Annotated in this window: 104 protein-coding genes and 1 pseudogene (2 of these 105 cut by a window edge); 55 read left to right on the plus strand and 50 right to left on the minus strand. The window is 71.6% G+C overall.

Annotation, left to right across the window (positions count from 1 at the left end):
- Positions 1-230 carry the 3' portion of an ArsR/SmtB family transcription factor gene (locus ABD987_RS01015; protein WP_378213975.1) on the plus strand. Its footprint begins 79 nt before the window's first position, so 230 of the gene's 309 nt are visible here — the last part of the coding sequence; the start codon falls outside the window, past its left edge; the stop codon is at positions 228-230.
- A 39-nt stretch (positions 231-269) separates the two neighbouring features.
- On the opposite strand, the gene eccB is transcribed toward ABD987_RS01015, so the two are convergent.
- Both eccB and eccD read right to left on the minus strand, forming a co-directional pair.
- Positions 270-1,703 carry a type VII secretion protein EccB gene (eccB, locus tag ABD987_RS01020; protein ID WP_345385784.1) on the minus strand — a complete coding sequence of 478 codons (1,434 nt, stop codon included), beginning with the start codon at positions 1,701-1,703 and terminating at the stop codon, positions 270-272.
- 3 nt (positions 1,704-1,706) lie between these two features.
- Positions 1,707-3,089, minus strand: coding sequence for a type VII secretion integral membrane protein EccD (eccD, locus tag ABD987_RS01025; RefSeq protein ID WP_345385786.1), 1,383 nt, complete (start codon positions 3,087-3,089; stop codon positions 1,707-1,709).
- Between the two features lie 182 nt (positions 3,090-3,271).
- Here eccD and ABD987_RS01030 point away from each other — a divergent pair, with 182 nt between their 5' ends.
- Positions 3,272-4,789 (plus strand): serine/threonine protein kinase, encoded by a 1,518-nt coding sequence (locus tag ABD987_RS01030; protein WP_345385788.1) that lies wholly within the window; start codon positions 3,272-3,274, stop codon positions 4,787-4,789.
- Positions 4,790-4,989: 200 nt separating this feature from the next.
- Here ABD987_RS01030 and ABD987_RS01035 read toward each other — a convergent pair whose 3' ends face one another.
- From ABD987_RS01035 to ABD987_RS01050, 4 genes are all read right to left on the minus strand, one after another.
- Positions 4,990-7,179 carry a transglutaminase TgpA family protein gene (locus ABD987_RS01035; RefSeq protein ID WP_345385790.1) on the minus strand — a complete coding sequence of 730 codons (2,190 nt, stop codon included), beginning with the start codon at positions 7,177-7,179 and terminating at the stop codon, positions 4,990-4,992.
- Between the two features lie 181 nt (positions 7,180-7,360).
- Complete coding sequence (locus tag ABD987_RS01040) at positions 7,361-8,494, minus strand: DUF58 domain-containing protein (RefSeq protein WP_345385792.1); 1,134 nt, start codon at positions 8,492-8,494, stop codon at positions 7,361-7,363.
- A 2-nt stretch (positions 8,495-8,496) separates the two neighbouring features.
- On the minus strand, positions 8,497-9,450 hold the full coding sequence (locus ABD987_RS01045) for an AAA family ATPase (RefSeq protein ID WP_345385794.1): 954 nt from the start codon (positions 9,448-9,450) through the stop codon (positions 8,497-8,499).
- Positions 9,447-11,594 carry a fibronectin type III domain-containing protein gene (locus ABD987_RS01050; RefSeq protein WP_345385796.1) on the minus strand — a complete coding sequence of 716 codons (2,148 nt, stop codon included), beginning with the start codon at positions 11,592-11,594 and terminating at the stop codon, positions 9,447-9,449. The genes ABD987_RS01045 and ABD987_RS01050 overlap by 4 nt, the downstream gene beginning before the upstream one ends.
- A gap of 226 nt (positions 11,595-11,820) precedes the next feature.
- Here ABD987_RS01050 and ABD987_RS01055 point away from each other — a divergent pair, with 226 nt between their 5' ends.
- The 4 genes from ABD987_RS01055 to ABD987_RS01070 all read left to right on the plus strand — a co-directional run bounded on the left by ABD987_RS01055 (position 11,821) and on the right by ABD987_RS01070 (position 15,083).
- Entirely contained in the window at positions 11,821-13,149 is a 1,329-nt protein-coding gene (locus ABD987_RS01055) for a type VII secretion protein EccE (RefSeq protein ID WP_345385798.1), read from the plus strand.
- Positions 13,150-13,189: 40 nt separating this feature from the next.
- Positions 13,190-13,759 carry a P-loop nucleotide/nucleoside kinase family protein gene (locus ABD987_RS01060; protein WP_345385800.1) on the plus strand — a complete coding sequence of 190 codons (570 nt, stop codon included), beginning with the start codon at positions 13,190-13,192 and terminating at the stop codon, positions 13,757-13,759.
- A gap of 90 nt (positions 13,760-13,849) precedes the next feature.
- A complete protein-coding gene (locus tag ABD987_RS01065) occupies positions 13,850-14,188 on the plus strand; it encodes a hypothetical protein (RefSeq protein ID WP_345385803.1) in 339 nt (112 codons plus the stop codon).
- A 139-nt stretch (positions 14,189-14,327) separates the two neighbouring features.
- Positions 14,328-15,083 carry a hypothetical protein gene (locus tag ABD987_RS01070; RefSeq protein ID WP_345385805.1) on the plus strand — a complete coding sequence of 252 codons (756 nt, stop codon included), beginning with the start codon at positions 14,328-14,330 and terminating at the stop codon, positions 15,081-15,083.
- 36 nt (positions 15,084-15,119) lie between these two features.
- Here ABD987_RS01070 and ABD987_RS01075 read toward each other — a convergent pair whose 3' ends face one another.
- Positions 15,120-15,644, minus strand: a complete 525-nt coding sequence (locus ABD987_RS01075; RefSeq protein WP_345385807.1) for a nitroreductase family protein — start codon at positions 15,642-15,644, stop codon at positions 15,120-15,122.
- Between the two features lie 23 nt (positions 15,645-15,667).
- Complete coding sequence (locus ABD987_RS01080; RefSeq protein WP_345385809.1) at positions 15,668-16,030, minus strand: hypothetical protein; 363 nt, start codon at positions 16,028-16,030, stop codon at positions 15,668-15,670.
- A 127-nt stretch (positions 16,031-16,157) separates the two neighbouring features.
- On the opposite strand from ABD987_RS01080, the gene ABD987_RS01085 reads away from it, so the two are divergent.
- On the plus strand, positions 16,158-17,225 hold the full coding sequence (locus tag ABD987_RS01085; RefSeq protein ID WP_345385811.1) for a class I SAM-dependent methyltransferase: 1,068 nt from the start codon (positions 16,158-16,160) through the stop codon (positions 17,223-17,225).
- A 69-nt stretch (positions 17,226-17,294) separates the two neighbouring features.
- Positions 17,295-17,891, plus strand: a complete 597-nt coding sequence (locus ABD987_RS01090; RefSeq protein ID WP_345385813.1) for a TetR/AcrR family transcriptional regulator — start codon at positions 17,295-17,297, stop codon at positions 17,889-17,891.
- On the opposite strand, the gene ABD987_RS01095 is transcribed toward ABD987_RS01090, so the two are convergent.
- The 7 genes from ABD987_RS01095 to ABD987_RS01125 all read right to left on the minus strand — a co-directional run bounded on the left by ABD987_RS01095 (position 17,869) and on the right by ABD987_RS01125 (position 23,999).
- On the minus strand, positions 17,869-18,546 hold the full coding sequence (locus tag ABD987_RS01095; protein ID WP_345385815.1) for an alpha/beta hydrolase: 678 nt from the start codon (positions 18,544-18,546) through the stop codon (positions 17,869-17,871). The two genes, ABD987_RS01090 and ABD987_RS01095, sit on opposite strands and share 23 nt — an antisense overlap.
- Positions 18,547-18,683: 137 nt before the next feature.
- On the minus strand, positions 18,684-19,658 hold the full coding sequence (locus ABD987_RS01100; RefSeq protein WP_345385817.1) for an Lrp/AsnC family transcriptional regulator: 975 nt from the start codon (positions 19,656-19,658) through the stop codon (positions 18,684-18,686).
- A 22-nt stretch (positions 19,659-19,680) separates the two neighbouring features.
- Positions 19,681-20,481, minus strand: a complete 801-nt coding sequence (locus ABD987_RS01105; protein WP_345385819.1) for a hypothetical protein — start codon at positions 20,479-20,481, stop codon at positions 19,681-19,683.
- Between the two features lie 4 nt (positions 20,482-20,485).
- Positions 20,486-21,208: a 2OG-Fe(II) oxygenase gene (locus tag ABD987_RS01110; RefSeq protein ID WP_345385821.1), complete on the minus strand. Its 723-nt coding sequence runs from the start codon at positions 21,206-21,208 to the stop codon at positions 20,486-20,488.
- An 18-nt stretch (positions 21,209-21,226) separates the two neighbouring features.
- Complete coding sequence (locus ABD987_RS01115) at positions 21,227-21,733, minus strand: methylated-DNA--[protein]-cysteine S-methyltransferase (protein ID WP_345385823.1); 507 nt, start codon at positions 21,731-21,733, stop codon at positions 21,227-21,229.
- A 188-nt stretch (positions 21,734-21,921) separates the two neighbouring features.
- Positions 21,922-23,109 (minus strand): family 2 encapsulin nanocompartment cargo protein terpene cyclase, encoded by a 1,188-nt coding sequence (locus ABD987_RS01120; protein WP_345385825.1) that lies wholly within the window; start codon positions 23,107-23,109, stop codon positions 21,922-21,924.
- Positions 23,110-23,147: 38 nt separating this feature from the next.
- Positions 23,148-23,999 (minus strand): geranyl diphosphate 2-C-methyltransferase, encoded by an 852-nt coding sequence (locus ABD987_RS01125; protein WP_345385827.1) that lies wholly within the window; start codon positions 23,997-23,999, stop codon positions 23,148-23,150.
- Between the two features lie 461 nt (positions 24,000-24,460).
- Between ABD987_RS01125 and ABD987_RS01130 the strand changes: the two genes are divergently transcribed.
- Entirely contained in the window at positions 24,461-24,988 is a 528-nt protein-coding gene (locus ABD987_RS01130; protein WP_345385829.1) for an AAA family ATPase, read from the plus strand.
- A gap of 32 nt (positions 24,989-25,020) precedes the next feature.
- Here the strand turns inward: ABD987_RS01130 and ABD987_RS01135 are convergent, their stop codons facing one another.
- On the minus strand, positions 25,021-25,446 hold the full coding sequence (locus ABD987_RS01135; protein ID WP_345385831.1) for an SgcJ/EcaC family oxidoreductase: 426 nt from the start codon (positions 25,444-25,446) through the stop codon (positions 25,021-25,023).
- A gap of 61 nt (positions 25,447-25,507) precedes the next feature.
- Here ABD987_RS01135 and ABD987_RS01140 point away from each other — a divergent pair, with 61 nt between their 5' ends.
- The 3 genes from ABD987_RS01140 to ABD987_RS01150 all read left to right on the plus strand — a co-directional run bounded on the left by ABD987_RS01140 (position 25,508) and on the right by ABD987_RS01150 (position 29,000).
- Positions 25,508-26,113, plus strand: a complete 606-nt coding sequence (locus ABD987_RS01140; RefSeq protein ID WP_345385833.1) for a TetR/AcrR family transcriptional regulator — start codon at positions 25,508-25,510, stop codon at positions 26,111-26,113.
- 368 nt (positions 26,114-26,481) lie between these two features.
- Positions 26,482-27,615, plus strand: a complete 1,134-nt coding sequence (locus ABD987_RS01145) for a PrpF domain-containing protein (RefSeq protein ID WP_345385835.1) — start codon at positions 26,482-26,484, stop codon at positions 27,613-27,615.
- Positions 27,612-29,000, plus strand: a complete 1,389-nt coding sequence (locus tag ABD987_RS01150; protein WP_345385837.1) for an MFS transporter — start codon at positions 27,612-27,614, stop codon at positions 28,998-29,000. Before ABD987_RS01145 ends, ABD987_RS01150 begins: the two co-directional genes overlap by 4 nt.
- Before the next feature lie 73 nt (positions 29,001-29,073).
- Here ABD987_RS01150 and ABD987_RS01155 read toward each other — a convergent pair whose 3' ends face one another.
- Positions 29,074-29,970: a LysR family transcriptional regulator gene (locus ABD987_RS01155; RefSeq protein ID WP_345385839.1), complete on the minus strand. Its 897-nt coding sequence runs from the start codon at positions 29,968-29,970 to the stop codon at positions 29,074-29,076.
- 74 nt (positions 29,971-30,044) lie between these two features.
- Here ABD987_RS01155 and ABD987_RS01160 point away from each other — a divergent pair, with 74 nt between their 5' ends.
- From ABD987_RS01160 to ABD987_RS01200, 9 genes and pseudogenes are all read left to right on the plus strand, one after another.
- A complete protein-coding gene (locus tag ABD987_RS01160; protein ID WP_345385841.1) occupies positions 30,045-30,995 on the plus strand; it encodes a DMT family transporter in 951 nt (316 codons plus the stop codon).
- 316 nt (positions 30,996-31,311) lie between these two features.
- A pseudogene (locus ABD987_RS01165) lies at positions 31,312-32,291 on the plus strand (AraC-like ligand-binding domain-containing protein).
- A gap of 40 nt (positions 32,292-32,331) precedes the next feature.
- Positions 32,332-33,099 (plus strand): MoaF C-terminal domain-containing protein, encoded by a 768-nt coding sequence (locus ABD987_RS01170; RefSeq protein WP_345385845.1) that lies wholly within the window; start codon positions 32,332-32,334, stop codon positions 33,097-33,099.
- A 25-nt stretch (positions 33,100-33,124) separates the two neighbouring features.
- Positions 33,125-33,511, plus strand: a complete 387-nt coding sequence (locus tag ABD987_RS01175; RefSeq protein ID WP_345385847.1) for a nuclear transport factor 2 family protein — start codon at positions 33,125-33,127, stop codon at positions 33,509-33,511.
- 105 nt (positions 33,512-33,616) lie between these two features.
- Complete coding sequence (locus ABD987_RS01180; RefSeq protein ID WP_345385849.1) at positions 33,617-34,795, plus strand: ABC transporter substrate-binding protein; 1,179 nt, start codon at positions 33,617-33,619, stop codon at positions 34,793-34,795.
- Positions 34,796-34,822: 27 nt separating this feature from the next.
- Positions 34,823-35,683: a branched-chain amino acid ABC transporter permease gene (locus ABD987_RS01185; RefSeq protein ID WP_345385851.1), complete on the plus strand. Its 861-nt coding sequence runs from the start codon at positions 34,823-34,825 to the stop codon at positions 35,681-35,683.
- Positions 35,670-37,403: a branched-chain amino acid ABC transporter ATP-binding protein/permease gene (locus ABD987_RS01190; protein WP_345385853.1), complete on the plus strand. Its 1,734-nt coding sequence runs from the start codon at positions 35,670-35,672 to the stop codon at positions 37,401-37,403. Before ABD987_RS01185 ends, ABD987_RS01190 begins: the two co-directional genes overlap by 14 nt.
- A complete protein-coding gene (locus tag ABD987_RS01195) occupies positions 37,400-38,095 on the plus strand; it encodes an ABC transporter ATP-binding protein (protein ID WP_345385855.1) in 696 nt (231 codons plus the stop codon). The genes ABD987_RS01190 and ABD987_RS01195 overlap by 4 nt, the downstream gene beginning before the upstream one ends.
- A gap of 72 nt (positions 38,096-38,167) precedes the next feature.
- The gene (locus ABD987_RS01200; protein ID WP_345385857.1) at positions 38,168-39,280 is read left to right on the plus strand and encodes a DUF4037 domain-containing protein; all 1,113 of its coding nucleotides are present in this window, start codon (positions 38,168-38,170) and stop codon (positions 39,278-39,280) included.
- A 78-nt stretch (positions 39,281-39,358) separates the two neighbouring features.
- On the opposite strand, the gene ABD987_RS01205 is transcribed toward ABD987_RS01200, so the two are convergent.
- Positions 39,359-40,165, minus strand: a complete 807-nt coding sequence (locus ABD987_RS01205; RefSeq protein WP_345385859.1) for an SDR family NAD(P)-dependent oxidoreductase — start codon at positions 40,163-40,165, stop codon at positions 39,359-39,361.
- Positions 40,166-40,216: 51 nt separating this feature from the next.
- On the minus strand, positions 40,217-40,933 hold the full coding sequence (locus tag ABD987_RS01210) for an SDR family NAD(P)-dependent oxidoreductase (RefSeq protein ID WP_345385861.1): 717 nt from the start codon (positions 40,931-40,933) through the stop codon (positions 40,217-40,219).
- A 156-nt stretch (positions 40,934-41,089) separates the two neighbouring features.
- Between ABD987_RS01210 and ABD987_RS01215 the strand changes: the two genes are divergently transcribed.
- The 3 genes from ABD987_RS01215 to ABD987_RS01225 all read left to right on the plus strand — a co-directional run bounded on the left by ABD987_RS01215 (position 41,090) and on the right by ABD987_RS01225 (position 44,183).
- A complete protein-coding gene (locus ABD987_RS01215) occupies positions 41,090-41,887 on the plus strand; it encodes a molybdenum cofactor biosynthesis F family protein (RefSeq protein WP_345385863.1) in 798 nt (265 codons plus the stop codon).
- A gap of 3 nt (positions 41,888-41,890) precedes the next feature.
- On the plus strand, positions 41,891-43,525 hold the full coding sequence (locus ABD987_RS01220) for an amidohydrolase (protein WP_345385865.1): 1,635 nt from the start codon (positions 41,891-41,893) through the stop codon (positions 43,523-43,525).
- A gap of 70 nt (positions 43,526-43,595) precedes the next feature.
- Positions 43,596-44,183: a TetR/AcrR family transcriptional regulator gene (locus tag ABD987_RS01225; protein ID WP_345385867.1), complete on the plus strand. Its 588-nt coding sequence runs from the start codon at positions 43,596-43,598 to the stop codon at positions 44,181-44,183.
- A gap of 388 nt (positions 44,184-44,571) precedes the next feature.
- On the opposite strand, the gene ABD987_RS01230 is transcribed toward ABD987_RS01225, so the two are convergent.
- Together ABD987_RS01230 and ABD987_RS01235 are read right to left on the minus strand one after the other, a co-directional pair.
- Positions 44,572-45,507 (minus strand): alpha/beta hydrolase, encoded by a 936-nt coding sequence (locus ABD987_RS01230; RefSeq protein ID WP_345385869.1) that lies wholly within the window; start codon positions 45,505-45,507, stop codon positions 44,572-44,574.
- A 1-nt stretch (position 45,508) separates the two neighbouring features.
- Positions 45,509-46,495, minus strand: coding sequence for a methyltransferase family protein (locus ABD987_RS01235; protein WP_345385871.1), 987 nt, complete (start codon positions 46,493-46,495; stop codon positions 45,509-45,511).
- Positions 46,496-46,732: 237 nt separating this feature from the next.
- Between ABD987_RS01235 and ABD987_RS01240 the strand changes: the two genes are divergently transcribed.
- From ABD987_RS01240 to ABD987_RS01260, 5 genes are read left to right on the plus strand one after another with little or no spacing between them, the layout of a single operon-like run.
- On the plus strand, positions 46,733-48,490 hold the full coding sequence (locus ABD987_RS01240; protein WP_345385873.1) for a dipeptide ABC transporter ATP-binding protein: 1,758 nt from the start codon (positions 46,733-46,735) through the stop codon (positions 48,488-48,490).
- Positions 48,487-50,088, plus strand: a complete 1,602-nt coding sequence (locus ABD987_RS01245) for an ABC transporter substrate-binding protein (protein WP_345385875.1) — start codon at positions 48,487-48,489, stop codon at positions 50,086-50,088. The genes ABD987_RS01240 and ABD987_RS01245 overlap by 4 nt, the downstream gene beginning before the upstream one ends.
- On the plus strand, positions 50,085-51,029 hold the full coding sequence (locus ABD987_RS01250; protein ID WP_345385877.1) for an ABC transporter permease: 945 nt from the start codon (positions 50,085-50,087) through the stop codon (positions 51,027-51,029). The genes ABD987_RS01245 and ABD987_RS01250 overlap by 4 nt, the downstream gene beginning before the upstream one ends.
- Positions 51,030-51,060: 31 nt before the next feature.
- Positions 51,061-51,984: an ABC transporter permease gene (locus ABD987_RS01255; RefSeq protein WP_345385879.1), complete on the plus strand. Its 924-nt coding sequence runs from the start codon at positions 51,061-51,063 to the stop codon at positions 51,982-51,984.
- 13 nt (positions 51,985-51,997) lie between these two features.
- A complete protein-coding gene (locus ABD987_RS01260; protein WP_378213973.1) occupies positions 51,998-52,729 on the plus strand; it encodes an alpha/beta fold hydrolase in 732 nt (243 codons plus the stop codon).
- Positions 52,730-52,828: 99 nt separating this feature from the next.
- On the opposite strand, the gene ABD987_RS01265 is transcribed toward ABD987_RS01260, so the two are convergent.
- Positions 52,829-53,794, minus strand: coding sequence for an aldo/keto reductase (locus tag ABD987_RS01265; protein WP_378213972.1), 966 nt, complete (start codon positions 53,792-53,794; stop codon positions 52,829-52,831).
- Positions 53,795-53,845: 51 nt separating this feature from the next.
- Here ABD987_RS01265 and ABD987_RS01270 point away from each other — a divergent pair, with 51 nt between their 5' ends.
- Positions 53,846-54,580, plus strand: a complete 735-nt coding sequence (locus ABD987_RS01270; protein ID WP_345385881.1) for an SDR family NAD(P)-dependent oxidoreductase — start codon at positions 53,846-53,848, stop codon at positions 54,578-54,580.
- A 31-nt stretch (positions 54,581-54,611) separates the two neighbouring features.
- Here the strand turns inward: ABD987_RS01270 and ABD987_RS01275 are convergent, their stop codons facing one another.
- The gene (locus ABD987_RS01275) at positions 54,612-55,916 is read right to left on the minus strand and encodes an amidohydrolase (protein ID WP_345385883.1); all 1,305 of its coding nucleotides are present in this window, start codon (positions 55,914-55,916) and stop codon (positions 54,612-54,614) included.
- A gap of 82 nt (positions 55,917-55,998) precedes the next feature.
- Here ABD987_RS01275 and ABD987_RS01280 point away from each other — a divergent pair, with 82 nt between their 5' ends.
- Genes ABD987_RS01280 through ABD987_RS01290 form a run of 3 tightly spaced genes read left to right on the plus strand, consistent with a single transcriptional unit; the run spans position 55,999 to position 59,020 of the window.
- Positions 55,999-57,108: a zinc-binding dehydrogenase gene (locus ABD987_RS01280; RefSeq protein WP_345385885.1), complete on the plus strand. Its 1,110-nt coding sequence runs from the start codon at positions 55,999-56,001 to the stop codon at positions 57,106-57,108.
- Between the two features lie 8 nt (positions 57,109-57,116).
- Positions 57,117-58,076, plus strand: a complete 960-nt coding sequence (locus ABD987_RS01285) for an aldo/keto reductase (RefSeq protein WP_345385887.1) — start codon at positions 57,117-57,119, stop codon at positions 58,074-58,076.
- On the plus strand, positions 58,073-59,020 hold the full coding sequence (locus tag ABD987_RS01290; protein WP_345385889.1) for an alpha/beta hydrolase: 948 nt from the start codon (positions 58,073-58,075) through the stop codon (positions 59,018-59,020). Before ABD987_RS01285 ends, ABD987_RS01290 begins: the two co-directional genes overlap by 4 nt.
- Before the next feature lie 123 nt (positions 59,021-59,143).
- Here ABD987_RS01290 and ABD987_RS01295 read toward each other — a convergent pair whose 3' ends face one another.
- The gene (locus ABD987_RS01295; protein ID WP_345385891.1) at positions 59,144-59,986 is read right to left on the minus strand and encodes a helix-turn-helix domain-containing protein; all 843 of its coding nucleotides are present in this window, start codon (positions 59,984-59,986) and stop codon (positions 59,144-59,146) included.
- 172 nt (positions 59,987-60,158) lie between these two features.
- Here ABD987_RS01295 and ABD987_RS01300 point away from each other — a divergent pair, with 172 nt between their 5' ends.
- From ABD987_RS01300 to ABD987_RS01310, 3 genes are all read left to right on the plus strand, one after another.
- The gene (locus ABD987_RS01300) at positions 60,159-60,641 is read left to right on the plus strand and encodes a nuclear transport factor 2 family protein (RefSeq protein WP_345385893.1); all 483 of its coding nucleotides are present in this window, start codon (positions 60,159-60,161) and stop codon (positions 60,639-60,641) included.
- A complete protein-coding gene (locus ABD987_RS01305) occupies positions 60,638-61,048 on the plus strand; it encodes a nuclear transport factor 2 family protein (RefSeq protein WP_345385895.1) in 411 nt (136 codons plus the stop codon). The genes ABD987_RS01300 and ABD987_RS01305 overlap by 4 nt, the downstream gene beginning before the upstream one ends.
- Before the next feature lie 125 nt (positions 61,049-61,173).
- Entirely contained in the window at positions 61,174-61,788 is a 615-nt protein-coding gene (locus ABD987_RS01310) for an NAD(P)-dependent oxidoreductase (protein WP_345385897.1), read from the plus strand.
- 33 nt (positions 61,789-61,821) lie between these two features.
- On the opposite strand, the gene ABD987_RS01315 is transcribed toward ABD987_RS01310, so the two are convergent.
- A complete protein-coding gene (locus tag ABD987_RS01315; protein ID WP_345385899.1) occupies positions 61,822-63,276 on the minus strand; it encodes a GMC family oxidoreductase in 1,455 nt (484 codons plus the stop codon).
- 165 nt (positions 63,277-63,441) lie between these two features.
- On the opposite strand from ABD987_RS01315, the gene ABD987_RS01320 reads away from it, so the two are divergent.
- The 6 genes from ABD987_RS01320 (at position 63,442) to hpaD (ending at position 70,660) form a co-directional block, all read left to right on the plus strand.
- Positions 63,442-64,878, plus strand: coding sequence for an aldehyde dehydrogenase family protein (locus ABD987_RS01320; protein ID WP_345385901.1), 1,437 nt, complete (start codon positions 63,442-63,444; stop codon positions 64,876-64,878).
- Between the two features lie 79 nt (positions 64,879-64,957).
- The gene (locus tag ABD987_RS01325; protein ID WP_345385903.1) at positions 64,958-66,397 is read left to right on the plus strand and encodes a fumarylacetoacetate hydrolase family protein; all 1,440 of its coding nucleotides are present in this window, start codon (positions 64,958-64,960) and stop codon (positions 66,395-66,397) included.
- A complete protein-coding gene (locus ABD987_RS01330) occupies positions 66,379-67,056 on the plus strand; it encodes a GntR family transcriptional regulator (protein ID WP_345385905.1) in 678 nt (225 codons plus the stop codon). The genes ABD987_RS01325 and ABD987_RS01330 overlap by 19 nt, the downstream gene beginning before the upstream one ends.
- A gap of 105 nt (positions 67,057-67,161) precedes the next feature.
- Positions 67,162-68,106 (plus strand): 4-hydroxy-tetrahydrodipicolinate synthase, encoded by a 945-nt coding sequence (gene dapA / locus ABD987_RS01335; protein ID WP_345385907.1) that lies wholly within the window; start codon positions 67,162-67,164, stop codon positions 68,104-68,106.
- Positions 68,107-68,108: 2 nt separating this feature from the next.
- Positions 68,109-69,620: a 5-carboxymethyl-2-hydroxymuconate semialdehyde dehydrogenase gene (hpaE, locus tag ABD987_RS01340; protein ID WP_345385909.1), complete on the plus strand. Its 1,512-nt coding sequence runs from the start codon at positions 68,109-68,111 to the stop codon at positions 69,618-69,620.
- A complete protein-coding gene (hpaD, locus tag ABD987_RS01345) occupies positions 69,617-70,660 on the plus strand; it encodes a 3,4-dihydroxyphenylacetate 2,3-dioxygenase (protein WP_345385911.1) in 1,044 nt (347 codons plus the stop codon). The genes hpaE and hpaD overlap by 4 nt, the downstream gene beginning before the upstream one ends.
- A gap of 140 nt (positions 70,661-70,800) precedes the next feature.
- Here the strand turns inward: hpaD and ABD987_RS01350 are convergent, their stop codons facing one another.
- Both ABD987_RS01350 and ABD987_RS01355 read right to left on the minus strand, forming a co-directional pair.
- Entirely contained in the window at positions 70,801-71,739 is a 939-nt protein-coding gene (locus tag ABD987_RS01350; RefSeq protein ID WP_345385913.1) for a methyltransferase, read from the minus strand.
- Positions 71,736-72,746 carry a methyltransferase gene (locus ABD987_RS01355; protein ID WP_345385915.1) on the minus strand — a complete coding sequence of 337 codons (1,011 nt, stop codon included), beginning with the start codon at positions 72,744-72,746 and terminating at the stop codon, positions 71,736-71,738. Before ABD987_RS01355 ends, ABD987_RS01350 begins: the two co-directional genes overlap by 4 nt.
- Before the next feature lie 52 nt (positions 72,747-72,798).
- Between ABD987_RS01355 and ABD987_RS01360 the strand changes: the two genes are divergently transcribed.
- A complete protein-coding gene (locus ABD987_RS01360) occupies positions 72,799-73,386 on the plus strand; it encodes a MerR family DNA-binding transcriptional regulator (RefSeq protein WP_345385917.1) in 588 nt (195 codons plus the stop codon).
- A gap of 214 nt (positions 73,387-73,600) precedes the next feature.
- Here the strand turns inward: ABD987_RS01360 and ABD987_RS01365 are convergent, their stop codons facing one another.
- Complete coding sequence (locus ABD987_RS01365; RefSeq protein ID WP_345385919.1) at positions 73,601-73,990, minus strand: hypothetical protein; 390 nt, start codon at positions 73,988-73,990, stop codon at positions 73,601-73,603.
- Positions 73,991-74,352: 362 nt separating this feature from the next.
- On the opposite strand from ABD987_RS01365, the gene ABD987_RS01370 reads away from it, so the two are divergent.
- Positions 74,353-75,366 (plus strand): S1 family peptidase, encoded by a 1,014-nt coding sequence (locus ABD987_RS01370; RefSeq protein WP_345385921.1) that lies wholly within the window; start codon positions 74,353-74,355, stop codon positions 75,364-75,366.
- 72 nt (positions 75,367-75,438) lie between these two features.
- On the opposite strand, the gene ABD987_RS01375 is transcribed toward ABD987_RS01370, so the two are convergent.
- Complete coding sequence (locus ABD987_RS01375) at positions 75,439-76,107, minus strand: formylglycine-generating enzyme family protein (RefSeq protein ID WP_345385923.1); 669 nt, start codon at positions 76,105-76,107, stop codon at positions 75,439-75,441.
- Between the two features lie 170 nt (positions 76,108-76,277).
- Between ABD987_RS01375 and ABD987_RS01380 the strand changes: the two genes are divergently transcribed.
- The 3 genes from ABD987_RS01380 to ABD987_RS01390 are packed head-to-tail and all read left to right on the plus strand — an operon-like array spanning position 76,278 to position 78,919.
- Entirely contained in the window at positions 76,278-77,513 is a 1,236-nt protein-coding gene (locus ABD987_RS01380) for a cytochrome P450 (RefSeq protein ID WP_345385925.1), read from the plus strand.
- Positions 77,514-77,534: 21 nt separating this feature from the next.
- Positions 77,535-77,729: a ferredoxin gene (locus ABD987_RS01385; RefSeq protein WP_345385927.1), complete on the plus strand. Its 195-nt coding sequence runs from the start codon at positions 77,535-77,537 to the stop codon at positions 77,727-77,729.
- Positions 77,726-78,919, plus strand: coding sequence for an NAD(P)/FAD-dependent oxidoreductase (locus tag ABD987_RS01390; protein ID WP_345385929.1), 1,194 nt, complete (start codon positions 77,726-77,728; stop codon positions 78,917-78,919). The genes ABD987_RS01385 and ABD987_RS01390 overlap by 4 nt, the downstream gene beginning before the upstream one ends.
- Here ABD987_RS01390 and ABD987_RS01395 read toward each other — a convergent pair.
- The gene (locus tag ABD987_RS01395) at positions 78,909-79,838 is read right to left on the minus strand and encodes an NADP-dependent oxidoreductase (RefSeq protein WP_345385931.1); all 930 of its coding nucleotides are present in this window, start codon (positions 79,836-79,838) and stop codon (positions 78,909-78,911) included. The genes ABD987_RS01390 and ABD987_RS01395 overlap by 11 nt on opposite strands.
- A 78-nt stretch (positions 79,839-79,916) precedes the next feature.
- Between ABD987_RS01395 and ABD987_RS01400 the strand changes: the two genes are divergently transcribed.
- Positions 79,917-80,486 carry a TetR/AcrR family transcriptional regulator gene (locus ABD987_RS01400; protein WP_345385933.1) on the plus strand — a complete coding sequence of 190 codons (570 nt, stop codon included), beginning with the start codon at positions 79,917-79,919 and terminating at the stop codon, positions 80,484-80,486.
- A gap of 193 nt (positions 80,487-80,679) precedes the next feature.
- Positions 80,680-83,889, plus strand: coding sequence for an arabinosyltransferase domain-containing protein (locus tag ABD987_RS01405; RefSeq protein WP_378213971.1), 3,210 nt, complete (start codon positions 80,680-80,682; stop codon positions 83,887-83,889).
- Between the two features lie 367 nt (positions 83,890-84,256).
- On the opposite strand, the gene ABD987_RS01410 is transcribed toward ABD987_RS01405, so the two are convergent.
- Positions 84,257-84,496 (minus strand): hypothetical protein, encoded by a 240-nt coding sequence (locus ABD987_RS01410; RefSeq protein ID WP_345385935.1) that lies wholly within the window; start codon positions 84,494-84,496, stop codon positions 84,257-84,259.
- Between the two features lie 185 nt (positions 84,497-84,681).
- Here ABD987_RS01410 and ABD987_RS01415 point away from each other — a divergent pair, with 185 nt between their 5' ends.
- Positions 84,682-85,977 carry a helix-turn-helix domain-containing protein gene (locus ABD987_RS01415; RefSeq protein ID WP_345385937.1) on the plus strand — a complete coding sequence of 432 codons (1,296 nt, stop codon included), beginning with the start codon at positions 84,682-84,684 and terminating at the stop codon, positions 85,975-85,977.
- Here the strand turns inward: ABD987_RS01415 and ABD987_RS01420 are convergent.
- The 8 genes from ABD987_RS01420 to ABD987_RS01455 form a co-directional block, all read right to left on the minus strand.
- Entirely contained in the window at positions 85,964-86,683 is a 720-nt protein-coding gene (locus ABD987_RS01420) for a Type 1 glutamine amidotransferase-like domain-containing protein (RefSeq protein ID WP_345385939.1), read from the minus strand. The genes ABD987_RS01415 and ABD987_RS01420 overlap by 14 nt on opposite strands.
- Before the next feature lie 101 nt (positions 86,684-86,784).
- On the minus strand, positions 86,785-87,870 hold the full coding sequence (locus tag ABD987_RS01425; RefSeq protein WP_345385941.1) for a zinc-binding dehydrogenase: 1,086 nt from the start codon (positions 87,868-87,870) through the stop codon (positions 86,785-86,787).
- Complete coding sequence (locus ABD987_RS01430; RefSeq protein ID WP_345385943.1) at positions 87,870-88,157, minus strand: putative quinol monooxygenase; 288 nt, start codon at positions 88,155-88,157, stop codon at positions 87,870-87,872. The genes ABD987_RS01425 and ABD987_RS01430 overlap by 1 nt, the downstream gene beginning before the upstream one ends.
- Positions 88,157-88,747 (minus strand): glycerol-3-phosphate responsive antiterminator, encoded by a 591-nt coding sequence (locus tag ABD987_RS01435; protein WP_345385945.1) that lies wholly within the window; start codon positions 88,745-88,747, stop codon positions 88,157-88,159. Before ABD987_RS01435 ends, ABD987_RS01430 begins: the two co-directional genes overlap by 1 nt.
- 48 nt (positions 88,748-88,795) lie before the next feature.
- A complete protein-coding gene (locus tag ABD987_RS01440) occupies positions 88,796-90,358 on the minus strand; it encodes an FAD-binding oxidoreductase (protein WP_345385947.1) in 1,563 nt (520 codons plus the stop codon).
- Positions 90,355-92,040, minus strand: a complete 1,686-nt coding sequence (locus tag ABD987_RS01445; protein WP_345385949.1) for a glycerol-3-phosphate dehydrogenase/oxidase — start codon at positions 92,038-92,040, stop codon at positions 90,355-90,357. Before ABD987_RS01445 ends, ABD987_RS01440 begins: the two co-directional genes overlap by 4 nt.
- Positions 92,041-92,138: 98 nt before the next feature.
- The gene (locus ABD987_RS01450) at positions 92,139-93,617 is read right to left on the minus strand and encodes an FGGY family carbohydrate kinase (RefSeq protein ID WP_345385951.1); all 1,479 of its coding nucleotides are present in this window, start codon (positions 93,615-93,617) and stop codon (positions 92,139-92,141) included.
- Entirely contained in the window at positions 93,614-95,044 is a 1,431-nt protein-coding gene (locus ABD987_RS01455) for an MFS transporter (RefSeq protein WP_345385952.1), read from the minus strand. The genes ABD987_RS01450 and ABD987_RS01455 overlap by 4 nt, the downstream gene beginning before the upstream one ends.
- 281 nt (positions 95,045-95,325) lie before the next feature.
- On the opposite strand from ABD987_RS01455, the gene ABD987_RS01460 reads away from it, so the two are divergent.
- Positions 95,326-96,897, plus strand: a complete 1,572-nt coding sequence (locus tag ABD987_RS01460; RefSeq protein WP_345385954.1) for an alpha/beta hydrolase — start codon at positions 95,326-95,328, stop codon at positions 96,895-96,897.
- A gap of 22 nt (positions 96,898-96,919) precedes the next feature.
- Here the strand turns inward: ABD987_RS01460 and ABD987_RS01465 are convergent, their stop codons facing one another.
- The 7 genes from ABD987_RS01465 to ABD987_RS01495 form a co-directional block, all read right to left on the minus strand.
- Entirely contained in the window at positions 96,920-97,588 is a 669-nt protein-coding gene (locus ABD987_RS01465) for a response regulator (RefSeq protein WP_345385956.1), read from the minus strand.
- Entirely contained in the window at positions 97,585-98,763 is a 1,179-nt protein-coding gene (locus ABD987_RS01470; RefSeq protein WP_345385958.1) for a sensor histidine kinase, read from the minus strand. Before ABD987_RS01470 ends, ABD987_RS01465 begins: the two co-directional genes overlap by 4 nt.
- A gap of 158 nt (positions 98,764-98,921) precedes the next feature.
- Positions 98,922-101,237 carry a M4 family metallopeptidase gene (locus ABD987_RS01475; protein WP_345385960.1) on the minus strand — a complete coding sequence of 772 codons (2,316 nt, stop codon included), beginning with the start codon at positions 101,235-101,237 and terminating at the stop codon, positions 98,922-98,924.
- A gap of 970 nt (positions 101,238-102,207) precedes the next feature.
- Positions 102,208-102,867 (minus strand): response regulator, encoded by a 660-nt coding sequence (locus ABD987_RS01480; RefSeq protein ID WP_345385962.1) that lies wholly within the window; start codon positions 102,865-102,867, stop codon positions 102,208-102,210.
- Positions 102,864-104,120 carry a sensor histidine kinase gene (locus tag ABD987_RS01485; protein WP_345385964.1) on the minus strand — a complete coding sequence of 419 codons (1,257 nt, stop codon included), beginning with the start codon at positions 104,118-104,120 and terminating at the stop codon, positions 102,864-102,866. Before ABD987_RS01485 ends, ABD987_RS01480 begins: the two co-directional genes overlap by 4 nt.
- Before the next feature lie 38 nt (positions 104,121-104,158).
- The gene (locus ABD987_RS01490; RefSeq protein ID WP_345385966.1) at positions 104,159-104,599 is read right to left on the minus strand and encodes a hypothetical protein; all 441 of its coding nucleotides are present in this window, start codon (positions 104,597-104,599) and stop codon (positions 104,159-104,161) included.
- A gap of 108 nt (positions 104,600-104,707) precedes the next feature.
- A complete protein-coding gene (locus ABD987_RS01495; protein ID WP_345385968.1) occupies positions 104,708-105,280 on the minus strand; it encodes a CGNR zinc finger domain-containing protein in 573 nt (190 codons plus the stop codon).
- Positions 105,281-105,306: 26 nt separating this feature from the next.
- On the opposite strand from ABD987_RS01495, the gene ABD987_RS01500 reads away from it, so the two are divergent.
- Positions 105,307-106,725 (plus strand): MFS transporter, encoded by a 1,419-nt coding sequence (locus ABD987_RS01500; protein ID WP_345385970.1) that lies wholly within the window; start codon positions 105,307-105,309, stop codon positions 106,723-106,725.
- Positions 106,726-106,750: 25 nt separating this feature from the next.
- On the opposite strand, the gene ABD987_RS01505 is transcribed toward ABD987_RS01500, so the two are convergent.
- Complete coding sequence (locus tag ABD987_RS01505; RefSeq protein WP_345385972.1) at positions 106,751-108,244, minus strand: carboxylesterase/lipase family protein; 1,494 nt, start codon at positions 108,242-108,244, stop codon at positions 106,751-106,753.
- A gap of 148 nt (positions 108,245-108,392) precedes the next feature.
- Between ABD987_RS01505 and ABD987_RS01510 the strand changes: the two genes are divergently transcribed.
- Positions 108,393-109,367, plus strand: coding sequence for an Lrp/AsnC family transcriptional regulator (locus tag ABD987_RS01510; RefSeq protein ID WP_345385974.1), 975 nt, complete (start codon positions 108,393-108,395; stop codon positions 109,365-109,367).
- A gap of 80 nt (positions 109,368-109,447) precedes the next feature.
- Here the strand turns inward: ABD987_RS01510 and ABD987_RS01515 are convergent, their stop codons facing one another.
- Together ABD987_RS01515 and ABD987_RS01520 are read right to left on the minus strand one after the other, a co-directional pair.
- On the minus strand, positions 109,448-110,800 hold the full coding sequence (locus ABD987_RS01515) for an MBL fold metallo-hydrolase (protein ID WP_345385976.1): 1,353 nt from the start codon (positions 110,798-110,800) through the stop codon (positions 109,448-109,450).
- 13 nt (positions 110,801-110,813) lie between these two features.
- Positions 110,814-112,013: an NAD(P)/FAD-dependent oxidoreductase gene (locus ABD987_RS01520; protein ID WP_345385978.1), complete on the minus strand. Its 1,200-nt coding sequence runs from the start codon at positions 112,011-112,013 to the stop codon at positions 110,814-110,816.
- A 101-nt stretch (positions 112,014-112,114) separates the two neighbouring features.
- On the opposite strand from ABD987_RS01520, the gene ABD987_RS01525 reads away from it, so the two are divergent.
- Positions 112,115-112,828: a GntR family transcriptional regulator gene (locus ABD987_RS01525; RefSeq protein ID WP_345385980.1), complete on the plus strand. Its 714-nt coding sequence runs from the start codon at positions 112,115-112,117 to the stop codon at positions 112,826-112,828.
- A 9-nt stretch (positions 112,829-112,837) separates the two neighbouring features.
- Here the strand turns inward: ABD987_RS01525 and ABD987_RS01530 are convergent, their stop codons facing one another.
- Entirely contained in the window at positions 112,838-114,205 is a 1,368-nt protein-coding gene (locus ABD987_RS01530; protein ID WP_345385982.1) for an APC family permease, read from the minus strand.
- A gap of 138 nt (positions 114,206-114,343) precedes the next feature.
- Between ABD987_RS01530 and ABD987_RS01535 the strand changes: the two genes are divergently transcribed.
- A protein-coding gene (locus tag ABD987_RS01535; RefSeq protein WP_345385984.1) for a TetR/AcrR family transcriptional regulator crosses the window boundary here: on the plus strand, positions 114,344-114,594 show its start. Its footprint extends 364 nt past the window's final position; the window shows 251 of its 615 coding nt (coding positions 1-251); the start codon lies at positions 114,344-114,346; the stop codon falls past the right edge of the window.

Raw genomic sequence — 114,594 nt, forward strand, 5'->3', positions numbered from 1 at the left:
AGGATCCGATGAGTTTCCCCGGACAGGAGCCCGAAGACGTCGAGATCGGCGTCTGTGTGACCGACATCCAGCAGCGGGTGGGCCTGGGGCAGTCGACCACCTCGCAGTACCTCGCGATGCTGCGGCAGGCGGGGCTGGTGGTCGCCACCCGGCGGGGCAAGTGGACCTACTACCGCCGCGACGAGGCGAACATCGCCCGGCTCCTGGAGACCCTGCGCGACGTGTTCTAGCTCTCCCACGAAGCTCCACAGTGGACGGACGAAAGGCCGTCAGCCGCCCAGTGTCTGGTTCCTGGCGGCGCCGGGGTCGAGGCCGGGGCCCTCGGGCAGCCGCGCCACCAGCCCGGCGGGCAGCCGGATCGCGCGGTCGGCCGGGTAGCCGAGCATCTTCAGCACGTCCGGCGCGGACAGCGCGTAACGACGGCCCATGTCGGTCACCAGGGTCAGGGTGCCGCCCGGTGCCTGTGCCGAGGGCATCGCCTCGACGACCGCGGCGCTTCCCGGGGGCACATACACCCGGTCGGCGAGCGGGGTGCCCCCGGCCGAGCGGCGCGCGGTGGCCGTCATCGGGTCCGCGGGCAGCAGGGCCGGGTCGACGATCAGCCGGGGCGCCGGACCGCCCGGGTCGAAGGTGGCGCACACCGTGGCGTCGTGGTTCCGCGACCGCGCGATCGGCGGCCGGGTGACCGGGGCCGCGCCCGCGGCGGCCTCGGCGGGGTCGAGCCGCCGGGAGGCGGTCGCCAGCGACGGGGGCAGCGCGACCGCGGCGGGCTCCCCACCGGGATAGGCGGCCGAGGTCTGCGCGGCCGCGCGCTGGATGTCGTACTGCAGCGCGGAAATCGGGCGCAGCGCGTCGCGGTCGGCGAGGTAGTACTGCCGCCCGCCGCCCGAGGGCTCCACCACCAGCAGCATTCCGGCGCGGAGGTCGCTCTGGCCCGGCACCGCCGTCGACGGCTCCCCCGGCCGGTCCACCGCGATCGGCCCGATCGGCGCGCCCTCGGGCAGCACGTCGAGCCACGGCCTGCCCACCCTGGCCCAGGGCTCGGCGGTCAGCGCGAGCCCGGTGCCGACCGCGCCGTAGTCCTCGATCCGGTGCCGGTGGCCCCGCCAGACCAGGTACCGGTCCCCGTTCGTCACCAGTTCCACCAGCAGTGCCTGCTCCCCCAGTGCCGCGCCGCCCGCCGGGGCCGCCCCGGCCAGCAGCACCGACTCCTCGATCCGGCTGCCCGCGACGTCGCTGGCGGGCGCCGAGCACAGCGACCACGAGCCGGTGAGCAGCCGGTCGGCGGCGGGCAGCGCGTCCGGCGCGTCGGGGATGCCGATCCGCGGCCCGCGCGGGACACCGGCCAGCGATTCGCGCGAAACCTGTTCCGTGGCACGGTGATCGCCGAGCAGCAGCAGTGCGGAGGCGTAGTTGGCGACCGGGTGCAGCCGGTCGTTCAGGTAGACGTACCGGGTGCCGGTCTCCTTCTCGACGATCACCGCGGCTTCCTTGCGCCAGGACGTGTTCCCGCCCGGCACGATCATCCCGTACACACCGACGGCGGCCAGCGACACGATGCCCAGCGCGATGCCCGCGAACGACGCGCTCCCGGTGCGGCGGAACGGCGGCTGCTCCGGATCGGTCTCCCGGGTCACCAGCGCGGAGGTCGCCCGCTGGACGAGGAACTGGTACGCCTGCAGCTGGTCGCGTTTGGACGCCACGGTTCAGCCCCCCAGCCCGCGCACGGCGGCGTACAGGTCGAGCACCCAGCACACCACGGGCACGATCGCTACCATCAGCAGGATCTCGAAGTACTCCGCGAACCGGCCGAGGTACGGGTTCGCGCGGCGGGTGCTGAGCAGCAGGCCGCTCACGATCGCGCCCGCCGCCACCGCGACCAGCAGCGGCCCGGCGGTCAGCAACGCGCCCGCGCCGTCCGCGGTCAACGGGCCCACCGCGAGGCAGCCGAGCCCGAACATCCCGGTGGCCAGCAACGGAACCCGCTGCCGCAGGATCGGGTACAGCCGCGCGCGGAGCAGGAAACCCAGTGCCAGCACGGAAATCAGCACCACCGAGGCGGTGCCGCCCGCGCGGGCCAGCACTGCTTCGCAGTACATCACCGCCACCGACGTCCCGGCCAGCATGCCGGTGAGCAGGCTGTCCGCCCTGGCCACGGCGGCGTGCACGACGGCGAGCGGCGGCTGCGGATCGTCGCGCACCAGATCCGCGGTGCTGCGCGGCAGCACCGGCATCGGCACCCGGCCCAGCCGCAGTGCGAGCGGGGCGAACGCGCCGGAGGACGCCAGCAGCGCCCCGGCGATCGCGGCCGCCGACCGGTGCCCCGCGAGGTCCTCGAAGGTGGCCAGCCAGCCACCGAGCACGGTCAGCACCCCGACCGTGATCGCCCCGGCGAACAGGGTCGGCGCCGCGGTCACCCCGAGGTAGCCCACCAGCGCCGCCGGCAGCAGCGCCGCGCCCGCGAGCACCAGGTGCCCGGCCGACAGCCCGGTCAGCGGGTCCGGCCCGGCCAGCAGCAGCCCGCCCCCGGCGCAGGCGTAGGGCAGCGCGACCGCGGCGAGCACGGCACCGGCACCGGCGTCCCGCATCGCGCGCGCCAGCACCACCCCGGCCAGCAGCAGCACCGCGGCGGCGGCGAGCGCCCATGCCGCGGGCCCCGGCCACGGCGGTCCCGCGCGCAGCACCGCGACGAGGCCGAGCAGCAGGGCCACGGCGCCCGCGGTCAGCCCGGCCAGCCGCGTGTGGCGGGGGCCCCAGGCCCGGCCGGTGTGCCCCGAGCCGGTGGCGATCGCGTCGACCACGTCGTCGTACTCCAGTTCGGGCCACTCCGTCCGGCGCGGGGTCAGATGCAGGATCTCCCCGTCCCGCACGCGATGCGAGCCCAGCGTCCGGTCGAGCTCGAACGGCGTCCCGTCGCCGCGTCGCAGCGACCAGCCGCCGCCGGGGACGCCGTCGTCGGCGAGCCCTTCGCCCGCGCGCGCCAGCAGCCCCGGCAGGAGCTCGGCGACGGCCGTGTGTTCCGGCAGCGCCAGGTCGACGCGACGGTGCGGGGTGGCGATGGTGAGTCGGACCAGGCCGGCAGTCTGCATAGGAGGAAGCCTCGGGCACGACGCGCGAACGCGGGCACCGAAGGCAGGAACCGGCCGCGCGAAACACACCTCTCGGCGGCGGATGTGCGCGAGAATAGGACCATGAGCGATGCTTGCGAGCGAATCATGGACATCATGCGCCAGAAGGGATTGAACACTGTCTCGCGGAGCGAGGCGATCGCATGAGCATCGAGAACGTGGCCGTCGACCTGCGGCTCCTCGCCCAAGGCCCGACCGCCACGGTCTACGCGGCACGGTCCGCCGGGGGCGTCGAGGCCGTCAAGGTGTTCCCCGAACGGTTCGACCGCGACACCGCGGCCTGGCTCGACCGCGAGCGCAAGGCCCTCGACACGGTCCGATCGACGCCGTCGATCCTGCCGATCGACGGCGTCGTCGAGTACCCCGACGGCCGCGCGGGCGTGCGGATGCGGCTGTGCGACGGATCGCTGGGCGCGCTGCTGGCCGCCGGGGTCCGGCTGCCGGTCACCGACGTGCTCCGGCTGGGCCACGCGGTCGCCACGGCGCTGGCCGCCGCGCACCGGGCGGACGTCCTGCACGCCGGGGTGACCCCGCACAACGTGCTTTACCGCAACACCGGTGAGTTCCTGCTCGCGGACTTCGGGCAGGCGCTGCGCCGCCGGTTCCCGCGCGACCCGATGCACGCGGTGGAGTACACCGCGCCGGAGACGCTGCGCGACGACACCCTGTCCACCGCGTCGGACCTCTACGGGCTGGGCGCGGTGCTCTACACCGTGTTGACCGGCGCGCCGCCGTTCCCGCGCCGTACCGGGCAACAGCCCGGCGAGCGGATCCTGCAGGTGCTGCGGGAGCCGGTGCCGCCGATCCGCGGCACCGGGATCCCGGCCGGACTGTCCGAAGTGGTCACCCGGCTGCTGGCCAAGGACCCGGACGACCGGCCCGCGGAGGCGGGCTCCGTGGCGGACCTGTTCGACCGGCTGCGCCGGACGCCGGAGATCCCCGAGGTAGTACCGGTTTCGCTGCCCGGCCAGGAGCGGCTCGCGACGGCCGAGTCGCCCGGTGAGCACGAAACTCCTGGTGGTGAAGCGAAAGAGGACGAGGCCGACGTCGAATTCGACGACTTCGCCGGTCTCTCACGGCCCTCGACGGCGCCGGCGCCACCCGCACGGCCGGAACCACCCGCTCCCGCCGTCCCCGTAGCCGCGGCGCGGCCGTCCGCACCGGCGAACCCGGGCGGCCGGACCCTCATCCGTACCTTCGGCGGCCAGGAAGCCGCGCGGGACACCGCGAAGCACCCCGGGCGGCGGACCGGGATCCTGGTGGGCGCGGGCATCGTCGTGGCGGGCCTCGCCGTGGTGCCGATGCTTTCCGGGCCGGAGAAGGTGGCCGGGCAGGCCAGCCCGGTGGCGCCGGCCGCGCAGCCCGCGGACGGCGCGTCCTCCGCCCCGCCCGCACCACGACGGAACGTGGAACTGACCGCGCCCGACGATCTCGGCACCCACGTCCGGCTCACCTGGCGCGCCGAGGGTGATCTCGACTTCGTCGTCGTGGTCGCGGGCGAGCGGATCGAAACGATGATGCTCGTCGCGCACCGCGATCGGGCCATGGACGTCCCGGTCGACCCGGCGCGCCAGTACTGCTTCCAGATCAGGGCCACCGACGGCAGGCAGGTCTATACCAGCGCGCCCGTCCCGATCCGCGGCGGCCACTGCACCCAGTGACCGGCACGGAGTGCTGAAGGACGCTTTCAGTGCGTTGGCCGTGCTGAAGGACGCTTTCAGTGCGCTGAGCGCACCGATGGCGTCCTTCAGCACTCCCGGCCGCCGGTGAACGTCTCGAACGGAGCGTTCGCGACGTGCGGCGCCGAGATGCGACGAGGGCGTCCCTCGGCGCGTTCAGCGCACCCAGGGCGTCCCTCGGTTCACGGCGATCGCTTGACCCGCCGCGGCGCCGACGGCGGCAGCAGGGTCCGCGGTTCCACCGCCGCGCGCAGCCGGGCCCGCGGCCCCAGCCCGGCCAGCCCGCCACGCACCTCACCGACCTCCTGCCAGGCCCGCCGGACGGCGCCCTCGGACACCGGGACACCGGACCACAGCGCCATGTCCAGCACCTTGCCCAGCCGGGTGACCGGTTCCCGCGCCCGGTCCCCCGCCACCCCCGCCGCCAGTTCGGCGAGATCCCTCGGCGTCATGCCGACGCGATAGGGCACGCCGTGCGCGCGCAACCGGTCGCGGGCCTCCGCCCAGGCCGCGATCACACCGGGGGAACCGGAAAGGCGACGACGGCGCCGCGCGCGGACGGCCTTGGCCAGCGGCACTCCCCCCAGCCAGCCGACGAGCAGCGCGCCCGCCATGATCGCCGCCACCAGCCACCACACACCGGCGCCCGTCCCGGTCGCACCGTCCTCATCGGACTCGTGCTGACCGGGTGGCAGCTGTGGCGGGCGCAGCTGCTGTTCCGGCGGCAGCTGCTGCCGGGCCAGCGCCGCCGCCTTGGCGAGCCCGGACTGCTCCCGCCCCGCCCTGGCCGCCGCGGCCGTCGGGTCCAGCGGCACCCAGCCCACCCCGGCGACCGCGACCTCGGGCCACGCCAGCACGTCACGGTTGCGCACCACCCGGTCCCCACCGTCCGCTTCGGACGATCCGCCGAACCCGACGGCCAGCCGGGCCGGGATGCCGTTCAGCCGCGCCAGCACCACGTACGCCGCGGCGAACTGCTCGCTCGTGCCGCGTTTGCTCTCCAGCAGGAACCGGCGCAGCTGCGGCCAGCCGTGCCCGGTCGGCAGGTCGTTGCCGACCGCGACCTGGTAGTGCGTGCTAAGGAACCGTTCGAGCTGCAACGCCGACTGGAACGTCGGCCGCAGGCCGTGCACCGCGTCCCTGGCCAGCTGCCCGATGTCGCCGGGCACCTGGCCGAGCCCGGCGAGCCCGCCCTCGGCCCGCGGGTCGACCTCCGCGCTCCCGAGCTTCGCGACGTCGGTCTCCGGCGCGGACCAGCTCAGCCGGTACCGCCGCTCCTGTCCCGGCGCCGCGGGTGGGTCCAGCAACAGGGTGCCCGCCGACTGGTCGACCAGCGGGGCGAGCCCCGTCACCCCGGTCAGCGCGGGCTGGCTGGGCAGCCACGGTCCTGGCAGGCCCCGCACCCGCACGTCGGCGGTCCGGATGGCACCGCCGGACGCGCCGTCGAGGCGGAGGCCGAGCCGCCGCAGCTTCGCGTCGGCCGACCAGTTGACCCCGTCGAAGCCGTCGAGCACGATCAGCCGCCACCGGTCCACCGGGGTGTCGCTGCGGTAGCGGAACACCTCCTGCGCGGGGGTGACGCCCCGCTCCCCGACCTCGTCCAGCGGGTTGCCGAGCCTGCTCTGCGAAAGCGGCGCCACCTGGGTGTCGCCGAAGCGGTACGGATCCCGGCCCGCCGGATCGAGCCCGCCCAGCGCCACCGCGCCGGCCAGCAGCGTGACCACAGTGGACAGTGCGAGCCAGGTGCCCGCCGCCGAAACCCGTCGCGCCGGGCGCGGTCCGCCCCGCGACGGGCGCGCCGCGCCGGGGCGCCGGGCCCACAACGTCAGAGCGGCCATGACCGCGTACCCCACCGCGCCCACCACCGCGGCGAACCCGGTCAACGCCTGGTACGCCTGGGAAACCCCGGCCACGACCAGGCTCGGCAGCAGCGCGAGGAGCGGCTTTCGCAGCCGCAGAACCAGTTCCAGGCCGAGCACCACCGCCAGCAGCACCGCCAGCGGGACGAACAGCAGCTGCTCGGGGACCGGCCGGGCGGGCCAGGTCGACTGCAACGTCAGCAGCCAGCCCTCGGTGAACCCGCGCGCGAGCACCGCGAGGGTCTCGCCGGTGGGCAACCCGGCCACGGTGGTTCCGAACAGCACCGCCTCGGCCAGCCCGAGCAGACCGCCCGCTGCGGCGAGCAACGGGCGGTACGGCGTCAGTTTCGGCCAGCGCGCGCAGACCTCGGCGACGGCGTAGCCCACGGCGGCGACCACGAGGACCGGGACGAGCAACGTCGGCAGGCCGAACACCGGGGCGAACAGCAGCCCGGCCACCGCGGCCGCGCCGAGCACCCCGGCCACCGCGCGCCGATCGAACGGGACGCTCATGTCACCGCCTCGCTCCGCGAGTGCTGAAGGACGCCTTCAGTGCGTTGGGCGCGCTGAAGGACGCCATCAGTGCACCGAGCGCACCTAAGGCGTCCTTCAGCACATCCGGACGCCTCGCTCCGCGAGACAGCGTCGAATTCCTTGTGGCGCATGATGTCTTCGATTCGCTCGCAAGCTTCGCTCATGCCGTCCCCGCCATCAGCGCGTTCCACTGCCCCGCCGCGTCGGCCGCGTCCACCGCGACGATCCGCCCTCGGCCCGTGGCGGCCCCGCGCTGCCGCGCGCCGAGCCGGAACACCGTGTCCGGGTACCAACGGCGGGCGGGCCCGAGTTCGGCCGCCATCCCGGTCAGCACGACCACGACCCCGCCGGGCCGCCTGCCCGCGGCCAGCGGCGCCGGGAGCAGCGGCGCGTCATCGGCGGCGTCCTGCGCGACCAGGCTCAGCTCGTCCAGCACCACCCTCGCCACCCGCAGCCCGCTGTCCACCGGGGTGTCGGTGCCGGTCGTGGTGATCAGGCGGCAGTGCTGCCCCGCCGAGGCGGACGCGAACAGCAGCGACGCGGCGACCTCGACGGCCTCCTCGAACACGGCGGGACTCATCGCCGAGGGCCGGGTGTCGAGCAGGACGGTGCAGCGCAGCTGCGCCGGATCGGCGTACTCGCGCACCATCAGCTGACCGGTGCGCGCGGTCGCCTTCCAGTGCAGGTATTTCACCTCGTCGCCGAGCACGTACTGGCGCACCGCCCGCAGATCCGCCGAACCACGCAAGGGCGGATCGGTGATCGGCCCGTCGTGGTGGTGCCGGGGATGCCCCGCCTGTGCCGGGCGCACCGCGTGCCGACGCGGATGCACCCACAGCGACGCGGTGCCGCCCACGGTCCGCTCACCACGCGCGAGGTCGAACAGGTCGGGCCGGTTCAGCGCGAGCGGCCCGACCTCCAGCCGTCCCCGTCGCGCGGTCGGCAGTTCGTAGTGGTACGTCGCCTCGGCCCCGGGCGCGAGCGGGCGCACCCGCACCCCGTGCGTCTCGGTCCCGATCCGGTCCCCCGCGGCGAAACCGCCGTGCCGGCGGGCGCCGGTGTTGCGCACGGTCAGCGAGGCCAGCGCGGGCTTCCCGCGTTCGATCCGGTCCGGGTGCACCGTCCGGACGACCTCGACCTTCGGCCGGAACCGGGCGACGGCCACCGCGACGAGGACCGCGCCCGCCGCGATCCCGGCCAGCGCGCGGAACAGCGGGTACCCGGCCACCTCGCCGAGGGCGTAACAGAGCACCGCCACGACGAGCACGAGGACGCCGCGGCGGGTGAGCCGCACCGCTACCTCCCCGCCGCGGCCGCCGGCGCGGGCGTGTCGGCCAGCAGCTCGTCCACGACCTCGCCGGTCCGCCGCTGGTTCAGTTCCGCGTCCGGGGTCAGCACGAGCCGGTGCCCGAGCACCGGATGCGTCACGTCCTTGACGTCGTCGGGCGTGACGAAGTCGCGGCCGTACGTGGCGGCGAGCGCCTGCGCCGCGCGGATCAGCGCGATGCTGCCACGCGGGCTCGCCCCGTACCGGACGGCGGGGTGCGCCCGGCTCGCCTCGGCCAGCCGGACCGCGTAGGACACGATCTCCGGCGCCAGGTGGGACTTGCGGACCTCGGCGATCACCGCCTGCACGGCACCGAGGTCGAGCACCGGCCGCAGTTCGTCCGCGGTCACCCCGGCGCAGTCGCCCATCACCACCCGCATCTCCGCGTCGTGGTCCGGGTAGCCGACCGAAAGCCGCATCAGGAAGCGGTCCAGCTGCGCTTCGGGCAGCCGGTAGGTGCCCTCCAGTTCGATCGGGTTCTGCGTCGCCACCACGAAGAACGGCCGTGGCACGTCCTGGCTGACCGCGTCGACGGTGACCCGCCGCTCGGCCATCACCTCCAGCAGCGCCGACTGCGTCTTCGGCGTGCCGCGGTTGATCTCGTCGGCGAGCACCACGTTGGCGAAGATAGCGCCGGGGTGGAACTGGAAACGCTCGGCGTTCTGGTGGTAGACCATCACGCCGGTGATGTCGCCCGGCAGCAGGTCCGGGGTGAACTGGATCCGGCTCCACCGGCCCGCGATGCTCGCCGCGATGCACCGCGCCAACGTCGTCTTCCCGACGCCGGGGACGTCCTCGATCAGCAGGTGCCCCTCGGCGAACAGCGCCGCCACGGCCAGCCGGACGAGCTCCGGCTTGCCGCGCACCACCGTCTGCACGTTCTCGGCGATGAGGTCGTAGGCAGCCCTCGGGGTAGGTGTCACGAGACGCCCTTTTCCTTTCCTCGTTTGTCTTTCTCCCGCCGCGCTCCCAGCAGCGCGATCGGTCCGAGCCAGATCGGGACGCCACCGGAACTGCCCGGCGGTTTCACCTGTGGTGTCCCGGACCAGGTGTCCGTGCCGCTGCCACCGGCGGACTTGACGGTGGCCGTGAGCGTGAGCGCGCCTGCCCAGTTGCCGGGCGTGACCTTGATGTCCAGGCTTCCCTTGCAGGGCACCGAACCGGACTTGCCGCCCTGGTTGCCGGTCACCTCGCAGGTCGTCTCGGACCCCTTGCCGTCGACGGTGACCGACACGTACAGCACGACGTCCCAGCTCAGCACCTTGGTGATCTTGATCGTCGGCGGTTCCGTCGGCACCGTGGCACTGCCCCGGCCCGTGGCGCCGGTGAGCGCCGGGCCCGAGCCGTACCGGGTGACCGCGCGGACCGTGACCGTCACGGCGCCCGACATGCCGGAGAAGTCGGCGGACGTGCCGGAAACCTGCTGATCGCCCTTGCCCGTCGCGCTCACCACGTAGTGCAGCAGCGTCGCGCCGTGGAGGTCGGGTTCGGTCCAGCTCGCCGAAACCTGCCCGCCGAGCTTGGCGTTCACGCTCACCCCCGGCGCCCCGGCCGGAGGTCCCTGGATCAGGACCCGGGCACTGGCCCCCGAACCCCGGCCCGCGGAGTTCTCCGCGACCACGGTGATCGTGTACGAGCTGCCCTTGGCCAGGCCGGTCACGCTCGCGCTGCGCGCGCCTCCGCCGACCGTCGTCGACCCGCCCGGCCAGGACACGTGGTACGCGGTGACCCGTGCCCCGTTGTCGGCCGCCGCGACCCAGTTGACCGTGGCCGAACCGTCCCCGGCGGCGGCGCTGACGTTCCTCGGCGCGCCCGGCGCGGTCGCGGCCGCCACCGGCGGTGCGGAGGGCTTCGACGGCGGAGGCGACGCGGGCGGCGGGTTGTCCGCCCGCTCGGAGGAGGGCGGCGGTGCCGCCGCGCTGGTGGTCTGGTTCCTGGCCTGCTCGTCGACGGCCACCTCGGTGACCGCGCCGCTGTCCCCGTTGACGACCAGCACGTGGGCCCCGTCCGCGCTGTCGACGTAGACACGGTTGTCCTCGCCGCGGGCCAGCCGGGTCTTGTCGCTCTTGCCGGGCATCTTCTTCGTGCTCTTCAGCGATCCCTTGGCGTCGTAGGTCCGTACCTCGTTGCGGGTCTCGTCGACGAGCGCGACGACGTGCGTCGTGGCGACGGGCCCGGCGTACCGGCCGTCCCTGGGCAGCTCGACCGAGACCGGCTTCGCGGCCGGGCGGCTCTGCCCCAGCCCGGTGGTGTCGATCAGGTGCAGCTGGTTGCGCTCGGGGTCGGCGACGGCGAGCCGCCCGTCGACCGCGCTGTTCGCGACCTGCGCCGTGGCGGGCAGCTTGACGCCGATGGCGGTCGGCTCGCCGAGCCCGTCCTTGCCGATCGGGCTCAGCGTGTCCGCGGCGGTGTCGAGCACCACCGGCTGGTCGTCGACGAGCGCGAGCAGCCCTCCGTGCCCGGCGGGCAGCTGCGCGGGGCAGGCGAGGCGCGTCGTGCCCTTCGGCAGCTCGCACAGCGAACCGTTGTCGATCCGGTGCACCCACAGCGTTCCCGTCGAGGTCACCACCGGCGGGGACAGCGGCCCGCCCGCCGGGACGGTCGCGGTGGGATCGCCGAGCCGGGCGATCTGCCCGGCGTTGCGGTAGACCAGGTACGGACCGCCCACGCTTTCCAGCACCACCGGGGTCTCGGTGGCGGGCGGGGTCGCGGTGTTCTCGACGCTCAGGGTCGACTTGTCGAACATCGAGATCCGCGACCGCTCGACCACGTAGCCCGAGCGGTCCCCCTGCGCGACCTGACTGCCCTGCTCCGCGCCCGGCACGCTCGCCCGCGCGTCCACCTGGTTGGTCCCGCCGTCGACGTGGATCGCCGACTGGAGTTCGTTGCTGTACACCCAGTGCCCGACCTGGGTGAACTGGAGACCGGCCGGCAGCGGCGCCCGGCCGGAGATGGCCACCCCGACGAGCACGAGGCACGCGGTGACGAGCAGGGCGATCGCCGCCCTGCCGCGCACGACGGCGCTGAACCGACGGCGGGTGGCGGACTTCGGCTCGGCGGCGTTCACGGTCACGCCCCGGCGACGGAGTCGCGGGCGACCGCGAGCGCGTCACGGCCGCGGTTGTGACCGGCCTTCGGGAGGGCGCGAATGCGCGCGAGCATGGCGTACATGGAGGCCGACGTTAACCAGCGACCATGAAATTTTGATGAAACGCCCCGGCCCCTCACCGGTGTCATCGAAACCTCATGTCCGGGGCGGACGCTGTCCCCGACCGGACGAGGAGGGCAGCACAGTGACTGATCTCGGCGCGGCGACCGACGTGGGCGCGACCGGCGTGGACCGGCGCGGTGGCGCCGGGGCGCCACCGCCGCCCCGTACCGTGCCCGCTCCGCAGGCGGCGGGCGTGCCGTTGTCCTTCGCGGACACGGCTTCCCGGGCCGCGGCGCGAGAGGCCGCGCGGGCCGCGTTGTCCGCGGCACGACAGCCGCGGGCACGCGCCGCCGCGCCGGTCGCGGGTCCCGTGCCCCCGGCCGCCGGACCGCGCACGACGCCGGCGGCGCCGGGCCCGGGTGCCCGCCACCGCGCGGGCGGGATCGGGGTCGCGCAACTCGTCGGCTGGCAGCTCGCGCTGGTCGCGCTGCTGCTGGCGGCGCGCGGGCCGTGGCCCGTGCTCGCCGCCGTCGCGGTGGTGGCCACGGTCGTCGTGGCGCTGACCTCGGTGCGGTTCCACGGCCGCTGGCTGTACACCTGGCTCGCGGTCGGCACCGGCTACCTGCTGCGCGACCGGGTCCGTGACCTACGGGGCGGGCCCGAGGCGGGCCGCGCGCTGCTGCGGCTGATCTCGCCGGAGGCGAGCGGGTACGCCGACGGCGACGGGTTCCTGCTCAGCCGTGCCGCCGGGATCACCGCCGTGCTCCAGCCGAGTTCGGCCGTGCGGGACCTGACGAAGGCGATGCCCGCCCCCGAGGCGTTGCTCCCCCCGCCACGCGAACAGGCGTCGGCGATCGCCGCGCAGGTGGTCCATCACTCCGGGATCAGCCAGGAGGGCAGGCCGAGGGTGTGGGTCGCGCTGCAGGCGCTGCGCACAGCCGACGCGCACCAGGACGCCGACGTCCGGCGGGCCCTCGGCAACGCCGTGCGCCGGGTCCGGCGCCAGCTCCGCCGGGACGGCCTGCCCGCGCACGAACTCGCCGAGCACGAACTGCTGGGCACGCTGGCCTCGCTCGCCCACGTCACGGCGGGCCGGGGACAGGTCAGGGAGGACTGGCGGCGGTGGCACAGCGGGCCGATCGCGCAGGCGACCTTCCGGCTCGACGGCTGGGCGGACCTGTCCCCCGCGGTCGCGCCGCAGATGGTGCGCTGGCTGCTCGCCGCCCTGCCGAGGGCCGCGGTCACCGTCGCGGTCACCGCGCACCGCCCGGCGGGCGCGTCACTGGCCACGACCGGCGCCGCGGTGCGGGTCGCCGCGGCCGGTCCCCCCGCGCTGGACCACGCGGCCCGCGAGCTGACCCGGCTGGCGGGCGAATGGGGCCTGCGCGTCGAACGGCTCGACGGCAGGCAGGCCCACGGCCTGGCCGCGACACTGCCGATCGGCCTCGCGGAGTGCTCCCCGGCGCGGTGAATCTCGTTGTGCGCCAAGGTGAATCGCGTACCGTGCGAGCATGACCGGGCGGCACCGGCCACGACTCGTCCTGCTGTGCGGGCTTCCCGGGTCGGGCAAGACGACGCTGGCGAGGCGGCTCGCGGTGGGGATGCCCGCCGTGCGCCTCTGCCCGGACGAGTGGATAGCCGACCTCGGCGCCGACCTGTTCGACGAGCCGTTCCGGGCCGGGCTCGAACGCCGGTTGACCGAGCACGCGTGGGATCTGCTCCGGCTCGGCCGGAGCATGCTCCTGGAGTTCGGCTTCTGGTCCCGCGCCGAGCGCGACGAGTTGCGGGACGCCGCCCGCGCATTCGGGTGCGGGGTGGAACTCCGCTATCTCGCGGTGCCCTTCGAGGAACTGGTCCGCCGTGTCGAGGCCCGCGCGGGCGTCCCCAGCACCGCGCCGCTCGACCGGGACCTTCGGCGGGGCGAGGCCGTCCGAGGGACGCCCTGGGTGCGTTGGATGCACCGAAGGCGTCCCTCGCTGCGTTGGATGCACCGAAGGCGTCCCTCGGCACAACCGGGGCGCGCAGACCCCCAGAAGACACCCGGCCCGCCCGAGAAAGCCCGTCCCCCGAGGAGAAGTTAGAGCCTCTCACGTTTTCTATTGACAGTCGCGGTCACTGAGTTATAGCTTCTAACTATCGCAAGTGAAGCTCACTAATCCAGGAGGAACCGGATGTCCACCACTGCGAAGACCCGCGCGTCACTGTCCGTCCTCATCGCGGCCTGGGCCGTGCCGGTCCTCGTGCTCGGCCAGTTCGCCTTCGTGGCGGGAGTCCCCGTCGCGATCGTCCTCGCCGGCACCCTGCGCGACGCCGCGCTCCGCTGGTGGGGCGCCGCGCTCACCGCGGCCTACGTGACCCCGTTGCTGCTCTGGCGGCTCGGCGCGGACCCCGCCCCGAGCCTGTCCAAGGACATGCACCCCGCCTTCACCGCGGTACTCACCGCCACCGGTGTCGCGGTGGCCGTCGCCTGCCACGTCCTGCGCCGAGCCTCTCGCCCCCAGACCGCCTGACGCCCCGCCCTCGAAGTTGAACTGTTTTCCGGCGCCACCGTTCACCGTGATCATTTCCCCGAAATGACAACCGCCCGGGACTGCGTGAAAATGATAGCGCCCGTTGAGCTATCGAAACTCCGAGGGGAACAGGGACCGCGTGACAACGGAAAATGACAACCAGGCCGGCGAGTCCATGAAAAACCGCATGATCAACCACGACGGTGGCATTTCCGTGCAGACGGGATCCCTTCACGGAAACGTGAACATCAACAACTTCCCTCCGCCGACGGATTCCGTCCACGCTGCGGGAAAGGCCGGTGGCGCACAGCGAAGCCGGTACTACTTCGAAGCCGGTCGCCAGCTCGGAAACCGGATCGACATGCTCCCCTACAGCGAACGCGGCTCGGCAGGTTTCGAGGATTTCCTGGCCGCCACGAAGAGAACCGGGCTTGATCCGGCACTCCTGTCACCACTCGTGGAAACGGGAAAGCGGATCGCCGCCACCCAGCCCGGCGCCGAACAGCCCAGTCTGATTTCCTTACACGCCAGTTTGGTGGATCAGGTCGAAAACGAACTCGAGCACCGGGCCGACCAGGACGAGCTGACCTGGTTGACCCTCGGCAGATTACTGTACCGCACCACCGGGTTCCGGGTTCAGGAATTTCACTTCGCCGTCTCGGAGTCAGCGGACCTCCACGCCGTCGCAAGCGAAGCCCGCTCGTCGTGGATGACCGCGAAAGCCGATCTGGAAATGCTGATCGACGAGGCGGACATCCCCGCCGAAGCGCGGAACCTGTTCCGCCGTTTCGCGACCGAGTTCGAGAGTCTGGACAGCGTCGAGGCGCAGTGGGCCAGCGGCGAAGTGTTGTTCCGCCGCGTCCTGCGACTGCTTTCCGTCACGCCGGCTCGGTGACGCCGAACGGGGCCCGTGTTTCGAGCCGCCCGGCGATCAGCGCGCGGGCGGCTCGAAGTGCGTGAGCAGCTCGGCGACCGGCTTCCGGCCGGTCGGGATCGCGGACCGGCCGCCGGGGGCCGCCGCGGGCCGTCCCAGCGCGATCGCGTGCCCCGCCCGCCACGGTGCCGGGCGGCCGACCAGCCGGGCGGCGGCGTCCGCGTTGGCCGCCGGGTACAGCGTGACCGGGCAACTGCCCAGTGCCCGCGCGTGCGCGGCGAGCAGCAGCGACTGGCAGACCCGGCCGATGTCGAACTCGGTGTCCTCGCCCGCTTCGGTGTCGGACAGCAGGAGCAGCGCCACCGGCGCGACCGCGAGCACCCCGGCGTACCGCCCCAGCCGCGAGAGCGCTTCGCGCGTCTGCCGGTCGTGGACCGCCACGAAGCACCAGGGCTGGCGGTTGCGCGCCGAACCCGTCCACCGTGCCACGTCGACCATCGCCTCGATGTCCGCGCGCGCCACCGGCTCGTCGCGGAAGAACCTGGTGGCGCGGAGGGAACCGATCAGCCTGTCATCGTCCACAAGTGACTACTGTGCCACCCGGCTCAGCGCGCCTCGCGGGCGCGGAGCGCCATCAGCGCGGCACCACCGGCGACGCAGACGGCCTCGGTGACCACACCCCAGTACTCGGCCTGGGTGGTGAACTGGTCGTGCAGCCCGAGAAAACCGACGGTCGCCGCGAGCACGTACGCGCCGAGCGTCAGCACCCCGAACCCGAACGCGCCCAGCGCGGGCAGCCAGTGCCGCCACGCCAGCACCGCGACCGCGAGCACCAGCCCACCGGCCGCGTCCAGCAGGAACAACGGCCCGATGACGCCCGGATACCCGTCGGTCCACAGCGCGAAGTGCACCCAGGCCGAGCCGAGCAGCGCGACCCCGACGACCATCCGCAGCGTCCATCCGAGCATGACGTCCTCCACCCCGAAACCGGCCCCTCACCCCTTCGCACGTCCCGCGCCGCGGTCCGGTTCACCGCGGGCGCGAAAGCCGTTCGGCCGGTGACTCGTGGCGCGGGAACCGTTACCATCCGCGCCCATGATCGCGAACGACTCCGTGACCGACCCGGTCGCCGCGCGCCGTCCCGCCTATCTCGCCGATCTGGCGGACGGGACCGGCCGGTTCTTCGAACCCCCGCGTGCGCGGTGCCCGTGGTGTGGCTCGGCGGCGCTGCGGGCCCGCCTGCGCACGACCGATCTGCTCCAGCACAAACCGGGGCGGTTCGCGCTGGACGGCTGCCGCGACTGCGGGCACGTCTTCCAGAATCCCCGGCTCACCCCGGCCGGGCTCGAGTTCTACTACCGGGACTGCTACGACGGGCTCGGCGAGAAGTCGATGAGCGGGATGTTCGAGGGCAACCGCGCGGGGTATCGCTCGCGGGCCGAACTCGTCCGCGGTTTCGGCGAGCCCGGCGCCTGGCTCGACGTCGGCATGGGACACGGTCACTTCTGCCGGGAAGCCGGGAACCTGTTGCCCCACACCGAGTTCGACGGTCTCGACCTCAGCGAAGGGGTGGAGCTCGCGCAGCGGGAGGGCTGGGTCCGTACCGGCTACCGGGGCGCCTTCCCCGAGCTCGCCGGGGAACTCGGCGGCCAGTACGACGTGGTCAGCATGTACCACTACCTGGAACACACCCCGGACCCGAAACGCGAGCTGGCCGCGGCGCACACCGCGCTGCGGCCGGGCGGGTTGCTGGCGATCGAACTGCCCGATCCGGAGTGCCGGTGGGCGGCCGTGCTCGGCCGCTGGTGGCTGCCCTGGCTGCAACCCCAGCACCTCAACCTGATCCCGATCGGCAACCTGCGCGCCGAACTGGCCGCGCGGGGCTTCACCGTGGTCGCCGAGCAACGCGGCGAGCCGCACGCCGCGATCGATCTGGTGGCCGCCGCGGTGATGGCGGTCAACGCGCTGACCATCGGCGGGGAGGACCTCGCCTGGCGGGCCGCCCGGCCCGGCCGCGCGCGGCGGCTCCTGCGCAAGGCGGCCTTCCTCGCCTGCGTCCCGCTGTTCGTCCTGGCCGGGCTGCTGGACCGGATCAGCGCTCCGCTCGGCCGGACACACGGCTGGTCCAACGCCTATCGCGTGGTGGCGCGCCGCGACGGCTGATCGGAACGACACCGAAAGCGTAACCGCTCATTGAGGGAACCCGTTCACCATCGTGCCTAGAATGTCCGCGTGACCGAGCCTGTGGGGCGCCGTGAGCGCAAGAAGGCCGCGACCCGCCAGGCACTGGCGGACGCGGCGGTGAAGCTGTTCCTCGAACGCGGCTACGACGCGGTGGGCGTCCGCGAGATCGCCGACACCGCCGACGTCTCGGTGACCACGCTGTTCAAGCACTTCCCCGAGGGCAAGGAGGCGCTGGTCTTCGACGAGGACGCCGACCTCGAAGCCGCGCTGGTCGCCAGCGTCCGCGACCGCCCGGCCGGGCAGTCCGTCCCCCGGGCACTGCGGCGGATGCTGGACGACCGCCGATCCGCCGCGCACCGCGCCGATCCCCGGTTCGAGGACTTCCTCCGCCTGGTCGAGGACACCCCCGCGCTGCGCGAGTACTCCCGCCGCATGTGGCTGCGGCACGAGACCGCGCTGGCCTCGGCGATCGCCGAGGACTCCGGCCTGTCCGCCGACGACCCCGCGTGCCGCGCGCTCGCGCACTTCGCGCTCGAAGCGGGAAGCCTGGTCCACGGGCACGGCGACGACGGCGCCGCCCTCGACCGGATCTTCGCCCTGCTGGAAAACGGCTGGACGGAGGTCACCCGGCCGACGCCGCGGTGATGGCCGCTGCCACCGCCTCCGGCCGGGAAAGCGGGGAAAGGTGGCCGGCGCGCAGCACGGTCGGCGTGGCGTTCGCCCGCTCGGCGAACCACCGTTGCAGCCCGGGGTCGAGGATCCGGTCGCCGGAGGAAAGAACGTAGGCGCACGGCAGGTCGTGCCACGCGCCGCGCGCCGAGGCCGCCCTGAAACAGGCGCCGTGCGTCGGTTTCTGTGCCGCCGCGAGCACTCGCGCCGTCGTCGCCGGGAGATCGGCGCAGAGCGCGTCGCCGAACAGGCTGGCGTCGATCCTCGACCAGCCGTCCCCGGCGAACCGGATCGCGGCGGAGCCGGGAGTCCTCGCGCCGCGCCCGGACAACGCCGCGATTGTGTCCCCTTCGTCCGGGACGTAGGCCGCGACGAACACCAGCGCGGCGGCCCGCTCGGCCTCCCGCGCGGCACCGGAAATCACCGCGCCGCCGTAGGAGTGCCCGACCAGCGTCACCGGCCCGTCGAGCGCCGCCATCTCCCGCCGGGTCCAGGCGATGTCCTCGTCCAGCGAGGTCAGGGGCAACTGGATCGCCAGCACCCGGTGTCCCTCGTCGTGGAGCGCGGCGCTCACTCCTTGCCAGACCGATCCGTCGCTCCACGCTCCGTGCACCAGCACGATGTTCGCCACTGTCTTCTCCTCGTTCCGCTTCGATTGCCGTTGTCACGCAACCACTCCGAGGCCACGGATCATCGCCGCGCCGGCGGATCCGGTGAGATTTCGACATCGGCACGGGCACGGGTGACGCGTTCCGACACCGGAGGCCGTCACCCGCGGCGGCCGCCGTAGTGCGTGGTGGCCGCCTTGACGTGTCGCAGGACGGGCGCGGTCTTGACCGGCCCGACGCCGGGCAGCGCGGCGACCGTGCCGCTGAGGTAGTGATAGAGCGCCGCGGTGTCACGCGCCGACACACTGGCGAACACGGCGGCCGGGCCGGTGGTCGCCGCGGCGTAGGCCACCTCCGCATGCGTGGCCAGCGCCCGCCCCACCGCGTCGACCTCGCCCGCCGCGACGGTGAGCCAGAGCAGGGTGCGCACCGGGAGGGCGAACAGCCCGGAGTCGGCGTCCACGTCGAGATGCAGGACCCCGCCCGCGCGCAGATCGTGCAGGCGCCGTCGCACGGTGCTCGCCGACGCCCGGGTGGCGGCCATCAGCTCCTCGACCGAGGCGCGCCCGTCGTCGCGCAGCACGTCGAGGACACGCCGGTCGACCTCGTCCAGGGGACCATGCGGCTCGCCGGGCGCCGGCAGCTGCCCGGCGAGCCAGGCGACCTGCGCGGCGTCGAGGGGGCCGTGCTTGGTGAACGGCTTTCCCGCCCCGCCATAGAAGACGTGCAGCACCTGGTCGGCGCGGACGTCGAAGACCTGACGGGTGCGCGGCAGCGTTTCGAGCAGCAGCGGGCCGGCACCGGCACCGCGCACGGCGGCGAAGATCTCGGTCCCGCCCGAGCACAGGCCGATCCAGCCGGTGTCGGCGCGCCGGGCGAGCGCGTCGGCGATCTCTCCCGCCGCCCCGGGCGCGGCCCGCACGCGCACCGTCCACTGCGCCTCGCCGACCGCGGCCGGATCGCTGATCCCCACCACACGCAGCGTCCCCGCGGCACGCAGCCGGGCGTAGCGGCGCGCGACCGTCCGGTCGGACACCCCCAGCACCTCGCCGATGCGCCGGAACGGCGCACGGCCGTCGATCTGCAGCGCGTGCAGCAGTCCGCGGTCGAGCTCGTCGAAACTGTCGGGCACCACCGGCGAACGGTATCCGGTGTGTTCAGCGGGCTTCCAGCGGCCGGCTCACGACCCAGCCGTGGCGCACCTCCCAGGCACCGCCGTCCGGGCCCGCCCCGCGCAGCCCGTGCAGGACGTCGCCCCCGGCGAGCGCGGGCACCCGGGAATCCCGCAGGGAGGCGAAGGCGACGCTCCTCGCCGGATCCCACGCGGTGCTGTGCCGCAGCCTGCGAGCGAGCTGCGCGAAACCGAGCGGCGCGGCGGCGAACACCCAGGCGTCCGGATCCTGCGCGACGAGCCGGTTCGCGGGGCGGAGCCACGAAGCGGCGGTCTCCGGCCAGCCGACCACCGCGAGCACCGTCCCGCCGCGCGCCCGCCAGACGGCGGCGAACGCCGCGGCGGCCGACCGGGAAACCTCGTCGCGGCTGTGCCCGACCGTCACGGCCGAGATCCGGGGCCGGAGCCGCGCCAGCAGCCCGACGATCGTGGCGAGTTCGGCAGCGGTGTGCGGCACCGGCGGCGGCGCGCCGCCGTACTCCGCCACGTCCTCGGCGGGGACCAGGACCGGTTTCGCCGCAAGGCTTTCCGGTGTGCCCGTCCGGTTCGCCTTCCAGCGCGCGTACGGCCCTGGCAAGCAGACCGCGCACGGCCGGTACCCGGCCGCGATCGCGGTCGGCTCGTCCGGGAAGAAGACCCGGTTCGCGACGTAGTGGCCGCGGGCGAGCGCCCGCAGGGCCGACGGGCAGTCGAGCCGTCCGTACAGCCGCCCGCGCCGGTGCCCGCCGAGGGTGCCGGGCACCGCGCTGCGGTAGGCGCACCCGTCCGGCCCGATCAGCTCGTACACCGGATCAGGCCGCGTCGTGGAAGACGAGACCCAGCGCGTGCCGCCGCCCGGACCGCACCACGCTGACGCCGTGCCGCATGACACCCGCCGACCAGCCGCGTTTGGTGGCCACCGGACGGTCGCGCGTGGTGAACACCAGCCCGTGGCCCTGGTCGAGGACGGTGGTGGTGGCACGGGACTGGGCACGCGGCCGCTGCTCGACGAGCAGGAACTCCCCGCCGGTGTAGTCGGTGCCGTACTCGTCGAGCCCGATCACCACCTGCAGCGGGAACACCAGGTCGCCGAACACGTCGCGGTGCAGCGCGTTCCAGTCGCCTTCGGTGTACCGCAACAGGATCTGCGCGGACCGGTCCTGCCCCGCCCGATGGCACCGGTCCACCCACTCGTCCAGGTCGTCCGGCCACGGCGCCGGCCTGCCGAGCCGTCCGGCCCAGTCCCGCGCGATCGGCAGCAGCCGGGGGTAGAGCGCGGCCCGCAGGGCGGCGACCGGGGCGGGCAGCTCGTGGGTGAAGTAGCGGTACTCCCCGGAGCCGAACCGGTGCCGCGCCATGTCCACAGTGGTCCGGAACAGGCCGTCCTGCTCGTAGAGCCCGGCGATCTCCGCGCATTCGGCGGCGGTGAGCAGCCGCGGAGTGCGCGCGCACCCGTACTCGTCCAGTTCCCCGGCCAGCCGCCCCCAGCCGGCCCGGTCCACTCGCGCGGCGATCGTGTTTTCCTTGGTACGCATCGATATTCTCCGGTAGGTTCAGACCGCCAGCGCGGCACCCTCGTGGGCGAGCAGCCGGGCCTTGCGCTCGACGCCGCCGGCGTAGCCGCGCAGCCCGCCGTCCGCGCCGACCACGCGGTGGCAGGGCCGCACCAGCAGCACCGGGTTCGCGCCGATCGCGGCCCCCACCGCCCGCACCCGCTCGCGCGGGAGGCCGAGCCGCGCGGCGAGCTCGCCGTAGGTCGTGGTCGCCCCGAACGGGATGGCCGCCAGCTCCCGCCACACCCGCCGCTGGAACTCCGACCCGGTGCCGGTGCACTCGAGGTCGAACTCCGTCAGCTCACCGGCGAAGAACGCGCGGAGCTGCCGGATCACCTCGGCGAACGCCGCGTGGTCACGCCGCCACTCCGGCCGTACGGCGGGCGCGTTCCGCTGGCCCGGCATCGACAGCGACGCCAGCGCGACCCCGCCCGGCGCGGTGCGGGACTCCTCCCCCACCAGCAGCAACTCCCCCAGCGGACTGTCCGTCGTCGTGTACACGGTCATGGCCGACGACTCCCTTCGTAGCTCACTTCCCTTTCGCTCCACCAGTCTGCGACCGGCCGAAGACAGCCGCTGGCGATAATCGGACATCACGTGCGGTGTTCCGGCAACGGCACCGGCAGCCGAAAACGGCCGCGCCGGGCGTGTTCCACCCGGCGCGGCCGTTTTCGCGGGACAAACCCCTTCGAATCTCAGGTCTGGTACCTCGGGTTGGTGGCGTGCCACTCGACACCGCCGCCCATCCAGGCCCGGACGCCCTTGAGGAACCGGTGCAGGTCCGGGGACGGGACGACCGCCAGCTCGCGGTGGCCCGCCTCGAAATCGCGGACGAACCGGTTGTGCAGGCCGACGGTCACCTCGGTCGCCTCCGCGATCGAGCACTGCCGGTCCGCGGCGATCTGCAGGACCATGTTGCAGACCGGGTTCTCGTCCGCGGCGTCCTTGGCCACCGAGTGGAGATCGTTCACCATCACCGAGGCGGTGCCCGCCTGCATCATCATCCGGCGGACCCGGGGGTCGTAGTACAGGTGCGCGGGCAGTTCGTACCCGTCCACGACGTCGACCAGTGTCATGGAGGTGTAGAAACTGTCGTGCTGGCGGGTGGCCAGGTACTTCCACGCCTCCGGGTATTCGCCCGTGTGTCGCCACGCCGCGTACGCGCACCAGCCGACGAACATCGCGAACGTCGAATAGCAGACGCGCTGGGCCTGCACGGGCGTCCCGTGCCGGAGCAGGTGGTCCATGGCCGAGCGGAACGACACCAGGATCGGGTCCGACCGCAGGGCTTCGTCGAGCGGAGCGGAGAACTCGCCCGCGGGCGCGACCGGGTCCATGGCCGCCATCGCCAGCGCCAGGCGCGGCGGCAGTTCCGTCGGTGTGGCGCCGAGGGAACTGTCGTCGGCGTAGTAATCGTCGGCCGCCCACCACGCCGCGTTCAGCTGCGCCGCGATCAGCAGCAGATCCGGGTCCTCGGAACCGGAATGGGCCAACGTGACCAGCCGTCCGAGCTGGGAGCGGCGGACCTGCTCCAGCCCGTCACCGGTGTACCCGCAGTCCTCCGCCCACTCGTCCAGCCGCCGCTGGACCTCCTCGGCCAGCGGCTCGTTGTGCCGCTCCACCACGGGGCAGTAGAGCGGCGAGGCCGTCCCGTCGCCCCACGGCCGTTCGATGTAGGCCGGGTCGTGCCCGGGGGACGGCGGCTCCGCCAGCGCCTCCTTCGCCGCGGTGAAGACCCGCGCGGCGGAGGTGCCGAGCCCGCTCGGCCCGGTCCGGAAACCCGGCGTCACCGCCACCCCGACCGTCCTTTCCGGACTTTCCACACTGTCCGGAATGGACGGCAGGCCGGGGAGGGCACCCGCCAGGGAGGCTGTGTCGACCATCGTGTTCCCCTTCTCCTTCCTCGGGTGCCCGCCCCGGATCAGACCCGGTCCGCGGCGATGAGCAGGTAGTGGAAGCTGCCCTCGCGATAGGCGGTGAGGAACGCTTCCTCGATACCGGTGGTGACCGAGGACCGCGCCCGCAGTTCCCAGTAGGGAATCGTCGCCGCGGTCAGGTCGACGACGCTGATCGGGACGAAACCGTTGGCGGCCAGTGCCTTGAAGTACTGACCCCTGGCGTGGATGTTGCAGATGTAGTGCTGGTCGATCTGGCTCACCGCGCGCGACCGGCCGCCGGTGACGTCGTTGTAGCACCCGGTGATGGTGACGTACCGGCCGCCCGGCGCGAGCTGCCGGGCGTGTTCGGCGAACAGGTCGAACAGGTCGACGTACATCGTGCTCTCGTTGTTCCAGATGCCCCGGAACGCGCCGGTGTCGAACCCGGTGTCCAGCATGTTGCACAGGTGATAGCGCACCTCGCCGTCGACACCGCGCCTGGCCGCCTCCGCGTTGGCGAAGTCCACCTGCTGCTGGGATATCGACACACCGTCCACCCGGCAGCCGAACCGTTGGTTGGCCATGATGCTGCTCCCGCCGCGGCCGCATCCGGCGTCGAGCAGCCGGTCGGTGGGCGCGATGTCGCCGAGGTGGTCGAGCAGGACCTGGGCCTGCGCGGTCTCCAGCCGGTGCATCTCGGCGATGATGGCCTCGTCCCGCCGCGGCGCCGGGGTCTCGAGCACGGCGGGGTCGTAGTCCCCGATGCCGTAGTGGTGGTGGTAGAGATGGTCGATGTCACCGAGCCGGAGATTGACGGGGTTCTTCTCGTGGTTCCAGTAGTCCGCGACCGACCGCTGGTAGGGGGTGCGCAGCACGGACTGGTCGATGGAGGTCATCGGCGAGGGGCTCCTTCTCAGGCGGTGACGTCGGCAGAACGGACCACTGCATCCGGCACCGTGGATCGGAACACAAGCAGCATCCGCGATTTCCTTCGATGTGGTGAACTGAGGCGGTCCGGTGGTGTTCGGCGGGCACGGGAATTCACGGCGAGACCGGAATTTCCGGGCCCTGCCACCGGGTTCGCTGACTACCTCGGCCAACGCTAGTGGCCGCACATCGGCCCGACAAGAAGCTCGGCCGCGGTTCACTCAGCTAAATACGAAGGCGGCGACCCCGTTCCCGAATCGGCCTATTCTCCTTGTCCCCGCAGTGATTCCCCCGGCATCCGCAAAACTCCTTCGAGACTGTTTCCTTCCCGACCGGATGACGACGCGCGACTGTGCGTTACCCGCGTGCCCGGCCCGCCCCGACCGGGCGCCGTGCCCGCCCCTCACCCGGTGGCCCCTACCATCGGCGGGTGATCATCGACGCCCGCGCCCTGCTCCTCACCGGCCCGGTGGGGATCGGCAAGAGCACGGTGGCCGAGGCCGTCGGCGAACTGCTCGCAGCGGCGGCGGTCCCGCACGCCGTCATCGACCTCGACGAGCTCCACCGCCGCTGGCCCGCGCCCGCCGACGACCCGTTCGACCTCGCGATGGAACTGCGCAATCTGGGCGCGCTGGCGGGCAACTACCTCGGCGCGGGCGCGCGGCGCCTGGTGCTGGCCGGGGTGGTCGAAAGCCGCGCCGACCGGCGGCGGTACGCCGAGGTGCTCGGCACCGAGCTCACCGTGTGCCTGCTGACCGCGGACGCGGCGGCCATCGACCGGCGGCTCGCCCGCAGGCACGGGGCCGAGGACACCGACGGCCTGCGCTGGCACCTCGCGCGGGCGAGGGAACTCGACGGGATCTTCCGCCGCGCCGGGGTCGAGGACTTCGCCGTCGCCGCCGACGGGCCGGTGACGGACGTGGCGAAGGCCGTGCTGGCCGCGGCGGGGTGGCCGTGACACCGGCCCCCGCCGCGGCGCGGGACACGGTGCTATCCCTTCCACTCCAACGGTTCGCGGGCGGCGAGGTCCGCGTCCCGGTGGGCGAACTCCGCGAGGCCGGTCAGGCCGGTGTTGTGGAACGCCATGATCTCGCCGTCCCGCACGACCTTGGTCTGGATCGCCGCCCACTCCCCTTTCCTCGGCCCGCCGGGCACGCGCAGCTTCGACGTGGTGTGCACCAGCAGCGCGCCCTCGCCGATCGGCCGGACGTCCAGCCGCCGGATCTCGAGCAGGCTTCCCCGGTAGATCGTGTCGAAGATCTTCTGATGCTCCTCCGCGATCACCTTCCTCCCCCGCTGTATCCGCCCCACGACGTCCACGAAATCCGCGTCCTCGGCGAACCGCGCGCCCCACGCGGCGCCGTCGCCGGCGTTCCAGGCACGTTCCAGTCCGGTGATGATCTCTTCGACAGTCATCGCAGTCCTGACTTAGAATGATGGTCCATTAACTAGAACGACGTTCCAACCTGGAGTGTACATGGCCGCCGACCTCCCCGGCATCGTCCGCCTGCGGGACCGGCGCGAAGCGCTGACCCTGCGCACCATCCTCACCGCAGCGCGCACCCTGTTCGCCGAACACGGATACGCCCGCACCCCGATCCGCCGCATCGCCGGGGAGGCCGGCGTCGCACCGCAGACCATCTACGCGCACTTCGGCTCCAAGGCCGGGGTGCTCACCGGGCTCGTCGACCTCCTCGACGACGAAGCGGGCTTGCCGGACCTGATGGCCCGGTCCGCGGAAATCGACGATCCCGGCACGCTGCTCCACCTGCTGGCCAAGGCGAGCAGGCAGGTGCGGGAACGGTGCGGCGACATCGTCGCGATGCTGGATTCCGGCGCGGCCGTCGACCCCGACATCGCGGCGACCCGCGCCGAGGGGGCGCGCCGCAACCGGCTCGGCGTGGAGATGGTGGTCGGCCGCGTCCGGGAGACCGGCGGGCGGCTCGTCCCGCGGGCGACGGACATCGCCGTCGCGCTGATGACCGGCGGCATCCCCGACAGCCTGGTGCGCGAGGCGGGCTGGTCCTACGACGACTACGAAACCTGGCTCGCCGAAACGCTGACCACCGCGCTCCTGCGCTGAGCACGCCCTCGGTTTCGCGCCTCCGATAAAATCCCGATAAAGTCGAGCGCATTTCACTCGAAAGTGTCGACGCGAAATCATCCTTCCGCTATTCACATTTTCACACTGTAGGCACCATCACATTGCCATCGCGGGAATCGCTGGTATTTACCCGCGGCGCGTCACTTTCCGGGACCGTCATACACAGTTAACGAGCATTTGACCGGGACCGCCTAGCCAGGTGTCTTACATTGACCTTGTGATCCCTTTACGATACGGTTACCTACATTGGGAAGCGCTCACTTCCCCCTTTTCCGCATCCGCGCTCGCGACCCGCTCCAGTGTCGAGGCGGCAGGCGCCCTCATTCCATTGTGGACGGTGTTCATCCATGCTCGCACAAGGACAAGGAACCATCGGCGTATCGGCGACCCTGGTACGCGGTGGCACGAGCAAGTGCTGGCTGTTCGACGTCGCGGACATCCACGGGCGCGGCGCCTCGACCGAGGAGGTGCTCCTCGCCGCGTTCGGCGCGCGGGACCACAACCAGATCGATGGGGTCGGGGGAGCGACCTCGACCACCTCGAAGGCCGCGATCGTGGCCCACTCCTACGAACCGGGCGTGGACATCGACTACACCTTCGCCCAGGTCGGCGTCGGCGTGGAACGGGTGGAATGGGGCAGCAACTGCGGCAACTGCGCCACCGCGGTCGGACTGTACGCGGTGCAGTCCGGCCTGGTCCGTCCGCGCGGGGACCGCACCAGGGTGCGCATGCGCAACACCAACAGCGCCGCCAGGATCGACGCGGTGGTGGCCACCCCCGGCGCCCGGTTCCGTCCCACCGGCGACGCGGTGGTGCCAGGCGTGTCCTCCCCCGGTGTCCCGGTGGGCCTGGAGTTTCTGAACCCCGTCGGCGGCCGCCTGCTGCCGACCGGCCGCGCCGTGGACACCCTGGAGGCGTCCGGCGCGCGGGCACGGGCGACGCTGGTCGACGCCGGCGCGCCCGCCGCGCTGGTCGACGCCGCGTCGCTGGGCCTGACCGGCGCGGAGAGCGTCCCCGAGTTCGCCGAGCGGCTGCCGGGGCTGCTCGGCCTGCGCCGCGCGGCCGCGATCGGCATGGGACTGTCCACACCGGACGGTCCGGTCAGTCACGCGGTGCCGAAGCTCGGCCTCGTCGGCCCCGCCACGGACTACACGACCACCGGCGGCGCGCGGATCACCGCCGGGGAGTTCGACGTCTCGGTGCGGATGGCGTCCATGCACGCGCCGCATCCGGTGATCGGGCTGACCTCGATGGTCGCGGTCGCCGCGGCGGCCACGGTACCGGGCAGCACGGTGCGCGCCCACGCCCCGGCGAAGTCCGGCGAGATCCGCATCGGCACGGCGGCGGGGGTCGTCTCGGCCAGTCTGAGCCTGGCCCGCGACGGCGGGCTGACCGGCGTCACCCTGCACCGGTCTGCCCGGGTGATCGCCCGCGCCGACATCTTCGTCCCGGCGGCGCGTGAGCCGGCGGCCGCCCGGTGAGCACGACGGCCACCGCGGCCGGGGAGGGCACCGCGTTCGGCGCGCGGTTCCTCTCCCCGCTGGTCGTCGGCACGCTGCTCAACGCGGTCAACTCCTCGATGATCGCGGTGACCCTGGTCCCGATCGGCCGCGACCTCGGTGCCGGGGCCGGCCGGACGGTGTGGCTGGTCACCGTCCTGTACCTGGTCACCGCGACCGCCCAGCCGGTGATGGGCAGGCTGGTCGACACCCTCGGCGCCCGGCGGGTGCTGGCCGCCGGGCTCGCGCTGGTCGTGGCGGCGGGCCTGCTCGGCGCGTTCGCCCCCGCGTTCGAGGTGCTGCTGGTGTCCAGGATCCTGCTCGGTCTCGGGACCGCCACCGGGTTCCCGGCGGCGATGGCGCTGGTGCGGGCACGCGCGAATGCCGCCGACGTCCCGGTGCCGGGCCGGGCGCTGGCCGTGCTGGCCACCTCGACCCAGGCGAGCATGGCCGTCGGCCCCACGCTCGGCGGTCTGCTGGTCGGCCTCGGCGGCTGGCGCTGGACGTTCGCGATCAACGTGCCGGTCGCGGCGCTCGGGCTGCTCCTGGTGTGGAAATGGCTGCCGCCGGACGAACGCCGCGCCCGCACCGGGCCGCGCCCGCCACTGGACCTGCCCGGGATCGGGCTCTTCTCGCTCACCCTCACCGCGCTGCTGCTGTGCCTGACCCGCTCGGGCGCGGCGCTGTGGCCGTTTCTGCTGACCGGGCTGCTCGCGGGCGCCGGGCTGATCGCGTGGGAGCTGCGCGCGCGGGACCCGTTCCTCGATCTGCGTACCCTGGCCGCGAACCGGCCGCTGGCCGCCACCTATCTCCGGCAGGGTTGCGGCTACCTGGTGATCTACGCGTTCCTCTACGGTTATCCGCAGTGGCTCGCGGAGGGCTACCGGTTGCCCGAGGCCGTGATCGGGCTCGCGCTGCTGCCGATGTCGATCACCACCGTCACCCTCTCCGCCGCCGGCGCCCGGCTGGTGCGCGGCGTCCGCGCCCGCCTGCTGCTCACCGCGGGGGCGCTCCTCGCGGGCTCGGCGGCGTTGCTGACGCTGTCGGCGGAGACCGCGCTGTGGCTCGTGGTCGCGATCGGCCTGCTCTTCGGCGTCGGGCAGGGGCTCAGCACGGTGGCGAACCAGACGGTCCTCTACACGCAGGCGCCCGCGGACCGTATCGGCACACTGTCCGGGCTGTTCCGCACCGCCCAGTACATCGGCGCGCTGGCCTCGACCAGCGTGCTCGCCGTGACCTTCGGCGGCCAGGCCACCGACGCCGGGCTCGGCGGGCTGGCCGTGGTGCTCACCGTGGCGGCCGCCGCGCTGGTCTCGGTCACCGCCGCCGACCGCTCGCTCCGCGCCCTCGATACCCGCGGTCCGTGAATGCCACATCGAGGGACTCTGAGTCCCTCGATGTGGCATTCACGGGCTGGGCGATGCTGTCCTCAGTGGACGGTCAGGTGCCGACCTGCTCCCGCAGCACGTCCACGAAGGCGTCCACCGCCGGGGTGTTGACGCCCTCGACGGTGGCCACGCCGATGGTCCGGGTGATCGACGGCGCGCAGCGCAGGAAGCGGACCCCGTCGGGCTGCGGGTGCCGGGCCATCCGCGGGACCAGCGCGACGGCGAGCCCGGCGGCGACCAGCAGGAGGTGGGTGGTGTAGTCGAGCACGCAGTACGGCACGTCCGCGTCGGCGTTGTGCGCGCGCAGCCCGTCCACCAGTGCCTCGTGCGGATCGGTGCCGGGCGCGCAGCTCACCCAGGTCAGCCCGCCCAGCTCGGCGAGCGGGACCGGCCCGGTACGGGCGGCGAGCGGGTGTCCCGCCGGCACCGCGAGGTGGACGTCCTCGCGGATCAGCTCGGTCAGGTGCACCCCCGGCGGGTACCGGGCCGGTCTGGTGGACCAGCTCTCGGTGACGACCGCGTCGAGGTGCCGGGACCGCAGCGCGGGGATCATGTCGACGACCTCGCCGTCACGCAGCGCCGGGACCAGCCGGGGGTGCCGGGCGGTCAGGGTGTGCAGGACCCGCGGGATCAGCGCCCGCAGCGCGCTGGCGACCGCGCCGATCCGCAGCGGCCCGACAATCTGGCCGTGCAGGTTCGCCAGATCGCGTTCGGCCTCGGCGATCGTGCCCGCGACCCGCAGCGCCGTGTCCGCGAGCACCCGCCCGGCGGTGGTGAGCCGGATGCCCCGCCCGTCCGGCTCGACCAGCGGGCAACGCGCCTCGCGTTCCAGCTTCCGGACGTGCTGTGACACCGCGGAACCGGTGATGTGCAGGGCCTCCGCCGCACCGGCGATCGAGCCGTGCTCGGCGACGGCGGCGAACACGCGGAGCCGCTCCCAGACAATCACCTAAGTCATGCTAATCATTAGTCCTCACAAATCATAACTAGTGCTGGCGAATTCTGGTTGGCACCGTAGAACACATGGACACCACCACCCTGCCGCCGTCGAGCACGCGCTCCGCCCTGCCCGCGCTGTCGGTCGTCGCGGGCGCGGTGTGCCTGTCCGGCTCCGCGACCTTCGTCAAGCTCGCGGACGTCAGCGCCGGGACCGCCGCGTTCCTCCGGTGCGCCATCGCGCTGGTGGTCCTACTCCCGCTGGCGTTCGCCGAGCTGCGGCGAGAGGGCCCGCTGGGTGGCCCGCTGCTCGGCTGCGCCGTCGCCGCGGGCGCGTTCCTCGGGGTCGACTACGTGCTCTGGACCGCCAGCATCCTCGACGTCGGCGCGGCCATCGCCACCGTGCTGATCACCGTCCAGGTCATCGTGTTCCCCTTACTGGGCAAGGTGTTCGGCGGCACGCCGATCGCCGGGCGCTTCCTCGCCGCGGCCCCGCTGATGATCGCCGGGATCGCGCTGGCCAGTGGGGCACTGGGACACAGCGCGCAGGTGACGAACCCGGTGCGGGGCTCGATCATGGGCATCGCCGCCGGCGTCGCCTACTCCGGTTTCCTTTACCTGAACCGGGTTTCCGGGCAGCGCAGCCCGCGCCACCTGGTGACACCCATCGCCGTGGCCACCGCCGCCGCCACGGCGACCGCCGGGGTGATCGGCACGGCCACCGGCGGCATCAGCCTCTCGCTCGACGCGGCGTCGTGGGGCTGGATGATCGCGCTGGCCCTGCTGGGCCAGGTCGCCGCCTGGCTGTTCGTGAGCACCGGGACGGCCCGGCTGCTGCCGAACACCGCCGCCGCGCTGCTCATGCTGCAGCCGGTGCTGGCGATCGGGTTCGGGCTCGTGGTGCTGGGCGAGACCCCGACCGCGGCCCAGCTCGCCGGGTGCGTCGTGGTGATCGTGGCGGTGTGGTTCGCCAACCACACTCCCCGCGCCCGGCAGCCGGCGCGACCACCCGAACCCGCCGCGACCGGCCACCGCTAGCGCCGCCCTCTCCCCGGCCCGATGGTCCGTGGGGGCCTCCTTGAGGGAGCTAGAGTCCCTCAAGGAGGCCCCCACGGACCATCCTCGTGGCGCGTGTCCCGAACGCGCCGTTCGCCGGTAACCGCGCTTCCACCCCCCGCCGGGTGTCCTCTGTGGACGAACGCACGGTGATCGCGGTGGCCCGACCACCCCAGGACCGGACTGCTGCGACACCAAGGGGACGCGATGTCACGAGGCAGCGAGAGAGCCTTGCCCGGCAAGATCGTATCGCTTATCGTATACGAAATTGCTTCCTCTCGGTGCTGCGAGGTAAGTCGTGACCGTCGCCCTTCACCCGTCCACCACACTGGTCGCGCGGGATTTCACCGACTTCCGCACGGCGGTGTCCCAGTCCTTCGTGCCGCTGCACGTCACCAGCGCGCACCAGGACCACTTCCGCGGCCGGATCCGCTCCGGCGGCGCGGACGACGTCCAGCTGTTCGAGATCACCGCGTCCGCCCACGTCGTCGAGCGCACCCCCGAGCTCATCGCCAGGGCCGACCGCCGGTACTACAAGCTCAGCCTCATCCTCGCCGGGACCGGCCTGCTCGTGCAGGACGACCGGCAGGCCGTGCTGCAGCCCGGCGACGTCGCCCTCTACGACACCCATCGGCCCTATTCCCTGGTGTTCGAGGAGGACTTCCGCACCCTCGTGGTGATGTTCCCGCAGCGGCTGCTGGACCTGCCCGCCGAGTTGCTCGGGCAGCTGACCGCCGTGCGCATGTCCGGCCGCGAGGGGATCGGCAACGTCGTCGTGCCCTTCCTCGCCCAGCTCGGCACGAACCTCGACCAGCTCGCCGGTCCCGCCGGGGTACGCCTGGCACACAGCGCGGTCGACCTGCTGGCCACCATGTTCGCCGCCGAACTCGACCTCGCGCGCGCCACCGCCGACCCACACTACGAGCTGATGCGGCGGATCCGCGCGTACGTCGACGCGAACCTGTCCTCGCCGGAGCTCGGACCCGCGCAGATCGCGGCCGAGCACTACATCTCGACCCGGCATCTGCACGGGCTGTTCCAGGAGCAGGGCACCACCGTCTCCGGCTGGATCCGCACCCGGCGGCTGGAGCACTGCCGTCGCGAGCTGCTCGACCCGGTCCATTCCGGCCGCCCGGTCGCGGCCATCGCCGCGAAGTGGGGATTCGTGGACGCCGCGCACTTCAGCCGCGTGTTCAAGACGGCGTACGGCCGTTCCCCGAGCGAGCTGCGTGCCGCCGGTTGACCGTGAGCGAGCGGTCCTTGCCCTCCAGTGCGTGATCACTGGCCGGACGCCGCCGCCGCGCCGACGATGGGAGGCATGTCCGACACCCCCGAAGAACAGTGGCGCACCTACGACGAATTCGCCGCCGGGATAGCCACCTATCGCCTGCCCAACGCGGACCTCACCGGACGCGAACTCACCGTCACCCTCGACGACGACACGAAACTCGAACTGCGTTTCGAGGACGCCCGGCACGTCGTGTGCAACGGTGTGAAAGACCCGTACGACGCGGTCGCGGTGCGCGAGGACGTCTACTTCGTGAACCTGCCGCTCACCAGCGTCGAAGGCGAAGCGCTCACGGTGGTCTTCTCGACGGCCACCCATCGCGCGCTCGCGGTCCGGTCGGTCATCGGGGCCGAGGACGTCGAGGGCGTCCCCCGCGTTTCCCAGACGTTCCGGGCGGGGACCACCGACGGCGGCGCGGCCTCGGGTGAGGTGCCGGGCCCGTCCCGCGACCTGATCGGCAAGCGCAACATCTACCGCTACAGCCCGAACCACCTCTACGAACACGTGTACGTCTCCTCGCAGCGCTACGCCTGGCAGTGTCTCGAAGGCGTACAGCGCGGTCACGGCGACATGGACCTGTCGACGGTCTGGAAGTTCGCCGACGGGCTCTACCTGTTCTGCTTCCGCGAGTTCCGCATCGCCGTGGCGAGCGTCTGGCTGCACGACCTCGGCTACGCGCTCAAGACCACCGGCGTCTTCCTCGGCATCACCGGGGACGGCCGGTCCGAACACTCCCGCGCCGGCGGGCACATCTACCCGCTCGGCTCGGTCAGCTATCCCGACGCACAGCCCGTCTAGCCCGACCCGCTCGAAGGAGAACCAAGTGTCCAATATGGACGTCATCACCCAGCACTACGCCGCCAGCGACCGGGGCGACCTGGAAGGCATGCTGGCCCCGCTCGGACCGGAAACCACCTGGACCGAGGCCGCCGGTTTCCCTTACGCCGGAACGTACACCGGCCCCGACGAGGTCAAGGCGAACGTCTTCGAGGCGATCGGCCGGGACTGGGACGGCTACACCTTCACCCTCGGCGAACTGCACGACGCGGGCGACACCGTGATCGGCCTCGGCACCTACACCGGGACGCACCGGAAGTCCGGTCAGTCCTTCACCGCGCGGGTCGCGCACGTGTGGAAGTTCGACGGCGGCGCGCTGGTCGGCTTCGAGCAGATCGTCGACTCCGCGCCGGTGGTCGCCGCGATGGGGTGAGCCCGTGCCGCACGGGACAACACCCGTGCCCGCAGAGACAAGGCGCGCCGCCGTGGCCGCTCGTAGGGTCCATCCACCTCGACTAGCCACAGGACGGGAACCGCCATGAGAAAGATCTTGCGCAGCCTGGCGATCGTCATCGCCGTGGTGCTGTTCGCGGGTGGATGCGCCGGGAGCGACACCGGGACGAGCGGGCCGATCGTGGTCGGTTCCGTCAACGCGCTCAGCGGCGCCGCCACCTTCCCCGAAGCGTCACAGGCCGCGAAGGCCGTGTTCGACGCCGCCAACGCCGCGGGCGGCGTCAACGGCAGGAAGATCGAATACAAGGCCATCGACGACAAGGGCGACCCGGCGGCGGCCGCGGCGGCGGCCCGCGAGCTCGTCGGCGGCGACAAGGCCGTCGCGCTCGCGGGCTCGTCCAGCCTCATCGAATGCCAGATCAACGCGAAGTACTACGAGCAGCAGAAGATCCTCTCGGTGCCGGGCATCGGCGTCGACCCGGCCTGCTTCACCAGCCCCAACATCGGCCCGGCCAACGTCGGCCCGTTCCACGACATGACGCTGTCGCTGCTGTACGGGTCGGAAGTGCTGAAGCTGAACGACATCTGCGCGCTGCTGGAGATCGCGGGCAACACCCTGCCCTCCTACCAGGCGGCCATCGACGAATGGTCGACGATCACCGGCAAGAAGCTCAAGTACGTCGACGCGACCGTGCCCTACGGCGGCTCCGACTACACCTCCTACATCGTCAAGGCGCGGGCCGCGGGCTGCAAGGCGATCACCGTCAACCCGGTCGAGCCCGACTCGATCGGCCAGCTGAAGGCCGCGCAGGCACAGGGCTGGAACGACGTCACCTGGCTGCTGCTGACCAGTGTCTACAGCGAGAACTACGCCAAGGCGGTGCAGAACGCGGGCGCGGGCGTCTACGTCCCCGCGGAGTTCTACCCGTTCACCGACGCGGCCAGCCCGCAGAACAAGGACTGGCGCGAGCTGATGGCGAAGAACGGGATCCCGCTCACCTCGTTCAGCCAGGGCGGCTACCTCGCCGCGAAGTACTTCCTCGCGGTGCTCAAGGGCATCAAGGGTGACATCACCCGGGAAAGCGTCACCAAGGCGCTGCACGAGATGCAGCCGATCACCGATCCGATGGTCGGGACGCCGTACGTTTTCGGGAACGGCAAGACCCATCACGACAACACCGCGGGCTGGCCGGTCAAGCTCGCCTCCGGCGCGGGCAAGTGGGAGCTGGCCGCGAACGACTGGCTGCGCATCCCCAAGAAGTAGAGCCCGGAGAAGTAGAGGAGTATCCCGATGCTGCAGGGAGCGCTGGCCGGCCTGGCCGCCGGCGGACTGTACGCGGTGCTGGCGGTGTGCCTGACCCTGATGTCCCGGCTGGTCCGGGTGGTCAACTTCGCGCAGTCGGCGACAGCGATGTTCGGTTCCTACGTAGCGGTGTACCTGGCTGTCCACATCGGACTGCCGGTGTGGCTGGCGACCGTGGTGGGCATCCTGCTCGGCGGCGCGCTCAGCGCGTTGCTCGGCTGGGTGATCTCGACCTGGCTCGCCGAGGCGGACACCGGCACGCGCTCGGCGGTGACCGTCGCGGTGCTCCTGCTGCTCATCTCGTTGTCGTTCATCCTGTTCGGCAACAAGCCCCAGCCGTTCCAGCCGCTGCTGGGCGGACCGGCCTTCGAGATCGGCGGCGTGGTGGTCAGCCAGGTCACGGTGGTCACCGTCGGGCTGGCGGTGCTGGTCGCGCTCGGCTGCCGGGCGGTCCTGACGCGGACCTCGGCCGGGGTCGCGCTGCGCGCGCTGTCGGAACGGCCGACGACCGCGGAACTGCTGGGCATCCCGGCGAAACCGCTCAGCGTCGCGGTCTGGGCGGTCACCGGGCTGATCAGCACGCTGATGATCTCGATCGTCGCGCCGTCGCAGTCCAACGACGCGACGTCGCTGGCGATGCTGGTCGTCCCCTCGGCCGCGGCGGCGCTGCTGGGCGGGTTCCGGCGGCTGGACCTCGCCGTCATCGGCGGGCTGGTGCTCGGCATGTTGCAGGGCGCGCTGGCCCAGTCCGACAGTCTCTCGATCGCGCGGTACTTCCTGCCGTTCGTGGTCATCGCCGGACTGCTGCTGTGGTCACAACGCAAGGAGGTGTGGGATGCCGCTCGCTGAACGCAAACCGGCTCGCAGCATCGGGATCCCGCTGCTGATCGCCGTCGTCGCGGTGGCCGTGGGGTACGGGCTGAGCGTCGGGCTCGAAGGGTACTTCGTCTACCTCGGCATGAGTGCGGTGGTGGCCGCGATCGCCCTGCTCGGGCTCGGCGTCGTCACCGGCAGCGCCGGGATGATCTCCCTGTGCCAGCTGACCTTCGCCGCCGTAGGCGCCTGGGTGGTGTCCGCGCTCAACAAGGCCGAAGCGCCCGGCGGGTTCCTGGTGTGGCTGCTGCTCGGCGGGCTTGCCGCCGGGGTGGTCGGGATCCTCGTCGGGCTCCCCGCGCTGCGGCTGCGCGGGATCAACCTCGCGGTGGTCACCCTCGGCCTGGCCGCGGCGGCGGACCTCACCCTGGTCCAGCTCCAGTTCCCCGGCGTGAGCGAGGGGATCTCGGTGCTGCGGCCCGACGCGTTCACCGACGACCGGTCGTACTTCCTGCTGGCCGTGGTCGTGCTGGTGGCGTGCTGCCTGGCCGTGTACTTCCTGCGCCGGGGCCGCTGGGGCAGTGGCTGGCAGGCGGTCGCGTTCTCCGAACGCGGCACCGCCGCGGCCGGGGCCAGCGTGCGGACCTCGAAGCTGACGGCGTTCGCGGTGAGCGCGACGCTCGGCGGTATCAGCGGCGGGCTGCTCACCGGACAGGTCGGCCTGGCGTTCCCGGCGAGCTTCACCTCCATCCAGTCGCTGGCGCTGTACGTGCTGGCGATCATGTCCGGCGCGCACCTGATCGACATGGCGGTGTTCGGCGCGGTGCTCTGGGTGGCGGTGCCGGAGCTGCTCAAACGCTGGGGCGTGCCGCAGGACTGGGGATACGTGGTGTTCGGCCTGCTCGGCGTGCAGGCGCTGACCAGCGGCGGAAACCTCGGCACCGCGCTGCGGGAGCTGTGGCACCGGCGGGCCCGCTCCCGCGAGGGCAACGGGCACGTCGGCATCGAGCACCGCGAGGTCGAGACCGTCGACGAGGCACCACCGCCCGGTCCCCCGGTGCTCGTGGTGCGGGACCTGAGTGTCCGGTTCGGACAGGTCGCCGCGCTGTCCTCAGTGGACATAGCGGTGCCGGAACACGGCATCCTCGGTGTGATCGGGCCCAACGGTGCCGGAAAGTCCACTTTGGTCGACGCGATCAGCGGATTCCTCCCGCAGGCACAGGGCGAGGTCGAGCTCGGCGGAGGGCCGCTGACCGGCCCGCCCACCCGGCGGGCGCGCTCGGGCCTGCGGCGGACCTTCCAGCAGGACCGCGTCCCGCCGGGGCTGACCGTCGAGGCCTACGTCCGGTTCGTGGCCAGGCGGCGGCTGGCCACCCGGGAAATCGCCGACGCGCTGGAGTTCTTCGGCTGCCCGCCCGCGCGCACCCCGTTGTCCAGGGTGGACGTCGGCGCGCGGCGGCTGGTCGAGGTCGTCGGGCACCTGCTGGCCCGGCCGCGGATCCTGCTGCTGGACGAACCGGCCGCGGGGCTGCCGCACGAGGAACACGTCGCCTTCGGGGAACGGCTGCGGCGGGTGCCCGCCCGGTTCGGGGTGTCACTGCTGCTCATCGAGCACGATCTGGACCTGGTGCGCTCGGTCTGCGACACGATCACCGTGCTCGACTTCGGGCAGGTGCTGGCGACCGGGCCGCAGGCCGAGGTGCTGGCCGACCCGGCGGTGCTCAAGGCGTACATGGGCGAAACGGAGTTGCTGTGAACGCGTTGCGGGTGGCGGGCCTGACGGTCTCGCGCGGGGCGGGCCCGGTGATCTCCGACGTCGGCTTCGAGCTGGCGCCGGGCCGGATCACCGCGCTCGTCGGGCCGAACGGGGCCGGGAAGACGAGCCTGCTGGAGGCGGTGTCCGGGGTGGTCCCGGCAACGCGCGGCAGCGTCCACATCGGACAGACCGAGATCACGAAGCACTCGCGGGTGGCACGGGCCCGGCTCGGGCTCGCGCACATCGAGCAGGGCCGCGCGGTGTTCGGCGGGCTCACCGTGCTGGAGAACCTCCGGCTCACCGCGCGCACCAGGGCGCGGGTGGACGAGGTCCTGGAACTGTTCCCGGAGCTGGAAAAACGCCGCGACTCCGCCGCCGCGCTGCTGTCCGGCGGCGAGCAGCAGATGGTCGTGCTGGCCCGCGCCTTCGCCGCGCGGCCGGCGTTCCTGCTGATCGACGAGATGTCGCTCGGCCTGGCCCCGGTGGTGTTCACCCGGCTGCTCCCGGTCATCACCCGGTTCGCCGAGGACGGCGCGGCGATCCTGCTCGTGGAGCAGTTCACGCATCTGGCGCTGGGCGTCGCGCAGGACGCCGTCGTGGTCTCCTCGGGCCGGGTCACCTACTCCGGCGACGCGCGGACCCTGCTGGACTCCCCCGACACCCTGCACTCCGCCTACCTCGGCGAAACCTGACCCCTGTTCCGCAAGTCCGTGAAGGCGATATCCAGTCGCGGCACTCACGTCTTACCCGGCACCATGCCGCCCATGGATCACCCGTTCATCCCAGGCCTGGAACTGTCGCGCCGCTTCTACTACGAAGCAGTGCGGCCACTGCTCCACGCGCACTTCGGGAGCCTGCCGCACACCGCCGCGCGGATCGGCGGTGGTTCGGAGGTGCTCGGATTCGACACCGCTCGATCCGCCGACCATGAATGGGGTCCACGCCTGCAGTTGTTCCTGCGCCACCACGACGCCGACCGGCACGCGGCGCGGATCGGCACGATGCTGAGCGACAAGCTGCCCAAGACGTTCTGCGGACACCCCACGAACTTTGCCGCCGCCGGCGGCAGCGAGCACATCCGCCGCATGGAGGTCACCACCGGACCGATCTTCCATCGGGTCGAGGTCACCAGTCTCGACGCATGGTTCACCAACCATCTGGGGTTCGATCCGCTCGACGACGTCACCACGCTCGACTGGCTGGCCACCCCGACCCAGGCGCTGGCCGAGCTCACCGGCGGCACGGTCCTCCACGACGAGACAGGCGAACTCACGTCGGCTCGTGCCCGCCTCATTTGGTATCCCGAGCAGATCTGGCGCTACGTCCTGGCCTGCCAATGGCAGCGGATCTCCCAGGAAGAGGCGTTCGTCGGACGGTGTGGAGAGGTCGGCGACGAACTCGGCTCGGCCGTCGTCTCCGCTCGCCTCGTCCGCGACCTCATGCGACTGACCCTGCTGATCCACCGCCGTTACCCGCCCTACAGCAAATGGCTCGGCAGCACCTTCGCCCGAATTCCCTTCGCCGCCACCCTCACCCCGGTGCTGACCGCGGCGCTCGGCGCCACCACATGGCGTGAACGGGAACAGCACCTCGCGACGGCGTACTCGGCCATCGCCGGGCAGCACAACCGCCTCGGGCTGACCGAGCCGGTCGACCCCAGCACCCGCCATTACCACGACAGGCCGTTCCAAGTTCTGCGCGCCGAGCGATTCAGCCAGGCGCTCCTTGCCGGTATCACCGACGCCGAGCTTCGCGGTCTCCCGCTCACCGGAGCCGTCGACCAGTTCGCCGACAACACCGATCTGCTCGTCGATCGTGCCGCGACCCACGCCGTGACCACAGCGCTGGCCACTCCGAAGCCCACGCCGGATGTCTGACCCAGCCTGAGCCAGCCACGCTCCCGTCGGCTGTACCAGCACGAATCCGGTACAGCCGACGTCGGCGAAACAAGGGGGCTACGAGCCCATGCCGGCGCGTTCGAAGGCCAGCGTGGGCAGGTCGACCGCGTGCGCCCCGCCATCGGCGACCAGTACCGCACCGGTGATGTACGAGGACTCGGACGAGCCGAGGAAACGGACGATGGAGGCGATCTCCTCCGGCTCCGCGGGCCGCCGCAGCGGGACCTCGGCGGTCACCCGGCGATAGCCCTCGTCGTGGCCGCCGGTGAACCCGGCCGCCTCGGCGAACTGGTCCATCTCGCCATCGGCCATCGGGGTACGGACCCAGCCAGGGCAGACCGCGTTCGCCCGGACACCGCGCGGACCGTAGTCACGGGCGATCGACCGCGTCAGGCCGATCAACGCGTGCTTCGCCACGGTGTACCCCGCGACGTTGGGACCCGCGAACAACCCCGCCAACGAAGACACGATCACCACCTGTCCCCCGGACTCCACCAGCGAGGGCAACGATGCCCGGCAAAACACGAACGCGCTCGACAGGTTCGAACGCAACGCCAGCTCCCACTCCTCGTCACCGGTGTCGACCACCGACGACAGCCCGTGCCCGCCCGCGTTCGCGACCACCACGTCCAGCCGCCCGAACCGACCGACGATCTCCGCGACCGCCCTCTCCGCGTCCGCAGTCACACTCGCGTCACAAGAGATGACATGCGCCCCGGTCTCGGCCGCCACCTTCTCCAGCGGCTCACGACGCCGCCCGAGAACCACCACCTTCGCACCCTCGGCCGCGTACCGGCGCGCCACCGCCGCACCGATGCCCGTACCGCCGCCGGTAATCGCGACGACCCTGCTCTCTGTACTCACCCGGAAGTCCTTTCCTTGTCCTGCGAAGATCCTGTGAAGATCCCTGACCGGCTACGCCGGGAAACCCGACCGCGCCGACACGCCGAAGTCGGCGAGCACGGCCTGGCCGTCGACCGTCCGCGACCGCGCGGAGGCCAGGTACAGCACGTGCTGGGCGACGTCCTCGGCCGCCTGCACGGGAAACGCCGGATCGTCCAGCACCGGGCCGAGGTCGCCGCGCGCCATCGGGGTGTCCACCACCGACGGGCACACGCAGTTCACCCGCACCCCGTCCAGTTCCACCGAAAGCGCCCTGGTCAACGCGACCACGGCGCCCTTCGACGCGCAATAGGGCACCATGCCCGGCGCACAGACGAACGCGGAGTCGCTGGCGAGGAACACCACGGACGCGCCGGGGGAAAGCCACGGGCGCGCGTGCTTGGCCAGCAGGAACTGCCCGGTCACGTTCACCGCCAGCACCGAGGCGAAGTCCTCGACGGTGGTCTCGGCCAGCGGAGTGCCCACCGGCCCGGAGATCCCGGCACACCCGACGACGACGTCGAGGCCGCCGAACCGCCGCGCCACCGTGGCGATCGCGGCGGCGAGCTTCGGTTCGTCCGTGACATCGGCCCGTACGGCCATCACGTCCCCCTCCAGCACCGGGACCGACTCGCGGTCGACGAGCCCGACCTGGGCCCCCTCCGCGAGGAACGCCCGGGCGCAGGCCAGTCCGATACCCGAGGCCGCGCCGGTCACCAGTACCGCCTTGCCTGCCAGATCCAGTCGCATGCGGTCATCCTCGGGGCCGCCGCCGCGTCGCGGGTTGGCCGCGAGCGCATCCTTCTTGTCCGGTGCCGCACGACCACCGCCACCCCGTTCACCCGCCGGGGAAAGCGGACGAAACTGCCCGCACGAGCACCCGCGACCATCAGAGGACGAGCCCCGATGCCCGATACCGCGCTGAACCTGTCCGACACCACGACCTGGCTGCCACTGGACGGCCTGGCCCCCGGATTCGACGCGAACAAGGCCCCCACGGTCGGTGACCTGCACGGCCGCACCTTCGTGCTCCACTTCGCGGACGGCACGACGTTCTCGGCGAAGTTCACCGGAAACCGCGTCGAGTGGAGCCACGACGGCTCGGGCACCGACGACTGCGAAACGTTCCTCGTCGACGACAACCTCTACTACGTCCAGTTCCACCCGAGGAGCCGCGCGGAACAGGCCTACACCGTGTTCCTCGACCTGCGGCAGGGCCGGGCGCTCCTGGTGGTCACCGCGATCGGCGACGGCGTCCCGCGCGTCGGGCAGACGTTCCGGGCCGCCACCATCGAGGGATTCGAAGCCAGGGGCGAGGAGATCGCGCCGAGCACCACGCTCGTCGGCAGGCGGGTGATGTGGGTCTACAGCACCGCCCACGCCTACGAACACGTCTACCTCAGCCCGCACTGGTACACCTGGCAGTGCCTCGCCGGGCCGGAGAAGGGCCTCGCCGACACCGACGAGAACTCCGTCTACCAGCTGCGGCCGGGCATCTACGTGTTCACCTGGCGGGAGAAGGTGATCCCGTGCGCCTCGGTGACGGTCGCCGACCACCGCGACGCCCGCGCGCTGCGCTCGCACGGTGTCCTGTTCGGCCTCGACGCGACCGGCGAGCAGCCCACGCACTTCACCTTCGGCGCCCACGGCCGCCTGCTGAGCACCACGGTGCACCCCGCGCCCTACGATCCCGCCGGGGACTGAACCGTGGCCGCCGATCTCATCCTCACCAACGCGACGGTGTACACAGTGGACACCGCGCGGCCGTGGGCGTCCTCGCTGGCGATCGCGGACGGGAAGGTACTCGACCTCGAAGACGTCGACCGCGGGCCGAACACCGAGGTGCTCGACCTCGGCGGGGCCTTCGTGATGCCCGGGTTCGTCGACGTCCACAACCACCACGCTCTGGCCGGGCGCGCGGCGCTGTTCGAGCTCGCCTTCGGCGGCGAGGCCGGTTTCGAGGACATCCTCGCCGCCGTCCGCGACCGGTGCCGCGACCTCGGCCCTGACGAGTGGGTGATCGGCGGCGCCTGGGCGTCCACACTGGTCGGCACGCTGGCGGAGCCGTCCGCCCGGCAGGCGCTGGACGAGGCGGCGGGCGGGCGGCCCGTGATGCTCTCCGACGACAGCAGGCACAACCGCTGGGTCAGCAGCAGGGCGCTGGAACTGGCCGGGATCACCGCCGCCACCCCGGACCCGGCGGGCGGGGTGATCGAACGCCACCCCGGGGACGGGACGCCGACCGGTGTCCTGCTGGAGGCGGCGAGCACGCTCGTCGAACGGGCCCAGCGGGAGACCGGCGCGCTCGGCGCGGACCAGCACGCGCGCGCCTCCCGGCGCGGGATCGAGATCCTGCACTCCTACGGCGTCACCGCGTTCCAGGACGCCGGGGTGTCCGTCGACATCATGGCCGCGCTGAAGACGCTCGACGACGCGGGCGAACTCGACGCGTGGGTGGTTTCGTCACTGCTGGTGAACGATCCCATCTTCGGGTTCGATCCGATCGGGCGACCGCTGCTGGAGGTCCGCGAGCGGTACCGCACCCCGCACCACCGGCCGGACTTCGTCAAGATCTTCCTCGACGGGGTGCCGCCGACCCGCACCGCGGCCTTCCTCGAGCCCTACCTGCCCGACGAGACCCACGGCGGCTGTCATCACGGCGCGACCACGATGGCCGGTCCGGAGCTGGAGGAATGGCTGCGCACGGCGGCGGGCGCCGGGCTGTCGGCCAAGATCCACTGCACCGGGGACGCCTCGGTGCGCGCGACGCTCGACGCCGTCGAGAAGATCCGCGCCGAGGGGTACACCGAGGCGAAGTTCCAGGTCGCGCACGGCCAGTTCGTGCACCCGGACGACATCCCGCGGTTCGCCGAACTCGGCGTCGCCGCGGACATCTCGCCGTTCCTGTGGGTGCCCGGGATCATCCCGTCCGCGATCGCGGACGTCCTGCCCGCCGACCGCGCCGCGCGGATGCAGCCCAACCGGTCCCTGCTGGACCGGGGCGCGCTGGTCGCGGGCGGCTCGGACTGGCCGGTCAGCGAGTCGCCCGACGCGTGGGAGGGCATCGCCGGCCTGGTCACGCGGCAGGACCCGAGCGGGACCTTCCCCGGCGCGCTGTGGCCGGAGCAGGCCATCACCCTCGGTGAGGCGATCGAGGCGTTCACCCTCGGCTCGGCCCGCGCGTGCGGGCTCGACGACGTCACCGGATCCTTGGCACCAGGGAAGTCCGCCGACTTCCTCGTGCTGGACCGGGACCCCTTCCGGACCACGGCTGGGGCGCTCGCCACCACGAAGGTGGCCGAGACGTGGTTCGCCGGGCGCCGGGTGTTCAGGCGCGGCTGAGCACCCGGCGCACTACCGGCGGGTACTTTCTCCTACACTGGTAGACAAAACCAGTGCGGGAGGTGTCGCGATGCCGAAGATCATCGACCACGACCAGCGGCGCAGCGACATCGTCGACGTGACGTGGGACCTGATCACCCAGGGTGGCATCGAGGCCGCCACGATGCGGGAGATCGCCGCCGCGGCGGGCTTCGCCAACGGCGCGCTCAAGCACTACTTCCCCAGCAAAGACGACATCATAGAAGCCACCTACGTGCGGGCGCTGGACATGATGCGCGAATACGTCAAACTGGACGGCCTGCGCGGGCTCGCCGCGCTCCGCGAGCTGTGCGTGTCCTCGATGCCGATCGACGCCGAGCGCATCAACGCCGGGCGGGTGCTGCTGACCTTCTGGCAGCTGTCCCTGTCGAACCGGAAGCTGCACGACAAGTACCTGGAGCACATGCGCTCGTGGCGGGGCCTGCTGCACCGCTATCTCACCGAGGGGCGCGAGGACGGCGACATCGTCACCGCCACCCCGGACGAGCAGCTGGTCGATGAGGTGGTGCTGCTCAACGCGGGCGCCAACGTGATGAGCCTGGTCAGCGGAGAGTTCTCCACGGTGGCCCTGCAACACCGGCACCTGGAGTCCTTTTTGGACCGCCTCACCCGCCCCTGAGTCCCGAGCGCCCCAATGAGGTTTTCTCGGTAGCGGTTGGGGGCGTGCTGGTGTCGCGAATGTCGCATTGCCGACGTTCAGCGTCGCGAATGTCGCATTCGCGACATCGTCTCAGCTGAAGCCCGCGTCCCGAGCGGAGCGTTCGGGGACGGTGAGCGATGCTGGTGGCCTTGCGCGGGGGTGAGCAGGGTGCCTGAAGGACGCTTTCAGTGCGTTGGCCGCGCTGAAGGACGCTTTCAGTGCGCTGAGCGCACCGAAGGCGTCCTTCAGCACACCCGGGCGCCAGAACTCACCGCCCCTAGTGAGAAAACCTCAATGTGGCGTTCGGTGCGTCCAGCGCACCGAACGCCACATTGGGGCGCATGACCACCGCACGCCGGGAACGCGCTCAGGCGAAGATCTCCCGGAGGTAGGCGGCGGCCTGGGCATGCGACCGCGGTGACGCGGGCAGATCCGTGTACAGCCCGTAGAAGCCGTGGATCTGCCCGGTGTAGCGGGTCAGTTCCACCGGGACGTCGGCCTCGCCGAGCCGGCGGGCGAACTCCTCGCCCTCGTCGCGCAGGACGTCGTACTCCGCGGTCAGCACCAACGCAGGCGGCAGGCCGGTGAGGTCGGCGGCCCGCAGCGGCAGCAGGTACGGATCGTCCAGCTGCGCCGGGTCGGTGACGTACTGCTCGAAGAAGAACCGCATCGCCGCGGCGGTCATCCCGAAACCCTCCGCGCAGTCCACATAGGACGCGAAGCCGTCGTCGGGGTGACCGTAGACCGGGCAGATCACCACCTGCGCGGCGATCGGCGGGCCGCCCTGGTCGCGGGACATCATCGAGACCACTGTGGACAGATTACCGCCGGCGCTTTCCCCGCCCACCGCGATCTTCGCACCGTCCACAGCGGACCCGGCACCTCCGCCGTGCAACCACTCGACCACGGCGTAGCAGTCCAGCGGCGCGGCCGGGAAGGGGTCTTCCGGGGCGAGCCGGTAGTCCACCGCGACGACCGCGACCTTCGCCGCGTCGCACACCGCCCGCGAGGCGACGTCGTTCTCGTCGATGGAGCCGATCGTCCAGCCGCCGCCGTGGATCCACACGAACACCGGCACCGGCCCGTCCGCCTCCGGCAGGTACAGCCGGACCCGGACGTCCCCGCCGGGGCCGGGCACCTGGTGCTCGGTCACCGACGCGACCGGCCGGACCGAGGCGGGCCGGGTCCATGACGCGTCGAAGGCGGCACGCAGTTCCGCCGCCGTGAGCGGAAGCGCGGGCGCTTCGGCGGCGGCCGGGGCGCTGCGGGCGAGCAGTTCGCGGACCGCGGGATCGAGGGTCACGTCAAGCCGCCTTCGCCACGAGCACGCGGGGGCTGCCCGGCAGCACCAACCGGTCTTCCGGGCGCCAGCCCGCGCCGGCCAGCCAGTCCCGCACCTCCGCCTCCGGATACACCACGGTCCCGTCGATCACCAGGTACTCCCCCGCGTGCAACGCGTCGATCGGCCGTTGCTCCGCGTCGTCGTCGAGGAAGAAGTCGAGCAGCAGCAGGGTCGCGCCGGGCGCGGCGGCGGCGCGGGCCCGGCGCAGGATCTCCGCGTTCTCCGCCGCGGTGAACCGGTGCACGACGTGGTTGACCATGACGAGGTCGAACCCGCCCGCAGGACGCGCCTCGGTGGTCACCTCCCCCAGCACGGTGCTTCGCCCGGCGAATCCGGCCTCGGCCACCGCCTGGGTGACCGGCGTGACCGACCGCGGGTCGAAGACGAAGGTGGTGTGCAGTTTTTCGTTGGCGCGCATGGCTTGCACGGCGAATTCACTGGACAGGCCGCCGAGGTCGAGGAGCTTTTCGTAGGGCCGGTAGTCGAACGCGGCGGCCAGCATCCGGGCGTGTAGGGCGTTATACGTCATCACGCCGGAAAGGAAGGTGCCCCAGCGGTCGCCCTCGACGTCGAGCTTGCCGGGTTTGCCGGTGTCGACGGTGTGCTCGAACTGGAGCCAGTGCGGGTAGCTGATCGTTTCGAGGAAGGTCAGGAACGGGGACAGGTCGAGCCCGTCCCGGGTGAGGTAGGCAGCGGCGTCGGCGCCGAGTTCGTACCGTCCTCCGGTTCGCGAGAGCAGTCCCAGCGAGGACATGGTGTCGCCGAGGATGCGGGCGATCTTCTCCGGTTTCCCGATCTCGGCCGCCAGCGCGGCGGCGTCGAGGGGGCCGTCCGCGAGCGCGGCGAACAGGCCGATCCGGCTCGCGGCGAAGAGTTGCTTCGCCGCCATGTACCCCACGGCGATGTCCACGATCCGCTCGGGACTGGCTGGTCTGGTTGACCCGGTCACGGTCACTCTCCTCAGGTTGGCTCGCCGGACACTCTACAACCGTAGACAAAAAAATCCAGGGTCGATTTTGCCCGCACAGCAAGCAAAACTCGGCGGAAATCGACTTCCTACATTTGTAGAATAAAACCATTGACACGGTCCGCGACCGGTGTCAACATGCGTAGAACTACCCCTGCCGGAGCCGCTCGCCCGGCAGTCCGGCCCGCGCGAGGCGACGGGCACTAGGAAGGGGATTTCATGTCGCTGCTCGCGATCAGGGATCTCACGGTCGGCGTCGTCACCGACGATGTCGAACGTGAACTCGTGCGAGAGCTTTCACTCGATCTGGCCGAGGGCCGCACACTCTGCGTGGTGGGCGAGTCCGGCAGCGGGAAGACCGTGACCGCGCTGTCGATCATCCGGCTGCTGGAGTTCGTCGCCCCGGTCCGCACCCAGGGAGAGATCACTGTGGACGGTGTGGACGTCACCACGCTGTCCGCCGAACAGATGCGCGCCTACCGCGGCCCGAGGATCGGGATGATCTTCCAGGAGGCGCTCGATTCGCTCAACCCCGGCCAGCGCGTCGGCAGGCAGCTGATCGAGGCCTACCGGAAGCCCGGCTCCGCGCCACGGCAGGCGGTACGCCGCCGATCGCCGCTGCACCAGGAGGCCGACGCCAAGGCGCGGGGCCTGCTCGCCGAGGTCGGCCTGCCCGACGCCGACCGGGTCATGGCGCTCTACCCGCACCAGATGTCCGGTGGCATGCAGCAGCGCGTGATGATCGCGCTGGCGCTGATGGCCGACCCCGATCTGCTCATCGCCGACGAGCCGACCACCGCGCTCGACGTCACCACCCAGGCCGAGATCCTGACCCTGCTCGACCGGGTCCGCCGCGACCACGGCATGGCGTGTGTGTTCATCACCCACGACATGGGCGTCGCCGCGCGGGTCGCCGACCGGATCGCGGTGATGTACCGGGGAAGCCTGGTCGAGTCGGGGTCCACAGAGGACATTCTGTTCCACGCGAAGCACCCGTACACCCGCGCGTTGCTGAGCTGTGTTCCCCAGCTCGGCGTCAGCAGGCGTGACGGGTTCCCGACGATCTCCGAGACGTTGCTCGAAGCCGCGATGACCGGCGAGTCGGCCACCGCGACGGAAACCAGGGCGCTGTCCCCCGAACGCCCCGCCGCCGACGGCGGGGGCAGCGCGCTCGTCATCGACTCGGTGTCCAAAGTGTACGGACGACGGGGCCGGTTCTCGCTGAGCCGCGTACCCGAGGTCCACGCCGTACGAGACGTCTCACTCGAAATCGCACCCGGCGAGTTCTTCGGACTTGTCGGCGAGTCCGGCTCCGGGAAGACGACGCTCGGCCGGCTGGTGAGCGCGCTGGAGACGCCGACGGCCGGGACGATCTCCTTCGGCGGGCACCGCTGCACCGCCGAAGGCCTCGACGGCGACGAACGCGCGTTCCGGCGGCGCGCGCAGCTGATCTTCCAGGACCCGCAGAGTTCACTCGACCCCCGCCACACCGCGGCCCGGATCATCGCCGAACCCCTGCGTGAGCTCACCGCGCTGCGCGGCGCCGAACTCGACCGGCGCGTGGACGATCTGATCGACGAGGTCGGGCTGCCACGCGACACCGCGGGCAAACTGCCGTCGCAGCTGTCCGGCGGGCAGCGCCAGCGGGTCTCGATCGCCCGCGCCATCGCCGCCGAGCCCGAGCTGATCGTCGCCGACGAGCCGACCTCCGCGCTCGACGTCTCGGTGCAGGGCCAGGTGATGAACCTGCTGCTGGAACTGCGGCGCACCCGCACCCTCAGCCTGCTGTTCATCACGCACAACCTGAGCCTGGTGCTGTCGGTGGCCGACCGGGTCGGGGTGATGTACCGCGGCGAACTGATCGAGGTCGACACCCCCGACGCCGTCCGGCTCACCCCCCGGCACGAGTACACCCGCCGCCTGCTCGCGGCGAATCCCGAACTCCCCGCCCACCACACAGGATCGCAGAACTCATGACCCCTTCCCCCGTACGGCGGCGCAGCGTCCTCCTCGGCGCGCTCGGTGCCGCGAGCACGCTCCTGCTCACCTCGTGCATGGGCGACGCGCCCGGCTCGCAGTCCGCGGCGGGCCCGCCCGTCCGCGGCGGCAACCTGACCGTCGCGGTGCCCACCGATCCGCAGTCGCTGGACATGGTCGCCAACCCCGGCCAGGTCACCGCGCACATCGGCAACATGATGTACGAGAAACTGTTCGAAGTGGACAAGGCGTTCACCGCGCGGCCGATGCTCGCCGACAGCTACACCACGAGCCCTGACCGGCTCACCTACACCTTCAAACTGCGCCAGGGCGTCACTTTCTCCGACGGCAACCCGCTCACCGCGAACGACGTGGTGGCCAGCCTGCAACGCTGGGAAAAGGGCCACCGGACCGGCCAGCTGGTCGCCCCGGACATCGAGTCGATCACCGGGCCGGACCCCGCGACGGTGGTGATCAAGCTCAAGAAGCCGCGCTACCCGCTGATCGACGAGCTCGCCGGCGCGGGTACCGAGATCTACGAGGCGAAGAACATCGCCGACGTCCCGCCGACCGGGTTCGGGCAGGACAAGGCGATCGGCACCGGACCGTACCGGCTGAAGAGCTGGGACATCGGCCAGCAGCTGGTGCTGGAACGCTACGACGGCTACAAGTCACGGTCCGAAGAGGACTGGGGCGGACAGGCCGGCGCGAAGCACGCCTATCTCGACACCGTCACCTACAAGGTCGTCTCCGACCAGGACGCGCTGATCAACGGGCTCCAGACCGGTCAGTGGGACCACGCGATGCCGACCAACGACCAGTACGAGATCCTCAAGAAGAACCCGAACCTGGTGGTGCACAACCTGCCGGGCGGCAACGAGAACGTCGTCATCCCGAACTTCAACCCCGGCTCCCGCTTCGCCGACCCGCGGGCGCGGGAGGCGCTGAACCTGCTGCTCGACAAGCCCGCGATCAACGCCGCGACCGGCGGCAGCAAGGACCTCACCGTCGAAACCGGCGCGTTCGCCTCCCCGGACAACAAGGCCTTCTACTCCACCGTCGGCGACGAGGTCTACCGGCGGCACGACCCGGCGAAGGCCAAGCAGCTGCTGGCCGAGGCCGGCGTCACCGCGGGCACGCCCATCCGGATCGTCACCAGCAACTCCTACCCGGAGTTCGCCAAGTGGTCGGTGCTGATCCAGGACTCGCTGTCCAAGATCGGACTCACCGCCAAGATCGACACCTACGACTTCGCGACGATGCTGGGCACGCTGACGAAGGAACCGGGCGGCTGGGACCTGACCACGCTGTTCTTCGACGCGGCGCTGACCGCCCCGGCGCAGATGCCCGCGCTGACCCTCGGCACGCTCAACGGCTCCTCCTCCCCCGAACTCGACAGGCTGATGGCCGAGTACAACGCCTCGAACTCCCCCGAGCAGGCGAGGGCGGTCGTCGACAAGTTCCAGACGTTCACCTGGCAGCAGCTCTCGGTGATCACGCTGAGCCAGTCCCGGCTCTACGCCGCCTACACGCCCCGGGTGAAGGGATACGGCGACTTCTACCGCGTCTTCTGGAACACCTGGCTGGCCGCCTCGTGACCGGGCTGCTGCTGCGCAGGCTGCGCGACCTCGTCCTCATCCTCGCGATCGTCGGCACGATGATGTTCTTCGTCATCCGGCTGATCCCCGGCGATCCGGCGCTGGCGATCCTCGGCCCGACCGCCCGTCCGTCCGATGTGGACGCCCTGCGGGCGAGCATGGGCCTGGACGGGCCGCTGTGGCAGCAGTACCTGAGCTGGGCGGGGCACGTGCTGCGGGGCGACTTCGGCACGTCGATCACCTATCACGCCCCGGTGCTGGAGGTGGTCGCCGAGCACATCCTGCCGACGCTGACGCTGGCGGTGCTGTCCACCGTCATCAGCTTTGTCCTCTCGGTGGCGATCACCTCGTGGCAGGCGGTGTCGCCGCGCAATCCGGTGGCGCGGGCCTTCGACCGGCTGTCCTCGCTCGGCATGGCGATGCCGGACTTCTGGATCTCGCTGGTGCTGGTGCTGATCTTCTCGGTGACCCTGCGCTGGTTCCCCTCCAGCGGTTACCACACCCTGTTCACCGACCCGGTCACCGCGGTGCCCGCGCTGGTGCTGCCGCTGGCGGTGCTGGTGATCGGGCAGACGGCGCTGTTCGTGATGACCCTGAGGGAGAGCCTGCTCGGCGAACTACCGCTGGCCTATCTGCGGACCGCGCGGGTGAAAGGGCTTTCCGAACGTCAGGTGCTGCTGAAGCACGTGCTGCCGAACGCGCTCATGCCGCTGATCACGCAGCTGGGCAGCAACTTCGCGATGCTGGTCGGCGGTATCGTGATCATCGAGTCGATCTTCGTGATCCCCGGCCTCGGCCACCTGCTGATGAGCGCGGTGTCGACCCGCGACTTCCCGCTCATCCAGGGCGTGACGTTGTTCGTCGCGGTGCTGTTCGTCGTGGTCAACATGCTGGTCGACCTGTCCTACGCGCTGCTCGACCCGAAGGTGCGTGTGTCATGAGCGAAGCTTGCGAGCGAAGCGAGGCGAAGGCATGAGTGTCATCCTCGCCGGGCCGGAGTCGTCGGTGCGCCCGGCCCGCTCCTCCCGCGGCGCCGCGGCCCGGTTGTTCCGGCGCAACCGCGTGCTGGTGGTGTCGACCGCGCTGCTGGCGCTGATCGTGCTGACGGTCCTCGTCCTGCCGGTGTTCCTGCCCAGTGTCAGCGCGACCGATCCGGTGCACCGCCTGCTGCCGCCCTCGGCCGGGCATCCGCTGGGCACCGACTCCTACGGCCGGGACGTGCTCGCGCGACTGGTGTCCGGTGGCCGGGCCTCACTCGGGCTGTCCGCGCTGATCACCCTGTGCGCGGCGTTCTCCGGCATGGTGATCGGCCTGGTCAGTGGTTTCTACCCGAGGGTGGACGCGGTGCTGATGCGGCTGATGGACGCCTGGATGTCCTTCCCCGCGATCATTCTCGCGATGGCGCTGGCCGTGTCGCTCGGCGCGAGCATCTGGACCGAGCTGATCGCGCTGACGGTTATCTTCACGCCGTTCACCGCCCGGGTCGTGCGCAGCCGTGTGCTGGGCATCGCCGGGCGGTCCTACATCGGCGCGGCCAGGGTGTCCGGGATGAGCCGGGGCAAGATCCTGCGGGTGCACGTGTTCCCGAACGTGCTGCCGCTCGCGCTGGTCCAGGTGGTCATCCTGTCCGCCGCCGCGATGCTGGTCGACGGCGCGATGAGCTTCCTCGGCCTCGGTATCGCCCCGCCGACCCCGACCTGGGGCAACATGATCGCCGAGGGCCGCTCCTACCTGGTCGTCGCGCCGTGGCTGGTCATCGTGCCCGGCGTGACGATCATGCTGTGCGTGTTCCTGCTGAACCTCATCGGCTCCTCGCTGCGGGTCGCGGTCGACGCCCGCGCGCGGACGCTGTCCGAGCTGCAACGCCTGCGCACCCGGCGCCGGCCTCCCCGTTGAGGAAAGGAAATCCTTGTCCGCCACCACCTCACTGGCCGTCGGCCGGTACGCGCCCGAGGGCGAACCCAGCGGGCCGCCGGTGCTGCTCGTGCACGGTTTCGCCTCCGACGGGCACACCGACTGGATCACCACCGGCTGGCCGGCGGCGCTGACCGCGGCCGGCCGTCCGGTGCTCGTGCCCGACCTGCCGGGCCACGGCTCCAGCCCGGCCCCCGCCGACGTCGCGGCGGCGACCCCCGACGCGATCGCCGGGGCGCTGGCGGCCGTCGGGGCCGAGCTGTCCGAAGTGGACGTCATCGGCTACTCGCTCGGCGCGCGGCTGGCCTGGGAGCTGCCCGGACTCCTCCCGGTGCGGCGGCTGGTACTGGGCGGGATCAGCCCGATGGAGCCGTTCGGCGCCGTCGACGTCGAAGCCGCGCTGGCCTACGCCGGCGGCGGAAAGCTGCCCGGCGACCCGCTCACCGCGATGATCGCGCGGATGATCAGCGCGCCCGGCCGGGACCCGGTGGCGCTGTGCCGGTGCATCGAGGGGCTCAGGAGCGCGCCGTTCGACCCGGCCGTCGGCACGCTCCGGGTACCGACCCGGTTCGTGGCGGGCAAGGACGACCCGGTCAGCCAGGGCGTCACCGGACTGCTGGCGCTGGTGCCGGGCAGCGACCTGGTCACCGTGCCCGGCGACCACGGCGGCGCGTTGCGCGGGGCGAAGTTCAAGGCCGCCGCGCTGGAGTTCCTCGGCGCGTTCTGACGTGGTTCGCTGAAGGACGCCTTCAGTGCGTTCAGCGCAGTGAAGGACGCTTTCAGTGCACTGGATGCACTGAAAGCGTCCTTCAGCACAGCTGCCACCTCACCAGGTGCCGTCGGGGTTCACCGCCTTGTCCAGCCACAGGTGCTCGACGGCGGCCCGCACCTCGGCGCCGTGCTCGGTGTGGAGCCGCAGCGCGCCGAGGTTGTCCTCCAGCTGCGCCAACCGGCTCACCCCGAACAGCACGTTCGCGACCGGCGGATAGGCGAGGCAGAAGGCGATGGCGAACTGCGAAGGGGTGACGCCGAACTCCGCGGCGATCCCGGCGAGCGTGCCCGCGGCGTCCATGACGGACTCCCGGATCCCGCCGGGGTCGGCACCGATCTTCCGCAGCGGCACGCGGTTGCCCAGCAGGACACCGCCCTCGAAGATGTCCGAGGCCTGCAACGCCAGCCTTCCGGAGGCGAAATGCTTGGCGTAGAAGGGACCTTCGGCCATCGAGCGGCGCACGACGCCGTACTTCAGCTGCGCGAAAACCGGTCCCGGCAGCCCTTCGGCCTCCGCGAACTCCAGCGCGCGGTCGAGATCCGCGGCCGCCCAGTTGTTGACGCCCCAGCTGCCGAAGCGGCCCGCACGGATCTGCTCGGCGACCTCGGTGACGATCCGGGGCACGTCGGGCGGTTCGAGGTAGTCCCCGACCACCACCGCGTCCGCGCGCTCGACGCCGACCCGGCCGAGCGAGGTCTCCAGCTGCTGGGCGAATCCCGTGTTCGGGTAGTCCCACAGCCAGAGTTTCCCGCACAGTTCGTAGTGCTCGCGGCGGATCCCGGCGGCGCGGACGGCCTTCCCGAAGATCACGTCGGTCCGGGACCCTTCGGCGTGCGGCCCCATGTCGTAGTGCGCCACGTCGAACAGCGTGACGCCGGCGCCGACGGCCGCCTTGACGATCCGGACCGCGTCGTCGAAGTCCATCCGGTCCCAGGTGTTCCACGACCCCAGGCCGAACACCGAGGTGGTGAGCCCACCCCCGCCGAGTTGCCGCCTGGGCACGGCGTTGCTCTCGTTCACGGGTTTTCCTTTCGCTGGCAACGGAAACCAGTTTTAGTCTACGATCGTAGAATGAACAAGAGAACCGTGGTAGTGACCGGTGGCGCGAGCGGTATCGGCCGCGCCACGGCGGAGGCGTTCGCGGGCGAGGGCGAGCACGTGGTCATCGCCGACATTTCCGGCGAAGCCGCCCGCGACGTCGCGAAGGAGCTCGGCGTGGACCACGTCGAACTCGACATCTCCGATCCGGAATCGGTCGACGCGGCCGTCGCCGCCGTCACCGCGCGGACGGGGCCGATCGACGTCCTGGTGAACAACGCGGGCCTGGCCGGCGGGGGCGGGCCGATCACCGCGCTCGACGTCGCGGTGTTCGACCGGTGCGTGCGGGTGAACTTCCGCGGGACCTTCCTGATGACCCGCGCGGTCGGCGCGCACATGGTCGCGGCGGGCACGCGGGGCGCGATCGTGAACATCTCGTCGATCGGCGCGCGGCAGCCGACGCCCGGCCTTGGCCACTACGAGGCCACCAAGGCCGCCGTCGAGGCGCTCACCCGCTCGGCCGCGCTCGAACTCGCCCCGCACGGCATCCGCGTCAACGCCGTCGCGCCCGGCCCGGTGCTCACGCCGATGACCGCCGGGTTCGCGGCCGACACCGCCGCTCGCGAGGCGTGGGAGGCGCGGATCCCGCTCGGCTCCATCGCTTCGGTGTCCGACGTGGTGCCCTCGGTGGTGTTCCTCGCTTCGCCCGGCGCCCGTCACATCACCGGCGCCTCACTCCAGGTCGACGGCGGCCAGCTGCTCGGCTGAGCGGCCGGCCGCCCCGACAGTCCGTTGTGGACTATCCGGAGTGGACGATCTGCCCGGCGGTCACCGTGGTTTCCACCGCGACGCCGGGCAGCTCGGCCGGGGCGATCTCGAGTGGATTCGCCGCCAGCACACAGAAGTCGGCCGCCTTGCCCACCGACAGCGAACCCTTCCAGCTCGCCGTGCCGTCCTGCGCGGCCGCCGCGGTGGTGTAGCACCGCAGCAGGCGCGTCATCAGCGCCGGATCGGGACCCTCGGCCCCCAGCAGCCGGGCGGCGGCGGCCACGTGCACCCGCCAGTCCGGGGTGACCACCGGGGCGTCGCTGCTGAGGGTGAGCGGCACGCCCGAGTCCAGCATCGCCCGCAGCGGCCACGCCTTCGCCGCGACCCCGGCGCCCAGCTCCGCCACCATCAGCTCCCGCATCGCGGCGGCGATGGCGGGCTGGGTGGTCAGCCCGACACCCCGCGCGGCCATCCGCGTGAGCTGGTCCGGGGTCACGAGATCGCCGTGCACGACGTGGTCGCCGCGCCGCAGCGCGCCGAGCACGGTTTCGATGCTCCGGTCGCCGGTGGCGTGGACGCCGACCGACATTCCGGCCTCGTGCGCCAGCCCGATCATCGCGGTGATGTTCCGCGCGCGGTCCTCGTCGCCGTCGCCGTCGACGAGCAGGTGGCCGTGGGTGCCGTCCGCGTAGCAGTGCCCGGTCCACGCCGAGCGCATCGGCGGGATCCCGTCGGCGAAGATCTTCACCCCGCGTACGGCGAGCCACGCGGGATCGGACTCCGGAACCGGTGCCGCCAGCCCGCGCGCGAAGTCCGCCAGGGAACTCGGGCCGTCGAGCAGGCCGAACAACCGCAGCACGGTGACCCGCGCCTTGAGCTTGCCCGCGCCGGCCATCGCCGCGTACTCGTCGAGTACCTCCGGGGCGAAGCAGCCCGTCTCGCCCGGCCCGAGCCCCGGCTCGGTGTAGCTCGTGATGCCCAGCGACGCGCACAGCTCACCGGCGAGCACCAGCGCCGCCCCGCGGTCGGCGGCGGTCGTCACCGGTTTCTCCACGTGGTCGGAGAAACCGGCCTCGCCCAGCAGGGTGTGCGGCCAGCGCGCGCCGAGCCAGGCGGCGTGCAGGTGCGTGTCGTTGATCCCGGGCAGCACGGTGCGCCCGGCCAGTTCGAGTACCCGGGTGCCCGGCCCGAGGTGGGCCGACACGTCGTCACCGACGGCGACGATCCGGCCGTCGGTCACGGCGAACGCCCGCGCGATGGTGCCGAGCGTGTCGAAGGTGAGCACCGTGCCGCCCCGTACCACCAGCGACGCGGGACGAATTCGTTGAGACGGCAAGGTTTCCTCCCGGGCATGGACTTTTTCTTCCACGAATGTAGACTAACCGCACACTCAACGGCGAGAGCGGAGACGACGATTTATGCCGCTTCCCACATCCACCGAAGCCGCGGTGCTCACCGAACACGGCGCCGCGCTGTCCCTCCGGGAGATTCCCCTTCCCGGCACCCTCGAACCCGGCGCCGCGCTGGTCCGGATCACCTGCACCACCCTGTGCGGTACCGACGTCCATCTGTGGTCCGGGGAAATGACGTTCCCCGGCATGCTGCCCATGGTGCTCGGCCACGAGATGGTCGGTGAGGTCGTCGCCGTCGGCGCGGGCACCACCGACACACTCGGCCGGGGCATCGGCCCCGGCGACCGCATCGGCTGGTCCGAGGCCACCTGCGGGAAGTGCCACGGCTGCGCGATCCTGCGCGAGCCCGTCGCGTGTGCGAGCCGCGGCTACGGTTTCCTCCAGCGGACGGACGAATTCCCTTACGCCACCGGTGGTCTCGTGCGGTACTGCTACGTGACACCGGGCGCGGCCAAGCTCCTGCTGCCCGAGGAGGTCAAGGACACCTGGGCCTCGATGTCCGGCTGCGCGGGCAAGACCGTGCTCCGCGCGTTCGCCCGCTCCGGCGGGATCCGGCCCGGGTCGACCGTCCTCGTGCAGGGCTCGGGCGCGCTCGGCGTGTTCGCCACCGCGGTCGCCCGGATCTCCGGCGCGGGCACCGTGATCACCGTCGGCGGGCCCGCGGACCGGCTCGAGGCCGCCGAGCGTTTCGGTGCCACGGCGACGGTCCCGGTCTACACCGAGCCCGCCGAACGGATCGAACGGGTCCGCGAACTGACCGGCGGCCGCGGCGCGGACCACGTCTTCGACTTCGCGGGCGGCCCGACCATCGGCGAGGAGGCCGTCGGGTTCGCCGCCCAGCGCGGCACCGTCGCGATCGTCGGCTCGACCGGGCCTCAGCCCTCCCCCGTGCCGCTGGGCACGGTGATGGGCAAGGAACTCACCGTCGTCGGCTCGCTCAACGGCGACATCGCCGACTACCACCGTTCGGTGGAGTTCTTCGGTACCTTCGCCGACCGGATGCCCTGGGACGAGCTGTTCAGCGCGCCCGTCGGCCTCTCCGGCGCCTCCGGCCGCGTCGAGTCGATGTCCCGGCTCGCCGAGCTCAAGGCCGTCATCGATCCCCGACTTCCCTAGGAGTTCCCATGTCCGTCATTCCCCAGCGCCGCATCGGCCGGGACGGCCCGAGCACCGGGGTGCTGGCCCTCGGTTCGTGGCACACCTACGACCGGATGGACTTCCGCGAGGCCGTCACCCTGCTGCGGACCGCGGTCGACGCCGGGATCACCCTGTTCGACGTCGGCGTGTACGGCATTCCCGGCGGCGAGCCGGTGTTCACCGACGTGTTGTTCTCCGCGATGGTGCGCGCTGCCGGTCTCGCGCGCGAGGACTACCAGCTGTCCTCGAAGCTCTGGCTCGAAGGCTATCCCGAGCACAGCCTGCGCGGGCAGCTGGAGAACGCCTTCTTCCGGGCCGGGGTCGACCACGCGGATCTCGTCGTCCTCGGGGACCTCCGCCGCGAGGACACCGATCTGCACCGGCTCGTGCTGGACCTCGACGAGCTGCGCCGCGCCGGGCTGATCCGGCAGTGGGGCGTGAACAACTGGTCCGCCACCACGATCCGGGCCCTGCACGAGTTCGCCCGCGAGGAGAACGTGCCGGGGCCGGCCATCGCGCAGCTGAAGTACAGCGTGGCCCGGCGGTCCATTCCGGACGGTGCGCCGTTCGCCGCGGTGTTCGGCGAACTCGGTGTTTCCCTGCAGTCCTCGGACATCTTCGAGGGCGGGGTGCTGCTGGGCAAGACGGCGGGCGCCCGCCAGATCGGCCGCGATCCCGGCGGTGTCCGCGGCCGCATCGCCGAGTCCGCGGCCGGGGTGGCCGAGATCGCGGAGAAACTGGGCACCACGCCCGCGCAGTTCTGCCTCGCCTTCACCCTCACCCATCCCGCGAACACCACGACGCTGTTCGGCGCCACCAGCACCGCGCAGTTGAAGGACAACCTGGGCGCGGTCGACCTCGTCGAGCGGGTCGGCGCGGCCGAGCTGCGGGCGCTCGCCGAACCGCTGTGGGCCGACCGCGACGTCGTCGATCCGGAGGGCCCGTGAGCGACGCGCTTGACCCGGAGCTGGCCGCTGCGCTGCGGGACCTGCCCGACGGCCCGGCGCTGAACGCCGGGACACTGCCCGCGATCCGCGCGGCCGTGCGCGCGTCGAACCCCGGCTGTGCCGAGGCCGTCGGCGACCGCGACATCGTGTGGGAGCACCGGACCGTGCCGGGCACCGAAGTCGCCGTCACCGTGCTGCGGCCTCGCGTCCCGGCACCCGGCGCGCCGGGGTTCTACAACATCCACGGCGGCGGCATGGTGATGGACGACCGGTTCGCCGACCTGCCGCGGCTCGTCGGTCTCATCGAGGAGTTCGGGTTCGTCGCGGTCACCGTCGACTACCGGCTGGCACCGGAGCATCCGCATCCCGCGCCGGTCGAGGACTGCTACGCGGGGCTGAGCTGGATGGCGGGCAACGCGGCCGAACTCGGGTTCGATCCGGCGAGGCTGATCATCGGCGGCGGCAGCGCGGGCGGTGGCCTCAGCGCCGGCGTCGCGCTGCTGGCCAGGGACCGCGGCGGTCCGGCGCTGGCCGGTCAGCTGCTGCTGTGCCCGATGCTCGACGACCGCAACGACTCACCGTCCACTGTGGAGCTCGGGGACGGCGGCGTCTGGACGCGGGCGAGCAACGGGTTCGGCTGGCGTTCGCTGCTGGACGGGCGGATCTCGGAGTACGCGGCGCCCGCCCGCGCTGCCGACCTCTCCGGCCTGCCGCCGGCCTTCGTCGAGGTCGGCGCCGTGGAGATCTTCCGTGACGAGGACGTCGACTACGCGCGACGGCTCTGGCAGGCGGGCGTGCCCACCGAACTGCACGTCTGGGCGGGCGCCTACCACGGTTTCGACCGGTTCGCGCCCGAGGCGGAGGCGACCACGGCGGCACTGGCCGCCCGGTCCTCCTGGCTCCGCCGCGTCCTCGCGCCCCACAATGCTGAAGGACGCCTTTAGTGCGTTGGGCGCGCTGAAGGACGCCTTCAGTGCAGTGGATGCACCGAAGGCGTCCTTCAGCACCCTGGGAACCAGCCCTGGTATTCGGCCAGGACGTCACGTGCCGAGCTGGTGGCCATCGGCTCACTGCCTGCCGGAGTGCGCGCCGCGGGCGTCCAGCTGAAATTCGGTCAGTGCAGTGGCGTCGGCCGAGCCCGGGTCGGCCGTGAACACCACCGCCCTCAGGTCGCCGTCGGGAATGTGGACGGTGTCGCAGTCCAGTGCGATCTGCCCCAGATCCTCATGCCGCAGCAGCATCCGGCTGTCGTGCTGCCCGGCGGTGGGCGTGCTCGCCCAGAGCTCGGCGAACACGGCGCTGGCGCGCTGGAGGTCGGCGGTCAAGGACGCCAGGTCTTCGTCCGCGGGGTAGCGGGTCGAGGCCGCGTGCAGCTCGGCCACCAGCAGGCGCCGGAAGCGCGCGTCGTCACCCGGCGACCGCAGCACCCGGCCGCCCTGGCCGACGAACACCCGCCAGGGGATGTTGCCCTCGCGCGGGTGGAGCGAGGGCACTCCGCAGGCCAGCGCTTCCCAGGCCCGGTTCCAGCCGACGACCGTCCACGTGGCGTCGAGCACGCACACCGGCGTGTTCTCTATCCGGTCCACGAGCCGGCGCGCGCCGGCGCTGAGCCGCCGTGGCACCCGCCCTTCCACCGGCGCGTAACCGGCCAGCGCGCACAGGTGCTCGTACTCCGCCCTGCTCACCCGGAGTGCTCGGGCCAAGGCGTTCAACACGCCGGGCGAGGGATGCCGGCGACCCTGCTCCATGCGTTTCAGGTGATCCGCCGACACGCCGGCCAGTTCGGCGAGCTCTTCCCGGCGCAGGCCGCCCGTGCGCCTGCGGCCGTGACCGAAGACACCTACCTGTTCGGGCCGGGTGCGTTCCCGTCGCTCCCGCAACACCGTTCCCAAAGTGCTCGCGTCCGACATGACCGAAGAATATCAGCGGCATCCGCCAGGAGGGGACATCCTGGCCCCTGCTACGGCGACCGAAACCCGGAAGAATGACCACCGGGAAGACGGAGACAGCGCACGCGAATCCGTGTTGACACACGCTCCTCTCTCGATGTTTTACCGATCGTGTTCTCGATGAAGGAATTTCATGACTGATGTCAACCACCTCGCCGACCGGGTCGCTGTCACCGAGACCGTGGCCCGTTTCGCTTGGTCACAAGATCTCAAGGACTGGGACGGCCTGCGTGCGATCCTCGCCGACACCGTCACGTTGGACGTTTCCGAGCACTTGGGTGCGCCGTCGCAGGAATTGAGTGCCGACGATTTCGTGGCCGCCAGCCGGGCGGTACTGGAAGGGTTCCAGAGTACTCACCATTCGACCTCCAACGTCATCGTCGAACTCGAGGGCGACCACGCCACCTACCGGAGTTTCGTGGTGGCCTACCACCACGTTCCCGCCGACGAGGTCGACTGGCTCGTCGTGCGTGCTTTCTGGCACGTCGACCTGCGACGGATCGATGATGAATGGCGACTGAGGCGCATCCGCGTCGTGCGGAAAGCCCCTTTCGCGGGAAACCCCGAGCTTTACACGATCGCGGCTGGGTCCGCGGGCAAGGTGGGCGAGAAGTGAGTGCATCGACCGGCGAAGTGCGCGCCGTTCCGTTTCGCATGGCCGCGGCGATGTCCGATCGAGACATCGAAAAGCTGGTGGCCAACTACACCGACGACTTCGACTGCGTGATGCCGGTGCACCCCGATCGTTCCTTCCGCGGTGCCGACCAGGTTCGCGCGAACTACACGACGATCTTCGCCCGGTATTCGAACGGCCTGGACGCCCGGGTCATCGACTCCGTGGTGGACGGTGACCGGGTGTGGACGGAGTGGGAGATGATCGGCACGCGGGCCGACGGGGTCGTCGAGACCATCCGCGGCACGGTCATCATCCGGGTCGAGGACGGCCGCGCCGCAGCGGTCCGCTTCTACCTCGACCCGGTCGATGCCCCGGACGCCTCGGCACAGCCGAACATCCTCGACTGAAATCCGGCTCGGTAGCCGACGCCGGGGGCGGGCGAACCTTCACCGTGTGCCCGCCCCGGCGGCCAGGCCGGGCCTCCGCATCCCCGCCCGTGGGCCTCGACGATTGACCCCAGGAGTCGATTTTCATGCACCTCACCGTTCTCGCCGCGTCCGGCCCGACCGGACTCTCCCTCACCCGGCAGGCACTCGAACGCGGCCACATCGTCAGGGCCATCGCCCGCGATCCGGACCGGATCACCGTTCCGGACACCCCGGGCCTGACCAAGATCGTCGCGGACGTGTTCCACACCGACGAGATCGACTCGGCACTCGAAGGCAGCGAACTGGTGCTCTCCGGACTGGGTGTACCCAAGGGGACGAAGCCGGGCGTGCTGACCGCGGGCGCCCGGTCGGCGGTGGCGTCGGGCGCCCGCGTCATTTGGCTCGGCGCCTACGGCACGGGCCCCTCGGCCGCGGTGGCGAGCGCACTCAACCGGCTGGTCCTCAAGGGACTCGGAGCGGAGGTCGCCGACAAAGTCGAGTCGGACGCCGTGGTCACCGAAGCCGGCGGGACGGTCTTCCACGCCGGCCCCCTGTCGAACAAACCGCTCAGCCCGGACCGCCGCACCGTCGGGCTCGATACCTCCCCCAAAAACATCTTCCGCATCATGGTGAGCCGGGAAACCGTCGCCGCCGCGATGCTCGACGAAGCGGAGAACCCGCGGTTCCCCGGCCGGATCGCTGTCCCACTCACGCGCTGACCCGAAGGCCATGTGCCGTCGCAGTACCAACGCTCACGAGTCGCCGAGTACGAACCCCGCCGCGCGCTCGCCGACCAGCACGGCGGGCGCGTTGGTGTTGCCGGTGGTCACCGTCGGCAGCACCGACGCGTCGGCCACCCACAGCCCGGACAGGCCGCGCACCCGCAGCTCCGGATCGACCACCGCGTCCTCCCCGGTGCCCATGCGGCAGGTGCCGACCTGGTGGTGGTAGGTGATCGCGGTGCGGCGCACGTAGTCGCGGACGTCGGCGCCGGGTCCGGGATACAGCTCGCGCGCTCCCCATTCCCCGGCCAGCGCCGGCGCCCTGCCGATCTCCCGGCACTGCTCGACTGAGGCGACGAGGCTCTCGAAGTCGGCGGGGTCGGCCAGTGCCGCGAGATCGATGAGCGGCGCGTCGCCCACCTCCGGGCCGCCGAGCCGGAGTCTGCCCCTGCTCCGCGGCGAAACCATGCCCGCCATCAGGGAGAATCCCGTTTCCGGGCCGGTCATCCACGATTCGTACATCGGCACGCTGAAGTGGATCGGCTGGGTATCCGGCACGGCGAGGCCCGGCCTGCTGCGCCAGAACAGATGGGTCTGGGTGACCGACCGGCCGGGTGCCGGGGGCTCCACCTCACGCCGGTCGGTCGCGAAGATCACCGGGGAGAGCAGGTGATCGTGCAGGTTGCGGCCGACGCCGGGCAGGTCGGCGACGACGTCGATGCCCAGCGCGGCCAGTTCGTCCGCCGGGCCGACCCCGCTGCGCAGCAGGATCGCGGGCGAGGACAACGCGCCCGCGGCGAGCACCACCCGATCCGCGTCCAGCCGCCGCACGACACCGTCGATCTCGGCCACGACGCCGACGGCACGCGTGCCCTCGAACCGCAGCCGGTGCACCAGCGCTCCGGTGTGGACGGTCAGGTTTCCGGACTCCATGGCCGGCCGGGCATACGCGAGCCAGGTGGTCAGCCGCTTCCCAGCGCGCAGGGTGATGCGTTCCACCGACACCCCGTCGAGGGTGTCGCCGTTGTAGTCCGGGTTGAACGGCAGGCCCACCTCCATCGCGGCGTCCACAATGGACCGCTGGATCGGGTGCAGCGGCTCGTTCGGGACGACGTCGAGGAGATCCTTCTCGATCCGCTCGAACACCGGCCGCACCTCGTCCCACGCCCAGCCCGGTATCTCCCAGCCGTCGTAGTCGGCGGGCGCCCCGCGGACCCAGATCATCGCGTTGAGCGCGTGCGAGCCGCCGAGCACCTTGCCCCTCGGCAGGTGCAGCCTGCGGTTCGCCGCGTGCCGCTGCGGGACCGTGTGGAGATCCCAGTCCTCCGGGCCGTGCCACAACTCCCCCGCCCGCGCGGGGTCGTGGATCGCCGGGTTCGTGTCCGGGCCGCCCGCTTCGAGCAACCTCACCCGCGCGCCCGCGTCGGCCAGCCGCCGCGCGAGGACCGACCCCGCCGAGCCCGCGCCCACCACAATCACGTCCATGGTCCCAGCCTCGCAAGGCGGGCGCGTGGCGCGTCCGGAACGAGAAGATCCCTTCGCTGCCCGACAATCGGCGTGCCTTGGCGGACAAGACCGCGACAGCGGCCCCGGCCGATACTCGATCACCACAAGGATCCACACGATCCGCCGGTCGAGGAGGAGCTAGGGATGGCCACACGCCTGTTCATCGACGGACAGTGGACCGCGGCGGGCGGCGACGCCATCGCGACCCTCGACCCGGCCACCGGCAAGGTGCTCGAAGAGGTGGGCACGGCGTCGCGGGCCGACGTCGACGCCGCCGTGGCCGCCGCGCGCCGGGCGCTGACCGCGCCCGAGTGGGCCGGGCTGCCGCCGGTCCAGCGGGCCGCGCTGCTGTTCCGCCTCGCCGATCTCGTCGAAGCGCACCACGAGGAGCTGGCGGCGCTCGAAACCCGCGACCAGGGCCAGCCGATCGGGATCTCCCGTCAGGTGAGCGTGACCGGGACGGCCGAGCACCTGCGCTACTTCGCCGGGTGGGTCACCAAGATCCAGGGCACCACCAACCCGGTGTCGTTCCCGGACACCCTGCACTACACCCGGCGCGAGCCGGTCGGGGTCAACGCGCTGATCACGCCGTGGAACTTCCCGCTGATGATCCTGGCCTGGAAGCTCGCGCCCGCACTGGCCACCGGCAACACCGTGGTGATCAAGCCGAGCGAGGTCACGCCGCTGACCAGCATCCGCCTGGTCGAACTCGCCCACGAAGCCGGCTTCCCGCGTGGGGTGGTCAACCTGGTCACCGGCGACGGCACGGTCGGCGCGATGCTGTCCGCGCACCCGGACGTCGATCACCTCTCCTACACCGGCTCGACCGCGGTCGGGAAGCTCATCACCGCCGCGAGCGCGGAGTCGAACCTCAAACGCCTCACGCTCGAACTCGGCGGGAAGGCACCGAGCATCATCGCGCGCGACGCCGACATCGACGCGGCGGTCGCGGGCAACCTGGCCGGGTCGACGCTGAACTCCGGGCAGGTCTGCGCCGCGTACACGCGGTTCTACGTCGATCGCAAGCGGGAGCAGGAGTTCGTCGGGAAGCTCGCCGAGGGGCTGTCCGGGCTGCGGCTCGGGCCGGGGCTCGACGAGTCCAGCCAGCTGGGCCCGCTGGTCTCGGCCAAGCACCGCGAGCACGTCGACTTCCTCGTCTCGACCGGCCGCGAGCAGGGCGCCGAGCTGGTCACCGGCGGGCAGCCCGTCGACCGCGACGGCTACTTCTACGCGCCGACGCTGTTCTCCGGCGTCGGCGACGACATGACGATCATGCGGGAGGAGATCTTCGGCCCGGTCCTCGCCGTGACGCCCTACGACGACGAGGACGAGCTGCTCGCCCGCGCGAACGACACGGAGTACGGGCTCGCCGCGACGGTGTGGACGCGGGACATCGGGACGGCGCAACGGTTCGCGGACGGGATCCGGGCCGGCGCGGTGTTCGTCAACATGCCGCCGATCCCGGACATGGCCGCGCCGTGGGGCGGATACAAGGCGTCGGGCTGGGGCCGGGAGATGGGGCCGTGGGCGCTGGACGCCTACACCGAGACGAAGTCCGTCTGGCTGCACTACGGACGGTGACCGGGCACCACCGGGCAGGATCGTATATTATTTCGGATATGTTGTCGTTCGCAGCAGCAGACCAGGCAGGAAGTCAGCCATGACCAGCGCGTCTCCCCTCTCCGTGCGACCCGGCAAGATCATCGCGCTGCACCTCAACTACCCGTCGCGGGCGGCGCAGCGCGGACGTGTCCCGGCCCAGCCGAGCTACTTCCTCAAACCGCCGACCTCCCTCGCCGTGAGCGGGGCCGCGCTGGAACGGCCGGCGGGCACCGAACTGCTCGGGTTCGAGGGCGAGATCGCGCTGGTCATCGGCACGCGGGCGCGCCGGGTCAGCCCCGAGGACGGCTGGTCACACGTCTCCGGCGTCACCGCCGCGAACGACTTCGGCGTCTACGACCTCCGCTACGCCGACAAGGGCTCCAACCTGCGCTCGAAGGGCGGCGACGGCTTCACCCCGCTCGGCCCGGCCGTGCTCCCCGCCGGGGACGTCGATCCCGCCGCGCTGCGCGTGCGCACCTGGGTCAACGACGAACTCGTCCAGTCCGACACCACCGCCGAGCTGTTGTTCGGCTTCGGGCGGCTGGTCGCCGACCTCTCCCAGCTGCTCACCCTCGAACCCGGCGACGTCGTGCTCACCGGCACCCCCGCGGGCGCCTCGGTGGTGCGGCCGGGCGACGTGGTGGAGGTCGAGGTGGACGCCGCCGACGGGAACGGGCCGTCCACCGGGCGGCTGGTGACCCCGATCGTCGCCGGGACCGTCCCTTTCGGACCGTACGGCGCACTGCCCCGTGTGGACAGTCAACAGCGCGCGGACGCTTACGGGACAAGCGAACCCGAGTTCGTCCTCACCGAAGAACTGCGGGAACGAATCGCGAGCGTCGGTGTCGCGACACTGTCGGCGCAGCTGCGCAAACGCGGGTACGACAACGTGTCCATCGACGGGCTCACCTCGACGAGGCCGGGCACGCGGCTGATCGGCCGCGCGCGGACGCTGCGGTACATCCCGCACCGGGAGGACCTCTTCCGCGAGCACGGAAACGGGTACAACGCCCAGAAACGCGCGATCGACGCGCTCGGGCCCGGTGACGTCCTGGTGATGGAGGCCCGCGGCGAGCGCGGCACCGGCACCGTCGGTGACATCCTCGCGCTGCGCGCGCAGGTGAAGGGCGCGGCGGGGATCGTCACCGACGGCGGGGTCCGCGACGTCGCCGCGGTCGCCGCGCTCGCCATCCCGACCTACCACGCCGGCGCGCACCCCGCCGTGCTCGGCAGGCGGCACGTGCCGTGGGACGTCGACGTGACCGTCGCCTGCGGTGGCGCCTCGGTCCAGCCGGGCGACGTGCTCGTCGGGGACGCCGACGGGCTGCTCGTCATCCCGCCCTCGCTCGTCGAAGAGGTGGTGGCCGGAGCGATCGAGCAGGAACGGCAGGAGACCTTCATCGCCGAGCAGGTGGCCGCGGGAGAGCGCGTCGAGGGGCTCTACCCGATGAACGAGGGCTGGAAGGCGAGGTATGCCGCATGGCAGCCGAAGGCATGAACTCGCACGCGATGAGCAAGTCGCAGATCGCCTACCAGTGGATCAAGGCCCGGATCCACGACGGCACCTTCTCCCCCGGCTACCGGCTCGTCCTCGGCCAGATCGCCCAGGAACTCGGCGTCAGCGTGGTCCCGGTCCGCGAGGCGATCCGGCTGCTGGAGGCCGAAGGGCTGGTGACCTTCGAGCGCAACATCGGCGCGCAGGTCGCGATGGTGGACGAAACCGACTACCAGCACACGATGCAGACCCTCGCGCTCGTCGAGGGTTACGCCGCCGCGCTCGCCTCGGAGGTGTCACCGCCGGAAGTGCTCGAAAAGGCGAAAGCGCTCAACGCCGAGCTGGCGGACTGCCTCGACCACTTCGAGCCCAACCGGTTCACCGCGCTCAACCGCGAGTTCCACGCCGTGCTGTTCGGCCCCTGTCCCAACCCGCAGGTGCTGGACCTGGTCACCCGCGGCTGGAACCGGCTCAACGGGCTGCGCACCTCGACGTTCAGCTTCGTGCCCGGCCGCGCCAAGGAATCGGTGGCCGAGCACGAAAACATCCTCGGCCTGCTCGGACGCGGCGCGCCCGCGCACGAGGTCGAACAGGCCGTGCGCGAACACCGGCTGGCGACCCTGCGCGCCTTCCAGGCGTACCAGGCCCAACGCCACTCGTAGCACTGTGCCGATAGATACCAAACCGACCGAAAGTAAGTGGTTCCCGCAGGTCCGTCTTTGCCGGCTTACTTTCCGTCTCATTGGTAAGAGACCCAGGAGGAATCCATGCGCTTCCGCGCAGACCCCCAGTCGATCAGGGGCTCGATCGCGCCGCTGATGACGCCGTTCACCGCCGAAGGCGCCGTCGACCACGACGGCCTGAAGAACCTCGTGCGGTGGCAGCTGGCGGCGGGCTCGCACGGCATCTCGATCGGCGGCTCCACCGGCGAGCCCGGCGCGCAGACGATCGCCGAGCGCGCCGAGGCGATCCGCACCGTCGCGGCCGAGGTCGGCGACCGGGTGCCGCTCGTGCCCGGTACCGGGTCGGCGAAGCTCGACGAGACGCTCGAACTCACCGCCGCCGCGGCCGAAGCCGGCGCCGACGCCGCGCTCGTCATCACCCCGTACTACGCCCGTCCCACGCAGGAAGCGCTTTACACCTGGTACCGCACGGTGGCGCGGGAGTTCCCCGACCTGCCGATCGTGGCCTACAACGTGCCGAGCCGGACCGCGGTCGACATCGCCCCGGAAACCGTCGCCCGGCTGTTCCGCGAACTCGACAACTTCGTCGGCGTCAAAGAGACCACAAAGGACTTCGAGCACTTCTCCCGCGTGCTGCACCTGTGCGGGAAGGACCTGCTGGTGTGGTCCGGGATCGAGCTGCTCTGCCTGCCGTTGCTGGCACTCGGCGGCGCCGGGTTCGTCAGCGCCACCGCCAACATCGCCCCGGCCGCCTGCGCGAAGATGTACCAGGCGTGGCAGGACGGCGACCTCGACCTCGCCAGGGAAATCCACTATGGACTCCACCCGCTGGTCGATCTCCTTTTCGTGGAAACGAATCCCGCGCCGGGCAAGTGGGTGCTCGCCCAGCGCGGGCTGATCGGGTCCGGGTACGTCCGGCCGCCGCTGATCACGCCGACCGACGCGGGCGTCGCCCGGATCAAGGACCTGATGAGCCAGGGCGAGGCCTACCTCAGCCCGGTCGACGGCTTCACCGTGGAAGGAAAATAGGCATGGCGAAGCACCACGTCCCGGAGAACCTGCCCTCCCGGATCCAGCACTACATCGGCGGCGAGTTCGTCGACAGCGTGTCCGGCAAGACGTTCGACGTGCTCGACCCGGTGTCCAACGAGCCCTACGTGACCGCCGCCGCGGGCCAGGCCGAGGACGTCGACCGCGCCGTGGCCGCCGCGCGAAAGGCGTTCACCGACGGGCCGTGGCCCGGGATGCTGCCGCGGGCCAGGGCCAGGGTGCTGAACCGGATCGCCGACGCCGTCGAGGCGGCCGACGCCCGGCTGGCCGAGCTGGAGACCTTCGACACCGGCCTGCCCATCACCCAGGCGCTCGGCCAGGCCCAGCGCGCCGCCGAGAACTTCCGGTTCTTCGCCGACCTGATCGTGGCGCAGGCCGACGACACCTACCGCGTGCCGGGGCGGCAGGTGAACTACGTGCACCGCAAGCCGGTCGGCGTCGCCGGGCTGATCACGCCGTGGAACACGCCGTTCATGCTGGAGAGCTGGAAGCTCGCCCCGGCCATCGCCGCCGGGTGCACGGTGGTGCTCAAGCCCGCCGAGTTCACCCCGCTCTCGGCGAGCCTGTGGGCCGGGATCTTCCGCGAGGCAGGGCTGCCCGACGGCGTGTTCAACCTCGTCAACGGCTTCGGCGAGGAAGCGGGTGACGCGCTGGTCAAGCACCCCGACGTCCCGCTGATCTCGTTCACCGGCGAGTCCACGACCGGGCAGACGATCTTCCGCAACTGCGCGGCCGGGCTCAAGGGCATGTCGATGGAACTGGGCGGGAAGTCCCCGGCCATCGTGTTCGCCGACGCCGACCTCGACGCGGCGATCGACTCGACGCTGTTCGGCGTGTTCTCGCTCAACGGCGAGCGCTGCACCGCGGGCAGCCGCATCCTCGTCGAGCGCCCGGTCTACGAGGAGTTCTGTGCGCGGTACGCGGAACGAGCGCGGAACATCGTGGTCGGCGATCCGCACGACCCGGCCACCGAGGTCGGCGCGCTGGTGCACCCGGAGCACTACGCGAAGGTGATGAGCTACGTCGAGCTGGGCAGGTCCGAGGGGCGGCTGCTCGCCGGCGGCGGCCGTCCGTCCGGTTTGGACACCGGGAACTACGTGGCGCCGACGGTGTTCGCCGACGTGCCCGCCGACGCGCGGATCTTCCAGGAGGAGATCTTCGGCCCGGTCGTCGCGATCACCCCGTTCGACACCGAGCAGGAAGCGCTTTCCCTTGCCAACGGCGTCAAGTACGGGCTCGCCGCCTACCTGTGGACGGCCGACCTGAACCGGGCACACACCTTCGCCCAGTCGGTGGAGGCGGGCATGGTCTGGCTCAACTCGCACAACGTGCGCGACCTGCGCACGCCGTTCGGCGGCGTCAAGGCCTCCGGCCTCGGGCACGAGGGCGGCTACCGTTCGATCGACTTCTACACCCATCAGCAGGCGATCCACGTGACGCTCGGCGCGGTGCACACCGCGCGCTTCGGAGCGGTCCAGAAAGGACAGTCATGACCGCGACACCGCCGGACGTGCTCCGCTGCGCCTACGCCGAGTTCGTCGTCAGCGACCTCGCCGCGTCGCGCGAGTTCTACGTCGACGTCCTCGGCCTGGTCGTGACGCACGAGGACGACGAGGCGATCTACCTGCGCGCGTTCGAGGAGTACCTGCACCACTCCCTGGTGCTGCGCAAGGGAGACACGCCCGCCCTCGCCGTGCTCGCCTACCGGGTGCGCACCCCAGGGGACCTGGATCTCGCCGAGGCGTACTACCGCGAGCTCGGCGTCCGCGTCGAACGTCGCCCGGCCGGCGCGACCCGCGGGATCGGCGAGGCGGTCCGGATCCTGGACCCGCTGGGCTTCCCGGTGGAGTTCTTCCACGAGGCCGAACACGTCGAGCGGTTCACCCAGCGCTACGACGTGCACGGCGCGGGCGCGCTGTCCCGGTTGGACCATTTCAACGTCTGCACCCCGGACGTCCCGGCCGCGCGGAAGTACTACGAAGGTCTCGGGTTCCGGGTGTCGGAGGACATCCAGGACGACGAGGGCACCGTCTACGCCGCCTGGATGTTCCGCAAGCCGACCGTGCACGACGTCGCGCTGACCGGCGGCGACGGGCCGCGCCTGCACCACATCGCCTTCGCCGGCCACGAACGGCACCAGATCCTGCACATCTGCGATCACCTCGGCGCCGTGCGCAGGTCCGACATGATCGAGCGCGGCCCCGGACGCCACGGGGTGTCGAACGCGTTCTACCTCTACCTGCGGGACCCGGACGGGCACCGCATCGAGATCTACACGCACGACTACTACACCGGCGACCCGGACAACCCGGTGATCACCTGGGACGTACACGACAACCAGCGACGTGACTGGTGGGGCAACCCGGTGGTCCCGAGCTGGTACGCCGAGGCCTCACCCGTGCTGGACCTCGACGGCGCGGTCCAGCCCCTGGTCGTCCGTTCCGACGCGCGGGAAGCCGACGTGACGATCGGCGCGGACGGGTTCTCCTACACCGCCGAGCAGCAGGGTTTCAAACTGGGCCAACAGGTCTGAACACACCGGCCCAGTGACGACCGGGTCGTGAACGACACCTGCGCGGGGGCGTAACTCGCGTGATTGAGCACGTAATTCGCGTGCTGGGAGACGGCCCGCCTCCGATCACGTGAGTTACGCCCCTGATCACGCGAGTTACGTCATACGGGCACGGCCTCGATCAGGCTCATTCCCGACGGCAGCGGGGTGACCAGCTCGACGGCGAGCCCGGCCCTGGCACACAACCGCTCGAACTCGGCGCGGGTGCGTTCCTTCCCGCCGTAGACCGTCAGCATGTGCAGGTCGCTCAGCTCCGGGTCCCGGGGCGCGCCGGGCGCCGCCCGCTCCGGCAGGATCCGTTCGACGACGAGCAGCCTGCCGTGCGCGGGCATCGCGGCGTGGCAGGTGCGCAGGATCGTGCCGGCGTCGTCGTCGGGCCAGTCGTGCAGGATCCACTTGAGCAGGTAGACGTCGGCCCCGGCGGGCACCTCGCGCAGAAAGTCGCCGTCGGCGCGGTCGAACACCCGCCCACGCAAGCGCGGATACCGTCGTGAGAGCACCGCGAGCAACGTACCGTCCCCGCCACCGACGTCCACGGCCGTGCGGTACCGGCCGAAATCGTGGTACTCCCCGACCTCCTCGGCGATCGTGGTGGTGTGCCCGCCCATGAACCGGTCGTAGCGTTCCCGCCATTCCGGATCTCCGTCCAGGTACTCGAAAATCGACTTCCCGAAGGTCTCGTAAAAGCCACCGCGCCCGGAACGCGCCCCGGCCTCCAGCGCGCTCCAGGCCCGCTCGGTCACCGGGTCCGTCGAGGTCAGGACGAGGTCGTACAGCGGGCCGCCCGCTCCCAGCGCGGCACCGGTTTCGGTGAGGGTGAACACCTCAGGCTCGTCCTCGGCGCACAGGCCGAGGTCGGTGAACCCGCGCAGGAGGCGGATCATCCGGTCCGGCGCCATGTCGCCCGCGCGGGCGAGCGCGCCGAGGGTGTTCTCCCCCGCGCCGATCAGGTCTGCGATCCCGAGCCTGGTGAAAACCCCGGCGAGGTGCGCCGCCTTGGCGCCGCGCAGCCACCCGCGCACGGTTTCGGCGGCGGTCACCGCGCTTCCGCCTCGACGAGGGAAAGCCCGGTACCGGGCACGTCGACGACCGTCGTGACGGCGAGCCCGGCGCGGGCGCAGAGTGTCTCGAACTCACTCCGGGTGCGTTCCCTCCCGCCGACCACGACCAGCATGTGCAGATCCATCAGGTACGGGTCGAAGGGCCGCTCGTCCGCGCACGCCAGCTCCGGCAGCACCGGGTCGGCGATCAGCACCCGCCCGTCCTGGCGCATCGCGGCCCGGCAGTGGCCGAGGACGACGGCCGCCTGGTCGTCGTCCCAGTTGTGCAGCACGCTCTTGATCACGTACAGGTCGGCCTCGGGCACGTTTTCGCGGAAGTCGCCCGTCACGACCGTGGTCCGGTCCGAAACCCCGGCCCGGTCCAGGATCCGCGCCGATTCGGCGGTGGCCGCTTCGAGGTCGAACACCACTCCGCGAGCCTCGGGCGCGCCGCGCAGGATCGCGGCGAGCAGGGTGCCGTCGCCGCCGCCGAGGTCCACGATCGTGGCGTACCGGCCGAAGTCGTAGACGCCGGACACCGCTTCGGCGAAGTCGTGGGTGCCCTGGCTCATGGCCGCGTTGAAGTTTGCCGACTGCTCCGGTTCACCCGCGAAGTATTCGAAGGCGGGGCACCCGAAGACGTCCTCGAACGCGGGACGCCCGGTGCGGAGACTGTCCCGCAGGCGCCGCCACGGGCGTTCGGTGACCGGCGCGGTGGACAGCTTCGCGAGGGCGAGCAGTGATCGCGGATCGTCCTTGCGCAGCAAGGAACCGGCCTCGGTGAGCGCGTACACCCCCGGCTCCCGTTCGACACAGTAGCCGAGACCGGCGAACGCCCGCAGGAGCCGGGTCATCCGGTCCGCGGGCAGGTCGTGTGCGCGGGCGATCTCCGCGACCCGCCTTCCCTCCCCGATGGTGTCGGCCAGGCCGAGGTCCGCGGCGACCCCGATGACGTGGGTGCCCATCGCGCCGCCCAGCAGCCGCCGCAGCGTTGTCCGTGCATCCATCCCCACTCCCAAAGTTAGGCTAACCTAAATTCTGGGTGTTAAAGTCGGCTTCATGTCAACCGTGACCATCGGCGAGGCCGCCGCGCTGTACCGGCTCAGCCCCGCCACCCTCCGCTGGTGGGAGCGCCAGGGCCTGCTCGGCTCGCCGGGGCGCGAAGGCGGGCGGCGGTGTTACCGGGCGGAGGACCTGCGGCGCGTCGGCCTGGCCTACCTGTGCCGCGTCGCCGGCATGATGCCGCTCGACAAGGCCGCGATCGTCACCGCCGGGCACGCCGGCCTGGCCACCTGGCAGGCGACGGTCCGCGAGGAGATCGACCGCCTCCAGGAGCGGATCACCCGGCTGGGCGCCGCCCGCGACTATCTGGCGCACCTGCTCTCGTGCGTGGACGACGACGTCGTCACCTGCCCCTACCTCGACCACGAGCTGACCACGCACACCCCGCGCGGCCGGGTCCCCGAGCCGGACATCCTCGCCGCCGCCCGCGCGGCCACCCGTGACGAAAGCACCCCTGCCGGTGACGAAACCCGATGCCCCGGCTGTCACGGATCACTCCCCCGGGCCACACGCGGCCGCCCCCGGAGGTACTGCTCGCACGCCTGCCGCCAGCGCGCTTACCGTGCCCGGCACCGGGTCCGCTGAGAAAGCGGTCAACCCCTGGCCACCGATTCCGCCGCCTGCCGACGAACACGGCCGGCGTAACTCGCGTGCTCGAAGCCGTACCTCGCGTGATTACGGACGTAACTCGCGTGTTGGGGGGCGCGACTCGTGAGTTGCGTCCCTGATCACGTGAGTTACGCGGCTGAGCACGCGAGGTGCGGGGAGCCGTGACCGGCCGGGGCCCCACAGCCACGTCTCAGGGGCGGTCCAGTTCCCGGCTGGGCGACGTGCCGATCCGCCAGCGCAGCGTCGGCTCGCGGGCGGCGTCGGGCCGGCGGGGCCGGTCGTCGCGGCGAAGCAGCACGGAAAGCCGGTGCTGGGCGTAGGCGAGGTCGCTGCACGCGGCGGCGAAGTCGTGCGCGGCCGCGTAGGCCAGCGCCCGCCGGATGTGGTCGAGCGCCTCGGGTTCGGCGGCGGCGAGCAGTTCGGCCGCGGCCGCGGTGGTCTCGCGCAGGCCCGCGGTCATGGTCGCCGTTTCGGGCGTCCCCGGCGCCACCGTGAGTGCCGGGGTGAGGATGGTCAGCTCGGTGTGCAGCTGGTAGAGCACGCGCAGCTCGCCACCAGTCTTCTGCTCGGAGGTGTTCACCGTTGCGTCCTCTTCCTCGGTCCGTCGCATGTTACCGGCCGGTTGGGAGACGACGATCACACGGCCCCATGACGCCGTCCACGTGGGTTTGTCGCCACCGGACGGCGTTCGCGCGGCGTTCCCTCCACATCGGACGCCCGGAACACCGGTCATCCGTTCACCCGGACGGTTACCGCACACGCTTTCGGCGGCGCGACAGGCATTAATTGCGTAGTACCGCCGCGACCGTTTTAGGACCGATTTCCCCCTTTCGTGCGATTCGCCGATCGGGTCCCGACCTTGGTCGGTAGCGGCGGACTTTTCGGCGCGAACAGGGTGATCCCCGTCGTGTTTCTTCCACCCTGGCACGAACTGGAGATCCCATGACATCCCGGAAAACCCTCGCCGCGTTCGCCGTCCTGTCGACCGCGGCACTGACCACCGGCGTCTGCGCGCAGCAGGCCTCCGCCGGGCCGCTGGCCTTCGCCCAGCTTCAGGAGGCGTCGATCACCCAGGCCACTCAGGTCACCGACGCGCTGGGCACGGCCTCGGGCGGGTTCTACCTCGACAACGGGAAAGCGGTCGTCACCGTCCTCGACGACGCCGCCGCGAAGACCGTGCGGGACTCGGGGCTCACCGCGAAGAAGGTCGCCCACAGCTTCGCCGCGCTGACCGGCGCCAAGAACGCCCTCGACGGGATCGGCGCCGCGCCGCAGACCGCGTGGGGCATCGACACCAGCACGAACCAGGTGGTGGTGACCGTCTTCGGCGCCGCGTCCCCGGCCACCGCGAAGAAGGTCACCGAGGCCGCGGGCAGGCTCGGCGACAGCGTCCGGGTCGAACACGAGGCGGGCAGGCTCGAACTGCACATCGCCGACGGCGACGCCATCCGGAACAGCACGAACCGCTGTTCCCTCGGCTTCAACGTCAAGCGCGGCGGCCAGCCCTACCTGCTCACCGCCGGGCACTGCACCAACCTCGGCGGCACCTGGTCCGGCGGCGACGTCACCGGCGCGAGAATCGTCGAGAGCGACTGCCCCGGCGCCGACTCCGGCCTGCTGACCCGGCCGAACGGTACCGGACCCGGCCGGATCAACACCGGGCAGGCGATCACCCGCGCGGCCGCGCCGCGGGTCGGCGAGCGGATCCAGAAGCAGGGTTCGACCACCGGGGGCGGCGGTGGCACCGTCAAGTCGGTCGACCAGACGGTGAACTTCGACGTCGGCGTCCTGCGGCACGAATTCGGCACCAGCGCGCACACGGACCACGGGGACTCCGGCGGCCCCGCCTACGACGGCTCGACCGGCCTCGGCACGCTGTCCGGTGGCAACTCGACCACCAGCTACTTCTACCCGCTGACCCTGGAACTCCAGTCCTACGGCCTCACCCTGGCCTGACCGACCGTCCGTGAATGCCACATTGAGGGACTCAGAGTCCCTCAATGTGGCATTGACGGAGCGTCCCCGGCCTCAAGGCACGACCGTCCGGGCGACGCGGAAGCCGACGTCGTCGATCCGCAGGGTCGGATGGCTCCGGCGCCGCACCGAGGCCCGGCAGCTCCAGCGCTCGTCGAACCATCCGCCGCCGCGCAGCACCCGGTAGCCGCCGTAGACCTCGGCGTCGTAGACGTCCCAGCACCATTCCCAGACGTTGCCGAGCAGGTCGTGGAAGCCCCACGCGTTGGGCCGCCGGCCGCCGACGTCGTGCACGCGCTCCCCGGAATTCCCGCGATGCCAGGCGATCTCGTCGAGCTCGCCGTACCGCGCGCCGGTCGTGCCCGCGCGGCACGCGAACTCCCATTCCGCCTCGGTCGGCAGCCGGTACCCATCCGCGTCCGCGTCCCACGCGGCGTCTTCGGCATCGACGCGATAGACCGGCGTGAACCCCGCGCGTGCGGACGCGGCGTTGCAGAACCGGACCGCGTCGAGCCAGGAAACACCTTCGACCGGCCGCGCGTCGCCCCGGCCCGCGCTCGGCCGCGACCCGGTGACCTCGGCGTACCACGCCTGGGTGACCGGGACCGCGGCGAGCAGGCACGGTCCCACCTCGACCGTCCAGTCCCGGCGCGTACGCCGATCCGACAGCGTCACCTCGCCCCGCGGGAGGGAAATCAGCTCGGCACCCGTGCGCACGTCCATGATCAGCCACTTTACCGGCCACCGGAAACCCTTTCTCCGGCAACGAAAACAGCCTTTCCCGGGCATTACGGGCCGCTCGCGGCGGATCACCCGAACGAACGCTTAGCATTGCTAAGTAACTGTGCTAGCCTGGCGTCAGACGGCCGTTCAGTCCCCCGCTTCGCCCACACATGGTGGAGGTTTCGTTGACCAGCCAGATTTCGGAGCTGTCGTCTTTCCCGATGGAACGCGCGCACGGCTGCCCCTTCGATCCGCCGCCGGAACTGCGGCGCAGGCAACAGGAAGAACCCGTTTCCCGGATCCGGCTCTGGGACGACAGCACCGCGTGGCTCGTCACGGGCTACGAGGACCAGCGCGCACTGCTCGGCGATTCCCGCATCAGCGCGGATCCCCGCCACGACGGATATCCGCACCAGACGCCGGGAAGCCGGGCGCGGCGCGCGGTGTCCCGGACGTTCATCAGCATGGACAATCCCGAGCACGACGTCCTGCGGCGCATGCTCACCGGGAACTTCGTGGTCAAGCGGGTCGAGGCGCTGCGGCCGAGGATCCAGCAGATCGTCGACGAGCTGATCGACGAAATGCTCGCCGGGCCGAAGCCGGCCGACCTCGTGCGGGCGTTCGCGCTCCCGGTGCCCTCGCTGGTGATCTGCGAGCTGCTCGGTGTCCCGTACTCCGATCACGCCTTCTTCCAGCGGCTGTCCCGCGCGCTGATCTCGCGGGACAGCACTCCCGAAGCGGCGGTCGAAGCCACCCGCGAACTGCACGAATACTTCATGAAACTGGTGCGGGACAAGCGGAACGACCCTGGCGACGGCGTCCTCGACCGGCTGGTGGCCGGTCAGGTCGCCGACGGCGCGCTGACCATGCGGCAGGCCGCCGACATGGCGATCCTGCTGCTCGTGGCCGGGCACGAGACGACCGCGAACATGATCGCGCTGGGCACCCTGGCACTGCTGCGCAATCCCGCGCAGCTCGCCGAAATCCGCCAGACCGGGGACAAGGCGCTCATCGCCAACGCGGTCGAAGAACTGTTGCGGTACCTGAATATCACGCACAGCGGACGCCGCCGGGTCGCGCTGGAGGACATCGAAATCGGCGGCACGACGATCAAGGCGGGTGACGGCGTCGTGCTCGCCAACGACATCGGCAACCGCGACGAGCGGGCGTTCCCCGGCAATCCCGACGAGCTCGACATCCACCGCAAGGCACGGCATCACGTCGCGTTCGGCTACGGAATCCACCAGTGCCTCGGGCAGCCACTGGCCCGCGCCGAGCTCCAGGTCGTCTACGGCACGCTCTACCGCCGGGTGCCGACGCTGCGGCCGGCGGTGCCGTTCGAGGAGATCCGGTTCAAGCACGACATGCTCGTCTACGGCGTGCACGAGCTGCCGGTCACCTGGTAGCCCGAGGGGAGGGAGAACACCGTGAAGGTCATTGTCGACAAGGACAGGTGCATCGCGTCCGGGCAGTGCGTGCTGGCCGCGGCGGAGGTCTTCGACCAGGACGACGACGGGATCGTCGAGGTACTGCTGGAAAACCCGGCCGCGGCGCACTACGAGGACGTCCGCCAGGCCGCGGCGATCTGCCCGGCCGCGGTGATCCGGCTGGAAGAACCGTGACCGGTCTCCGGCACGTGGCGGTGGCCGGCGCCTCGGCCGCCGGCCTCGCCGCCGCCGATGCCCTGCGCCGCGAGGGCTTCGACGGGCGGCTCACCCTGATCGGCGCCGAGGACGCGCTCCCCTACGACCGGCCACCGCTGTCGAAACAGATCCTTTCCGGACAGTGGGAGCCCGAGCGCGTGCTGCTGCGCTCGCCCGAAGCCCTCGAAGCGCTCCAGGCGGATTTCGTGCTGGGCACCGCCGCGACCGCGCTGGACGTCGGGGCGCGGAAACTCACCCTCTCCGACGGGAGCGTGCTGGGCTACGACGGGCTGGTGATCGCCACCGGCGTGCGGCCCCGCGCACTGCCCGCGGGGGACGAGCTGGCCGGGGTGTGCGTGCTGCGCACCCTGGACGACGCGCTCGCGCTACGAGAACGCCTCCGGGCCGGACCGGCCCTGGTCGTGGTGGGCGCGGGCTTCCTCGGCGCCGAAGCCGCCGCGGTGGCACGCGGGCTCGGTCTCGACGTCACCCTGGTCGACCCGCTCGCCACGCCGATGGTCCGCCAGCTCGGCCCCCGGGTCGGCGCGGTGGTCGCCCGGCTGCACGAGGACCACGGTGTGCGCCTGCGGCTGAACACCGGCGTCGCGTCGCTGCGCGGCTCCGGCGGCCGGGTCACCGGCGTCCTGCTCACCGACGGGTCCACTGTGGACGCCGACCTCGTGCTCGTGGCGGTCGGCTCCGTCCCGGCCACCGAATGGCTCGTCACGAGCGGGCTGGCGCTCACCGACGGCGTGGACTGCGACGCGTACTGCCGGGCCGCGGACGGGGTGGTCGCGGCGGGCGACGTCGCGAGCTGGCCCCATCCGCGGCTGGGCCGCCGGATCCGGGTCGAGCACCGCACGAACGCGGGCGAACAGGGTATGGCGGCGGCGAAGACGTTGCTGGGCAAGGGAGAACCCTTCGCGCCGGTGCCCTACTTCTGGAGCGACCAGTACGACGCGAAGATCCACGTCCACGGCACGGTTCCGCCGGACGCGGACCTCCGGATCGTCGACGGCGATCCCGGCGACGGGCGGTTCACCGCCCTCTACGGCTCCGGCGGCCGGAGCACCGGGGCGCTGGGCTGGAACATGCCGAAACAGGGCCGTCTGCTCCGGCGCCACGTTGTCGAGGGGACGGCATGGGCGACCGCGGGCGTCACAGGGTGACCACGACCTTTCCGTGGACGTGGCGTCCGGCCTGCAACGCCACGGCGTCCTGGATCTTCCCGACCGGGAAGCTCGCCGCGATCGGCACGGTGAGCTCACCGGCGAGGATCGCTTCGGTGATCCGGTCCATGGCCCCCGGTTCCGCGTCGAAGCCGCCGGTCGCGCGCACCCCCGCGGGCGGCGCGGGCCGCGCGGCGATGGCGGAGATCCGGCCGGGCGCCACGCCGAGCGCGAGCGCGGCCTCCGCGGTCTCGGTGCCGAACAGGTCCGTCGCGGCGCTCACCCCGCCGGGCGCCAGCGCCCGCACCCGGTCCGCGAGTCCCGGGCCGTAGGTGACGGGCTCGGCGCCCAGCCCGCGCAGGAACTCGAACGTGCCCTCCGACGCGGTGCCGAGCACCCGAGCACCGGCGAGTTTCGCGAGCTGGACGGCGAAGACGCCCACGCCACCGGCGGCACCGCCGATCAGGACGGTGTCGCCGGACCGGAGGTCGATCGCCGCCAGCGCGGCGGCCGCGCTCAGGCCGGCCACCGGGAGCGTGCTCGCCACCTCGTCACTGATGCCGTCCGGCGTGCGAAACAACGCGTCGGGCATCGCGGCCGGGGCCTTCAGCACCAGGTGATCGGCGACGGCCCTCGCCAGGGCGCCGCCGAAGACGCGATCGCCCACCGCGAAGCCCTCGACACCGGGCCCGGCCTCGTCGACGACACCGGCGAAGTCGTACCCGAACCCGGACGGCACGGTGATACCGAACCCCGACGCCGCCTCGGGGCTCGCGGCGATACCCCAGTCCATCGGGTTCAGCCCGGCGGCCGCCACCCGGACCCGGACCTCGCCGGGACCGGCGTGCGGCTCGGGCACGTCACGCAGCTCAAGGACCTCCGGGCCGCCGAACGTTGCGTAGACGACAGCTCGACTCATGGGAACCTCCACACGGTGATGAGACTTGGTCCCATCACCGTACACGAGTGACGGGACCAAGTGCCGTACACTGGCCGCATGGCCCGCTGGCAACCCCACGCACCGGAGCGACTCGCCGTCGCCGCGCTCGAACTCTTCGAGGAACGCGGCTACGAGAACACGACGGTCATCGAAATCGCGGAGCGCGCGGGCCTGACGAAGAGCACCTTCTTCCGGCACTTCCAGGACAAACGGGAAGTGCTCTTCGGCCGGGGCTCGATGACCGATCTGCTCGCCAAGGGGATCGCCGGCGCCCCCGCCGGGGCCGCCCCGCTCGAAGCGGTGGCCTGCGCGCTGGACCTGGTCGGACAGGAGGCTTTCACCCCCGAACGCCGTGAGTTCGCCGCCCGCAGGCGAACGGTGATCGCCGGACACCCGGAACTCCAGGAACGCGAGGCACTGAAAGGACTCGCCCTCGTCGCGTCGATGACCGACGCGCTCCGGCGACGAGGCGTCCCCGGCCTGACCGCGTGCGTGGCCACGGAACTGGGCGCGCTCGCCATGAAAATCGCCTACGAAGGCTGGAGCGGCACGACCGGCGGCGCGGATTTCGGTACCAGGGCACGGCAGGCACTCGGCGACATCCGCGCGGCCACCGCCCTGTGCTGAACCGGGTCACTTAGTCCTTTTAGGACAGTGCACGGCGAAAAGCCGAATGTTTGCACAGATTTTACCGGCGAGCCGGTTTACCGCGACTTTACCGGCGCCAAAACCCTTGTCACGGAACGAAACGAACCGTTCGACCCGCTCGAGCCGGAGGTGTCCCCGAGCCGGGCACGGGTAGCGTGATAGCGTCCGGCCGATGTGGACGGCCGGTGGGAAACCGACGGTGATCTCCAAAGAGGTGACCGATCCGCGGCATCCGTGCCCAGACGCCACGACCCGCTCCAGATCCCGCACCCGGCTGTGGCGCTGGCTGGTCGTCGTGCTCGGCGCGCTCTCCGCGGGCTGCGCGATCGCCTCCCCGCTGATGCCGGTGGTGCAGGACACCGCCGAGATCACCTGGCCGGCCGGCGGCGACACCCGTCCGGTGAACGCGCCGCTCACCGGCTACTGGGCGCAGGACCTGCGCGCCGACCTGCCGTGCCCGGCGATCCAGTCGGTCAACACGCGCCTGCCGGGCGGCGGGTACCTGTTCTCCACCGTCCCCGGCGCGCGCACCGGGGACGGTGCCGGAGTGTTCCTGCGGGTGGAGAAGGGCGTGCTCACCGCGTTCAACCGCGGCCAGCAGGTCGCCCGGCAGCCGCTGCCCGCGACCGGCTGCGATGTCCGGTTCTCGTCCACGGCCACGCACACCACCCTGACCGTCGCCGGCACCCCGGTCTACGACGCGGGTGACGACGTGCGCCCGCGCGTCGTCGGGATCTACACCGACATCGCCTCGGCGAGCGACCCGACCGCCGGGCTGAAGGTGTCGATCACCCCGGACACCCGCTACCAGTCCTCCCCCACCGGCCTGAAGATCGGGGTCGGCGTGGCCGGGGTGCTGGCGCTGATCGGCTGCCTGATCGCGGTGAACCGGCTCGACCGCGGCGGTGCCCGGCGGGCGCCCCGCTGGGCACCGGTCGGCTGGTGGAAGCTCACCAAACGCGATTTCACGGTGTTCGGGGTACTCGGCGCCTGGGTGTTCATCGGGCCGGTGACCTCCGACGACGGCTACATCCTGACCATGGCCAGAGTGGCCGGGCAGGTCGGCTATCTGACCAACTACCACCGGTGGTTCGGCGTCGCCGAGGCCCCGTTCGGCTGGAACGACCACATCTACGAGCTGATGGCGACGGTCTCCACGGTGCCGCCGTGGATCCGGCTGCCCTCGTTCCTCATCGGCGCCCTCTGCTGGCTGCTGATCAGCCGCGAGGTCATGCCGCGGCTGGGCACCCAGGTCCGGCACAGCCCGGCGGCGAGCTGGGCCGCGGCGATGGTGTTCCTGGTCTGGTGGCTGCCGTTCAACAACGGGGTGCGCCCCGAGCCGTGGGCCGCCCTCGGCTCGCTGCTCGCGTTGTGCGCGGTCGAACGGACCCTCGTCACGCGGCGCCTGCTCCCGCTGTGTCTCGGCCTGCTGGCCGCCGCGTTCGCCCTCGCCGCGACACCGACCGCGCTGATCGCCGTGGCGCCGTTCCTGGTCGCCGCGCGGCCGCTGTTCCAGATGTTGCGCGCCAAGGCACGGGAAGCGGGCTGGGCGCCGATCCTCGCGCCGATCGCGGCGACCGGGTTCATCGTGCTCGTCGTCGTGTTCGCCGACCAGACCTTCGCCACGGTGGCCGAGGCGACCCGGCTGCGCGGCAACGTCGGCCCCAGCGAGCCCTGGTACAACGAGCTTTCGCGGTACCAGCTGCTGTTCGCCGACAACGCCGACGGATCGATGATCCGGCGGTTCCCGGTGCTGCTGCTCGTGTTGTGCACCGGGACCTGCCTGGTCGTGCTGCTGCGCCGCGGCCGGATCCAGGGTGCCGCGCTCGGCCCCGCCCGGCGGCTGATCGGCACCACGGCGTTGTTCTTCCTGCTGCTGGCGCTGACCCCGACCAAGTGGACGCACCATTTCGGCGCGTTCGCGGCGGTGGGTTCGGCGATGGCCGCGCTCACCGCGCTCGCCACGAGTTCGGCGGTGCTGCGGTCGAGGCGCAACCGGGCCGCGTTCACCGCCGGCCTGCTGGTGGTGGCCGCGCTCGCGGTGACCGGGCCCAACGCGTACTGGTTCGTGTCGGGTATCGGCGTGCCGTGGTTCGACAAGGCACCGTCCTTCCACGGCTACCACCTCTCGACGCTCCTGCTGCTCGCGGCGGCCGTCGTGGCGGTGATCGCGTTCGTGGAGAACGTGCGGATGCAGCGGCCGGGGCCGCTGCCGCCCCCGACGCCGGAACGGCGGTTGCGCGCGCTGAAACTCGGTTCCCTCTCGCTCGTCGTGGTCTGCGGCGTGGTCGTGGTGTTCGAGTTCGCCAGCATGGGCAAGGCGATCCAGAAACAGTGGAACAGCTACAGTCTCGGCGCGGCGAACGTGCAGCACGTGTTCACCGGCAGCGGCAACCTCTCCGATCACGTGATGGTCGAGAAGGACCCGGTTTCGAGCCTGCTCAAGCCCGTCCCGGCGCCGACCGCGCCGAGCGGGCAGCGGCAGGCCACCCCGGGGCTGCCGCCCGCCGACCAGGACAACGGCACCACCTCGGCCGGGTTCCACACCACCACGAAATCCGGCGACGACCCGCTGGACAGCCCGCCACACGGGTTCACCACCAGCACCGTGCCGATGTGGAGCAGCCACGGCTCGGACGAGCGGACCGGCCGCCTGCGCACCGACTGGTACCAGCTGCCGGCCGGCCGGGCGAACTCGCAGCTCGCGGTCGCGGTGGCGGCCAAGTCCGGCAAGGCCGAAGGTGTCTGGCTCGAATTCGGCACACCGTCCCCCGAGGGGACCAAGATCGTCAAGTCCCATCAGGTACTCGCCCCCGGTGCCGGCACCGAATCGGGCACCGACAAGTCGGTCACCGGCAAGTGGGCCGACGAGCGGGTCGAGCTCGGCGACCTGCCGAAGGACGCCACGCTGGTCCGCGTGGTCGCGAAGGACGACGACGTGACCTCGGACGGCTGGGTGGCGGTGACCGCGCCGCGCATCCCCACGTTCACCACGCTGACCCAGCGGGTCGGCGACGCGCCGGTGTACATGGACTGGCCCGCGGCGTTCGTGTACCCGCGCATGAACCCCGTGGTGTCCCACGACGGGATCTCCGAGGTGCCGGCGTACCGGATCACCGCGGGTTCGCTGGCGTCGGAGGCGGGCTGGGCGAGCAGCGCCCACGGCGGTCCGCTCGGCTGGCTCGAGGAGGTCGCGGACCAGCCCGAAGTGCCGAGCTACCTGCGCGGTGCCCCGGAGCAGTCGTGGGGTCAGCTGATGCGCGTCGAGCCCTACACCAAGGGTGTGGCGCCACACGTCAGGCGCGGCGAGAAGACCGAGTGGGGCTGGTGGTCGCCGGGTCCGGGCCCCCTGCAGCCGAACGGATCCACGCCCACGCGCTGACCGGCACGCCCACCCGCCGACGAACGACAGCCGACGCCCCTGGACCGACCGCGACGCACTGCCACCCTTTGCGTCCATGCCGTCGGCTGTCGGTCGGCAGGTGACTATTCGCGGGCTCGCGACGACAGTCGAACCGGGGCGGGCATCGTCGGTACTTCATCCGGCGATAGGACAGAAAGGACTTCGGTTGGTGCACTGGCCAGATCCTCGTCGGCTCGTTCCCGCCTGACCCGGGCGATGATGGCCGCCGGCGACCGGTCGTGCGGCTCGTCCCGTCTCCAAGCCCGCGCCTGACTCACCGTCAGCGCTCCCAGCCCCAGTAGCAGGAGAATCCCGCTGACAACGACGACATACCACCCAACCGGATTCACCGCTCCGATGTGGGCGAACGCAAGGCATGGCGGCCCGCGTCGACAACCGGCGGGGAATTGGCCTCCTGGTCCTCGGCGTGGGTTTCGAGAAGTTCCGCCAGCCCTGCGAGCAACCCGGCGTACTCGCGTTGCTCAGCTGGGGTCATCCGCCCGATCAGCAGGGCATTGCCGATATTCTCGACGTTGACCGTGACTGCTTTGAGTGCTTTGACCAGCTCAATCGTTTCGCGTTTCATGGCTTGCTCCGGTCGCTTTCCCGAAGTTGTCACGGGCGGTCGTGTCGGCGGGAACCGGCCCGTGTCCGGTGGCACAGCATGGGCCTCGACCTGAGGTCGGGGTACCTGACCTGCATGATCGTGTGCTTGACTGTGCGAAGTCGAGGAATCACCGACGGTTGTGAAGAACTGTCAAGGAGCGATCAATGCCAGGAGACGTGGCACTCGGTGCGGTGCTACGGGACTTCCGGCACACCCGGAAACTGACGCTGGCCGCTGTAGCCCGTCGCGCGGGTTGCGGCGAGTCCCAACTGTCGTACGTGGAGTCGGGCAATCGTCGGCTCCACCACTGGCTAGCCGAGAAACTGGACATCATCTACGACACCGGCGGCATCATCACCAGCCTGCTGGCGGTCGGTGACGATCGGCCGTATGCCCCGTCGGCACAGCGGGTACCCGATGACTCTGTACTGCTCGTGCAGGTGCCCGGCGGAGGTGATCAGGTGCCGATCTCACGACGTGAGCTATTGGGAAGCCTCGGCATCGGCATCCCGACGAGCCCAACTCTGATGCGACTGGAGCAATTCCTCGGGGCAGTACGGCCGAACCGAGACACGCTGGGAGCGCTCGCCGAGGCGCTGGACCACTACCAGACGGCGGCACGTGTCTTGCCGCCATCTCGCCTGATTGACGCGCTGACGACCCAGGTCGCCGTGCTCGAAAGCCTCCGCCGCAGAGCCGGATCGCTCCTGCGCACGAATTACCTGGCCCTTCAGGCCCGGTATGCCGAATCGCTGAGTTGGCTGAGCGAAGAGGCCGGTCGCGCAGAAGAGGCGCTGTTCTGGACCGACAGGGCGACGCAGTGGGCCCAGAGCAGCGGCTGGACCGCCATGACCGCTTACATGTTCGTCCGCCGTTCGATGATGGCCGTCAGCTTCGCCGGCGACGGCCACCGCGCGGTAGACCACGCCCTCGCCGCATACGAGATGCCCGATGTGCCAAGACGTATCCAGGGTCTGGCGGCCAAGCAGATGGCATTCGGGTACGCCCTGTCCTGGGAGCCTGATGCCAGTGCCCGAGCGCTCGACCAGGCGATGACCCTGCTCGACGAATCGGGAGAAGAGGGCAGCGAACTTGGCCAGCGCAGCGTGGTCAGCGAGGACCTGTACGTCATCTTCCGTACCACCTGCGATATCTACCTCAGCAGAGGTGAAGCCGCCATTGGCGTACTGGAACCACGTCTGGCAACGCTGTCGAGCGCCTCGGCCCGCACAGCAACCATTACCCGCGCGAAGCTGGTACGTGCCTACGCCAACATCGGTCAGCCGCATGAAGCCGCTCGGCTTGCCCGGCAAGCCATTGACGACAGCACTACTTTGCAATCGTTGTCAGCCCGCAGTGAACTGAACCGCGCCGTGCCAGTTCTCCGACGCTGGCGCAAGCGCGCCGAGATAGCCGATGTCCTCCAGCGGTTGCAAGGCGACGCACCTACGAACGCTTGAGACGCCGAACCTCAAGCGCGGTTTCCATGACCGACCCATCCGCTTGGCGCTCCACCCAGTACGCACCGGCGTTCTTCCGGTCGCCGATCGCAGCCACCAGCTCCGTGCGCTCAAAATGCAGACCAGCTCCCGTGTCGGTTGCATAACCCGCTGGCAATTCCTGGTCTTTGACGAGCTGGTGAAGGTGCTCACGACGGTCGGCGTAATGCACAGCGTTGGCGTAGGGCAAGAACTTGAGTCCGTCGTGGACGGCTTGCAGAGGACCGAACGAATCCGTTGTACCACTGACGAACCAGCACAGCGAACCGGCCGATTCACCAGCCAGGACGACTCCGGCCTCCCAGCAGTCCCGCAACACCACGTCAAACCGGTGGGCGCGCCAGACCGCCAGCAGATTGACCAGGCTGCCACGATCCACCCAGATGACATCCTGACTGTGCAGATGCGCGGTGACATCTCCGACGTTGGGCTTGTCGTACAACTCCAGATGCGACAGCTCAACCGGCTGATCCGCGAACGCCGCCGCGAACCGGGCCAGCGTTTCGCCTTGATCACCGCCAGCCGTTGCCAGCAGGCAGAGCTTCGGCGTACCGGCCGGACGGGCGAGGTCGAAGGCGTATTCGAAGACGGGGCCGGGCTGCCACGGCTCGCGGGCACGGTTGAGCCCCATGGATGTCGCGAGGATGGTCGGCGCCTGCGCAGTCACGTGCTCATCGTGGCATGACGTGCCTGGCTCCACCGTGTGTTCCGCTCAGCCTCGACCGGAGGGCCGGGGATAGCGCGGCGCCGGACCATCCCCGCTCCGGCTCAGAAGGTGATGACCTGGCGAACGGCGCCGCCCTCGTGCAGGCGGTCGAAGCCCGCGTTGATCTCCTCCAGGGTGATGGAGTGGGTCAGCAGCGCCTCCACCGGCAGCAGCCCGGCCTGGTACAGCGCGATGAACCGCGGGACGTCCCGGCGGGGCACGCACGAGCCCAGGTAGCTGCCGCGCAGCGTCTTCTCCTCGGCCACCAGGCTCTGCGCGGGCAGCGCCAGCTCCGCCGACGGGTCCGGCAGGCCGACGGTGACCGTGGTCCCGCCCGGCCGGGTCGATTGGTAGGCCTGGGCCAGGGCGCCGACCACCCCGGTGGTGTCGACCGCGTGGTCGGCACCACCCCCGGTGAGCGCGCGGATCTCCGCGATGTCCCCGGCGAGCACGTGGGTCGCGCCGAGCGAACGCGCCAGCTCGCGCTTGCTCTCGACGGGGTCGATCGCGAGCAGGGTGGCGGCACCGGCGGCCTTCGCGGCGAGCAGCGCGGAAAGGCCGACACCGCCGAGCCCGAACACCGCCACGCTGTCGCCGGGCCGCACGTCCGCGGCGTTGAACACCGCACCGGCGCCGGTCAGCACCGCGCAGCCGAACAGCGCGGCGATCTCGAACGGCAGTGTCTCCTCGACCCGTACCGCCGAGCGGGCGGACACGACGACGTACTCCGCGAAGGCGGACACCCCGAGGTGGTGCAGCGGGCGCCCCGCCGGGGACGACCAGCGGACGTCCCCGCCGACCAGCGTGCCGTCGCGGTTCGCCGCGGCGCCCGGGACGCACAGGGCCGGGCGTCCGGCGGTGCACGGGCCGCAGTCGCCGCAGGAGGGCACGAACGTCAGCACGACGTGCTCGCCGGTGGCGAAGCCGCTGCCCGGCCCGGCCTCGACCACCTCACCGGCGGCCTCGTGCCCGAGCACCATCGGCACCGGCCGGGGCCGCGTCACGTTGATCACCGACAGATCCGAATGGCACAGCCCGGCCGCGCGCACCCGGACGAGCAGTTCGCCGGGTCCCGGCGGGTCCAGCGTCAGCGTCTCGATCTCCAGTGGCTTCCCGACCTCGCGCAGCACCGCGCCGCGGACGCGCATCACCGCTCCCCCACCGGGACACAGCGGGTGACCTGCCGCTCGGACAGCAGCGGCACGACCTCGCCGAGCACGATCCGGGTGAAGTGCTCCGACGCGCAGTGCGCGGTGAAGTCCTGCTCGGTGTCGTACTCCTCGACGATCACCACGACACCGTCCTCGGTTCCCGTGTGGACGGTGTACCGGCGGCAGCCTGGCTCGCGCCGCGACGCCTCCGCCATCGGCCCGAGCAGCTCGACGACCCGGTCCCGCTCCGCGGTCACATACCGGGCCACCACTACGAAACTCATTACTCTCCTGTACGTAGCCGGGACCGGGTCAGCGACCACAGTCCCGCGTCGGACGACGCGGCGGCCAGCGCGCCCATCGCCAGTGAATGCGCCACCCCGTCGCGGTCGGTGACGAAACCGGCCGCGACGAAGGGTGACAGGATTTCCCGCGCCGGCGCCGACATCCAGGGGATGATCGGCGCCGGCATCAGCTCCACCAGATCGGGGCCGCTGCGCTTGACCGCCTCCAGACTCCGGTTCAGGTTGGACCGGTCGGTGACGAACACCTTGTGCATGGTCAGCAGCGACAACGCCCGTGCCCGTTCGATCGGGGCGACCCGCGTGCTGACCACCCCGGCCGCCCCGATCTCCTGGAGGAAGTCCACGCCACCGCGGTCGGTGGCCAGGCCGGGGCACGAGTCGATGTTGACGAACACGAGCTTGCCCAGCCCGGCCAGCGCCGCCACGATCTTCGGCAGCTGCCCGACCGCGACCGACGCCAGGATCCCGACCCGCGACCGAGCCTTCACGAAGTCCGGCACCCGGGCGGAACCGACCACCGAAGCACACACCGGGACGTCCTCGAACGCCGCCGTGATCCTCTCGTTCATGTCGTCCACCGTTTCATGCCCCGGGCGCCGGTCCCGCACGGTGGCCGGTCAGCTCGCCGAGTCCAGGGGGTTCGGGCCCAGGTCGCTGGGCAGGCCCAGCTTGCCGGGATTGAGCAGCCCGTTCGGGTCCAGCGCCCGCTTGACCTCGACGAACGTGCCGAAGCCGGTGCCGAGCGCGTCGGCCAGGTACGGCCCGCGCAGCAGACCCGAACCGTGGTGGTGGCTCAGCGCGGCGCCGTGACGCACGAGCACCGCGTTCGCCGCGTCCCACGCCGAGCGGTACCAGTGCCGCCGCTTGTCCGGCTCGACGTCGCCGCGCAGCGAGAAGTACAGGCACGCGCCGTCGGTGTAGGCGTGCGACTGGTGCGCGGACGCCCGGAGGGTGCCCGGCACGGCCTCGATCGCGGCCACCACCTCGTCGTAGACGGCGGGCAGCGCGGCCCAGGAACCGGCCATCTCCAGGGTGTCGGCGACGAAGCCCGGACCGGGGGTGAACCCGTCAGAGGACTTGCCGACCAGCATCCGCTCGTCCAGCCAGCGCTCGAACACCGGCTGACCGTCCAGTTCGGACCCGGTGGCGGCGCACTCCTCGGCGCTGACCCGGATCATGGCGTCGACCAGGATCGGATCGCCCTCGTCGGCGATCAGCAGGAGGTTCGTCTCCGGCAGGCCGAAGTGCGTACCGCTCTCCAGCTTGTCGTAGAGCCGCATCGCGGCCGGGGTCGCGCCGCGCTGCATGATCCGGCGGCAGGCGTCCAGCCCGGCGGCGAACGTCTCGAAGCCGTACGCGATGGCCTTCGAGTAGGTGGGCAGCGGGTGCGTGCGCAGCCGCACCGAGGTGATCACGCCGAGCGTGCCCTCCGAGCCGACGAACAGCTGACGCAGGTCCGGGCCGGTGGCCGCGCGCGGGTAGTCGCCGAAGCGGGCCAGCGTGCCGTCGGCGAGCACGACGTCGAGGCCGACGACCATGTCCTCGATCTTGCCGTAGCGGGTGGACAGCTGGCCCGCGCCGCGGCAGGCCACCCAACCGCCCACAGTGGACATCGCGAACGCCGAGGGCCAGTGGCCGGTGGTGGCGCCGTGGACCTCCTGCAGTTCCTTCTCGAACAGGTCGCCGAACATGCCCGCCTGCACGTCGACGATCTGCGATTCGGCGTCGAAGGCGACGATCTCGTTGAGGCGGCAGACATCCAGCACGACACCGCCGTACACCGGCAGCGCGGCGCCGGTGACGTTGCTGCGCCCGGCGGACACGGTCAGCGGCACGCGGTGCTCGCCGCACAACCGGACCACGGCCTGGATCTGCTCCACCGTGCGCACCTCGGCGATCACCGCGTCCGGCGTCGCCGGAGCGTCCGCGGTCTCGCCGATCATCGAGCCCGCCCACCAGTCACGGGTCCGCAGCACGACCTCGTCGCGGTCGGTGTACACCGCGTCCGCCACGCCGCGCAGCGCCGCGGTCAGCGCCGCCGGTACGTCCACAGTGGACGTCTGCAGCGACGCGCCGCCCCGACCCGGCTCGGTGCGGGCGCCCCAGCGCGGCGGCGTCGGCGCGCCGACCACGTAGTTGCCCCGGTTGAACGGGTGGGTGATGGTCTGACGGCTGATCATGCGTTGTCTCCCAACAGGTTGTCTCCGAACAGGATCGACTTCTCCCGGGCGACGCCCGCCCGGTACTCCTTCACTTGCGCGGCCACGGTTTCCTGGCTGAGGCCGAGTTCCGTGCCGAGCAGTTCGCCCACCAGCGGAGCGGCTTCGGCCGACGCGTCCCTGGCGAACAACCGCAGCCGGGTCCGCCGCGACAGCACGTCGTCCACCGAACGCGCCATCTCCGAACGGGCCGCGAACACAACCTCGGCCTTGAGGTGCGGCTGCCCCGGGATGAGCGGCTCGCCCAGCGACGGGTCCTCGTCGACGAGCGCACTGACGAAACGCGCCTCCGTGCCATAGCGGCCACCGAGGTGCGCGGCGATACCGCCGGTCGCGGCGGTGGCCTCCGCGTCGTAGCCCGCACCGCCGACCAGCGGCAGGTTCTTGGTGCGGCAGCGGGCTTTCCGGCCCAGCAGGCCGAGCGCCTTGTCGACGACCAGCTCGCCCATGTGCCTGCTCGTGGTCAGCTTTCCGCCGGTCACCGTGACCATGCCCGCGGACACGGTGATGTGGTGGTCACGCCGCATGTCCAGCGTCGCGCCCTCCTTGCCGCCGACCAGCGGGCGCAGACCGGCGTAGCTGCCCAGCACGTCATCGGCGTCCAGCTTGGTGTCGAAGGCGATCGTGGCGCCTTCGAGCAGGAACTCCATCTCCTCGCGGGTGCAGTGCACGTCGTCGGCCGAGCCGTCGTAGTCGGTGTCGGTGGTGCCGACCACGACGACGTCGCCCCAGCGGGTGCAGGTCGCGCGCCGCGCGCGGCCCGGGATGGGCACGGTGACCGTGCAGTCGTTGCGGATCTTCGACCACGGCAGCACGATGTGCACGCCCTTGGCCGGGCGCACCTGCGGCCGGTGGCCCTCGTCGGCCATGCCGTCCACGTTGTCGGCCCAGACCCCGGTCGCGTTGACCACGACCCGGGCGCGGACGTCGATCCGCTCGCCGTCGGCCTCGACCGTGGCGCCGGTGACCCGGCCGCCGGAGGTGCGCAGGCCGGTCACCACCGCGCCGTTGGCCACGACGGCGCCGAGGTACGCGGCGCTGCGCACGATCGCGAGTGTCAGCCGGGCGTCGTCGGCGCGGCTGTCGTAGTACATCAGCCCGCCCTTGAGGTTGTCCGCGCGCAGCGTCGGGGCGTGCGCCAGCACCTCGTCGACGGTCAGCCGCTGGTGCAGTTTCCCGATCCGCCAGCCGCCCGCGAGGTCGTAGGTCCACAACAGACTCTCGAAGGCCTTGGCGATGCGCGCGTCGAACACCCCGTCCTTGGCCAGGATCGGGAACAGGAACGGCAGCCGCTGCACCAGATGCGGGGCGTTGCGGCGGAACCTCTGCCGTTCCAGCAGCGAATGCCGGACCAGGTCGAGGTTTCCCTGCTCGATGTAGCGCAGTCCGCCATGGACCATCTTGGACGATTTCGACGACGTCCCCGAGGCGAAGTCGTCGCGCTCCACCAGGGCCACCTTCAGGCCCCGGGAGACGGCGTCCAGCGCGGTGTAGGCGCCGGTGACGCCGCCCCCGACCACCAGCACGTCGAAGGTGCCGGTGTCGAGACTCTTCAGCGCCGCGCGACGATCCAGCCGCAGTGGCGCGGAAAGGGTCGCCCTCGCGGCGACGGCGTTCGGCCGTCGGGACGGCAGTGTGAACATGAGCTTGTCTCTCCACTCAGGACAGGGCCATGGCGTCGCCAGGCCCGCTTGTAACGTCCACTAAGGACAGTATGAACAGGACGGTCAGGACAGGGCTGTCACGACAAAGACGTCGCGAGCACGTCCTGCCAGCGTGCGCGCAGTTCCCGCCGGTCGTCTTCGGGAAGCCGCGGCTCGAACACCTCGCCCGGCTTCTGATGGCCGACGGCGTCGCCGAGCGACGGCCACAGCCCGAGCCGGGTACCGGCGAGGTAGGCCGCGCCGCGCAGGCTGGCTGTCGCCGAATCGGCCACCCGCTCGATCGGTACCCCGGCGAAATCGGCCTGGCTCTGGAGCAACGCGTCGCTGGCGGCCAGCCCACCGCCGGCCCGCAGGTGGGTCATCGGCCGCTTCATCGTCGCCCGCAGCGCGTCGACCGTGTCGCTCACCGCGTGCGCGATCCCGTCGAGCACCACGCGCGCCAGCACTTCGCGCGTGGTCGCCAGGCTGAGCCCGACCAGCAGCCCGCGCGCGTCGGGCCGCAGCACCGGCGTGCGCAGCCCGGCCAGCGTGGGCACGAACCACGTCGTCTCGCTGCTGGGCTGGGCCGCGGCCAGCGCGCTGATCTCGGCCGCCGAACCGAACAGCCCGAGGTCCTCGGTGAGCCAGCGCAACGCGGAACCGGTGGTCGAGGTGTAGGCCTCCAGGCTGAACCGGCTGTGCCCCGCACTGCGCCAGCCGACCAGGCACAGCACCCCGTCCAGCTCACCGAGACCGTCCGGTGGCTCGTCGCCGACGAGCGCGCCGACGAACGTGCCGGTGCCGTGCACGCAGGTCCCCTGTCCCGGCGTCAGCGCGCCGAGGGCGATCAGCGAGGCGTGCTGGTCGCCCATCACCGCCGCGATCGGCACGCGGATGCCGAGCAAATCCGGGTCGGTGTAACCGAAGTCGCCGTCGTCGTCGAGCGGCGGCGGGGCCAGTTCGACCGGAAAACCCAGCCGTTCCAGCCATTCCTGATCCCAGGCGTGCTCGCGCAGCCGGTACCCGCCGAACGCGACGGCGTTGGTGGCCGAGATCGCGTACCGCTCGCGGCCGCTCAGATGCCACACGAGCCAGGTGTCCACCGAGCCGAAGAGCACCCGATCCGCGGGGACGCCGAGCTGGTCGAGTTGCCGCGCCGCCCACAGGAACGGCGCGCGGGTGCCGACCGGGCGGCCGGTTCCCGCCCACAGCACCGGATCCCAGTCCGGTGCCAGCTTCGCCAGCTCGGCGGCGTACCGGGTGTCCTGCCATACCACGGCGGGCGCCAGCGGACGCCCGGTCTCGCGGTCCCACAGGATCGCGGTCGCGCGCTGGGTGCACACCGACATCCCGACGATCTCGACGTCGTTCTCCCGCGCCCAGGCCACGGCCTGGCGGGCGACGTCGACGGTGTGCCGCAGCAGTTGTTCCGCGTCCTGCTCCACCCGGGACGGTTCGGGGTGGACGACGTCGATGGCGGTGTAGAACGACGGCCCGCACACACCGTCCTCGCCGACCACCGCCGCCCGGGTGCCGGTCGATCCCTCGTCGACGGCCAGGATTCCGCGCCGCGTCATGCCGCGCTCCCGGCGAACTTGATGGCGATTTCCTCGTCGTCGGGATCGACACCGCTGCGGGTCGGGTCCCACCGCACGAGCAGGCAGGAGACCAGGCCGAGGAACGGCACCACCGCGAGCAGCGCGATCGTCGGGCCGAGCCCCATCGCCTCCTTGATCTGCGGGAACACGTACAGCCCGATCACGCTGCCGAAGCTGCCGAGCATGCCGGTCACCCCGGTGCCGAGGGTGCGGATGTCACTGCGGTAGGACAGCGCCGCGATCGACTTGCCGTTCGCGCCGGGGCCCGCCGAATGGAAGAAGATGAACAGGAACGGCAGCAGGAACCCGATCGCGATCGGGAGCTTTCCGAAGCCGAGCCCCATCATCAGCAGGATGGCGAACGCGAAGGCGTACCCGATCGCGGAGCTGACGCGCAGCCCGATCTTGCGGCCGAAGTACGCCGAGAGCGCGCCGCCGACGATCCCGGCGACGTTGAAGATCATCGAGCCGAGCGTGGCCGTCTGGAACTGCTGGCCGAAGATCGCCAGGCTGATCACCGGCAGGTACCACCCGACGGCGAAGTACTGCATGGACTGGGTCAGCGAGATCGCCGTGGACAGGAAGGTGCGCGGCAGATAGGGCTTGCGGAACAGCACGCCCGCCTGCCGGAACCCGATCTTGCGTTCCTGGGCCGGGACGTCCTCGTCCGCGGCGGTTCCCGGGGTCACCTCGAAACCGTAGATCCGCCGGAGGCTTTTCGCCGCTTCCGGCAACCGCCCCTTCGTCGCGAGCCACGACGGGCTTTCGGCGAGGAACACGACCTGCAGCACCAGCAACGCGATCGCGAAGACTCCGGCCGAGCCGACCGACCAGCGCCAGATCTCCACCGACACGCCGAGGTTGTAGAACAGCAGCGTCAGCGCGAGGTTCACCGTCGTGGCGACGTACCAGACGGACTGCCACAGGTTCAGCCGTCCGCGCAGCTTCGCCGGCGTGTACTCGGCGAGCAGCGCCATCGCCACCGCGAAGTCGATGCCGTAGGCGATGCCGACCAGCCCGCGCCCGAACCACACCGCTTCGAAGCTGCCCGCGGTTGCGGTGAGCACCGCGCCGAGCGCCGCGATCGCCTTCGCCGCGATCAGCGGTTTGACCCGGCCGATCCGGGCGGCCAGCCAGCCACCGGCCGGGTTGAACAGGATCGCGATCGCGGGCGCGGTCGCGGTGAGCACGCCGACCTGTGTGGGGCTGAGCGTCAGCTCCTTGGTCATCGGCGAGAGTCCCGCGCCGAGCGCGGCGTTCGAGTAGGCGTCCAGGAACAGGCCGCCCAGCACCAGGTACCACAGCAGGTTCGCCTTGCGCGGCAACTTCGACAGCGTGTTGATCAGCGCGGTGACCTGCGAAACGTTCGCAATCGATCGCGACGTTGCGACCGCTGATGAACTCATGGACCGCCAACTTTCTGCGCTGGCTGTCAGCGATCCGACACAAGAAAACAGACACGACGAAGACCGCTGACAGTGGCTCTTCGTCTGTGCCTGTCTGAAGTGGAAAGACTAGGTCGCGAACCCGTACGCGTCAAGACACCCCGGCCCGAGTCCCGCGTGGACTATGCCAGGAGACGGAGGGCGAGGCGGTGGATCCCCGTCGCGCGGCGGATGTCCGGCAGTCCCGGCCCGCCCTAGCGTTTTCCGGTGACAGCAACGACATTCCGAGTTCGGGGACACCGATGACACCTTTCCCTTCCCATCGCACCAGAGCGCTGGCGGCGCTCGTTTCCGGCGGGCTCCTGCTCACCGTGACGGCGGGTGTTTCCGCCGCCACGGACGGGGGCCTCGCCCGGTTCGAGCGGCAGACGATCACCTGGCACGGTTGCCGCACCGGCGACGCGGACGAGACGGGCGCGCGGCTCGACGCGGCCGGTGCGCGCTGTGGCGAGGTCACCGTCCCGCTGGACTACGCCGACCCCGGCGGGCGGACGATCTCGGTGGCGGTGGCCCGCCGGGCCGCCACCGATTCCGCGCACCGGCTCGGCACGCTGGTGGTCAACACCGGCGGACCGGGTCCTTCGCGGGACGGGGTCACCCTGCTCGCGCGGGGCCTGCCGCCCGACATGCCGCGCAGCGCCCCGGAGATCGCGGCGCGGTACGACCTCGTCGGGATCGACCCCCGGTTCTTCGGCCGCAGCACACCCCTGGAATGTGGCTGGCCCGCCGGTCTGTACCTGCGCGGCGCGCAGCTGGCCACCCCGGACCGCGCGACGTTCGAGCGGAGCGTGGCCACCGCGAAGGAGCTGGCGTCCCGCTGCGCCGCGCACCGCGATCTGCTCCCCCACGCGTCCACCCGCGCGATGGCGCGCGACATGGACGTGGTGCGTGCCGCGCTCGGCGCGCCGCGGATCTCGTACCTTGGCTGGTCCTTCGGCAGTTACCTCGGCGCGGTCTACCTCCAGTTGTTCCCCGGCCGCGCCGACCGGGTCGTGCTCGACAGCGCCGCCTCCCCCGACGCCGCCGGCCCCGGCCTGACCCGCGAGACCGCGCCCGCCGACGCCGCCGCGCTGACGGACTGGGCACGCTGGGCGTCGCTCCACAATGGACAATACGGTCTCGGCGACAGCGTGCCGGGGGTACTGGCCACCATCGACCACATCGGACGGTCGGCCGCCCGTGCCCCGCTGCGGGTCGGCGGTCACCGGGTCGACGCGGCGATGGTTCCCGGGCTGCTGCTCACGGTCACCGACAGCGACGCGGCGTACGCGGAGTTCAGCGCCCAGGTACGGGTGCTGCGGGACGCGGCACACGGCGTGCCGGTCACGCCGACCCCGGCCCAGGAGTGGAAACTGGCCCTGTACACCGAAACCGGAGTACTCCCGGAGTTCGGCTTCAGCGCGACGATCGCGAACCAGTGCGCGGACCGGGCGGCTTCGCGCGACCCCGAAACGTACTACCGCGACATCCAGGCGCATCTGGCCACCGAGCCGCGGTACGGCCCGCTGGCCCGGCACCTGACCCCCTGCGCGTTCTGGCCCACCGGCCCGGCCGAGGCGCCGACGCGGATCGGCACCGCGCACCCGGCGCTGCTGGTGGGCGCCACCGGTGATCCGGTCAACCCGTATCCCGGCCAGCGGGCGCTGCGCCGGGTCCTCACGGGCTCGCGGATGGTCACCCTCGACCGCGCGTTCCGGCACGGGGTGTACCTCTCCGAGAGCGACGCGGGCGTCCGGTGCGTCGAAGACACCGTCCGGCGCTATCTGCTCGGCGGCGCGCTGCCCGCCACCGACCGCGCCTGCGCCCGCGCCTGAGCCGGTGGGCACGAGGCGGGCGTCACCGGTCGCCAGGCCGGACGACGCCCGCCTCGTAGGCCAGCACCACGGCCTGCACCCGGTCCCGGACCCGCAGTTTGGCCAGGACGTTGCCGACGTGCGTCTTCACCGTCCCCTCGGCCACCACCAGGTGCCGGGCGATCTCCGCGTTCGACCGGCCGCGGGCCATCGCCACCAGCACCTCGCGCTCGCGCCCGGTCAGCGTCGCGGCCAGCCGCTCCGCGTCCGGATCGAGCCCGGGCGCCAGCCGGTCCAGCAGTCTCCGGGTGGTCGACGCCGCCAGCACCGCGTCCCCCGCGTGCACGGTGCGTACCGCGGCGAGCAGTTCGGCGGGTGCCGCGTCCTTGAGCAGGAACCCGCTCGCGCCCGCCCGCACCGCCGCCAGCGCGTGCTCGTCGACGTCGAACGTGGTGAGCACGAGGACCTTCGGCGGCTCGGGCAGCGCCAGCACCCGGCGGGTGGCCTCGATGCCGTCGAGCACCGGCATCCGCACGTCCATCACCACCACGTCGGGACGCAGCCGCCGCACCGCGGCCAGCCCGGTCAGGCCGTCGCCCGCCTCACCCACCACCGTCAGGTCCGGCTGGGAGTCGAGCACCATCCGGAACCCGGCCCGGACCAGCTCCTGGTCCTCGACCAGCACCACCCGCACCGGCCCGGCGCCCGTCACGAGGGCACCGGGATCCGGGCGCTGAGCACGTGTCCGTCCCCCGTCCTGGCGCCGAAGGTCACCGTGCCGCCGTGCGCGCCCACGCGTTCGCCCATCCCGGCCAGGCCGTACCCGCCGCCCGTGCCCGGCCCGGCGGGCGGCGTGCCGCCCTCGTCGCGCACCTCGATCGCGAGCTCCCCGCCGTCGCGGCGGACCGACACCTCCGCGCGGGCACCCGCGCCCGCGTGCTTGAGCACGTTGGTCAGCCCCTCCTGCACGATCCGGTACACCACCAGCCCGAGCGCGGGCTCGATCGAGGCCGCCGGGATCTCCACGGCCAGCCGGACGTCGAGCCCGCCGGCGCGGACCCGGTCGACGAGACTCTCGACGTCCGCCACACCCGGCTGCGGCGCCACGGATTCGCCGGGTTCGCCGGAGTCGTTCCGGAGCACGCCGAGCACCCGCCGCACCTCCACGAGCGCCTGCCGCGCGTGCTCGCCGATCGTCTCCAGCGCCGAGGTCCCGGCCTCCGGTGAGGTCGCCGCCGCGTACCGCCCGCCGTCCGCCTGGGCGATCACCACCGCGAGCGAATGCGCGACGACGTCGTGCATCTCGCGGGCGATCCGGGTCCGCTCGCCCAGCACGGCCAGCCGCGCCCGCTGATCCCGCTCGACCTCCAGGAGCCGGGCGCGTTCGGCGAGCACGCCCACCTGCCTGCGCCGGACCCGGTGCAGGACGCCGACCGCCCACGCGGCCACCACGGTGCTGCCGAGGAAGGCGCCGGTCACCACGTGCACCGGCGCCGGAACCGGGAGCTGTGGCCAACTCCAGCCACCCAGCACGGCGCCGAGCAGGCCCGCCGCCGTCGCGAGCCGGCCCGTCCACACCCGGCCGTGGGCCACCGCGGCGTGCACCGCGACCGGGACGGCCAGGTCGCCGGGGAGCGCGCCGACGGTGTCGCGGACGGTCAGCCACTGGGCGAACGCGGCCGCGCACACCAGCGCCGCGCACAGCGCCGGCGCCCGTCTGCGCACCGCGAGCGGCAGGGTCAACGCCAGTGACAGCACGAAATAACCCGCGTCCGCGTCCACCTGGCGTCCTAACAGGACACACGCACCGGTGAGCACGACCGCGGCCGCGGTGTCGACGGACAGCTCGTGCCCGCGCATCCACGCGTCAATCCGCTCGCCGAGCACGGCCTCACTATATGTCCGGGCTCTCCACGGCACCTCGGTAAAGCGGCCGACCCCGGCTACGCCGCCGGGCCTAGGCCGAACGGCGTAACCGGGGGACGCGGCGGGGCGGCCGCCGTGCCCGGCGACCGCCCCGGTCCGTTCAGTTCAGTTCACAGGTGTCAGCAGGCGCCTTCGTCCTGCCAGACCGCCCACGACTCCGGCGCGCCCGGCTCGGCGCCGACGGAGTACCAGGTGGACTTCCACTTGTGCCCGTTGTGGGACACCTCGTCACCCGGCCCGTAGGCCTGGCTCGCGGCCCACTCCTGCACGCCGCCACAACCGCTCTCCTTCTGGACGGTCAGGGTGAACGTGGCCGAGTGCGACACCGCGCCGGCACCCGTGACGGTGATCGGGTAGGTCCCCGGCGGGGTCGAGGCCGACGTGGTGATCGTCAGCTTCGCCGAAGCACCCGAGGTGACCGACGCGGGGTCGAACGCGGCGGTGGCCCCGGCGGGCAGGCCCGACGCGCTCAGCGTGACCGTCTGGCTCTGCCCGGCGGTCGTTTTGGTCCCCACGGTCGAGGTCGCCGGGTCACCCGGCTTGACGGTCGCGGCGGCCGGGTCGAGCGACACCGAGAAGTCGTTCGCCGGCGGTTTGCCGCCCACGGTCAGGGAATAGGTCGCGCTGTGGGTCGTGCTGCCCGCGCCCTTGACGGTGATCGAGTAGGTGCCCGGCGCCACCGAAGCGGTCGCGGCCACCGTCATCGTCGCCGACTGGCCGGAGGTCACCGAAGCCGGGTTGAACTGGACGTTCACGCCGTCGGGCTGCCCGCTCGCGCTGAGGGAGACCGTCTGCGCCTTGCCCGAGGTGGTCGTGGTGGCCACCGTCGCGACCGCCTTGCCGCCCGGCTCGACCTGCCCGGAAGCAGGGTTAAGCGTCAGGCTGAAGTCATCGGTCGGAGTGCCGACACAGGTCGGGTCCCCTGGCTGGGCGGGCACGCTGACCGCGTCCCAGGCCGCCTTGACCGAGTTGAACTGGGCACAGCTCGGGTCCAGGTTCTTGGCCGAGGTCAGGGTGGCGGTGCGGTAACGCTTGTAGGTCATGCCCGAGGTCTTGAGCAGCATCGCGTTGTAGAACACGCGGCCCGCGTTCTGGATGCCGATGCCGGTGACCGTGGAGTTGTTGCAGGTCGGGCTGTTCGCCGACCCCTCGGCCAGCAGGTAGAACCAGTGGTTGAACGGACCGGCGGCCTTGTGCGTCTCGGTGCCGGGGATCGAGCTGGAGTAGCACCGGGGGTCGTTGTTGACCCGCTGCGGATCCCGCATGTCACGGATCGGCCCGTTGCCGACGAGGTCGACCGACTCACCGACGGTGTAGTCCGGGGTGTCGTACGGCGAGGGCTCGTTCGTGTAGGCCTCGGTCAGCGCGCCGAAGATGTCACCGGTCGCCTCGCCGAGCCCGGCTTCCTGTCCGGCGCCACCGGGGGTGTACTGGTCGATGGCGTGCCCGTGCTCGTGGCCCACCACGTCCATGGACCCGATCCACTTGCCTGCCTGGTTGTGCCCGATCTCGATGTGGTCACCGGTCCAGTAGGCGTTGACCGCGTTCAGCCCGACCTGCACGGTCACGCCGCGGCCGTTGCCGTCGATCCCGTTGCGTCCCAGCCAGTCCTTGAGCATGTCCCATTCGTGCTGGGTGGACCACAGCACGTCGACGCAGCCGGTCTCCTTGCTGCTGGCGTTGCCGTTGCCGAAGGTGTCGTTGGCGTTGGTGAAGGGCTGCTTGCTGCTGTAGTCGACACAGCGCACGCCGGACCGCTTCGGGTCGACCGTGCTGTTGTTGCTGGTGTCGATGGACAGCGGGTTGGGGCCGTTCCACTCGCTGGTACCGCGCCCGGCGGAGGAGTCGTCCCGGCTGCCGACGATCGCGCCGGTGTGGGCGTCGACGTAGACGTGCGGCCTGCTGGGGACGTTGCCCTCCTTGTGCCCGGTGAGCACGGTCTCGAAGACCAGCTTGCCGCCGCCCTCTGGCAGCACCGAAAGCGTGCTGCCGACCACACTGTCCACTTGGGACAACGTGGTCTTCGCGATGGCCGCGGCCTGGTCCCCGTTCAGCTTCGGGACGGTGTTCACGGTGAGGTCGGGCTTCGGGGCCGCGACGGTGTCGAGCACCTTGCCCGCGTTGTCGGTGGCCACCACGGCGTCCCCGCCGATGACCGGGAGCCCCTTGTACGTCCGGTCGTACGAGACGTAGTACAGGTCCCGCTTACCGGGAACACCGCCTTGATAGACGTTCAATCTTCTGAACTGCTCGTCGGCGCCCTTGCGGAGCGCGTCGAGGCCGGAGTCGGCCGCCCGGTCGGCGGCCGCGACGGCGAGTGCCGCGGCGTTGGGGCCCGGGGCGGGCGGTGGCGCCGCCTCGGCGGCGAGGGTGATCGCTTGAATGGAAAGGGCCGCCAAGCACGCCGCCGATAACAGTCCTGCTGCGCGTTTCACGCTTGCTCCTTGAGGAAGGGTTTTCTGCATAAACAGCAGGAGCAAAGTATGAGCTTATAAACATGAATGTCAACCGAACCGAATGCTTGACGCTGTTCGGCCGCACGCATTAGGACGATCGGCACTGATCGGCGATATTATGGCCCATGTTATGACGTGGTTCGGACCATTCGCGTCAACACCGGGACCCCGCATCGTCCACCACCCCGGTGACCACCGGTAATTCCCGGCGGCGTTCGCGCGATTCGCGCCCGGCACCGAGACTGCGGACCGGCCGCGCAAGTGGTCCGGTCCACTTCGTCACGATCGCGAAGTCCATCCCTTCGACGCTTGACAGAAGTCCGATCGACTCGTATCGCGACGACCACCGTACACCCGTTCCCGCCACTCGGAAACCATTCCGCCGGTCTTCCGCTCACCATTTATTCCGGCCGCTGTCAATCCTCATTCTCACCGTTACCGAATTGATCTCACGCCGTTCGTCACCTGCCGAATGAGGTTTCTCCCCGGCAGACGAGTTCGAGGCCCCGGCCGCAGTGCCACAAGGTCCCCACCGGGGCCTTGAGCGCCGATGCCAGGACCTTGGCGGGACACCCGAGGCCCAACATCGTCCACAAAGGACGTGATGCCGGTCGAATTATCCGATTTTTCACTCTTTGCCGGTATCTTCAAGTCCGTGAAGGCCCCCTTGAGGGATTCCAAGTCCCTCAAGGGGGCCTTCACGGCACTGCGGCACCCGCTGTCCACAATGGAGCGAGGTGGGGAGTTCAGGTGGGCACCGGTCCCGCCAGCGTCACTAACGCCCCGTCAGGGACACCGAACGTCCCGAACGCGTCATTCGGGGCATCCACGGCGGTTCTTCGACTACCCGGCCTGCCGTCAGTCCGGCGTGGTCAGCACGCCCAGCCCCGGCCACTGGTGGCCGCTCGCGTAGCGGTTCCCACCACGCGTGGTTGTCCACGCACGAGTGTCACGAGTGTCCGGACGAACCCGGTTTGAGCAGGCCCCTGCCGAAGGCCTCGGCGACGGCCGCGGCGCGATCGCCGACGCCGAGCTTGCCGTAGATGTTCAGCAGATGGCTCTTGACCGTGGCCTCGCTGATGAACAGCTTCGCCGCCGCCTCCCGGTTCGTGGACCCGGCCGCCACCAGTTCCAGCACCTCGAGCTCGCGGCGGCTCAACGGTCCGGTTCCCGGCGCCCGGAACCGGCTCATCAGCCGGGCGGCCACCGGCGGGGAAAGCACCGCGTCGCCCTTGGCCGCCGAGCGGACGGCGCGCAGCAGCTCGTCCCGGGGCGCGTCCTTGAGCAGGTACCCGGTCGCGCCCGCCTCGATCGCGGGCAGCACGTGACTGTCGGTGTCGTAGGTGGTCAGCACCAGCACGCGCGCGGTACTGCCCCGTCTGGCCAGCTCGGTGATCGCGGCCAGCCCGTCCATGCCCGGCATCCGCAGGTCCATCAGGATCACGTCGGGGCGAAGCTCCCCGGCCAGCCGCACCGCCTCGGCGCCGTCGGCCGCCTCACCGGCCACCGCGAACCCCGGGTCCCGCGCGAACATGCTCGCGAGCCCGTCCCTGACCACGGGGTGGTCGTCGACGATCAGCAGCGTGATCGGGGTTTCGGGGCCGCTCACGCGCGGTCTCCCCCGGCTCCGCCGGGGACGGACGCCGAGATCGCCGTGCCCGTCCCGGGTTCCGATTCGATCCGCACGATGCCCGCCAGCCCTTCGATCCGCTGCCGCATCGCGACCAGGCCGAACCCGCCGTCCGCCCGGACACCCTCGGGCGGCCGCGCGAAACCCCGGCCGTCGTCCCGGACGTCCAGCGCGACCTCATGGTCCAAATAGGACAAGGTGACTCCCACTCTGCTCGCCCCGGCGTGCTTGGCGACGTTGGCGAGCGCCTCCTGCGCGGTCCGCAGCAGCGCGACCTCCACCTCCGGCCGCATCGGCCGCGCCCGCCCGGTGGTGGTGACCTGGACCGGGATCGCGTGCAGCGCGGACCAGCGCTCGGCGACACCGGCCAGCGCCTCGCCCAGCACGGCCTCCTGCAGGGGCGCCGGGCGCAGCTCGTGCACCGAACGCCGGGCCTCCGCCAGGCTTTCCCGCGCCAGGCCCGTCGCGGCGCCGAGGTGCCGGCGCCAGCCGTCCGGATCGTCGGCCGCGTACTCGGCCGCCTGGAGCTGGGTGATGATGCCGGTGAGTCCCTGCGCCAGGGTGTCGTGGATTTCGCGGGCCATCCGCTGCCGTTCGCCGACCACGCCCGCCTCCCGCGCCTGGGCCAGCAACCGCTGCTGCAGCCCCGCGTTTTCCGCCAGCGACGCTTCGAGCCTGCGGTTGGCCTCGCCCAGTTCCGCGAGCGCGCGCCTGCGTTCCTCGTTCTGGAGCGCGGCCCGCCAGGCGAACCAGCCGAACAGGCACATCGGGACCACGTTCACGGCCACGACACCGGCGTAGACCAGCCAGCCCGCGACCGTGTCCTTGGCCACGCCGTAGGCCTGCGCCGTCCCCGCCACGACCGCCACCGCCGCGACCCCCGGCAGCTGCCCCGGCCAGGGCAGGAGCCGATAGGCGTAGACGTAGAGCGCCGGCGTGAAACACCCGAACCACGGGGAGCGGATCGCGAGGACCAGCATCAGCGCGGTCAGCACCCCGACGAACACCGCCATCACCGGCGGGCGGGCACGCCAGGCCGGGCGCAGGGTGAACACGCCCAGCATCCAGGCCGCGGACAGCGCGCACAGCACCAGATCGGTCAGCAGGCCACCGGGCTCCGGCCACCGGGCCACCACGGTGAATCCCACCAGGACCGCCAGCAGCGCGTACGGCATCACGGTGATGACCGGGCGCTTCAGGGGATCCCCCTGGCCCGGCAGCGGACTGGTCATCCCGCGCCCTCCTCCGTGACTTCGCGTCACCCAGGATCTCACGCGGCCGCGAACAGGGAGCGGAGATGCTTCCCGTTGACGATCACCACCATGCCGAGCAGCAGCAGCCCGCACACACCCTGTTCGATCCGCATCCAGACGGGGAACAGGCCGGGGATCACCACGAGCACCGCGATGGCGGTCACCATGACGGCCGAGACGACGCGCAGCCGGAGATAGCCCTTGCGCGAGCCCCGCGCCGCGGCGGTGGCGAAGGCCAGGGTCGCCAGGGCGCTGGCGACGACGATGGTGCCCCGCACCCAGACGGCGTCGGTCACCACGGCGGTGTCCCCGCGGAGCAGGAACGCCGCCACCAGGGTGAGCACGCTGAGGCCGAGGTAGCAGCGGGCGAAGAGTTTCAGCGCGCGGAACGCGGTCCGGCTTCGCGGGTGGTTCAGGTCTTCGGCGGACGGCGCGGCGATCCGCGTCCGGGCGGTCATGGCGATCGGTCTTCCCGTCGGCGTCGGTGATCGGACGCTCCCAGCCTCGCCGGGACGCCGTCCTCCCCGCATCGGCCGTCCTCCCGGATCCGCGGTGGAGAGCGCGGCTCAGCCGGTCGGCTGAGCCGCTCCACCGACCGGCTGAGCGGACCGTCCCGGCGGGCCCGTCCGGTTCCGGTGCCGCCGCACGGCGTCACGGTTCGCGCACACCCGCGTGCAGTAGCGCTGCGCGCCGCCCCGGGTGAAGTCGACGAACGCCGCCCGGCACTCGGCCAGCGCGCACCGGCCGAGCCGGTGCATGCCCTGTTCGGTGAGGTGCTGCGCGGCGGCGACCGCGACCACCGCCCGCAGCACCAGCGCGAGCCGCACCCCGTCGTCGCGGTAGTGCAGATGCCAGCCCGCGCAGTCGTCGTGGTTGGTGATGCGCGGGTAGGCGGCCGCCTTGGCGAGCAACGCGTTGAGCAGGTCGACCCGCTCCTGCACGGTCTCCGCGTCGACGATCCGCGCCCAGCAGTCCGCCAGTGCCCGCACCTCGGCCAGGTCCCGCGGCCCGGCCGGGATGTCCGGGCTGAGGTAGGCCCGCGCGCTGCGCCGCCGGAGATCCGCGAGGTCGGCGAGCGGGACGTTGGTGATGTCGGTCACCAGTCGCAGGATCTCGGTGTAGTAATGGTTCTCACGCACAAGGCCATTACATCATCGTTCCGGTCATGCGATCCGCACTCGACCTCACCCCCGCCCCGCCGGCGCCCGCTTCGTGGCGCCCGCTGGTGGCCGCCTGCCTCGGCACCTTCCTGCTCCTGCTCTACGCGACGATCGTCACCGTCGCGCTGCCCCGTATCGGCGCCGAGCTCGGCGGCGGCTTCGGCGCCCGGCAGTGGATCGTGGACGTGTTCACCGTGGCGCTCGCGGGCCTGCTGCTCGGCATGGGCTCGCTGTCGGACAACCTCGGCCGCAAACGGGTCTACCTGCTCGGGCTGGTCATCTTCGGCCTGGCGACACTCGCCTGCGGGCTCGCCGGCTCGGCCGCGGTGCTGATCGCCGCCCGCGCCGTGCAGGGCGTGGCGGGCGCCGCGATGTTCGCGACCATCCTGCCGCTGGTCGGCCTCACCTACACCGGTCGCGCGCGGGCGCGGGCGTTCGCGGTGTGGGGCACGGTGGCCGGTGCCGGAGGGGCGGTCGGCACCGCGGCGGGCGGTGTCCTCGCCGAGCTCCTCGGCTGGCGCTGGATCTTCTTCGCGTCGCTGCCGATCTGGGTCCTCTCCCTCGCGCTCGCCGTCACCTCGCTGCGCGAGAGCGACCGCACCGGCAAGCGCATCGACTTCCCCGGTATCGCCACCTTCACCGTCGCCGTGTCGGCGCTGACCTTCGCGGTGATCAACGGCGGGGACCGCGGCTGGGCCGCGCCGGGCACCGTGCTCGGCGCGGCGATCGCCGTGGTCGCGCTGGTGGCGTTCGTGCTCGCCGAGCGCGCCCATCCGGCGCCGATGGTCCCGGCGAAACTGTTCGGCACCCCCGCCTTCGTCGGTGTGCTGGTCGTCGCCTTCGCCTACTATTTCGCCGCTTTCGGCGCGCTGCCGGTGCTTTCCCTGTGGTTACAGGACACCACGGGCCTGAGCCCGGCGGGCACCTCGCTGGCACTGACCGTCCAGGTGGTGGTCTTCTTCCTGACCTCGGCGCTGATCAGCGACCGGCTGCACCGCCTGCCGCCCGGCCGGGTGCTCGGCGGCGCGACCGTCCTCATCGGACTCGGCTGCGCCACCGGCCTCGCCGCGCTGGCCGCGCCGAACTGGGTCGCGCTGCTGCCCGCGCTGGTGCTCACCGGCCTCGGCGCCGGGATGGTGTCCCCGGTGTTCCCCGCGGTGGCCATCGCCGCCGTGCCCGCCTCCTACGGCGGCACCGCGGGCGCGGCGGCGAACAGCTCTCGTCAGCTCGGGCTCGCGCTGGGCATCGCGCTGTGCGGCACGCTCTACAGTGGACACAGCGGGAGCCCGACCGGCGCGATCGTCCTCGTGCTGCTGTTCTGCGCCGGGGTCGCGCTCGTGGGCGGTGTGCTGACCGCGTGGCTCCTCCGCCCCCGCACGCGAGACCTCCTTCCAGTCACACGAGATGTCCGTCCGCGCACGTGAGGCCGCCGGGCACGATGCGACGATCTCACGTGCTCAGGGGAGCATCTCGCGTGATCAGACGGCGATCTCGCGTGTCCACATCGGACACCGCGGTCACCGGGACGTCGAAGGCGAGCGCGAGCCGGTCGTCGGTGGTGTAGGGCCGCCAGCCGAGCTCCCCGCCCGGGTCGGGGTCACCGGTGGCCGCGAAGGAAAGCCACGCGTTCTGGGTCCGCTCGACGAGGTATCGGTGCTCCTCGCCGGTTCCGCCGAGCAACGGCGAGCCGCGCCACGCGTCGAGGGTGCCGAACAGGAACGGGAGTTCGGCGCAGTGGGCGGCGCCGAACCGCCCGTCCGGGCCGTCACCGGGACGCCGCCACCAGTAAACGTGGGCGGGGGCACCGGTGCGTGCGCGGTGTTCGGCCAGGTCGAAGCTCCCGGCCACGAACCGGTCCGTGATCACCTGGCCGAGTACCCGCGCCGGCGGGTCCGCCGGGCGGGCGGCCGCCAGCCGCGCGTACTCCCCGGCCAGGTCGCCGGTGAGCCGGGGCGCTTCCCCCGCCGTCCAGAGCGACTGCGCCTCCGGGAAGAACAGGCCTTCCGCCGCCGTGCACCCGATCATCAGGTCGATCCCGTCGAAACTGCCCGCCAGCGCGGCCCGCCCTGGCGCGGTGGTGAGGACGGCGCCGTCGACGACCGGCACGAACGCGCGGTCCGCGTAGCTGGGCGCGGGCCAGTGCCGGGACGTCTCCAGTTGCGCCGCCAGTACCTGCTCGGTGGTCAGCGACCGCAGGGCCTCGACGTCCTCGCCGACACCGGCGCTCGCACAGAAGATCCTGGTGGCCTCGGCGGCCAGGGCGAGGTCGTGACCGTCCATTTCGAACGGTGCGCTCTGCAGCACCGCGCGGGCGAACAGGGACCGCGCGCGGGGCATGGTCGCCAACGCCAGGATCGAGCACCCGCCCGCGGACTGCCCCGCCACGGTCACCCGGTCCGGGTCACCGCCGAACGCCGCGATGTTGTCGCGCACCCACTCCAGCGCCGCGACCTGGTCCAGCAGGCCGAAGTTCGCGGCGGGCTCCGCGCCCGGCACGTGGAGATAGCCGAGCGCGCCCAGCCGGTAGTTGAGGGTCACCACCACGACGTCGCCGCGGCGCGCGAGCTCCAGACCCGAGTAACACGCCGCCGAACCGGCGCCGGTGGCGAACCCGCCGCCGTGCAGCCAGACGAGCACGGGCAGCCGGTCCCCCGCGTCCGCGGCGGGGGTCCACACGTTGACGGTCAGGCAGTCCTCGGACGTCCCCGGCAGCGCCGCCGGTACCACGCCACCGGGCGCGCCCTCGGCCGGCTGGATCGGCGCGGGCCCGGCGTGCCCGGCCGGGCGGACCCCGTCCCAGCACGCGGGAGGTTCCGGCGCGGCGAACCGCGACCGGCCCACGGGTGGTGCGGCGTAAGGGATACCGAGGTACGCCGCCACCCGGCCGTCGCGGTACCCGCGCACCGCACCGGCTTCGACACTGACCACCGGGTTCTCGCCCATGCCGCCTCCCAGACGCTCGCTCGTTCCGCCATCCACACAACTCCTGGGAAGACTTGTTCGCGCCCAGTCGCGGCTTTCGATGCGGAAAAGACGACATCTCGATTTGCTCGATGACGGAATCAAGACAACACGGCGTTAGACTGCGGTCATGACCGGGGACCGGCACACCCTCGACGACGTCGACCGCAGGCTGGTCGCCGCGCTCCAGCTCGACGGACGCGCGAGCTGGGGCCGGATCGCGGCGGCCATCGGCGTCTCGGAACGCACCGTCGTCCGCCGGGCGGGACCGCTGCTGGGAACGCGGGTGGTGCGGGTGACCGCGGTCCGCAACCCGATGTGCCTGCCCGGCGTCATCCCGCTGGTGCTGCGGCTGCGCTGCAAGCCGGGACGGACCCCGTTGGTCGCGGACGCGGTCGCCGCGCTGGCGAACACGATCGAGGTGCTCTACCTCGACGGCGGCGACGAGGTCTACGCGGTCGTGTTCGTCCCCGGCCCGCATCGGCAACGTTCCTTGCTGCTCAAGGATCTTCCCGCGATGAGCTCGGTCACCTCGTGGCGGACGCACCGGCTGCTGAAGATCTTCCCCGAGTCGCTCGGCTGGCGAGCCCCGCTGCTCGACGAGGAGCAGACCGGCGCACTCGCCCCCGCCGTCGTGTTCCGCCCGGCGGAGCCGCCACCCGACCAGGACGACACGGACCTGCGGCTGATCGAACTCCTCATCGCCGACGGCCGGGCCCCGTACTCGGATCTGGCCCGCGCCACCGGGATCTCCGAATCCACCGCCCGGCGCAAGGTGGCGCGCCTGCTGACCGGCGGGGTGCTCCGGCTGGCCACCGAGGTGGACGCCGAACTGCTCGGCTACCGGATGGAGGCCGTGCTGTGGCTGTCGGTCCGGCCCGCCGGGCTCACCCATGTGGGCGAGTTGCTCGCCGCCCACCCGGCGACCCGGCTGGTCGCGGTGACCAGCGGCAGCGCGAACGTCGTGGCGACGCTGATCACGCGCGACGTCGACGAGCTGTACCGGGTACTCACCGGCACGCTCGGCGAACTGCCCGACGTCAGCCAGTTCGAGCTCACCCCGGTACTGCGCGCGGTCAAGCGCGCGGGGACGGTGCTCGGCTGACGCGAGCCAGACCGGGAGGCGGCTCGAAACCGTGCTCGCTCCGGTGCCAAACGTAGCCAAGGTGACATATCCGGGGCGGCTCAGCTGATCGGAGGATGGGCGGCGGCCCAGGCGGTGTAGCCGCCCGCGAGATCGGTGATGTCGGCGAATCCCCTGGCCCGCAACAGGGACGCGGCGGCCGAGGAGCGATACCCGCCCGCGCAGTAGACCACCGTGGGCCGGGCCGGATCGAGCTCGCCGATCCGGTCGAGCAGTTCCGGCAGCGGGAGGAACACCGCGCCCGGCACGGCACCACCCGCCCGCACCTCCCCCGGCCCCCGGACGTCGACGACCTGCCGCTCGCTGTGGACCGCGGCCAGTTCCTCCGCCGTCAGCCGCACCGAGACCTGCCCCGCCGCGAGCGCCGGGTCGACGCAGCCGAGGACGCGATCGAAACCTATGCGCGCCAAGCGGTTTCGCGCTTCGGTCGCCTTGTCGGGCGCGCAGACGAGGAGCAGCGTGGTGTCCGGGAGGAGCACCTGTCCCGCGGTCTCGGCGAAGCGGCCCGCGAGGCCGACGTTGACCGAGCCCGGCAGGTGCGAGCGCGCGAACTCCGCCGCGTCGCGCGTGTCGAGCACGGCCACGTCCTGGTCCACCTCCATCGGCAGCAGGTAGGGCACCGGGGCGTCCTCGGCCAGGACGGGACGCCGCTCGCGGTTGCGGACGGAGGTGAAGGCGAAGTAGGCGGGCGCGGACGGCTGGCCTTCGCAGACTGTCCGGACGAACTCCTCCTCCGGCATCGGGGCGAGCGCGTAGTTGGTCCGCCGCTGTTCCCCGATCGTGCTGCTCGTTTCGGTGGACAGGTTCTTCCCGCACGCCGACCCCGCGCCGTGGGCAGGGAACACCCGGGTGTCGTCGGGCAGGACGAGCAGCTTCCGCAGCGAACGGTACAGCGCGCGGGCCAGCGCGTCGGGCGGCCAGCCCTCGGCGCCCAGCAGGTCGGGGCGGCCGACGTCGCCGACGAACAGGGTGTCGCCGGTCAGCACGCCGTAGGGCACGGCCTCCCCGTCCCACACGACCACGCTGATGGACTCCGGTGTGTGCCCCGGGGTGTGCAGGATCTGTAGTTCGACGTCGCCGAGCGAGAGTACCTGTCCGTCGGCGAGGTGCTCGACCGGGAAGTCGACGCGCGCGGCGGTGCCGTAGCTGATCCTGGCCCCGGTCGCGGCGGCCAGTTCCAGGTGCCCGGACAGGAAGTCCGCGTGCACGTGGGTTTCGACGACCCGCTCGATCCGCAGGCCGTTGGCCGCGGCGTCGGCGAGGTAGGAGGCGACGTCCCGCCGGGGATCCACCACCACCGCGCGGCCGGTACCGCGGTCGCCGACGAGGTAGGAAGCCTGCGACAGACAGTCCACATAGTACTGGACGAAGACGAGCTTTCCGTTGGGGGACAAGGGGTTCTCCCGGTCAGAATCGGCCGCGCAGCATGAGGTTCCAGTACAGGAACGGCAGCCCGCGGCGTTTGAGGTACCACATGTCGGTCCGTTCCCGCGTGGTGTCGAGGAACGGGATGCTCGGCGCCGGGCGCATCGTGTAGTCGAACTCCGCCAGCAGCGTCTTCCCCCGCGCGGTCGTCAGCGGGCACGACGCGTATCCCCCGTACCGCGCCGGAGGCGGGGCACCCCGCTGCGCGGCGAGCAGGTTCGCCACCACGACCGGGGCCTGTTTGCGCACCGCCGCGCCGGTCTTGGAATTGGGCGAGGAACCGGCGTCCCCGAGCGCGAACACGTCCGGGTACCGGACGTGCCGGAGGGTGTGCTTGTCGATTTCGGCGTAGCCGCCCGGGTCGTCCTGGCCCGCCAGCCCGCTTTCCCCGATCCATTCCGGCGCGCGCTGCGGCGGCACGAGATGCGCCATGGTGTAGGGCAGCGCGAACGTCTCGCCGGTGGCGCGGCTGCGCACCGTCACCTCGCGAGCCCCCGGCCGGACCGCGGTCACCTCGCTCCCGAAGTGCACGGTGATCCCGTAGCGGCGGACCACGCCCGCGAGCACCTCGGCGTATTCGGGCACCCCGAACAACCCGGGTGTCGGCAGGACGAGGTGCACGTCGACCTTGCCGAGCACCCCTTCGCGGCGCCAGTGGTCCGCGGCGAGGTAGGCGATCTTCTGCGGCGCGCCCGCGCACTTGATCGGACCGGCGGGCATCGCGAACACCGCGGTACCCGACCGCGTGGTCCGGATGGCCCGCCACGTCGCGGGCGCGGACTCGTAGCTGTAGTTGCTACACACGCCGTCGACGCCGAGCGCGGACCGCAGCCCGGCGATCCCGTCCCAGTCCAGCCGGATCCCGGGGCACAGCACCAGTTGCTCGTAACCGAGCACGCTCCCGTCGTCGAGGGCGACTTCGCGGGCGTCCGGATCGGCCCGCACCGCGGACCGGCGGATCCACCGCACCCCGCGCGGCAGGACGGAAGCCTGCGGCCGGGCGCTTTCCCCGATCGGCGCGCACCCGGCGCCGGCGAGGGTCCACAGCGGCTGGTAGTAGTGCGTCTCGGTGGGATCGACCACGGCCACGTCGGTCTGCCCCGCCCGGCGGAGCCGCGCCGCGACGGTGATCCCCGCCGTACCACCCCCGATGATCACGACGCGGTGCCGTGTCCTCGTCACCAGGACCACCTCCCCGGTCGGAATGTCCGGGCAGGAACGTTAAGGTGCGTTCGTTCCGCGGCTCAACCAAATGTAGGGACATTTCGGCCCCGGGAGAAGCGATGCGCGAACCACTGTGGCGGCGGGTGCAGAACTCCGTACTCGAACGGCTGCGCGCCGGGGAGTTCGCCGAACGGTTCCCCGGCGAACTCGACCTCGTCGCCGAGTACGGGGTCAGCCGCACCACCGTGCGCCGCGCGCTCGACCAGCTGCGCGCCGACGGCGTGGTGAGCGCCGAACGCGGGAAACGCCCGCGCCTGCACCCCGCCCGCGACGTCGAACAGCCGCTCGGCAGCCTCTACAGCCTGCACACCGCGGTCCGCACGACCGAACGCACCCAGCGCAGCGTGGTCCGCAGGCTCGACGTGCACGCCGACGGGGTGATCGCCGATCACCTCGGGCTCGACGGCACCACGCCGCTGGTCCACCTCGAACGACTCCGCCTGGCCGGGGAGGAACCCCTTGCCCTGGACCGGGTCTGGCTCCCGGCCGAGCACGCGAGCTGCCTGCTGGAGGCCGACCTCACGCACACCGGCGTCTACGCCGTGCTGGCCCGGCGCGCGGGCCTGCGGCTGGACCGGGGCCGGGAAACGATCCGCGCCGTCGTCCTCACCCCGGCCGACTGCGCGACGCTCGGCTGCGCCCCCGGTTCGGCCGGCCTGTCGATCCACCGGCTCAGCCATTCCGGGGGCGTCCCGCTCGAATGGCGGCACACGCTCGTCCGCGGTGACCGGTTCACGCTGACCGCGACGTTCACCGGCACCACCGGGACCTGAGCGCCACGCCTATTCGTCGGCCGCGCCCTGCAGCTCCCACTCGCCCTTTCGCCGCAGTACCAGCAGATAGTAGAGCCCGAACACGACGGCGATCCCGAGCGTGACGAGCAGGCTGGGACGGCCGATCTCCGGGTCGAGGAAGTTCTGGTAGACGACGTAGCCGATGGCGACCAGCGCGAGGATCGGGGCGACCGGGAACCACGGCATGCGGTACGCGGCGTGCGCGGTGGACCCGTTGCGGCGCCCGGTCATCGTCGAAACGCACAGCGCGGCGTAGACGGCGATGATCGTCGTCGAGGTGACCACCAGCAGGAAGGTCTTGTCCGCGAAGCAGAACCCGGTGCCGATCGCCCCGGTGGCGAGGGTCGCGACCCACGGGCTGCCGAAGCGCGGGTGGATCCTCGCCAGTGCCCGGCTGATCGGCGACGGCCAGGCGGCGTCGCGGCCGGTGCTGAACACCATCCGGCCGGTCACCAGCACGATGGCGAGGACGGCGTTGAGGATCGCCAGCGCGACGGCGAGACTGATGACGTCGTTGACCACCGAGCCGGCGCGGGCGGTGATGAAGTAGTCCATCATGTTCTCCGCGCCGAACAGGCCGGGCAGCGACGGCGAGCCGAGCAGCACGGCGGTGATCGGGATCAGCTCGGCGGCGACGGTGATCCCCAGCGCCCAGAGGATCGTCTTCGCGATACCGCGGTGCGCGTCGTGGGTTTCCTCGCCGAGGTACACCGCCGCGCCGTACCCGTTGTAGGCGAACAGCGCGACGGCGCTGGCGGCGCCGATCAGCCCGACCGAGGCCGCGACCACCGTGCCGTTCCCGCCGGACACCACCGGATGCACGGTGAGCTCGGCCAGTGAGCGCTGCGGATGCCAGAAGCCGAGCACGCTCACCACGACCAGCGCGATCATCTCGATGGCGAGGAAGGTCCCGGTCACCCAGGCGTTGAGCTTGATGTCGAACACGGCCAGCACGGTGGCCACCACCGTGGTCACCGCGGCGACCGTCGGGGCGTGCAGCCCGGGGAAGAGCACCGAAAGATAGGTGCCGACGCCGAGCGCGATCACCGCGATGATCAGCAGCTGCGAGACCACGAACAGGCCGAGGACGACGAAACCCGGCAGCCGCCCGAAGGTTCTGGCCACGATCGCGTACTCGCCACCGCTGAGCGGGTACGCCGAACCGAGCTCGGCGTAGACGAAGGCCATGAACACCCCCACCACCGCGGCGATCACGAACGCCAGGAACGCGCCCGTGCCGGACTGGGCGACCACGCCGGGGGCGATGATGAACACCGACGAGGCCGGGGAGATCGCCGACAGGGTGATGAACAGGGTGCCGAGGAGCTTGAGCCCTCGTTGCAGCTGCGGGGCCATGGATGCCTCCTGAGCCGGGTTATTTGAGAGAGCATCAAAGAACTGTGACCGTGCCCACGTCAACCCCTTTGGAGGTAACGACTGGGTTTCGGAGGTGCGGTCTTGAGTTTTCTGACCATTGTGTAGAGAATCACCGACATGGCCAGACCCAGCAGGGCGCACGAAAAGCGCGCCGAACTCATCGACGCCGCCCGCGCGGCGGTGCTGCGACGCGGTGTCGTCGACCTCCGCCTGCGGGACGTCGCCGAGCAGGCGGACATGTCCACCGGCTCGGTGCTCTACTACTTCCCGGCACTGTCCGACCTGCTCCGCGAGGTGCAACGGGAAGCCGTCGAACGATTCTGCGTCGACCGGGAGGAGGCCGCCCGGCGCGAGCCCGATCCCCGGCG

It is taken from the genome of Amycolatopsis samaneae (genome assembly GCF_039541975.1).
In the GTDB taxonomy this organism is placed as follows: domain Bacteria; phylum Actinomycetota; class Actinomycetes; order Mycobacteriales; family Pseudonocardiaceae; genus Amycolatopsis; species Amycolatopsis samaneae.

Bases quoted from the DNA above. Each gene is read 5' to 3' on its own strand.
- ABD987_RS01450 (WP_345385951.1), bottom strand. From the start codon at position 93,617: ATGACGCGGCGCGGAATCCTGGCCGTCGACGAGGGATCGACCGGCACC.
- ABD987_RS01120 (WP_345385825.1), bottom strand. From the start codon at position 23,109: ATGGTCGACACAGCCTCCCTGGCGGGTGCCCTCCCCGGCCTGCCGTCC.
- ABD987_RS01210 (WP_345385861.1), bottom strand. From the start codon at position 40,933: ATGCGACTGGATCTGGCAGGCAAGGCGGTACTGGTGACCGGCGCGGCC.
- ABD987_RS01530 (WP_345385982.1), bottom strand. From the start codon at position 114,205: ATGGCCCCGCAGCTGCAACGAGGGCTCAAGCTCCTCGGCACCCTGTTC.
- ABD987_RS01245 (WP_345385875.1), top strand. From the start codon at position 48,487: ATGACCCCTTCCCCCGTACGGCGGCGCAGCGTCCTCCTCGGCGCGCTC.
- ABD987_RS01360 (WP_345385917.1), top strand. From the start codon at position 72,799: ATGTCAACCGTGACCATCGGCGAGGCCGCCGCGCTGTACCGGCTCAGC.
- ABD987_RS01355 (WP_345385915.1), bottom strand. From the start codon at position 72,746: ATGGATGCACGGACAACGCTGCGGCGGCTGCTGGGCGGCGCGATGGGC.
- ABD987_RS01440 (WP_345385947.1), bottom strand. From the start codon at position 90,358: ATGATCAGCCGTCAGACCATCACCCACCCGTTCAACCGGGGCAACTAC.
- ABD987_RS01255 (WP_345385879.1), top strand. From the start codon at position 51,061: ATGAGTGTCATCCTCGCCGGGCCGGAGTCGTCGGTGCGCCCGGCCCGC.
- eccD (WP_345385786.1), bottom strand. From the start codon at position 3,089: ATGCAGACTGCCGGCCTGGTCCGACTCACCATCGCCACCCCGCACCGT.
- ABD987_RS01430 (WP_345385943.1), bottom strand. From the start codon at position 88,157: ATGAGTTTCGTAGTGGTGGCCCGGTATGTGACCGCGGAGCGGGACCGG.
- ABD987_RS01140 (WP_345385833.1), top strand. From the start codon at position 25,508: ATGGCCGCCGACCTCCCCGGCATCGTCCGCCTGCGGGACCGGCGCGAA.
- ABD987_RS01185 (WP_345385851.1), top strand. From the start codon at position 34,823: ATGCTGCAGGGAGCGCTGGCCGGCCTGGCCGCCGGCGGACTGTACGCG.
- ABD987_RS01310 (WP_345385897.1), top strand. From the start codon at position 61,174: ATGCACCTCACCGTTCTCGCCGCGTCCGGCCCGACCGGACTCTCCCTC.
- ABD987_RS01085 (WP_345385811.1), top strand. From the start codon at position 16,158: ATGATCGCGAACGACTCCGTGACCGACCCGGTCGCCGCGCGCCGTCCC.
- ABD987_RS01315 (WP_345385899.1), bottom strand. From the start codon at position 63,276: ATGGACGTGATTGTGGTGGGCGCGGGCTCGGCGGGGTCGGTCCTCGCG.
- ABD987_RS01375 (WP_345385923.1), bottom strand. From the start codon at position 76,107: ATGGACGTGCGCACGGGTGCCGAGCTGATTTCCCTCCCGCGGGGCGAG.
- hpaD (WP_345385911.1), top strand. From the start codon at position 69,617: ATGACCGCGACACCGCCGGACGTGCTCCGCTGCGCCTACGCCGAGTTC.
- ABD987_RS01410 (WP_345385935.1), bottom strand. From the start codon at position 84,496: ATGAAACGCGAAACGATTGAGCTGGTCAAAGCACTCAAAGCAGTCACG.
- ABD987_RS01435 (WP_345385945.1), bottom strand. From the start codon at position 88,747: ATGAACGAGAGGATCACGGCGGCGTTCGAGGACGTCCCGGTGTGTGCT.
- ABD987_RS01240 (WP_345385873.1), top strand. From the start codon at position 46,733: ATGTCGCTGCTCGCGATCAGGGATCTCACGGTCGGCGTCGTCACCGAC.
- ABD987_RS01320 (WP_345385901.1), top strand. From the start codon at position 63,442: ATGGCCACACGCCTGTTCATCGACGGACAGTGGACCGCGGCGGGCGGC.
- ABD987_RS01190 (WP_345385853.1), top strand. From the start codon at position 35,670: ATGCCGCTCGCTGAACGCAAACCGGCTCGCAGCATCGGGATCCCGCTG.
- ABD987_RS01455 (WP_345385952.1), bottom strand. From the start codon at position 95,044: ATGAGTTCATCAGCGGTCGCAACGTCGCGATCGATTGCGAACGTTTCG.
- ABD987_RS01115 (WP_345385823.1), bottom strand. From the start codon at position 21,733: ATGACCGTGTACACGACGACGGACAGTCCGCTGGGGGAGTTGCTGCTG.
- ABD987_RS01325 (WP_345385903.1), top strand. From the start codon at position 64,958: ATGACCAGCGCGTCTCCCCTCTCCGTGCGACCCGGCAAGATCATCGCG.
- ABD987_RS01395 (WP_345385931.1), bottom strand. From the start codon at position 79,838: ATGAGTCGAGCTGTCGTCTACGCAACGTTCGGCGGCCCGGAGGTCCTT.
- ABD987_RS01060 (WP_345385800.1), top strand. From the start codon at position 13,190: ATGACCGGGCGGCACCGGCCACGACTCGTCCTGCTGTGCGGGCTTCCC.
- ABD987_RS01295 (WP_345385891.1), bottom strand. From the start codon at position 59,986: ATGTCGGACGCGAGCACTTTGGGAACGGTGTTGCGGGAGCGACGGGAA.
- ABD987_RS01330 (WP_345385905.1), top strand. From the start codon at position 66,379: ATGGCAGCCGAAGGCATGAACTCGCACGCGATGAGCAAGTCGCAGATC.
- dapA (WP_345385907.1), top strand. From the start codon at position 67,162: ATGCGCTTCCGCGCAGACCCCCAGTCGATCAGGGGCTCGATCGCGCCG.
- ABD987_RS01505 (WP_345385972.1), bottom strand. From the start codon at position 108,244: ATGGGCGAGAACCCGGTGGTCAGTGTCGAAGCCGGTGCGGTGCGCGGG.
- ABD987_RS01460 (WP_345385954.1), top strand. From the start codon at position 95,326: ATGACACCTTTCCCTTCCCATCGCACCAGAGCGCTGGCGGCGCTCGTT.
- ABD987_RS01285 (WP_345385887.1), top strand. From the start codon at position 57,117: ATGTCCGTCATTCCCCAGCGCCGCATCGGCCGGGACGGCCCGAGCACC.
- ABD987_RS01030 (WP_345385788.1), top strand. From the start codon at position 3,272: ATGAGCATCGAGAACGTGGCCGTCGACCTGCGGCTCCTCGCCCAAGGC.
- ABD987_RS01415 (WP_345385937.1), top strand. From the start codon at position 84,682: ATGCCAGGAGACGTGGCACTCGGTGCGGTGCTACGGGACTTCCGGCAC.
- ABD987_RS01145 (WP_345385835.1), top strand. From the start codon at position 26,482: ATGCTCGCACAAGGACAAGGAACCATCGGCGTATCGGCGACCCTGGTA.
- ABD987_RS01280 (WP_345385885.1), top strand. From the start codon at position 55,999: ATGCCGCTTCCCACATCCACCGAAGCCGCGGTGCTCACCGAACACGGC.
- ABD987_RS01405 (WP_378213971.1), top strand. From the start codon at position 80,680: ATGTGGACGGCCGGTGGGAAACCGACGGTGATCTCCAAAGAGGTGACC.
- ABD987_RS01035 (WP_345385790.1), bottom strand. From the start codon at position 7,179: ATGAGCGTCCCGTTCGATCGGCGCGCGGTGGCCGGGGTGCTCGGCGCG.
- ABD987_RS01400 (WP_345385933.1), top strand. From the start codon at position 79,917: ATGGCCCGCTGGCAACCCCACGCACCGGAGCGACTCGCCGTCGCCGCG.
- ABD987_RS01485 (WP_345385964.1), bottom strand. From the start codon at position 104,120: ATGACCAGTCCGCTGCCGGGCCAGGGGGATCCCCTGAAGCGCCCGGTC.
- ABD987_RS01180 (WP_345385849.1), top strand. From the start codon at position 33,617: ATGAGAAAGATCTTGCGCAGCCTGGCGATCGTCATCGCCGTGGTGCTG.
- ABD987_RS01110 (WP_345385821.1), bottom strand. From the start codon at position 21,208: ATGCGTACCAAGGAAAACACGATCGCCGCGCGAGTGGACCGGGCCGGC.
- ABD987_RS01170 (WP_345385845.1), top strand. From the start codon at position 32,332: ATGTCCGACACCCCCGAAGAACAGTGGCGCACCTACGACGAATTCGCC.
- ABD987_RS01065 (WP_345385803.1), top strand. From the start codon at position 13,850: ATGTCCACCACTGCGAAGACCCGCGCGTCACTGTCCGTCCTCATCGCG.
- ABD987_RS01270 (WP_345385881.1), top strand. From the start codon at position 53,846: ATGAACAAGAGAACCGTGGTAGTGACCGGTGGCGCGAGCGGTATCGGC.
- ABD987_RS01500 (WP_345385970.1), top strand. From the start codon at position 105,307: ATGCGATCCGCACTCGACCTCACCCCCGCCCCGCCGGCGCCCGCTTCG.
- ABD987_RS01425 (WP_345385941.1), bottom strand. From the start codon at position 87,870: ATGCGCGTCCGCGGCGCGGTGCTGCGCGAGGTCGGGAAGCCACTGGAG.
- ABD987_RS01125 (WP_345385827.1), bottom strand. From the start codon at position 23,999: ATGACCTCCATCGACCAGTCCGTGCTGCGCACCCCCTACCAGCGGTCG.
- ABD987_RS01160 (WP_345385841.1), top strand. From the start codon at position 30,045: ATGGACACCACCACCCTGCCGCCGTCGAGCACGCGCTCCGCCCTGCCC.
- ABD987_RS01300 (WP_345385893.1), top strand. From the start codon at position 60,159: ATGACTGATGTCAACCACCTCGCCGACCGGGTCGCTGTCACCGAGACC.
- ABD987_RS01080 (WP_345385809.1), bottom strand. From the start codon at position 16,030: ATGCTCGGATGGACGCTGCGGATGGTCGTCGGGGTCGCGCTGCTCGGC.
- ABD987_RS01225 (WP_345385867.1), top strand. From the start codon at position 43,596: ATGCCGAAGATCATCGACCACGACCAGCGGCGCAGCGACATCGTCGAC.
- ABD987_RS01370 (WP_345385921.1), top strand. From the start codon at position 74,353: ATGACATCCCGGAAAACCCTCGCCGCGTTCGCCGTCCTGTCGACCGCG.
- ABD987_RS01215 (WP_345385863.1), top strand. From the start codon at position 41,090: ATGCCCGATACCGCGCTGAACCTGTCCGACACCACGACCTGGCTGCCA.
- ABD987_RS01200 (WP_345385857.1), top strand. From the start codon at position 38,168: ATGGATCACCCGTTCATCCCAGGCCTGGAACTGTCGCGCCGCTTCTAC.
- hpaE (WP_345385909.1), top strand. From the start codon at position 68,109: ATGGCGAAGCACCACGTCCCGGAGAACCTGCCCTCCCGGATCCAGCAC.
- ABD987_RS01135 (WP_345385831.1), bottom strand. From the start codon at position 25,446: ATGACTGTCGAAGAGATCATCACCGGACTGGAACGTGCCTGGAACGCC.
- ABD987_RS01490 (WP_345385966.1), bottom strand. From the start codon at position 104,599: ATGACCGCCCGGACGCGGATCGCCGCGCCGTCCGCCGAAGACCTGAAC.
- ABD987_RS01525 (WP_345385980.1), top strand. From the start codon at position 112,115: ATGCGCGAACCACTGTGGCGGCGGGTGCAGAACTCCGTACTCGAACGG.
- ABD987_RS01510 (WP_345385974.1), top strand. From the start codon at position 108,393: ATGACCGGGGACCGGCACACCCTCGACGACGTCGACCGCAGGCTGGTC.
- ABD987_RS01380 (WP_345385925.1), top strand. From the start codon at position 76,278: ATGGTGGAGGTTTCGTTGACCAGCCAGATTTCGGAGCTGTCGTCTTTC.
- ABD987_RS01445 (WP_345385949.1), bottom strand. From the start codon at position 92,040: ATGTTCACACTGCCGTCCCGACGGCCGAACGCCGTCGCCGCGAGGGCG.